Below are 102,775 nucleotides of genomic sequence, written 5' to 3'. Positions count from 1 at the left end.
TTCAACAAGATCAAACAGTTTCGAGGTATCGCTACGCGCTACGACAAGCGCCCGGAAAACTATCTTGCTGCTGTCAAACTCGTCGCCGCAAGGATCTGGTGTCAGAGTTTATGAGTCGACGGCCTAGGTCGATCATCCCATTCGGCGTAGAGATCGCGTTCATCAACGCTGTGGCAAGGAGAGCATCGCGCGCTGCCGACCAATCCAGGCTCTTCGCCGATCGACGCGTAAACGGCCGCATGCCGGAACTGGGCATTCGCCTACCCCTGAGCAGTCGGACGCACGACGATGTCGCCGACGTCCACGTCAGAAGGCTGGGCGATAGCGAACTCCACTGCGCCCGCGATCGCATCCGGGTCGAGCGCCACCGTTTCCATCCCGCGCGCGACCTGCTCACGCAGCGCCCGATCGGGAATGCTGTTGGCGAATTCCGAGCGCACGTAGCCTGGGGAAATGCCAGTGACGCGCAGTGTCGGTCCGGCTTCCTGGCGCAGTCCTTCCAGCAGCGTGCGCACCGCGTTTTTCGTCGCAGCGTAGACCGCCTGGCCGGGCACGATCCGTAGGCCCGCGGTTGAGATGATGGTCACGAACTGCCCGGCCTTCTGACTCCGGAAGACCGGCAGGGCGGCGGCGATGCCATAGAGCACGCCGCGGAAGTTGATGTCGATCATTGCATCCCAATCATCCAGCAGCAATTCGTCGAGCTTGGAAATCGGGCCGATACCGGCGTTGGAGACCAGCACGTCGAGGCGGCCGAACTCATTGCAGGCCAGGTCCACCAGCGCCTGCATGGAGGTGCGGTCCCGCACATCCGTCTGGCGGAAGACGGCGCTACCGCCCCCCGCCTCGATCTCACGCTGAAGGGCTTCGAGTTGTTCGGTGCGGCGCGCGCCAAGCACCAGCATTGCCCCGTGGGAGGCCAGCCGCAAAGCAGTGGCACGTCCGATCCCGCTGCTCGCCCCTGTGATTGCGATCACTTTGCTCTTTACGTTTTCCATCGCCGTTCTCCATTTCGACTGGAGCAAAGGTATTGCCTGCGATCCGGCTTATCTATATCGTTCTGTCCTTAGTTTTGTTGAGATCGTCCGAAATATGACCGATGCCCTGACCTCGATCTTCAGCCTGCTCGATCTGCGCAGCGCCCGCTGCACACGGCTCGAAGCGGCGGGCGCCTGGTCCTTGCGGTTTCCCGAGAAGCTGGCACTGAAATTCGCCGCGGTGATCCAGGGCGAGTGCTGGATGCTGCATCCCGATCATCCCCCCGTGCAGATGGCGCAGGGCGACGTGTTCCTGCTGTCGCAAACGCCCGCCTATGTTCTGGCGAGCGATCCACAGCTTCCCCCAGAAGACGGCGCGAAGGTGATCGACTGGGAAAGTTCGGATGTCGGACGCTACGGCGGGGCAGACACGGTGCTGCTGGGCGGCAGTTTTCGGGTGAACCCACTGCACGAACACTTGCTGACAGAGGCGTTGCCACATCTGATGCTCCTGCCTCGGGACGCCCCGGCAGCATCGACGCTGAGCCGGACCCTGGAGATCATGGAAGGCGAGTTCCGTCAGATCCGGATGGGATCGGACCTGATCCGGCGCCATCTCGCTGATATGCTGCTCGTACAGATGCTACGCGCCTTTGCCGAGCGCGACGTGCAGGGGATGGATCGGCGGCCGCCGAGCCGGAGCTGGATCGGCGCGCTGACTGACCCGCGCCTCGGAGCGGCGCTCGACCGCATCCATGCTGAACCTGGGCGAAGCTGGACGGTGAAGGCTCTCTCCGAGGTCGCCGGCATGTCGCGTACGTCCTTCGCAGAAGCCTTCCATGTCGCGATTGGGCAGACCCCGATCGACTACGTCACCAGGTGGCGGATGCAAATCGGTGAAGATCTCATTCATCAAGGTTTGGGCATCGCTGATGTCGCTGCAACGCTCGGCTATGGATCTCAAAGTGCATTCGGAACCGCGTTCAAGCGCATCAAAGGTTGCTCCCCGAAAGTCGCGACAAGACAATCTGCGCGCTCAACGGGCGAATGGAAATAGCGGCTCGGTCCCAAACCCATCCAATCTCGGTGATGTGCGAAAAACAGGTGATTCCAGACACCCGGGTCCCTCAGGGTATATCTGTGCCCATTTTTTTATGTGACGCCCCCATCCTAAGCATTTTCGTCTCGAGGCCACGTTTGATCGACTTGCAGACCGATTGGTTGACGCCGTTTGGTGCCGAGCGCCGCCCGCTCGCGGCTCACATTGTCCATAGAAGAGATAGCGGGGCGGCTTGGAGCTTTTCTCCAAATGGCGTCACTCGGTCGTGGTCGTGCAAGACGAGCCCTCGCACGAAACGATCGCCGACTGCGTCTTGTAACTGGCGCAACCCGCGGAAATCGTCAGATTTTACCGTTGCAGACGCCTTTACCTCTATTCCGACGATCCGACCGCGCCGATCCTCAACGATGACATCGACTTCATCCCGGTCTCTGGTCCGATAGTGCGAGAAGGATAAGCGCCGGTCTGACCAGGATGCCAGCTTCAGCAGTTCCGAAACCACGAAGCTTTCAAGCAGAGCACCAAAACGGCTTTTGTTGTCGCGCAATGCATCCGCTTCATCCTCTCGCAAAGTGGCAAGCAATCCGGAGTCCAGAAAGTGGAGCTTTGGTGTCTTGACGAGCCGGTTCAAGCGGTTGTTGGACCAAGGAACCAGTGTCCTGATCAGAAAGAGGCGCTCGAGGATAGCAACGTATTTCTGTGCGGTGATGCTCGACAATCCGAGCGCTGCACCGAAGCTGCTGTTATTCACCAATTGTCCGGCGTGCTCAGCAAGGACATCAAGCAGCCGCGGAAGCCGGTCCAACTGATCGATATTCGCGATATCGCGCACATCGCGATCGAGGATCAAATCGACATAATCTTCCAACCAGGCAGTCCGCCGGTCAGTCGTCGGCCGTCGCAATGCTTCTGGATAACCGCCCTGTAGCACCGTTCGCAACAGATCGTCCCCAACCACAGCATTCTCGCCGGCGGAAGGCTCTTCGCCCGCGAACAGCCGATCCAGCAGATGCCCCGGGGTGCCCCTGATTTCAGACTGGGCAAACGGCAACAATGGGACGACTGCCATACGACCGGCGAGCGAGTCCGCAATCGCCGGAACGGTGGCCAGATTGGCTGAGCCCGTGAGCAAGAACCGCCCGGGCTCGTCATCGCGATCCACGCTTTCCTTGATCGCCAGGATGAGTTCCGGCGCCCGTTGCACCTCATCGATCACGGCCCGTTTGATGCCTCGGATAAAGCCAATCGGATCGGTCCTTGCTGCATTGAGCGACCCAACGTCGTCGAGGGTAATATATGGACGATCGGAACCAACGATCTGTCGCGCGAGAGTCGTCTTTCCGGCTTGCCGCGGGCCGGCAATAAGCACTACACGTGTGTCAGCCAGCGCCGTTTCGACGATCGGTCGGGCTTTTCGTTCAATCAGCTTTTTCAGGAGCGGCGAGTTTGTCATTGGCAATTCTTAACCGAGTTCTCGGCTAATTTAAAGTGCGATCTCGGCTAATTTCAATTCACCGGCGGCTAGCTAATGGTGACGAAGGGATCGCCTGGCTCAATTTGCGCTCCTGATCACAGGCATTTGCCGGCGCGGATCACCAACCCGGCGGAATAACACTAGGCTGGTTTTTCAGGGCAAGCGCGCTCCGACCGCTTGTCGTATCGGCGATCAGCCGGGCAATTTCCTCCGATTTCGCCTCGGGGAAGCGCGCCCTGATCTGTGCACCGGTGCCGGTGAATGTCTCGCTGAGGACCTGCACGCCTTCAAAGGCCGTGAGCCTTGCCTTGAGAATCGCAAGATCGGAAAACCCGGCGCTGATCGTACCCTCCAAGGTTGGGACGACCTCGACCAGTTCGCCGGCCTTGAGGCAGGCGGCAGCCGTGCCGCCATAGGCACGGATCAATCCGCCTGTACCGAGAAGAACCCCGCCAAACCAACGCGTCACGATCACCAGGACCTTGTCGAGAGACTGACCGTCGATCGCCTGCAATATGGGCTTTCCTGCCGTTCCGCCTGGCTCTCCGTCATCGCTGAAGCGATACGCCTGGCCAATGCGCCAGGCCCAGCAATTATGATTGGCATCGCCATGGGAGTGCCGGCCAAGCGCCGCCTTCGCCTCGAGTTCGCTGGCGATCGGCAAACCGATCGCCAGAAAACGGCTTTTCTTCACGATCTCCTCGAGGGATATGGGACGTTCCAGCGAATACATGAACGCTGTATAGGACAGCGCGACCGCCGCGCGAAGATGGTTTCATGCAGCCATGGCGGATGTCGCGGCGAAGTGCAGCATGCATCGCAGCGATCGTAAACCTCGCTACTGTGCCGACACCGAGATACGACCCTTCATGTTCGGGTGAAACCGACAGTAATAGTCGATCGAGGTGACTGTCTTCAGCACGACGCTTCCTGATTTCCCGGGGGGAATGACCACCTCCCAGTCACCCTTTACCGTCGCGGTATGGGCGAGAACATCCTTGTTGATCCACTCGATCGTATCTCCCGGCCTTGCGTTGATCTCGGCAGGCGAAAACATCATCTTTTCGATGGTCACCGTGACCATTTCCGCCCGCACTGGAACGGCACCGAGGGCCAACGCAGCGACCGCAATGATCCACTGATGCCGTTTTAACATGCCGATATCTCCTACTTCAGATCGGCAGCGACATGTTCTGCATGCTGCTGATGACCCTGGAAGACCTTGAGCCCGGTTTGCAGCAGTTCCTTGAGCTCGCCATTGCTTGCCGACGGGATCAGCAGGGTCTCGAGCGCGCCGTTGACCTGCTTGTGGTAGGCGATTTCGTTGGCGACATAGGCCTTGTCAAAGCTTGCTCCGGTAAGTTTGGCGAGTTTCGCACGCTCGTCGGTCGCGGCCTTGGTCAGCGACTTGCTTGTGTCATTGTCTTCAGGCGTGACCTTGAGCTTCTTGACCAATGCGAGAGCCTGCTTGTTCACGGCCTCATGATCCCGCACCATATCCTCAGCGAAGGCGACAACCTCCTTGTTCTTGGATTTTGAGATCGCAAGTTTTGCAGCCTCAACATCGATGGTGCCAGCGGTATAGGCGATATGAGCGATCTGGGCGTCCGTCGGCTTGTCCGCAGCCCATGCCAAGGGCGTAAAGCCGAACATGCAAAGCGCAGTCAGGGTTGCAATCTGTCGAGTATGCATAAGAACCTCCTTCGCCCGAGCCGCAAGCCCGGGTGTTATTGTCTGGAACGAACATTGGATGCTGGTCAGACGATTAGGTTCCCGAAATTAGTCGGGAATACCGAGGCGGCTCAGCACCGCAGCCGTCAGACGCTCGCAACGGCGACCGGCAAAGGGAAATGCGGAAAGGAGCACTGGGCCGATCTTTTCGTCGAGGCGCTGCCGCACCAGCCGCCTGGCGCGATGCAGCCGGGTCTTGACGGTTTTTGCGCACAGACCAAGCAGTTGCGCTGTCTCCTCCACGCTTAGCCCCTCGATCACTCTCGCGACAAACACGGTTCGATAGATGTCGGGAAGCGCGTCGGTCGCCTCCTCGACCAGCTGCAAGATTTGTCGCTGTGCCATCGTCCTCTCCGGATCGCCGCCGCTGTTGTCGACAGGAAATTGGACAATCGTCGCTCCACCGCCTTGCTCCGCCGAAATTGCCACGCCCGCCGCACGTCTCCTTTTGCGTAGCCGCCCGAGTGCCTCGTTGATCACGATGCGTGACAGCCAGGTGGCCAGCGACGCGTCTCCCCGGAAGCGATCGAGGTTCGCAAATGCCCGCACATAGGCTTCCTGAACGACGTCCTCGGCCTCGCTGTCGTTGCGAACGACGCTTCTTGCGAGCCTGAAAAGCCGCTGATTATGGGAGGTCATGATTGCGCGAAATGCATGGCGATCGCGTGCAACCGCGAGACGCACCAGCTCGACATCGGCAAGTGTGTCGAGCCTTTCTGTCCGATCGGTTCGAATGTGCGACATCATTATCTCCTTACCACGGCTATAGATGGCGCTCGATCCGAAAGGTTCCCGAAAATCCTGCGCCTGTCCTCAGGTTGTCAAGAACGTCTCTCCGTCACGGTCAAATCTTGCCGCTCTTGTACATGCTGCTGCATGCTGCGACCGTTTTTGGGTGGATGAGTTTGACACGGCGGAAAAGATGCCGACATTGCCTAAAGGCTTCACAGAAGCGGGACCGACACAATTTGGATGGGATGAACAAGATGAACCTCAAGGACCCGACACTCTTTCGTCAGGCAGCTCTCATCGGCGACAAATGGATCGAGGCCGATCCCTCGAATGCGATCGAGGTCAACAACCCGGCCACCGGCGAGGTCATTGGTCGGGTGCCGAAGCTTGGCGCGGCGGAAACGAAAGCGGCGATCGAGGCGGCACGCATTGCCCAAAAGGGCTGGGCGGCACGCACCGCCAAGGAGCGCTCCGGCATTCTTCGCAAATGGTTCGAGCTGATGATCGAGAACAAGGATGATCTTGGCCGCATCCTGACATCAGAGCAGGGCAAGCCGGTTGCCGAAGCAACCGGTGAGATCGTCTATGGTGCAAGCTTCGTCGAATGGTTCGCGGAGGAAGCACGGCGCGTCTACGGCGATCTCATTCCCGGCCACCAGCCCGACAAGCGCCTCATGGTGATGAAGCAGCCGATCGGCGTCGTTGCCGCCATCACCCCTTGGAACTTCCCGAACGCCATGATCACGCGCAAGGCTGGACCGGCCTTGGCTGCCGGATGCGCCATGGTGCTGAAGCCGGCCAGCCAGACGCCGTTCTCGGCCATTGCGATTGCTGTTCTTGCCGAGCGCGCCGGACTTCCGAAGGGGCTGTTTTCCGTCGTCACCGGCTCGGCCCGCGAGATTGGCGCCGAGATGACCGGCAATCCGAGCGTGCGCAAATTGACCTTCACCGGCTCCACCGAAATCGGCGCCGAGCTTTACAAGCAAAGCGCTCCAACGATCAAGAAGCTCGGGCTGGAGCTCGGCGGCAACGCCCCGTTCATCGTCTTCGACGACGCTGATCTCGATGCCGCCGTCGAGGGTGCACTGATCGCCAAGTTCCGCAACAACGGCCAGACCTGCGTCTGCGCCAACCGGCTCTACGTGCAGGATGGTGTCTATGATGCTTTTTCACAAAAGCTCGCGGCAGCCGTCGGCAAGCTGAAGACCGGCAACGGCTTCGACGAGGGTGTCATTCTGGGGCCGCTGATCGACCAGCCGGCGCTGGAGAAGGTCGAGGAGCACGTTGCCGACGCCCTTGCCAGGGGGGCGCGTGTCATCCAGGGCGGAAAACGCCATCGCCTCGGCGGCACCTTCTATGAGGCGACGGTGCTTGCCAATGTCACGAAGGAGATGGCGGTTGCCCGCGAGGAGACCTTCGGGCCGGTGGCGCCGCTCTTCCGCTTCAAGGACGAGGCCGATGTGATCGCCCAGGCCAACGACACCGAGTTCGGCCTTGCCTCTTACTTCTATGCCAAGGATCTCGCCCGGGTGTTCCGGGTCGCAGAGGCGCTCGAATACGGCATGGTCGGCGTCAACACCGGGCTGATCTCGACGGCCGAAGCACCCTTCGGTGGCGTCAAGCTCTCCGGCCTCGGACGCGAGGGCTCAAAATACGGCATCGAGGAATTTATGGAGATTAAATACGTCTGCCTCGGCGGCATCAGCTGAACACCCGAACCGGGCGGGGACCGGAAGGTCCCCGCACCCTTTTAGGTAGGGATGGCAAGGGTCTGGAGGCTGCCATCCACTGCAATGCGACCAGTCAAAAGTGTAATTTTGTTCGCCGGCGTAGCGTTGTATCAACCGAAATTACGCCGTTCCTACCGATAGCGTGATTACCTTACCCATGGTTATTGCACGTCTTTCGTGCCATATTAGCAATCAGCACTGCTCAACATTTGAGTCGCGATCGAGCGCAAGAATGGAGACGACAAAGATGCTATATGGCCTTCCCAAGCCAATTTCGAACTCCTCTAAGTATTTGAAGGAACGAATACTAGGTTCTGCCGTTTTCTCAACAGGCGCGCCGACAGGGCAGCGATCCCGTCTTAACCAGCCGGCCGCGGGAGAGCATCATGCAAAAAGGTGAAAGCGACGTCTTCGATCTTTTCTCGGAAATTTACACAAGCGCCGCGCAAGAAGAATTGAGCCTGCAGGAATATCTGCTCGCCTGCCGCGATGACAAAAGCCTATATGCGACGGCACAGGAACGGATGGTCGAGGCAATCGGCGAGCCGACGCTGATCGATACCAGCGCAGATGAGCGGCTTGGCAGGATTTTCGCCAACCGCACCGTCAAGATCTACCCATCCTTCGCTGATTTCTACGGAATGGAAGATACGATCGAGCGGATTGTCGGCTACTTCAGATATGCCGCGCAAGGGCTCGAGGAACGCAAGCAGATCCTCTATCTGCTTGGGCCGGTCGGGGGCGGCAAATCCTCCCTTGCCGAGCGCCTCAAGAGACTGATGGAGTTGCGCCCGATCTACACCTTGGCCGTCAACGGCAAAATCAGTCCCGTCTTCGAGTCCCCTCTCGGCCTCTTCCATCCCGAACGGATGGCAGGGCTGTTGGAAGACAAGTACGGGATTGCACGGCGGCGGCTCACGGGCCTGATCTCGCCCTGGGCAACAAAACGGCTCGACGAGATCGGCGGCGACATTTCGAAGTTCAGCGTCGTCAAGCTGACGCCCTCCCGTCTGCGGCAGATCGCAATCGCCAAGACCGAACCGGGCGACGAGAACAACCAGGATGTGTCGGCGCTTGTCGGCAAGGTTGACATCCGCCAGCTTGAAAACTTCAGCCAGGCCGATCCGGACGCCTACTCCTATAGCGGCGGACTGAACAGAACGACGCAAGGACTTCTCGAATTCGTCGAAATGTTCAAGGCGCCCATCAAGGTGCTGCACCCGTTGCTGACTGCGACGCAGGAAGGCAGCTACAACGGCACCGAGAACTTTGGCGCCTTCCCCTTCCAGGGCATCGTCGTTGCTCACTCCAACGAGTCCGAGTGGCTGCACTTCAAGAACAACAAAAACAACGAGGCATTCCTCGACCGCATCCTCGTGGTCAAGGTGCCCTATTGCCTGCGGGTCACCGAGGAGCGGCAAATCTACGAGAAGCTGCTGCGCGAGAGCGAATTGGCAAAGAGCCCGTGTGCCCCCGAAGTGCTCGAAAATCTCAGCCGATTCACGGTTGCAACACGTCTCCACGTCCATGAGAACTCACCCCTTTACACCAAGATGCGCGTTTATGACGGCGAGAACCTGAAGGACACCGATCCCAAGGCCAAGTCCGTGCAGGAGTATCGCGATGCGGCTGGTGTCGACGAAGGCATGACGGGCATCAGCACGCGTTTTGCCTTCAAGGTTCTCTCGGAAACCTTCAATTACGACACCAAGGAGGTGGCAGCCGACCCCGTGCACCTGATGTACATCATGGAGCAGGCGATCCGACGCGAACAGTTCCCAAAGGAAACAGAAGCCCGCTACCTTGATTTCATCAAGTCCGAGCTTGCTGCGCGTTACGCCGAATTCATCGGCCATGAAATCCAGAAGGCTTATCTGGAATCCTACAGCGAATATGGGCAGAACCTGTTCGACCGCTATATCGCTTATGCCGATGCATGGCTGGAAGACCAGGACTTCAAGGACTACGATACCGGACAAATCCTCAACCGGGAAATACTCGACAGCGAGCTGTCGCAGATAGAGAAACCCGCCGGCATCGCCAATCCCAAGGATTTCCGCAACGAAGTCGTGAAGTTCACGCTACGCGCCCGCGCCAAGAACCATGGGCGCAACCCTGCCTGGACGAGCTATGAAAAGCTTCGCGAAGTGATCGAAAAGCGCATGTTCGGCCAGGTGGAAGATCTCCTGCCGGTCATCAGTTTCGGCTCCAAGAAGGACAGCTCGACGGAAAAACAGCACGCCGAATTCGTCCAGCGTATGACGCAACGTGGCTACACGGTTCGGCAGGTTCGGCGGCTCGTCGATTGGTACATGAGGGTCAACAAGGCCGGTTGACGATGCTGAACCGAGGGATTGGCAGATGCCGAATTTCATCGACCGCCGGCTCAACCCGAAGGACAAGAGCCTCGGCAACCGGCAGCGTTTCCTGAAGCGTGCCCGCGAGGAACTCAAGCGGGCCATCAAGGAACAGGTCAAGTCCGACAAGATTGCCGACGTGGACGCCGCCCATGGCGTCCCGATGCCGAAACGTGGCGCGGGAGAGCCGACCTTCCAGCCCGCCTCCGACAGCGGCGAGCGCGAGTATATTCTGCCTGGAAACAAGGAATACATGGCGGGCGACAAGCTGTCGCGGCCGCAGGGCGGTGGCGGCGGCAGCGGCCGTGGTGCGGGCCGCGGCGAGAGTGAGGATGACTTCCAGTTCATTCTGTCGCGCGACGAGGTTCTCGACCTTTTTTTCGAGGACCTTGAGCTGCCAGACATGGTCAAGCTGAGCCTCAAGGAAACGGTGACGTACAAGCCGCACCGCGTCGGCTTCAGCACGGCGGGAACACCCACGAACATCAATGTCGGACGGACCATGCGCAACAGCTTCGGCCGCCGCATGGCCCTACAGCGGCCGAGCGAAGCCGCAGTGAAGGCGATTGCGGACGAGATCGCCGCCCTGGAGGCCGAGAAGGACCTGTCTGCAGCCAACCGACGGCACTTGCAGGCGCTGCGCGAGGAACTCGAGCAGCTGGAGCGTCGACGTCGACGTATTTCCTATGTCGATCCGGTCGACATTCGCTTCAATCGCTTCGAGCGCCAGCCGCTTCCCAACGCCAGCGCCGTGATGTTCTGTCTGATGGATGTGTCGGCATCGATGGGCGAGCGGGAAAAGGATCTTGCAAAGCGCTTCTTCGTCCTGCTCCACCTGTTTTTGACCCGCCGCTATGAGCGGATCGATATTGTCTTCATCCGCCATACCGACGAGGCGCACGAGGTCGATGAGGAGACGTTCTTCTACAGCAAGCAGAGCGGCGGGACGGTCGTCTCCACCGCCCTTGAGGAAATGCTTCGCGTGATTGAGGAGCGCTATCCGGCACATCTATGGAACATCTACGCCGCGCAGGCCTCCGATGGCGATAACATCAGCGGTGATTCCGAACGCTGTGCGGCGCTGCTTCGCGATCACCTGATGCGTCTTTGCCAGTATTATGCCTATGTCGAGATCATCGACGAACGCGAAACGGAGATCTTTGGAACGACCGACAACGGTACGTCGCTGTGGCGCGCCTATCGCACGGTCGACGGGGAGGTGCCCAACTTCCAGATGACGCGGATCTCCCGACCAGCAGACATCTACCCCGTGTTCCGCAAGCTCTTTACCCGACAGCCTGCCCTGCGCACGCGCAAGTAAGGACGACCAGATGGCGAGACGCTCTAGTTCAGGCCTGCTGTTTGATGGTTCCGATTGGAATTTTGCGACCCTTTCACGCGCCTACGATGCCATCGAGGCGGTCGCGCTCGATGAGATGGGATTGGACGTCTATCCCAACCAGCTGGAGATCATTTCCTCCGAGCAGATGCTGGACGCCTATTCTTCGGTCGGCATGCCTTTGATGTACCAGCACTGGTCCTTTGGCAAACGCTTCATCTTCGAGGATCACCTCTACCGCAAGGGACAGCGCGGTCTCGCCTACGAGCTGGTCATCAATTCCAATCCCTGCATCACCTATCTCATGGAAGAAAACACCATGGCGATGCAGACGCTCGTGACCGCACATGCGGCCTTCGGCCATAACCATTTCTTCAAGAACAACTACCTTTTTCGCCAATGGACCGATGCCGGCGCAATTTTGAGCTATATGGACTTCGCGAAGAAATACATTGCCAAATGCGAAGAACGGCACGGGTTGAGCGCAGTGGAGGCGATCCTCGATTCAGCGCACGCCTTGATGGATCAGGGCGTCTTCCGTTACCGTCGCCCGCCCCGCCTCTCTTCGGAAAAAGTAAGGGAGCGCGCTCGGGAGCGCTTGGAATACGAAGAGCAGACCTATAGCGATTTGTGGCGCACGCTTCCGCTGGCAGCCGAAAGCCGCAACCCGGAAGATGCCGAACGCGACGCATCCGAACGCAAGAAGGTTCTCAATCTTCCGGAAGAGAACCTGCTCTACTTCCTGGAAAAGCACAGCCTCATCCTCGATCCCTGGCAGCGCGAGCTTCTCCGGATCGTTCGTGTCATTGCGCAGTATTTCTATCCGCAGCGCCAAACCAAGGTGATGAACGAGGGCTGTGCGACCTTCGTGCACTACACGATCATCAACCGCCTTTTCGACCAGGGCCGGATCAGCGAGGGGGCGATGCTGGAATTGCTGAAAAGCCACTCCAACGTCGTATTCCAGCCCGCTTTCGACGACCCGCGCTTTCCGGGCATAAATCCCTACGCCTTGGGGTTCGCGATGATGCAGGACATCGAGCGCATCTGCATGGAGCCGACGGAGGAAGATCGGGACTGGTTTCCGTCGTTTGCCGGCAACGGCGACTGGCAGGGGACGCTGCTCGACGCCTGGGCAAACCACCGGGACGAGTCCTTCATGCTGCAATATCTCAGCCCGGCGATGATCCGTAAGTTCCGCCTGTTTCTGCTTTCTGATCGCTCCACCGACAGCTATTGCGAAGTATCCGCGATCCATAACGAGCGCGGCTATTCAAAGATCCGGTCGGCACTTGCCCACAGCTATGATGTCGGCGCCAGGCAGCCCGACATTCAAGTTGTCGACGTCGACTTGCTTGGGGATCGGCAGCTTCGGCTTCAGCACAATGTGAAGCATGGCATCCTCTTGGAAGAGAGCAGCCGTGATGCCACGCTTGGCCATATTCGCCATCTCTGGGGCTACGACGTCAGCCTGAGCGGCGTCGATGACGCAACCGGCGCGGTTCTCTACGAGAGTTCAACAGCGCAGATCTGAAGCCAAATGGACCCAAAGCGACGTGTTGGTCTTGCGGTCAGCGAAAGCGCGCAATTCGCGTCGAGGATATGTTCGCATAGGGCGTCCCCTTTTCCCGAAGTGCTTGCCTAACCGTCAAACCGGCGTCGGCGGTCAACTGGACGAGTCGATCGCGGCTCGGTGGGTTTTTGACGTACTCGATGATATCAGTCTCGGTGCCTGAATTGCGGATCATGGCCGAGGTGTTGCGGGATGTGCCGCAACCCGGGTTGTGACAGATGCTGTCGTCCATGATGACTTCCTTAGGTCGTCGGCTGACGGCTCATGTCCTGACCGCGCCGGTGGCATCTTACCCCGCGGAAAAGCGTCAATGCCTGTCCTCTTCGGCATGTCTTCGCCTGATGCTTCGCACGACTAGCCACATGCCGGCAACCACGATCGGAACGGACAGGCCGGTCAACGTCTCGGGAGACACCTCGAAGCCAACATTGTGCGCACCTTTTGCCATGTAACCGAAGAGCCCAACCACGTAGTAGGAGATTGCCGCCACTGACAACCCTTCGACCGTCTGCTGCAGGCGCAACTGCAACTGCGCCCGACGATCCATCGAGTTTAACACCGTCGCATTGATACGCTCGAGTTCGACGTCGATCCAGCTTCGCAACAGGGCCGTTGCCCGGGCCAGTTTGCGCGAGAGATTCGCCTGGCGTTCCTCGACAGACTGGCAGGTTCGCATCGCCGGAGCCAGGCGCCGCTCGAGAAAGGAGCCAAGCGTCTCGCTGCCTGGTATCGCGGTTTCGGCCAAGGCGCGAATGCGTTCCTGGACGATCTCGTAGTAGGCGCGGCTGGCTCCGAACCGATAGAGGCTGAGCGCCGCATTTGCCTCGAGCTCGGCCGCCAGGCGCGTTATCTCCGACAGCATCTGGTCCGCCTCGTCGCGCGCATGCAGCTTCATGCGCTGCGTAATGGCGGTCAGGCCAGACTCGATCTGACGTATTTCGGGCGAGAGCGATTGCGCAAGCGGCAGGCCCATCATTGCCAGCGTGCGATAGGTTTCGATGTCGAGAAGGCGCTGGACCAGTGCGCCGCGCGCACTGTCGGACATGCCACGATCGATCACCAGAAATTTCGTCAATCCATCGCCGTCCTGGCGAAAGTCGGTGAGGATTGTTGCCTGGCCGTTTCTCAGTTCACTTCGACACAGGCTCGTCGGATCGAAAACGGTAATCTCCTGCGCTGTCTCTAATGTATCGGGCCGGATTTCCAGACGGATTCCCGATATGAAGGGCCCCGGCGGCGAAAAACCGTCGCCGAACGGATGAACGGCGATCGGTCCACCGAACCTGTCGGGCGCCGGACAATCCCAAAAGTAGGTCGAAAACTCCGTATGACGCTCCCAGCGCAGCGTTCCCTGGCCCCAGCTTATCGCATGATGGCTGGTTTCGCGGGCAGGTGGAGCAACACCGCTGGAGCGGGAAAAATCAGCAAGCATCTCATGGTCATTGTCCCCGGCGCTCTCCGTCAAAAAAGCCAGCTGGAAGATGACGCGTGGTGCCTGAACGAGCGCATAAGGTCGCGCATGAATTTCCCCCAAAGCGCGTCCTCGAAAATCCGCAGGGGGAAAGCCAAAGCTTCCTTGCGTCATGCGTGCGTTCCTTTCGGTGCGTTCATCACTGTCAATGCTGTAACCGGGCTTGGGCCGCGAGTGCAACTGAAGAAGCTTGATCGGTTCGCTTCCGATCGGCGTTGACACGTTCATGCGCCCCTTGCCGTTCGCAAGGAGATTTCGGATGTCCATGATGATATCCCCACCTCGGCCCCTCAGCCGGTGGCATGCAAGCATCTCGTCACAGGCCTGTCTAGCACGATAAGTCCGCGCGACCGTTTGCCACAGTCGGAGTAAAGGGCCGAGCGCCAAGCGTTTACGGTGAGATCCAGCGACCGGGGATTGCCTGGAAATCGTTGACGTGGTGCCGGTTGGCCCGGGCCTAAAAACGTCCGAGCGCGCGTTGAAGGCCGTCCAGGCGTCGTTTCGATTCAGGTGATCGGCGGCATCGAACCCTGGCTGCCGAGAGACGAGAGGCGTTCCTTGACTTCCTCCATCGACGAGGAGGCGCACGCAGCACCTGCTTGCATGAGGCGATATGAGAGAGAATCATGGAGGGCATAGCGTTGGTTTCCCGCTAAACAACGCCACGGTAGAACGTATCACGAACGCGGTCATGCCACTCGCTATTTTGCCGACAGGTTGAGCTGTTTTCGGGCGATCGCCTTCGTGGCGCGATCCCCCAAGAAGTCGCCGGAAAGGGCGATGTGATGTGCTCCCACCCGACCGGTGAAGTATGGGTCAGGCTGAAGTCTGATACTTAATCGATACAAATCAGGCTACAGACTGTTATCTGAATACCAAGAAGCAGCCTATAGACTGATAAATAGCAGTTGAAAATCAGCCCATAAACTGATATATGTGATTTAATATCAGTTTGCAGGCTGCAAAAAATGAAAAGTGACACCCGTAAAAGAGCACGGGGACGGCTTGACGAAAGACTTCAGGCGCTCCAACCAATTGATCGGTTTAGGGCACCGCCAAAGGGATGGATACGAGCGCTACGCGATGCCCTCGGCATGACGGGTGCGCAGCTGGGCGCGCGCATTGGAGTCCGGCCGCAAACCGTGGAATCAATCGAAAAGTCGGAAGCCGCCGGAACGATCCAACTCAATACCCTGCGCCGCGCCGCCGAGGCACTGGATTGCACGCTCGTCTATGCCCTCGTTCCAAACAGCTCGCTTGAAGCCGTTGTCGAGGCGCGGGCGCGCAAGATCGCGATACGCGAACTCCAGCGCGTCGCGCACACGATGCGTTTGGAAGCCCAGGGCACGGACAATGCGGATTTTGAATCTCGTGTCCAGGCATACATCCGCGACAGGCTCTCTGAGCGCGATCTCTGGAACGACGTATGACAGATCTATTCCAGGAACCTGAAGACGCGACGCCGCTTGAGCCGCAGGAACGAGAGGGTTTGCTCCAGACCTGGATCACTCACCGCCGCGACCTCAACGAAGCGGAACAGGAAAACATCGTCGAGGGCGCGGCTTGGGCGCGTGGCCGGCGGCGCTTGCCACTCGAACGGATGCTCAGCGAAGACTTCATGCGGACACTACATAAGCGGATGTTCGGTGACGTCTGGCAGTGGGCCGGCACGTTCCGGGCGACGGAGCGCAACATCGGCGTTCAGGCTTATCGTATTGGAATGGAGCTCGCGAGCTTATTGAGCGACGTCCGTTACTGGATTGAACACGAGACCTTTCCGCCGGATGAGATAGCAATCAGATTCCATCATCGCCTCGTCGCCATCCACCCGTTTCCGAACGGGAACGGGCGCCACGCACGTCTCGCGGCCGACCTCCTGATCGAGCGGCTTGGCGGTGATCCTTTTACCTGGGGCGGTGGCAGTCTGGCCAACGTTGGCGAATTGCGGGCACGCTATGTCGCGGCATTACGCGCCGCGGACAATCATGACATCGCTCTGCTTCTGGAATTCGCACGCAGCTAAGCGCAGAAATTCCCAGTTTCCGTCTGTTTCATCGCCTTGATTGGATTCGAACCCGCGTCGATTGGTTTTGGCTACAGTTTTTGGCTCGACCAGCTTCTAAGGCCTGTCGCCGCGGAGATGGCGTTCGAGAAAGGTCAGGTTGTCCTGGCCCCAATAGAGCTCACCGTCATAGACATAGCTGGGAAAACCGAAGACGCCGCTGTCGCGCGCATGCAAGCGGTCTGCCGACCATTTGTTCTGGACGTCGCCATCGGCTTGGCGCCTGAGAAGCGCTGCGCCATCGAAACCTGCTGCTGTAACGATCGCCTCGCGAACATCAGCCTTGCCGATATCCCTCGCCTCGCTCCAGAAAGCATGCTGCAGGGCACGGGCCACGCCAATCCAATCCTGCCCGTCGAGATAGGCGGCGATCACGAACAGGGATGCCGACGTCGGATCGCTGAGCTCCGGCCGATGTTCCAGCCGCAATTCCTTGCCACGCACGCGCGCCCAGCGTTTGAGGTCGCGCGTCCAATAAGCCCGGCGGATCTCCGGGCGGTTGCGCGAGAAAATGCCGCCATTCTCCTCGACCACTGTCGTCAGATAGGGCGTGACAACGACGTCGTTCTTCGCCGCCAGTTCGGTAAAGGCGTCGAAGCCGATGTGGGACCAGGGCGAGCCGATCGAAAAGAAATATTCCACCGATTTGGTCACTGACGAATGTTCCTCCTAAGATGATGGTTTGATGGCGAATGGGTGATTTCGTCTGCCGACGGCCCTTCAGGAAGCGGCCCGAAGTTCCGGCTGCGCTTTCCATCCGAGCTCCGGGGCGATTCTTGTGGCGAAGTCGTGGAGGATCTGGCGATATTCCTCGTGCACGAACTCGTAAGGAAGCTCTAGCCGCAGCTCGCTGACCTCCGGCAGGATCGGATCGGCGAAAAGTCGCTCCAGAATCTCGTCCGACGTGCCGACGATATCCCGGGCGAACAGGGTACGTCGCTCGCCCTGCGGCGAAAGCGTCCGCTCATGGCGGCCGCCGCCATAATCGCGGTAGCGGCGGCGCGTTGCCGCATCGGCGCTGTCGAAAGGCACGATGACGCGGCCGAGCGCGACGCGGCGCTGCGTTCCCGAATCGCGATAGGTTTTAATCAGCCTGGATTGGGCGACGAAGAAGTCGTCGGTCCCCTCCCCCGTTATCACATTGCCCGTCAACAGGTTGAAACCGTTGCGGCCCGCCCAGCTGGCCGAGTGCTGTGACCCGCCGCCATACCAGATCCGGTCGATCAGGCCTTTGGCATAGGGCTGCAGACGCGGACGCTGTGGGCCGAAGGGCGTCTCGATGAAGGTCTCGTCGTCGCCGAGATAGGCGCCGCGCAGATTGTCGGCAAAGCGCAGCACACGGTCATGCGAGAAATCGAAACACGTCCAGTCGCCATCGAAGGCGAGCGGGGCAATCAACTCGGCATGCAGCGGCCGGCCGGCGCTGACACCGATATTCAGCCGCCCGCGCGCGAGAACATCGACCGTCGCAAGGTCTTCGGCCAGCCGATACGGGCTTTCATAACCGATCGGAATGACCGCCGTTCCGAGCTCGATCCGGCTGGTGCGCTGGGTGGCCGCCGCCAGAAAGGCGCTGGCGGACGAGATCCCCGGCTCCAGATGCCGCTGGCGGACCCAGGCGCTGTCGAAGCCAAGCGCCTCGCCATAGTGCAGTTGCTGGAGCGTCTGCTCCAATCCCGACAACGGATCATCATCGGAATAGTTGCCGGGGGTGAGGAAGCCGATGTGGCTGATGGACATATTGCGACCGCTCATGACTTGCTTCCCGCAATCAATATTTCGGCAGGCCGGGCGGATTGGTCTCGGATGCTGGCAGAGCTTCCTCGGAAAGGTGCCAGTGAGCGAGAATCCTGGCATAGGTGCCATCCTTAATGAGGCGATTGGTGGCGATAGTCAGCGCATCGGCCAGTCCGCTTCCCTTGCGGGTGGCGATGGCGACGTCGGAACGATCCGGCCAGCCGGCGCTCAGCGTGCCCACCGGCTTGATGTTCTTGTCGCGCGCCGCGATGAAGACGAGCTGCGCGTGCGGCTGGACGATGACATCGGCTCGACCGGAACGCAGCGCGAGAAGGCTCGCCGCCTCGTCGTCGTAATATTGCAGTTCGATCGGCTTCAGGCCTGCGGCGACGTCGTCTTCGCTCCACTTCACCAGGATACGCTCCTGGTTGGTGCCGGCGCCGACGATGATCCTCAGGCCGGCCGCGTCCTTCGGCTCCTTGATCGAGGTGATGGAACTATCGGATTTCACGAACAAACCGTGCAGGCCCTGGCGATAGGTGGAGAAATCGAACTTCTCCTTGCGCTGCTCGGTGACGCCGACATTGGAGATGACGGCGTCATATTTGCCGGAGGTGAGGCCGAGCGGCCAGTCGATCCAGGCGACCGGCACGATCTCCAGCGTCAGGCCGAGGCTGTCGGCGATGGCGGAGGCATAGTCGGGATCGGCTCCGGCCACGGTCTTGGCGTCCGTGGCATAGGTGGCAAGCGGCGGGCTGCCGGGGCTGACGGCGATGGTGAACTTGCCCGGTGTGACGAACTTGAATTCCCTAGGGATTGCGGCAACGGCCGCATCGTTTTTGGCGGCATGAAGCCGGCTCGGCTGTTCCGGGCTGAGGTCGAAATCCTCAGCCGCATGGGCAGCGCCGAAACCAGTCAATGCTGACGCCAGGGCTACGAAGAGCAATGTGCGAGATTTGGGAAGGATCGTCACGTCCGATATGTCTCCGTTTGCATCGAGAAGCGGGAGCGGAGCGCTCATGTGGCGGTTTGGGTTCAACGACATGCATAAAAACAAAAATTTAAAGCGCGTCGCATGATTCCGCTCGAACGCGACGCGCTTTAGATCGACGTTACGAACCGCTCTTCGGCAGGCCGGGCGGGTTGGTCTGAGCCTTGTCGATCGCCTCAGGACCGAGGTTCCACGTATCGAGGATCTTCTTGTAGGCGCCGCTGGCGATTAGGTCGTTCACGACATCGGTCAAGGGGGCTGCAAGACCGCTGCCCTTGCGTGTGGTGACGGCAATTTCTGCGGTGATCGGCCAACCGCCGCTGACGGTGCCGACGAGCTTGGTCTTGCCGTTTATCCCGGCAGAATAGGCCTGCGTCGCGTTCACGCTGAAGACGGCATCGGCGCGGCCGGACTGCACGGCAAGAGTCTTGACCGCATCGTCGTCGTAATATTGCACCTCGATCGGCTTGAGGCCCGCCGCGACGTTCTGTCGGTCCCATTCCAGCAGGATCTTCTCCTGGTTGGTGCCGGCATCGGTAATGACCTTCAGACCGGCAATGTCCTTCGGCTGCTTGAGCGCCGTGATCGGGCTATCGGCCTTTACGTAGAAACCCAGCTCATCCTTGCGGTAGGTCGAGAAATCGAATTTCTCCTTACGCTCTTCCGTAACCGTGACGTTCGAGATCACCGCGTCGAACTTACCGGAGGTGAGCCCCAGAGGCCAATCCGCCCATGCGACCGAAACGAGATTGAGCTTCAGGCCCAAACTGTCGGCGACCGCCTGCGCGAGATCGACGTCATAGCCGATGACGGTCTTGGAATCGGAGGCATAGTCGTGCAGCGGCAGATTGCCGCTCGAGCTGATGCCGACGGTGAAAACGCCGTTTTCGACGAACTTGAAGTCCTTGGCTTCGGCGATGCGCTTGTCGTTCTTTTCCACCCGCAGCCGGTTCGGCTGTTCGGGGCTGAGATCGAATTTCTGCTGCGCCTGAGCGGAGCCGAAACCGACCGCGGCGACCATGACGGCTCCTGCTATCAGAAGCCTTGCCCTATCTTTCAATGTCATGCCCCTTCTCCATTACATCCATAGGTTGTAGTTATTGTCATTCAGCCGGAGCAGCCCGTCGCGGCCCGGCATTTCGCCAGCGCTGTCAGGCGCTAGAGAACCTTGGCGAGGAATTCCCGTGTTCGGGGATGCTCCGCCTGCGTGAAGACGCGGGCCGGCGGGCCAGCCTCGAGAATACGGCCGCCTTCCATGAAGACGACGGTGTCGGCGACCTCACGGGCAAAACCGATTTCATGGGTGACGATGACGAGCGTCGTGCCGGTACGGGCAAGCTCCTTGATGACATCGAGCACTTCGCCGACGAGTTCCGGATCGAGCGCGGAGGTCGGCTCGTCGAAGAGCAGCACCTTGGGGCGGAGCGCCAGCGCGCGGGCGATCGCCACGCGCTGCTGCTGTCCGCCGGAGAGCTGGCGCGGATAGGCATTGATCTTGTCGCTGAGGCCGATGCGTGCCAGCAGCTCCTGCGCCAATTGCACGGCTTCCTCGCGGCTGACGCCGCGCACCTGAATCGGCGCTTCGATGAGGTTTTCGAGCACGGTCAGATGCGGGAACAGATTGAAGCTCTGAAAGACCATCCCGATATCGGCACGGCGTTTGAGAATATCCTTTTCCTTAAGCTCGTAGAGCGTATCGCCGCGCCTGCTGTAGCCGACGAAATCACCGTCGACGGAGATGAAGCCTTCATCGACACGTTCCAGATGATTGATGGCGCGCAGCAGCGTCGACTTCCCCGAACCGGAAGGGCCGAGGATGGCGGTCACGCTGCCGGCGGGGAGGCTGAGTTCGACATCATCGAGCACCTTCAGGGAGCCGAAGCTCTTCGAGATACCGTGGACGCGCACCGCGCCGCCCGCCGCCCGCAACGCCGCCGCATCCCGGAAGCCGATCTTGCGCACGGTGTCGGCGGTCGTCTCAAAGACCGGCAGCGGACGACGGAAGCGCTCGAAAAATGCCTGGAAGGGCAGCGGTGTCGGATTGCGCACCGCTCCCTTGGAAAAATAGCGCTCGATATAGTGCTGAGCGAGCGACAGCCCCGTCATGATGATCAGATACCAGACGGTCGCCACCATCAGCAGCGGAATCACTTCGAGATTGCGGCGGTAGATCACCTGGACCGTGTAGAAGAGTTCCGGCAGCGCCAGAACGTAGACCATGGACGTGCTTTTCGCCAATCCGATGAGTTCGTTGAAGCCGGTCGGAAGGATCGAGCGCATAGCCTGCGGCAGCACGATACGGAAGGCCTGGCGCCGCCGCGGCAGTCCGAGAGCGGCGGCGGCCTCCAGCTGTCCATGATCCACCGAGAGAATGCCGCCGCGCACGATTTCCGCAAAGAAGGCCGACTGGTTGAGCGTCAGGCCGAGAAAGGCGGCGGCAAAGGGCGTCAGCAGTTGCACTGTCGGATAGTCGATGAAGACCGTTTCGGTGAAAGGGATGCCGATTTTGATCGTCTCGTAGAGATAGCCGAGATTGTTCAGGATCAGCAGCAGCACGATGACCGGGATGGAGCGCAGCAGCCAGATGTAGCCCCAGGAGAGGCCGGAGAGCAGCGGCGACTTGGAAACACGGGCAAGCGCCAGAGCCGTTCCGAGAATGGAACCTGATATGGCGGCAAGCACGGTCAAGAGCAGCGTCCTGCCGAGGCCGACGAGCACCGGCTCGGCAAAGAACCATTCGCCGAAGACGCCCCAGCCCCAGCGCGGATTGGTGAAGGTGGAATAGAGCACGGCGACGATGACGAAGGCGGCGAAGATCGTGCCTGCCAGGCGCCCCGGATGGCGCGCCGGCACGATGCGGTAGCGGGAATAGTCCTTCGATTCTGCCGTCCTGCTGCCGGGGTCGATGCCGGCAAAATCCGTCGTCAGTGCCATTGTGCTTCCCTTTTTTGATTGTCGGTCTTTGCCGTTTTCAGTGATTTGCGCCGGCGAGACGCAGGCGCGGTTCCGCGTCTTCGAGAGCAGGCTCGGCGAGATGGGTGATGTCCTTCTCGAAGGGCAGGCTCTTGTAGATTTCGGGATCGGCTGACGTGTCGAAGAGAGCAGTGTAGCCATAGTTCAGATAGAGGCCGACGGCCTCGGGCTGGCGAAAGCCGGTCGTCAGGTAGATGCGGACATAGCCTTGGCGGGCGGCCTGGGCTTCCAGTTCCACCAGCACCGCCCGGGCAAGGCCCTGGCGGCGCAGATCGGAGCGCGTCCAGATGCGTTTGAACTCGGCCGTGCGCTCGTCATAGTGCTTGAAGGCGCCGCCGCCGATGGTTTCGCCATCGCGAATCAGCAACAGAAAATTCCCGTAGGGCGGGGCAAAGGCTTCGGGGGGATAGCGGTTGAGCTCGGCCGCAGCACCTTCGGCATTGAAATAGGTGCCGTAGCGGCTGTCATACTCATGGATCAGTTCATCGATCAGCGGCTTGGCGCGCGGGTCGAGAGGGCTGGTATAGAGAAACGTATCGCTCATATCGTTCATCACCCGTTGTCATCAGTGAGGAAAGTTTCGGCGAGCCGCACCCAGTAGCGGGCGGCGGGCGCGATGATTGCGTCGTTGAAATCGTAGTGGGCGCTATGAAGAGGCGCGCTGTCGCCATTCCCGATGAAGAGGTAGCTGCCGGGGTTGGCCTGCAGCATGAAGGCGAAATCCTCGCTCGCGGTCCGCGGCCGGAAATCCTTCTCGATCGCGGCGAGACCAAGCGCGTCATAGGCGACGTCACCGGCAAACGCCGTTTCCTTGGCGTGGTTGACCAGCGCCGGAAAGCCGAGTCGGTAGTTCACGTCCGCCTCGGCGCCGAAGCTTTCGGCCTGGGCCCGGGCAAGGGCTGGAATGCGCTCTTGCAGCAGCTGGCGAACCTCCTCGCTGAAGGCCCGCATGGTGAGTTTCATCTCCACGTTCTCAGGGATGACATTCGAAGCCGAGCCCGCGTGGATCGAGCCAACGGTGACGACCGCCATGTCCTGCGGATCGACATTGCGCGAGACGACGCTCTGGAGGGCGGTGATAAAGGAGGCGGAAGCCAGCACCGGATCGACGGCGCGATGCGGCTCGGCGCCGTGTCCGCCCTTGCCGACGATCTTGATGACCGCCTGATCGACAGACGCCATGGCCGGGCCGGTGACGAAACCGAACTGGCCCGTCGGCACACCGGGCCAGTTGTGCAGTCCGAAAACCGCATCGACCGGAAATCGTTCGAACAGGCCTTCCGAGATCATCTTGCGGGCGCCGGCGCCGATTTCCTCGGCGGGCTGAAAGATCAGCCTGAGGGTGCCGTTGAAACGACCGTTTTCAGCGAGATAGCGGGCGGCGGCAAGCAGGATCGCGGTATGCCCGTCATGGCCGCAGGCATGCATGACGCCGGGATTGCTGCTGGCATAGGCAAGGTCGGTCGCCTCCTCGATCGGCAAGGCATCCATGTCGGCACGAATGCCGATCCGCTTCCCGCCCGCACCGCGCCTGAGGGTGGCGACGATGCCGGTGCCGGCGATGCCCGTCGCCACCTCGTAGCCCCAGGAGGAGAGACGGGTTGCCACGAGCTTGCTGGTCCTGAGCTCCTGGAAGGCAAGCTCGGGATATTGGTGCAGATCGTGGCGAAGCGCGATGATCTCGTCGAGATAGGCGGCGATGCCCTTCTCGATCGGATCGTTGCTGCGCGGGTGCTGGGTGCTGGTGTCCATGGCGGTTCGCCGGCGGCGCCTCAGGCGCCTACGGCCCTTCCCTGTTCGACCTGTTTAGGCCCGGCCGCATACCGGCTTTCCCGGAACGGCAGGCCCAGGTGATCGCGCAGCGTTTCTCCCTTCAGGACCGGATTGAAATAGCCGCGCTCGGTGAGGATCGGCAGGACGTGCTCGGCGAAATCCGCGAAGCCTTCGGTGATGACGGGGAAGCCGAGAATGAAGCCGTCGGCGGCGCCGTGATCCACCCAGCGGATGATCTCATCGGCGATATGCTCCGCCGTGCCGATGAATGCGGTACGCGGCGTCGCTGAATCGAGCGCGACTTCGCGAAGCGTCAGCCCCTTCTCACGCGCCGTCTTCTTGATGCGGTCGGTGGTGGCGCGGAAATTGTTCCTGCCGATATCACCGAGCTCGGGGAACGGTTCATCGAGCGGGTAGACGCTGAAGTCATGGTGATCGAAGAAGCGGCCGAGATAGAGGAGCGCCTCCTCGATCGTGACGAGATTGCGGATTGCCTGATATTTTGCCTCCGCCTCCTCCTTGGTCGCGCCGACGATCGGCCCGATGCCCGGATAAATGCCGACCTCCGCAGCCAACCGCCCGTGTCCGATCACGCTGTCCTTGAGCTGACGGTAGAAGCCTCGCGCCTCTTCGAACGGCCCGCCATTGGTGAACACGGCATCAGCATGCTTGCCGGCAAGCCTGATACCAGAGTCCGAGGCGCCCGCCTGGAAGACGACCGGTTGTCCTTGCTTGGAACGGCCGATATTGAGCGGGCCCTCGACACGGAAGAAACGGCCCTTGTGGTTGAGGCGATGCATTTTCGCCTTGTCGACAAAGACGCCGGTCTCGCGATTGCGCACGAAAGCATCGTCGTCCCAGGAATCCCAGAGACCCTTGATCGCATCGATATAGTCCTCGGCAATCTCGTAGCGCAGCTCGTGCTCGGGATGCTCGCGATTATAATTGCGCCCCGAGCCCTCGAGCGGCGAGGTCACAGCGTTCCACCCTGCCCTACCACCGCTGATGAGATCGATGGAGGCGAACTGGCGGGCGATGGTGAATGGATCGCTGTAGGAGGTCGAAACAGTGCCGACGAGGCCGATCTTCGAGGTCGAGGCCGCAAGCGCCGAGAGAATGGCGATCGGCTCAAACCGGTTGAGGAAGTGCGGGATCGACTGCTCGTTGATATAAAGACCGTCGGCGACAAAAGCGAAGGCGATGCCGGCTGCCTCCGCCTTGCGCGCCGTCGCAACGAAGAAATCAAAATTGACGCTTGCGTCGGCCGGTCCGCTCGGATGCTTCCAGGCATTCATATGGCCGCCGGGGCCCTGCAGCATGATGCCGAACGTGACGTGCTTTTGAGCCATGGGATCGATCTCCTTGGAAAGGTCAGGCGACGAGGGAAAGGCGCTCGACGGCGAGCAGCTCGATGGAGGCAAGGCGCTCAGCGACTGAAAGCGCGGGCGTGTCGAGCACGAATTCCTTGACACCGTAGCAGCGGTGAAGCTCGTCCAGTTCCTTGCGGATCTGCTTTGCCGTGCCGTGCAGCACACTCGGCACTTTTTCCTCGATGCGGTAATCAGTGACGCCGACCTGCCGGGCAAATTCGGCCGCCTGCTCCTCGCTGCCGACATTGACGGTCTGGCCGTTCGGTAGGAACACCTTGACGATGCGCAAGCCTCCGACACGCTCGCGGGCATAGTCCTCGCTTTCGGCGGCGAAGGCTGCAAGCGCCAGGATGGGACGCTTGCCGCCCGATGCCCGCTCATAGGCTTCGAAGGTCTTGCGCAGATTGTCGGGATCGCCATTCAGGTGGCCGGCGAAGACAAGCTCCCAGCCCTTCTCGGCCGCGAGTTCGGCGCTTTCGACGCTGGCGCCGAGCAAGAAGCGCTCCGGGGCCGTCGGCGGGAAAGGAGTCGCCTGCGCACCGTCATACTTGGGGTCGGCGGAGAGATAAGTGTTGAGATCGGCAAGCTGGCTCGCGAAATCCGGCTTTCTCGCCGGATCGACGGCAACCTGCAAGGCGCGCGTCGACAACGGAAAACCGCCCGGCGCCTTGCCGACGCCGAGATCGACACGCCCCGGCGCAAGCGATGCCAGAAGATTGAAGGTCTCGGCAACCTTGTAGGCGCTGTAGTGCTGCAGCATGACGCCGCCGGAGCCAACACGGATCCTTGATGTCCTGGCGAGAAGATAGGCGATCAGCGCTTCCGGCGCGGAGCTCGCCAGATTGGGCATGCTGTGATGTTCGGCGACCCAGAAACGGTGATAGCCAAGCTCCTCGGCTCGGGCGGCGATCGTGAGCGTCGCCCGCAGCGCGTCCGCCGCGGTGAGGCCCTGATCGATCGGGCTTTTGTCGAGAAGGCTGAGGAGATAAGTCATGGCGCCACGATCACTCACTGGTTGCATATTTAGTCTATAAAATCAGTAGACAAATTTCATTATAAGAAATGGCATTCTCTTTCAGCCACGCTCAGGGAAAAAAGTTAGCCGCGGCGAAACGCGTGAAACAGACGCGGAAAATCGCTGCCCGACGAGCAACTCGAATGGATTTTTGCTTTTTGGAGATTGAAAAAATCGCACTCGATCAGTCAATCAATCGAGTGGTTCTCGTCCTTTAATCGGGAATGGAAATCACCAACCGACCGTGGCGCAACTAAGCGATCCCATCAGGGGCGAGTAGCGGCCTGCCAGCGTGATCGCTCAAGATCGCTGGAGCTGGCGATGCACAGTGGCATTCCCAGCTCGATCTCAGATTGCGACTGGTGCTTGCGCGTTATTGAACGCAATCGGCTGAAAGGGATGTGACCGGGCGGTCCATGAGAATGATGTTCGCAGGAACACTGCGGAGGTCTCTCGTGGCCAGCCGTCGGTCTGTCGAAAAAAAGGTCTTGGTCCTCATCTGCGAATCAGAGATCGCCTTGAGACCAAGAGCAAAATTAAAGCTATTTTCGCTGCCAGCTTCGCGCGTGAAGCTAAGATGCGCTCCGAATCGTTCGTATTCGACGGTGCGTAGGTTTTGGATTGACGTAAGTGCGTCCTCGAAATCAGGCCAGCACGCCTGTTTCACAATGATCTCGAAAATGCGCAGGACGGCCGGGGACAGACGCCCCTGAGCGTCTGTGTCTGGCCCAACGAGCTTGGCGCCGATTTCCATGATATCGCCGATTTCATTTCCGCGAACCCTGAGGTAGGTCGAGCTCAGAGGACGTACTTCGTTCCGTTCATAGATGCGCTGAAAATAACATTCGTAATTGCGGTTGCGAATCGATGCGGATTTCCATTCGCTCATCTCGATGCCTGCCTCTCGAAGTGCGCCGCAAATGTGAGGCCCCGAGACCCGCCACGTCCGCAAAAACTGACTTGCCAACTCCAGCTTCGGGATCTCCATCAGGTACGGCGATATAGATATCGAGGGGAACGGAGAAGGAGCCGCCGTATCAGGCCGGACCGCCATGCGAGATGATCGAGCAGTCTTGTCAAGGGTTCCGGATTGAAAGAGCCCGACAGCATCTTCGAGTTGGCGGATTTCACTGTAGTAAACAACGATACCCGCAAGCGGCAAAAATGCTATCAAAAGCGCTGGCCAAAGCAGCCAGCGGCGGTTGCTCCGCATGGGGAACCTCCAATGCCAAGCTAGGCAAGCCGACTCACCTTTCAACACCACGATTTTGGTGTTGAGCGTATCCACCGTCAAGCGAAGCTCGGCGTAAGGCGTTCGCACTCTCGCTAAAGGCTGTCCAACATTCGATTTCCCAAGATAAGTCAGGCATTTTCTGGGAGATTCCATCGACTTTGGCCAATCATCTGGCCGATGTTATCGCGAGTGCAGTGGCTCCCTCATCACAACATGGTCAGCTTGATCAAACAGGCAATTGGCGATGACGCTCCGTCGGTCTTCTCGGTGAATTCTCGCGAACTTCTGGTCTCGCCACTATTATGTGTATGTTCTTTTCTCGCCTTGAACGGATACGAACCGTTGATCTTGAAATCAGCGATGCCAGAGCCGCGCTGGCAGATGATCTTCTTTTCTCCAGGTCCTCGATCAGGCGGACATTCGACTGCCAAGGACAAACTTGTATCGCTCGGGCCTGATGAAGAATTCCGACCACTCGGCGCAGGCGCCATGATCGAAATATGAGGTTCGTTCGAGGACAAGCAAGACCGCATCCGTGGCAGCGCCGATCAACGACGATATTCGAGAGGGGACGGCGCGCGCGCAGATCGCGATGTCGGCGGAGGCAATATCGGCGCCCGATTTGTCTTTGAGGAGAGCATAAGTCGGCTGTCGTTCGACCGTTTCCAAGTCCAGTTCGGACATGACGGCGGGCAAGAAGCTTCGACCCAAGGCAATGGGCTCGTCGTCGACCACGTGAAGACGTTCCAACAGTGTGCATTTTGCTCCAAACAACGAGACAAAGGCAGGCGGCGTTTCAATCGCTGTCAGTTCGACGATCCGCATCGTGGCATCAAAGCCCTGCACTTTCAGCGACTCGTGAAAGCTGCGCAGGGTATCGATTTGATGGCGGACCTGCTTGCCGACAACGAAAGTGCCCTTGCCTTTCCTGCGCTCGATCAGCCCGTCCTTATCGAGCTGATCGAGCGCGAGGCGGACAGTCACGCGGCTGACGTTGAAACGTTCCATGATTTGCGACTCCGATGGCAGTCGCCCGGAGGGCTCGAATGTCCCTTCGGCGATCTCGCGACGAAGGCGATCGGCAATCTGGAGATACATCGCCACCGGGTTGTTGCGTATCAGGCTCATCTGTTTTCCATCGGGGTTAAAAAGACCACGGACTCTTGCAGCTTTGGAATAGCGTTCTCCTTTGCTGCGGGACAAGGGAAGGCTCCTCGTTGATAGCCTGTATTATAATGTATTACAAACTGGGGCAATTCAAACGTCGGATTATTCAAACGCGATATGGCATTTGTTTCCCCAGCTCGGCAGCTTTCACGCGGTGCCACCTTTTCGGTGAATGGCATGGATTTCGCCTATCCCGAAAGCCGGCGCAGCATATTCGAACGTTTTTCGCTCGAAGCCCGTCCGGGAGAATTCGTAGCAATCCTCGGTCCTTCCGGCTGCGGCAAATCCACATTGCTCAATCTCTTGTCCGGTTTCCTGCGCCCACAATCGGGAAATGTCACCATAGACGGTGCGCCGGTTGCGCCGGAACATCCGGCACTCGGATATGTGTTCCAGTCTCCCAACCTTTTCCCCTGGCTGAGCGTCCTGGAAAATATCCGCTTCGGCCTTCGTATGAATCGCAGGGGATCGCCACAGGAGCAAAGGGCCATCGCCCAGCATTTTCTGCGGCTTGTTGGCCTCGAAGAACATGCGGAAGAGCCGCCTCACCGATTGTCGGGCGGCCAGCGTCAGCGGGTCGCGCTTGCGCGTTCGCTGGCGCTTGAGCCGCGCCTTCTGCTCATGGATGAGCCGTTCGCAGCGCTCGACGCCATGACGCGCTCAGCCCTCAACGACGAACTGCTCCGCATCTGGTCGAGTTTGGGCCAGACAGTACTGTTCATCACGCATGACATCGACGAGGCGGTCTATTTGGCGGACCGGGTCCTGGTTCTCGGTCTGCCTCCGGCCGGCATCACGGCCGAAGTGACAATCGATTTGCCGCGTCATCGCAACCAGCGAAGCACACGCGCGGATCCTTTGTTTGCGCAACTGCGCGAGCGGCTCGCCGAGCAAATCGCCGCAGTCATGACCAGCCATCAACGCGCTACCTGAAGGGAATCATCCGATGAAACATATTCTACCCGCAGCTCTTCTCGCGCTTGCTGCTGCCTGGCCCGCTGGTGCGCAGGAACCCCCACCGCTTCGCATCGGCTGGGTCCAGGCGATGGCGAACGCGCCAGCTCTCATCGCCGAGGAGGAAGGTTACTTTCGCGAAGAGGGTCTGAAGGTCGAGCTCAAGGGTTTTGGCGACGGCCCCGTCATTCAACAGGCCGTGGCGGGAGGGGAAATCGATGTGGCCTATATCGGCGCCCCACCCGTCTATCAATGGGCCGCGCGCGGTCTCGAAGCGAAGATCATCGCCAAAGTGAACTATGGTCAGGCAGCCTTGATCGCGAAGGCCGACGCCTCAATTCAGTCGCTCTCGGACCTCAAAGGCAAGAAACTCGCCGGCGTCAACAGAGGAAGCGGCATGGACGTGCTGCTGCGCGGTTTCGTCCTGAAAGAGACTGCCGGTCTCAATCCGGACACTGACCTGCAACTATCGCAGATGCCGGTGGGCAATATGAACGCAGCGCTTGATACAGGCGTGGTGGATGCAGCCTTTTCATGGGAGCCCTTCATCAGTCAGTCGGTGCTCCGCGGCGCTGGCCGCGTTGTATTCGACGTGAACGGCGCTCTGCCGGGCTATCCATGGTATGTCGTGGCAGCGCCCGCTAGAACCCTGAGGGAGCGGCCGGACGACCTCGTCAAATTGCTGCGGGCCAATGCCAAGGCCATCGCCTTTCTACGGGAGCACCCCGAAGAGGCCAATCGGATCATCGCACGGAGTTTCAAGCTGGAATCCGTGAAGGCCGCCGACGGCAGCGTCGTTCCGCCGGAGGCGATCGTCGCCGAAGCCAGGAAACGCCTTGGCTGGTCCGCCGAAATCGAGCCGTCCGACCGTGCCTTCATCCAGCGGCTCATCAACTACTCCGTTGATCTTGGCATCCTCAATAAACCGCTGAATGTCGACGACATCATTGACGACAGTTTTGCCGCCAAAGCGGCCGCTCAACGCTGAGATTCGATCGATGACGAAATTGACAGCGCGGCTGCGTTTTCCGCAGCCGTCCTGGCGCTGGGCAGCGCTTCCCTTTCTGCTTGCCGGGTGGTGCCTCGCTGCCAGCCGGGTTCCGTCTTACGTGCTGCCACAGCCCTGGGAGGTGGCAGCCGAGGGGCTGCGCTGGATCCAATCCGGCGAACTCGGCCGCCAGTTTTGGGCCAGTTTGTTGCGTGAATTCGGCGGCTTCGGCGCGGCGATCCTGGCGGCCGTGCTGATCGGCGTGTCTGCCGGGCTTTGGCGGCCGTTCCGTGAGTTCGCCCAGCCTCTACTCGGCCTTTTCATGGCGATCCCTCCAATCGCCTGGGCGCCGCTCTCCTTGATCTTCTTCGGCCTCGGCTATCTCTCGATCGCCGTTGTCATATTCATCGCATCGGCTTTTCCGATGGCCGTGACGATCCGGGAAGGCGTGCTTTCCATTGGCAATGGGGAGGTGCGCGCAGCCCGCATTCTGGGTGCCAAACGGTTTCAACTGCTGGCCCATGTGTATCTTCCTGCCTCCCTCCCCTTCCTCATCGCCGCATTACGCATCGGCTTTGCCCAGGCATGGCGGGCGCTTGTCGCGGCCGAGATGATCGGCGCCTCCCAAGGAATCGGTTGGATGGTCGCCATGGGCGGACAGGTCGGCAATTCGGCACAGGTGCTTCTCGGCATCGCGCTGATCGGATTCACCGCGTGGCTCATGGAGAGCCTCGTGTTTCGACGTATAGAGCGCCACTACGAAGGCTGGCGCGGACAATAACGGACTTCTCCCATGACAGAGACTTTGCAACACAAGGCATCCGAGGCAGCCGTACATTCCCCAGCGGGCCTTGCCGCCTACTTCGACACGCTTCCGTTCCTCGGACGGCTCACCTGTCAGAAACAGACACTGACCGCTGGCGAATGGACCGAACTGGAACTCGTCTATGAGGTTGGCGCTGTTGGCCTTGCCGACGGCGCATGGCTGAAGCTCGCCTTCAAATTCTATTCCGATTGGGCCCTGTTCCAGACAACGGATCCGACGGGCGCCAACTACGTTTCCGCCGAATATCACGCCGGGCCACTGGCTCCTGGCCAGAGTCCGGCAACGGTGCAGGCGCTGAAGGTGCGCTTCGACCAAAAGGGACACCAGCGTCCTTTCCAGAAGGCCATCATCGTCGATGTCGTCGATGGCTACATCAATCCCGGCGACAGGATCGTCATCCGTCTCGGCGATCGGCGACAAGGCGGCGCCGGCACGCGCGTGCAGACGTTCGTCGAGAAAGCATTCCGATTCCGGCTGTTTATTGATCCGTTGGGCAGCTCGAAATTTGCAGAAGTGCCAGGCGACTGCAAACTCGAAATCCTGGCCGGCCAGCCCCACGCTCTTCAGGTCATTGCGCCGCGCCTTGTTGGCCTCGGTCAATCCTTCGATGCGATCGTGCGCGTCGACGACATATGGGGAAACACCTGCCATGACCGCAAATTGCGGGGCAGGCTCGTGATCACTGCTCCAGACACGACCCAACGCACGCAGCCGATCGCGCTGGCTGCAGAGGATTGGACGTTCGCGCGGATTTCCGGCCTTTCCTTCACCGAAGCCGGCGAGTGGAAACTGGAAGCACGGCTGGACGATGAACCTTTCGTCGCCGTCGCCTATGTACAGAGCGAAGACGGCGCCATGCGTCCACTCTACGCTGATCTGCACGTTCACTCCGACGACACTGTCGGAACCAACGACGCGACTTACAATCTCACCTACGGACGAGACATCGCCGGGCTTGACGTGGTGGGCTACACCGTCAACGACTTCAACATCACCGAAGCGAACTGGAACAAGGCCGTGGAGATTATCCATGGCCTCAACGAGCCCGGCCGCTTCGTCTGTTACCCGGGCACCGAGTGGTGCGGCAACTCCGCAGCCGGCGGCGACCGCAACGTCATCTTCCTTCGTGATGGCAAGCCGCGCTTCCCCTTTGATGAAAAAGGGCAATCCCTTCGCTCTTTCGAATGGAATGAGACGACCGCCGGAACGATCCGACCCGGCGTGTGGCCAGTAGACCGGCTTCATGCCGCCTATGAGGACGATCCGGCGGGCCATTTGCTGATCCCGCATGTGGGCGGCCGGCGCTGCATTCTGGATTGGAATCATCCGGGGCTGGAACGTCTCATCGAGATTGGTTCCGCCTGGGGACAATTCCATTGGCTCTACACCGAAGCACTCGCGCGCGGATACAGGGTTGGCGCATCGGCTGCGAGCGACGAGCACCAAGGCCGGTGCGGCGGCGGCGCACCGGCAACAGGAACGTTCGGGTCGCGCGGCGGACTGACGGGCGTCATTGCCGACCGCTTCGACCGGGCCGGCGTGGGTAGCGCACTCCGGGCACGGCGCACGTTCGCCACGACCGGTGAACGCAGCTTCGCCGCGCTATGGCAAGGACGGCATTTCATGGGCGAGGTGTTCAACGCTGAACCCGAGGCGCCGCTCTCCTACCGTCTGCTCGGCCATGCCGGCTGGGAAGAGGTTCAACTCTATGACGGCGATCGCCTTGTGTGGAACCGCGATCTACATGCGGAGGCGGGCCTCAGCGAACGCAGCGTCCGCATCCGTTTCGGCGGCGCGCGCATCAAGGATCGCTATCGGGCAGCCTATTGGAGTGGCGCAGTCGCCGTGACCGGCGCGGCACTTCTCGATGCGCACGGAGTTGGCTTTGACCACCCTGAGCAAAGCGTATGGCGTACCGGACTCGGCAAGCTCGGCTTTCGAACGGCAACACACGGCGATGTCGACGGAATTGAGCTCACACTTTCGGACCTAAACGACGCTCACATTACCATCGACGCCAAAATCCACGGCTACAGCAAAATCGGTGACCCGCTTCAACCGCCACCGCATGTACATGCCCCCGAAGCACGGCTGGAAGTCAGCGGGAAGGATCTGAGAGCAAAGGGCTCGGTCACACTCGATCTGCCAGGCGTCGAGCTGCGTCTTATCGTGGATAGGATTACGGACCAAACACTGCCGAGAGATCTTGCGGATGAGATTTCGCTCAGCAAACTCGAGCTTGAGCCGCGACGAGAACATCCGTTGTTCCTGACAGCGCGACAGCGCGACCAATCCCGCATCTGGACATCTCCATTGTTCTTGAAGCCTTGTAGTTGATGCTCCTAGACGCAATGGTTGACGGTGGCCCCCCGCCCCGTCGGCCTGCTGGCTTTTGATTATTGCAGATCATAGTGGCTTGTTCGGTGGCGGCCATTGCCACTTGTTTGGCAGAGGCCGGCCCGGGTCGATCGGCTTACCCTATACAGCCACGATGGTCGGTGAGCATCGCCACGAACACAGAGACCTTAGGCGGCCGAAAGCGGGCGGCCCCCACTGGACGATCTGCAAGCGCCCGCTTTTCCAATAGACGATTCAGCGAGCGCCCGATCTTGCGCTGACTACACCCTTGATTTGAATGGAACGGGCGCGGCGACGCAGCCAGTCCTCCAGTTCGGGGACGCCGGAATTGAATTTGGCCGGCTCATGATGATCGGCTAGGGGTGCCGGTGCGCTGAGGGTCACGCCTCATCCCACGGCGCTTTAGTCGACATGGTGCGTGTTAGACGCTCATTGAGCTGCGCAGGCGCGTCGAGCGGGCAAGGTATTCGGCATAGATTTCGGGGCTTACCGTGAAGATAGTGCGGTCGAGCAGCACCTCCTCGCCACGGCGCTCGGAAGCCTCCAACATGAAATCTGTGCGCGTCTTACCGAGCAACTCAGCGGCGCGATCGATCAAGTTGCGGGTCGCAGGCATTTCGCGCCGTCCTATTTCGCCGCATTTAGCTCATCTGCACTTGATGGGATCAGGTCGATAAACCCGCGAATGAACCCCGACTGAATGGTGCCTTCAGCTCCGGTTCCAACGAGGGCGCCTAGAAGAAAGACGTTCAAACGCGGTCCTATCCGCCTGAGGAGACACAGTTCATGATCCGCACGTCTTTCATTGCAACCGCACTCGTCGCTCTCGTTGGCCTTACCGCCGCAGCTCCCGCCATGGCCAACGATGTGCGTATCGAACAGTATGGCTGGTCGAACTCTGCCGGTGGCACGCAGGAAGGGTACGGAAACCGGATCAGAACCTACCAGAGCGGTGGCTATAACCGGATTATCGGCCATCAATATGGTCGCCATAACCTTTCAGCTGTCGGTCAGGAAGGCAATGACAACTATGGCGCCACATATCAGAACGGCGACCGCAACGTGGCTGGTATCGGCCAGTTTGGCTCCAACCACACGACCATCCTTACCCAGGATGGCAATGGCAACATCGCGGCTGGTGTCCAGGTCGGTCGTGGGTGCAGCGCCAACGTCAGTCAGGGCGGCAACGGCAATGTCGCGGCCTTCGTCCAGGCCTGCCCGTAAGCGACCCCATGCTGACGCAACACGAGGTCAAGATCGCAACAGCAGACCATTAGGGAGACGACTCATGCCAAATAGCGTCAAACATCAACGCCGCCTGATGGCGATTCTCGCGCTGGTCCTGCTTCCCGCTGGCGCCGTTGCGGCCGTGACGACTGCCAACCAATCTGAAAAGACGCAGCTTTGCGAAATCAAAGCAACACCTGGAGCAGGTATAGTGAGACTGGATGCGCTGGTCCACGCCGACAAGCATGTCGGGGGGACTTACACCTTCCATGTCGAGAAATCAGGAGAAGGCGGAAGCTCTACGATCAACCAGAGTGGCGATTTTGATGCCATAGCGGGACATGCGGCAACCCTCGGCACCGTCTCGCTCGACTCCAAAGGAACCGAATACAAGGCGACACTGGATGTCGTAATTGGGGATAAGAGTTTCAGCTGCACGAAGCAGTTGCGCAGCAACTAATCGGACTCCACACTCTGCAGATCTCTTTAAAAGGGCGCCGGTTTCTGGCGCCCTTTTTGCTTTCAATCAGGCCGAAATGACTGAACGACAACTGAACGGGCAATTCCGAATGGGTTCAGCTTAAAGGTGCGAAAGTTGGTCATCGGCTGAGGCAGCCGGCAAATGGAGATCAGGATGACCCGCAACGTGTTTAAGATCCTTACCGTCACTCTTCTTGCCGCGAGCCTGGGGCAAGTAGCCTTGTCAGTGCCCGCCTATGCCGGCGGCCGGATCTCGTTCAACCTTGCCCCGGACAATGCCGAGGATGCGGGTCTTTTCTCAACCGGGCTACGCGTCTATTCGCTCTACCGCGGTCTGAAAGACGCCGACATTAGGCAGTTGGGCCGGAGTAACGCAGCTGGCATTGCGCAGGTTGGCCGTGGCAACCTCGGCTTCATCCAGCAACGGGGCAATGGTCATTCCGCAACCTTGCGGCAGAATGGCAACAACAATGCCTATGGCATTTTCCAGTATGGGCGAAATACTGAAACCGACGTGGTACAGGATGGGGATAACGGCAGTGGCGCTACCGTCAGCTATGGCTGGTAAGGCAGTTCACAACAGTCACGAAGGCGATGTCACGTTGTTTCATCAACGCCTGGACAAGGCGCTTGCCGTAATTCAGGCAGAAGTCCTCCTCGCACAATTCCGGCCTTCCGACGACGGTTCGGCAAGATCTTTACCCTCCGCACCGGCTATGACTGCTCTTGAGTGGAAACGAACCTTCGACCCCGATCCTGGCAAAGTTGCTTAGGCGATCCCAGGAGTTTCCCGAAAAAGCATCGGCTCGCGAGTGCTCACGCGCCCGATGGCGCTGGCAGGTGTGATAGGCGAGTTTCATGATGGTCAGCTCAACTGTGCCGAGCGGAGCGCGCTGCCGGATCTGGTGCTCAGCGCATCCAATCGGCCAGCATATTCTGCGCGGCCGGCACGAGGCGACAAGCGATTTCAGACTGGAGACGAGTTGACACGGCCCGATTACCCAATCGTCGAACTGCCTTGGGTCGCTCGTCTGGATAATCGGCGTTCGACGCTGTGAAAGCCCGTTTCTCCAGGCACGTCGCCGGCGGCCTGCCTCAGGCCGGAGCTTCAACCCACAGGTCACCGCTCTTGACCCATTTCGGCAGCGTGCCGCCTTCCGTGTCGATTTTCCGGCCCTGCCGGGCAATGACGAGTGATGTCGGGACCGTCACCTGGAAGTCCATGTCGGAGTGATGCGTCCCATCCAGCGCCACCCCGAATGCGGCCCGCGCTTCATCGACGTAGGGCAAATAGAGGTCGTCTCCGATGTGCGGCATGCCACGGCCGAAAAACGGTTCGCGTGTCATCATATAATGATCGACTGCCGCTTCAAAGCCGGGGCGAACCGGCACCTGCACCCGGGCAGCACCGGACTTCAGGAACTCTGCCATGGTTTCGTCGCCCGAGGCAAAGGACAGTTTGAGCGCCCAGTCGCGCCTCCTGCCAAAGAAATAAGGGTAGAGCACGAACGTCATGTTCTCCCATTCGAAAGCCTGCGAGAGAAACAGGATCTCGGGCGCCGTTTCCGACAGGCTCTGGAAATCGGTGCGCGGAACGACATCGGGCACCGCGCCGTCATTTACCAGGTCGAGGTTCAGGCTCTGGTTCCTGAACACCTCGATCGCGAGCCGCTGCAGCTCATGCTTGATGAGCGATCGCGTCGAGCTCGGGTTTCGTCCGAATAATTTGTCGGCAACGCTCGGGTTCTCGAAGTCGATCTGCGACTGGTACTCGCGCCATTCGGCGAGCTTGGCATCGTAGGCGCTCCTAATTGCCGCGAATGCGGTGCGGCGCCACTTGTCGATCGTCGCCGGGCTCGGCCTGGTCCTGATCGTGACGTTGACGGCAAAGGAACTGTAGTCGTCGACGGCGATCGCAGCCTGAAGCTTCTTGACGGTCGATCCTAATTGATCCGTCGCGAACGTGATGGGCAACGGGCCGTCGGGGACTTCGTCATTCTTGATGTTTTGCGTGAACACGCGCTGGCTCGCTGATGCCAGCGTGACACCGATCATGGGTTTTTGATTTTCGCCCCGGGCGCGCACGGTCAGCCAGCCATCAACCAGCTGGTGGCCTGGCGCGATATCTATTTCCTTGGTCTCGGCGTAGAAATTGTCCTGGGCGCTGGCGTCCGACGAGTGCGTGAATGACACGCTGACGAGCGCCGGCTCGGGAAAGGCCTCAATGTCTTCGGTGACGCCATATTGGGCGCACAAGGCCGCGACCGTCGCCGGATCGAGGAGGCGCACGGACACTGTGAGCGGGTACGGCCTTTCGACCAGGTGCGGCGTCTGGGCGGCTGGAGCCGTTGCCCCCGCGATCACGCCGGCCGCAGGTTCCGGCACGACGACTTCGTACATGGTTCGGTTGCCGTACGACCAGACTTCATTGGTGAAGACCTTGTCGAGCCATTGATAGACCCCGACCATAGGCTCGGTCAGTTCCTCGCCCGAAAATTTATGGATGTTTGTCTCTTCGACTTCCTCGAGGATTCGCAGAGTCCGCTCGGACCGGACGCGCTCGGTGACGCGCTGGCGGGCCGTTTCGACGACTTCGCTCGCGACTTTCTGGGCAGTCTTGGTTGCTGTCTCCGACGACGTCGAACCCTGGACCTGCCCCGCCGCGGTAAATTCTATCTTGCCGTAGTCGCCCGACACCTGCGCTGAAGCGCCGTAGTCGAATTGCCGCTTGATCGTGGATTGCACTTCACGCTCGAGCTCCGCGCGCGTCGTCGTTTGAAGGCTTTTCTCGTCCTCCCGCTCGACTGACGTCTCGTCGACCGTGGTTTCCTCCCTCTGCTGGAGCCGCCGGTGGTTCCGCTCCCGCGTCTCGCCACGAAGCACGTTTTCAATGTGCGAGACTTCGCCCGACCGGTAGCCTAGGATCTGCTGCTTGATGACGAATAATTGGCCGACACCGGCTGGCAGGAGCATGCTGGGCCCCAGGTCCGCCTCTTCCGGTTCGGGCTCGGTGGGCGGCTGGCCAGGCCAGCCCGCCTCGGTCAGCAGATTGTCCCAGTCGATGTTGAGCCCGGGCGGGATCTTGATGCCCCCCAGCGGCTTGAACGGTGGGTCCCCGGACGGCCTTTTCACGGGCGATGAGGCGACAACGCCGATGCCGGCGACAAAGCCCATGCGCCTCTCGGCAGGCTGGAAGGCGGCGGCGGACGTTTCGAGCGTCGCCTTCTCATCTTCCAGCGCGCTTGCGAGCTGTTCCACGGGATGGGCCGCCGGATCGAGATTGAGCGAGGAAAGTAGCTTGCGCGTATCTGGCGCCAGTTTCTTCAGTCCCTGTTCGGTCAGGCGCAAGCCGCCGTCCATGGCAGATCGGGAAGCCTCCGAGATGCGCGACCCCTCTACAGGGGCCGCCCAGCGGGCAGTGAACGCACTGCCGACCGACGCGGCGATCTGTTCGTCAAACGGCGAGTCCGGTTTCCGGCGCGTGACCAGCTTGGGGAGGTTGACGCCGCTGGTCCCCTCCCTGACGGTGAAATGGTCGGAATTGACGGGCACGCTGCGCAAGTCTGCCAGGCCCGCCTCGATTTTCGTTAGCCTCTCCTGCTGGTCGACGAGGATTTTGAGCTTGGCGCTCGCACGCTCGATTGCAGTCTTTTGCTTCTCTTCGGTCCGATCGGGCAGCGGCGCCGCGGAGCTTCGCGAGAAAGGCGCCGGGAGCATCATTGGCGCGCGCAGGAATGCCAGTGTTTTTGGAGCGGCGGGATCGCCGCCGGCGATGCTGTCGATCGCAGCCTTGGCCTGCAGCAGCGCCGCAAGCTCGGCAAGCGGGCGCGGCCCTCCGCCATAGGCGAGCTTCAAGACCAATATGCTATCGCTGATCTTCCGCCGCGTTGGCGCCCAATCTGCCGCCACAGTCACTTTGGCGGCCGTTGTCCCGAACGCCGACTTGACGAGCGTGGCGGCGTCCGCGGCCGGATCCGCTTCGGCAAGCCTTCGAAATTCGAGCAGTTGCGCTGATTGCGGGACGTCTTCGACCCGTTGGAAGACATTCGCCGGCGCAGACCCGAACTTCGCGAGTGCCTTGCGGGCCGCGGCATAATTTTGCCGGGTAACGAGGCTCTGCAGCTTGTCCGATGGGACGAGCTCGATGACTGGAGCGTCAGCCAGAACTTCCGGCTCGCGTACGACCATCAGCCGCATGAGTTCTGAAGCATTTGTCGTCATGGCTTCGCCTCCCGTGAATTGAGGCCCCCGGGCTCCGTGACAGCCCAGGAAGGCCGGCTGCTATGTCATTGGCCAGGGGCTCCTCGTCAGTGTCCAGGGCGTGGGTTTCGCCTTCTCCATCAACCCCAGCGATGCCTTCGTGGTCCTGTTCTTCTTTGAATAATCCGCCCCCTCGTACACCTCGTTCCATTCCATGTGCCTGGCTTGCAGTTCGTCCGGGCACCACATCGTCGCAAGGCTGTCGCAGCAGTCGGCGCACGGACTGAAGCCGCCGCCCGGCCGAGTCAGGCTTTCATTCCAGAAGAAGATGTCCTGGATCGCGGCCTGCCAGTCGCGCTCCCTGCGCTGCGCATCGAGGAAGTTTTGGACTTGCTTCTCGGCGTGGCCCTTCTTGTCCAGTGGATCCCAGCGCGTGGCGACAATCCCGAAGACATGGACGAAATCCTCGTCCGTGGCAGGCAGGAAGACGACCCCAGAGCCGGTCGAGGAGATAGGGCTGAGCTCCACGAACCGGTATTTCGTCCGTCCCGTATTGCCTTCGTAAACGATGCGTGTGGAGTCGATGCCCTTGAGATCCTTCACGAGCCTTGTCTTGCCATCCAGCTCATGCGTCGCCGGGTCGAACAACGGCTTGTCCTTCTGGGCGCCTTGGATAAGCGCAAAGCAAATCACCATGGTACGGCTCTTCATCGTGGATCTCTTGGGAAACGGTTCTCTACCCGCCAGGAATATGTCCCGCGCGATCTTGAGGAACTGGGGAACATCGCCCCTGCCCATGCGGTCGCTTGCCCCCTTGTGCTGCGGCCGCAGCTTGAGGCGGCTCACGCACAGCTGCTGGACCTCTGCGTTCTGGCACATCTGCGGATGCTTGCGATATTTGGCGTTCGGCTGAAGGTCCGTCCGTGTGATCGGCACCAACTTGTCGACATCGCCGAGCCAGCCCACTGAGCTGAACGTCGGGACAGTGCCGTCACCACCGGTCTTGTTGAGCGTCATGATGAAGCCCGAGCTGTTCCTGGCTCGCCTCATGCCGTCGTTGGTCGGAAGGTCGATGGTGCTGACGATGTCATAGGTGATGTCGTTCCTGATAAGCCAATATTCGAGGCTGGCAGGTTCGCGCAGTAGCGCGGACATTTCGCCGAGAATATCGAGCGCGGCTTCGCCGCTCGGCTTGTGCGTTATGGGCTTGAACGTCTCTGTATATTTCTCCTTCTTCTTGGGATTGCCCGGGGCTTCGACGAAGTCGTAGCGCGGAAACAGTTGGATGATGGACGAGTGATGCTCGACCAGCCGGTTGAGGTTTTTTGATGCAATCGAGGCGGATAACGCGGCCGGAGCCGTCGCCGCGGCGGCATCTTCGCACGTTACCCATGTGCTCGACAGTGAAGGGTCCGGCAGGAATTTCTTCGCACCGGTGAAGTGGCCGAATGCGTTGGGTGCGCCCTTGTGCGGCACTCCGACGAGCACGGCGTGGCGGACGACCAAGGACCCGCAGGTACGCGGGTCTTCAATGAAGAGGCGGGCAATGAGCCCACCCAGGCTGTGCCCGACCAGCATGACTCGTTTTTGTTCGCCGGGTTTTGAGCTCGGGACCTTGCCACCAAACCATTCATTCAGGATGGCGTCCTGGAGCTGGCGCACTGCGACTGACGCGCTGAGGCGCCAGTCATAGGGGAATTGCAGGACCGAGGCCCCCGCATATTCGAGCTTCTGGATGAGCTTGAAATATGGGATGGACTGCCAGGGGTCGGAGCCCCTACCGCGATGGATGATCAACTCCGTCGGGCTGGTTGCACGGACAACACCTGCATCCTTGTATCCATTGCCGCTGGTCATCAGGTCGAGCCAGCCGTCGAAATCGGCAAGCCAGTGCAGGAACGCGGCGCGGCCCCAGATGGAATTGGATTCATCGCCGCAAAGCACATTGCCCCGGCTGCGAAGGTCGTCGCGCCATCGCTCCATTGCTTCCCAATGCTTGGCGCAAAGCGCCTCGGCATCGGGTTTGCTGATCGAGGTATCCGCGAGCGCGGAGCCAAGGAGGCCCGGGATGACAACGACGCGGGGATTTTGGGCGCTCGGCTTCATGGTTCAATTCTCCCTGGCCACAGGCCCAAGCGAGCCTTGATGGACGGGATTGACGTTATTCGGGAGTTTAGGGCGCGATGCATGCCAGTGTCGTCTCCCGTCTCACCGAGCGCCGCCGCCTTAAATCAAATTAGCATCACCGCGAAATCACATGGACGCCAGCGTCACCTGCCACCATGGCCAACAGTCTGAGTAGGGCAATAGTCGGCGGCGCCGGAGATCGGACCGAAAGCAGGCCATAGACTACGCCGACCCGAGACTGGCGACAAGCGAAACAAGATAAGGTTGAAACTGACTCATAGGCGCAACTCCCGTTGGATGGTGGTGCGCAGGAACTCCTCAAGGCTCTCGTTCGCGCCCGGACGAACTTCATGGCGGCCGGCCCGATCACCGTCCCGGGGGCAGAGGGGTTCTCCCCTGCAATAGGGGGAGAAAAAAACAGCTATCGCTCTATCGCTATTTTCCATTTTGCGGTCTGCCTGAACCAGGAAATTTCCGGCTTTGTTGGTCTCTCGCGGTCGTCCCATAGCGGCAGGCTTGCCTATTGAGGGAACGGATGAAAGCGCCGCCGATCACCTTGTCCGCCATTTCGATGTGTCGTACCGCACCGGCGCTGAGGTCTTAGCAGAACATTTGGATGTCCACCACTTCGCTTCCGTTCGGGATAGCAAGAAAGGACCGAGGAGAGGGATGTTGAGACCGACGATTGCTGAAGTGTGCCGGCTCCGGATTGACCGTTCGCGGCACACGGTAATGGAGTTCCCCTTTGCTGCCTTCTCGGGTACTATTTAGGTTCTGGCTCGAGCCAATCGCAGCGTAAGCTAACGCCTAACAGATCAATCCTTTGAGTAGAAAAGTTGATTTCGCCTAACGGAAGGCGCCTTGAAAGTTTCAGAACCGAAGCGAGGGGAACGGCGTGTCGGCGACTGCTCATTCCGGAACGGCTCCCTTGGCGATGCCGGACGCAGCAGAAGTCCGTGATCAGCTCCGCCGCATCATGGAGAGCCCGGATTTCGACGCCACCGACCGGACGCGCCGGTTCCTGGCTTATATCGTCGAAGAAACGCTCGCCGGGCGCTCCGAAAGGATAAAGGCTTACGCCATCGCGACTCAAGTTTTCGGGCGAGATGCCACCTTCGATGCGCATTCGGATCCAATTGTGCGCATAGAAGCCGGACATCTTCGCCGGACTCTCGATCGCTTCTACCTGACGGCCGGTGCGTCGGAGCTGTCGTCATCTCTGTGCCGAAGGGCAGCTATGTCTCGAAGTTTGAGACGCGCCGTGTACGGGAGCAAGCCGCTCCTCGAAGCCAGCCGATACGATGGAAGCGCGCGCTTGCGTTTGCAGTGATGGCCGCTGTCACCCTGCTGGCATGGGCTGGATTTGAGCGAATGGGTGGTGAGAACCGGCAGTCGCCCGCACTGCCCCGCCTTCTAGTGCGCTCCTTCGACAATCTGACCTCTCGGGACAACTCCCAGGCAATCGCACTAGGGCTGACGCGGGAGATCGTGGGGCAGATCGCGAAGTTTAAGGACATTGTTACCGTCGAGGAAAATGCGACACCGGCTCCCACGGCGAGTCCACGGTACGCACTTACAGGCGACGTCGAAATGACTGAGGACGGGTTTCGCCTCCGTGCGCGCGTCATCAACAGCGACGACAACTCCGTGATCTGGGCAAACAGCTATGACGGCGACTTGCGGGCCTCGAAGCTGATAGGTGTCGAAGTCGAAATCGCTCGCCAGGTCGCGAGTGCGCTGGGCCACAGTGTCGATCTGCTCGCGGTCCTGGAACTGGCCGTTGATTCCGCCGTGGGCGCCAGCCAGTCGTTCTGATATTCGATGAGGATCAGCGCGCTCCTGGCGCCGGCTTCGTTGGATGCGTGGTCAGTCATGATGTTACTCCTTTGTTTTGGATCATGTTCGGGTGCTCGCCCCTGCGGTCGGCGTCAGGCCGCGAGAAGCGCCTGATGCTGGCGCAGGTGCTCCCGGAAGCGCTCGGCATAGTCCTCGACCACCGCGCTCCTGACGCTCGGACGCGCCGCCAGCGCCGCCCGCCACGCCGAGACACGCGGGAAGCCTTCGAAAATCGCCTGCGACACCGCGGGATCGATGATCGCGAAATAGCGGAAGAGCGGGGCGTAGACCGCATCGACCATGCCGAAGGCGGCACCGGCGAAATACGACCCCGACCCCAGTTCGGCGTCCAGCTTCCGGAGCCGGTCGCGGAACGCGGCCCGCTTGGCGTTCGCCGTCGCCGGATCGGTGGCGTTGAGAAACTGCCAGCCATCGGCCAGGGTCTGCGTGGCGAACTCGATCCACGCGCGCTGCCGGGCGCGCAGCAGCGCATTGTCGGGATACATCGCCGCGCCGCCCTGCGTTTCCTCCAGATACTCGCAGATCGCCATGCTTTCGAAGAGGATGGCGTCCTCCTCCTCGGTCAGGTGCACCTTGAGCAGTGGAACCTTGCCGGTCGGCGACAGCGCCAGGAACCAGCCGGGCTTGGCAGAGAGGTCGACGTTGATCCACTCGAACGGCACGTTCTTCTCGAGAAGAACGATCGCGGCGCGTTGAACGAACGGGCAGAGCGGGTGGCTAATGAGTGTCAGGCTGGGGTCGGGCATGATGGCCTCTCGATGTGACGGCAATTCCGGATGAAGGGGCGGCGCGACGGTCAGATCGCCTGACCGCCCGAGATGTCGAAGGTGGTGCCGTTCGCCCAGCCCATGTCGTCGGACAGGATGGCCGCGACCGCGCCGCCGATGTCGTCGGGCTCACCGACACGGCCGAGCGCGATGGTCCCAGCGACATAAGCGTTGACGTTCGCATCATCGCGGACCACGCCGCCGCCGAAGTCGGTCGCGATAGCCCCCGGCGCGATCGTGTTCACGCGGATCTGTCGCGCGCCCAGCTCGACCGCCATGAACTTGGTCAGCGTCTGGATCGCCGCCTTCGCCGCCGCATAGAGGCCATAACCCGCCATCGTGACACGCACGAAGCCGGACGAGACATTCAGGATGCGCCCGCCATCGGCGATCAGCGGCAGCAGCTTCTGCGTCAGGAAGACCGGGCCGCGCAGATGCGTGTCGATCAGCGAGTCGAACTGTTCCTCGGTCGCGTCGGTCATCAGCGCGTACAGGCCCTGGCCGGCATTGTTGACCAGGAAGTCGAACTGCTCGCGGCCGAACCGGGTCTTCAGCGTGTCGGCGACCGTCTCGGCAAATACCGGGAAGCTCGCCGAATCGCCGACGTCGAGCGCGATCATCACGGCCTTGCCGCCCAGCGCCTCGATCTCCTGGCGCAGCGTATCGGCCTCTGCCGCGCCGCTGCGATAGGTGCCGATGATGGCGACGCCGCGCTTGGCAAGATGCAGCGCCATGCTGCGGCCGAGGCCGCGGCTGGCGCCGGTGATGAGTGCGATCTGTTTGGTCATGGTCTGTCCTTCCTGGAATGGTTTCGCCGGAATGCCGCACCGCTGCGGCGTCGTTCCCATGCCAACCAGATAAGCAGAGCGGGCCGCGCCCCGCCCGCCCAATGCTCTCAATCTATTGCCTGATTGTCTCAGGCTCTTTGCTTGTCCGAAAAACGGTGCCATAGAGGGGTCATGACCGAGCATCTCCAGCCGCATATCGACCTCGCCCTGCGCCACGCACGATCGGGGATAACCGTTACGCCGATCCAGCGACTGGAGATCGGCGTGGGGCAAGCAACATCAGGCACGGCGCCTTGCCTGTACCGCTCGATGATCTGCTTCATCCTGCAGGGGTCGAAGGATGTAGTGATCCACAATACTCTCTTGCGCTACGACTCCGCGCAGTATCTCGTCAGCGCGCTGGATCTGCCGCTGAGCGGCCAGATCCACGATGCCGATGACGGCCGGCGCTATGTCGCTGTGTCGCTCGTCCTCGACCGCGCACTGCTGACCGAGGTCGCGTCCACCATGCCGCCGGTGCGCGACGCCGATGCGCCTGGAATCGGTATCGCGATCAATCCGATGACCCCGTCGCTGCGCGACACGCTGCTGCGCCTGCTGGCGCTGCTCGACACGCCGGCCGACATTCCGGTTCTGGCGCCGATGGCGGAACGCGAATTGCTTTATCGTCTCCTGCAAGGCCCGCAGGGACGCCTGCTGCGCCATATCGCCCGGGCCGAGGGGGCGCTCGGCCGGATCCGGCGTGCGGTCGAGTGGATTCGCGATCACCAGACCGCGCGGCTGCGGATCGAGGCCCTGTGCGACGCAAGCAGCATGAGCCGTGCCAGCCTGCACCGCCATTTCGTGGCACTGACCGGGCTAAGCCCCATCCAGTATCAGAAGCAGCTTCGATTGCAGGAGGCGCGGCAACTGCTGCTCTCCGGCGACAGGACCGCTTCGGACGTAGCCTTCGCAGTCGGCTACGAAAGCGCCTCGCAATTCAGTCGCGAATATCTCAGGCAGTTCGGCGCACCCCCGGTGCGCGACATACGTCAGCTTAGACAGACGATCGGCAGCCCGGCAGCGGCGTAATCGGCCATCATGCATAGTCTTTGCGATGCTCGGCTGCCGAGATAAGGGCGCGAAGCCGAAGCCTAACGCCACAATGCCGATATTGGAACAGCGGACAAACGTTCCCCGAAAGGGATCACCTTGTGATGATCATACAAGACCATGCCGGAAACAAACCGTTCTCCGGATGCTTCGGCTAATATTCGCAATCCCGAAAAATCGGAATTCGACACGGATGCTGCCGCTTTTATCTCGATACCGACGATCCGCCCTCTTCTATCTTCGATGACGATATCGACTTCGTTCTGCTGCTTGTCACGAAAATGCGAAAACTCGAAGCGGGTTTGCCCGCCGCTGGCGAGTTTAAGGATCTCGCTAAGAACGAAAGTCTTCAGCAACGCCCCGAACTGACCCCTGTCGTCGCGCAAGCGGTCGAGAGAGAGGTCACGAAGGGATGCGAGAAGACCAGAATCGAGGAAGTGTATTTTCGGCGTCTTGGTCAGGCGTTTCAGTTTGTTCGAAAACCAGGGTTGCACGGTTCGAGCGAGGAACAGGTTCTCGAAGATGCCAACGTATTTTTGCGTTGTGATGTGGTTCATCCCGATGGCGGCGCCAATTCCGGAATAGTTCACGAGCTGTCCAGAATGTTCTGCCAGAATGCGTAACAGGCGCGGCATTTGAGCAATCTGCTCGATTTGCGCGACATCGCGAACGTCGCGTTGAACGATCGCCTGGATATAATCCGCATACCAGTCCTGTCTGCGGCTCAAGGTTTTGCGACCCAATGCCTCGGGATATCCACCGGCCAGAACCGCAGCCATCAGGTCGTCTCCGACGATTGGCTCTCCGGCCTTGGCTTCGTTTCGAAAGGCGTCGCGCAGGAAGCTGTTGCCGGCGGTTCTGATCTCGCTTTGTGCAAGCGGCAGCAATCGAACGACTTCCATGCGCCCTGCGAGCGAATCCGCCACGCGTGGCAGCGTCATGAGATTGGCCGAACCGGTCAGGAGGAAACGCCCTGGGCGCGGGTCAGTATCCACACTTTCCTTGATCGCCAGCAACAGCTCGGGAGCGCGCTGAATTTCATCGATGATGGCGCGATCCATACCTCTTACAAATCCAACTGGATCCTGTCGCGCTGCATCCAGGGTCGTGGCATTATCCAGCGTGTAGTACTCCATCCCCTCGTTGGCCATTTTCTTGGCCAACGTCGTTTTTCCTGCTTGTCGGGGACCTACGATCAGTACGACCCGCGTGTCTGACATGGCGTCGGCAACGCCTTGCTCAACGAGCCTTGGATACAGCGCCACAGCTTCATTCCTTTCGATGACTGTTTGAAACTACGGCTATGACCAATTGAAAGTCAAGGCATGACCATTTGAAATCTATATGGTGGCTGATTGAAACGTGAAAGTAAGTGGCGCGCCATGACGCATCCTTTCAAGAATCCCCTTGAAAAGCTCAATCTTTTTTTATTTACAAATGTTTAGCCATTTTTTCTCGCTAAAGAACCGTGAAATCAGGCTGGTAAGATTTAGTGCGACCTATGGAATTGAGAGGCAGACGTATTTTAACTCGGTATATTCTTCCAGACCATGTTTCGATCCCTCGCGGCCCAAGCCAGACATCTTAACGCCGCCAAACGGGGCCTCGGCAGTCGATATCAGCCCCGTGTTGACTCCCACCATTCCGTATTCCAAGGCCTCGGCCACGCGAAAAACACGCGAAAGATCACGCGCGTAAAAATAAGACGCCAACCCGAATTCGGTATTGTTTGCTTGTTCGATGACCTGATCCTCGTCGCGAAACCGGAAAAGCGGTGCGAGCGGCCCAAAGGTTTCCTCCTGTGCGACCTGCATACCGGGAGCGACATCGCGCAAAATAGTCGGTTGGAAGAAGTTACCGCCTAGAGCGTGCCTCGTACCGCCCGTCACAATGCTCGCACCCTTGTTCACGGCATCACCAATATGTGCCTCGATCTTCTTGACCGCATTCTGATCGATCAGCGGGCCAAGGACGACGCCGTCATCGAGGCCGTATCCGACCGTCAGTTTGGCAACCGCTTCGGCGAGCTTGGTCGCGAATGCCTCGTAGATGCCATCCTGCACATAAAGCCGATTGGCGCAGACACATGTCTGTCCATTGTTCCTGAACTTGGCGATAATCGCCCCTTCGACCGCCGCATCAAGATCGGCGTCGTCAACCCTCTCCGCGGAAGCATAAGCCTTGAGCGGTCTGATCGAGCATTTCAAGCTGGCTGGCTATGGGGAGGAGCAGAAGCTCCGGATATTAAGGCGATTGGCGTTGAGCGCGATCTTGCATAGATGGGAGTCGGTTCGAGGTCCTCAACCGTAATGGTTTCGAGGAACGTCATCGGCAGCGTCCCCCTGCTGGCCAAGATTCCTTTTTCAGAGCTGAATCCACGCCGTTTTCAGATCGACGTACTTATCGAGCGCATGCAGCGATTTGTCGTGGCCGTTGCCCGATTGTTTGACGCCGCCGAGCGGCACGCTGTTGTCTGAACCGCCATAGGTGTTGACGTGCACGACACCGGCTCGAATGCCGCGCACCATCCGATGGGCGCGCGACAGGTTCGATGTCCAGACGGCGGACGCCAGACCGTATTCCGTAGCGTTGGCGATCTGCAGGGCTTCCGCTTCCGTCTCGAAAGGAATGATCGACAGGATCGGCCCGAAGACCTCCTCGTGCGCGAGCGTCATGGATGGCGTCACATCGAAGACAGTCGGCCTGAAGTAATAGCCGCCCGTATCTTCCAGAATGCGCGTGCCGCCGGTGCGCAATTGAGCACCTTCCGACAAGGCCTGGGCGACATGGCCAAGGTCCTTATGCAGCTGGATCTCGCTTGAGATCGCGCCCGCTTCCGTGGAGAGCTGCAAGGGGTCTCCGACCCTCACGGAAGCGGCGATGCCGGCGACTTTTTCCGAGAATTCCTCGTGGATCGATTTCTCGACCAGCAGGCGGGAGCCTGCGACGCAGACCTGGCCGGAATTGCGGAAGATGCCGTAGGCCGAGATCTTGGCAGCCTGATCGAGATCCGGCGCATCGGCAAAGACGACGTTCGGAGATTTGCCGCCTAGTTCCAAATAGACGCGCTTGAGGTTGGAACGCGCCGAGTATTCGAGCAGCCGGCGTCCGATGGGCCCGGAGCCAGTAAAGGCCAGCACGTCGATATCCATGTGCAGTCCGAGGGCTTCGCCGCTGACGGCGCCGCGCCCGGTGACGACGTTGAGCACGCCATCCGGCAATCCCGCCTCGGCGCAAAGTTCCGCGAGCCGCAGCAGCGTCAGCGACGCGCCCTCGGCCGGTTTCAGCACCACGGAATTGCCGGCCGCAAGTGCCGGCGCGATCTTCCAGGCGCCGATCATCATCGGAAAATTCCACGGCACGATGGCGGCGACGACGCCCACCGGCTCACGGTGAACGAGCCCGAGAATATTGTCGGCCGTCGGCGCGATCTCGCCATAGACCTTGTCGATCGCCTCGGCATAGTAGCGGAAAGTGCCGGCGGCACTGCCCGGCTCGGCCTTCAGCGCCATGGAGATTTCGGTGCCGTTGTCGCGCACGCCGAGCACGGCAAGTTCGAGCGCGTTCTTCTCGATCAGTTCGGCGATCTTCAGCAGCACCTTCTTGCGCTCGGCAGGGGCCGCCCGCGACCAGCCGCCTTTTTCGAAGGCGCGCCGCGCCGCCCCGACCGCCTGGTCGACATCTTCAACGCCGGCAACGGCGATCGTCGTCAGCCTCGTTCCGTCAATCGGCGAGATGACATCCATCGCGGCGCCGCTGACCGCCGGGCGCCAGGCGCCGTCGATGAACAGCGATTGGGAGGGAACGGGCAGTGTCCGCAACTGATCGATCTTGTCCTGCATCTCATGCTCTCACGAAAAAGGGTGACGGATATGATCCGCCACCGTTGATGGGATCACCTCAGGCTTCCTGCCCGGCGCCGAGCCGGGCAAAGCCGACGGCATCCGCCGATTTCAGGCGCGCTGCGGCCAGCAATCCGATGACCCCGGCGACCAGCACGAGACTTGGCAAAAACACGGCGAGCACGCCGTTTGCGCCGGCGATCGCGCCGAAGTTTGCCGAGATATAGTAGACGAGCGCCAGGAGGATCAGCCCGGTGACGACCGGCAGCACCTTGATCACCAGGACGTTGCGCTCAAGCCCCGGATTGCGGCTGAAGAAGACGACGATTGAGAAGGCCGTGAAAGCCATCAGCAGGATGATTGCCAGTGTGGCGACATTCGTGAGCCAGGAGAAGAGCGCCAGCACGGGATCCTGACCCGTCGCCGCAAACAGCCCGACGACGAGCATGGCAATGACGGTCTGGATGATCGACCCGACATGCGGGCTCTGGAAGACAGGATGCGTGACGCCGACCGACTTGGGCAACAGGCCCTCGCGACCCGCAACGAACATATAACGTGCCACGCCATTGTGGAATGCGAGGACGCCGGCAAAGAGGCTAGTGATAAAAAGAAGGCTCATCACGATGGTGATCCAATGGCCGACATAGCGCTCCGCAAGACCGAAGAGGAACGTGGTCGGATCCTGCAGGCCCTGCAATTCCGGCACGAGTTTATCGACGCCGGCGCCGTTGACCATCAGCCAGGAGGTCAGCATGTAGAACAGTCCAATGATCAATACCGAAATATAGGTGGCGCGCGGCACCGTCTTTTCCGGCTCGCGGGCTTCTTCGCTGTAGATGGTCGTCGCTTCGAAGCCGATGAAGGCGGCAAAGCAGAAAAGGATGCCGATGGCCGGCGAACCGCTCAGGAAAGCGGTCGGTGTGAAGGGCGCAGCGGAAAGGCCAGCATCGCCGCCCTTGATGAGGATCGCTGCATCGATGATCAGCACCACGAGATATTCGAGGATCACTAGAACCGTCAGTACCTTGGCGGAGAGATCGACGCGCCTGTAGCCGAAAACGGCGACGAAGGCGATGCCGACATAGGTCCAGACCCACCAGGGTAAAACCAGCCCGTAGCCGGCGAAGAAGCCGGATGTTGCTGCGCCGAACATGCCGAAGACGCCGATCTGCATGGCGTTATAGGCGAGGATCGCGATCAGGGCCGCCGCGCCTCCCATGAGGCCACCGAGCCCCTGCGCCGTATAGGCATAGAAAGCGCCGGCATTGCGGATATGACGCGCCATGGCGACGTAGCCGACGGCAAACAGCAATAGGATGCCGGTCACCAGCAGGAAGGTCAGCGGAATGCCCGATCCGTTGCCGAGCATCATCGACAGCGGCACGCCGCCGGCAACCGCCGTCAAGGGTGCCGCAGCCGAAACCACCAGGAAGGTCACGGCGCCTACGCCGAGACTGTTCTTGCGCAGCTGGTTCTCAGCCGGGACTTGCGAATTTTGCGTGTTCATCTGTCTTCGTTCCCCTTGTGTAAGAGTATCCGATCATCGCTGCGATTGCGCAGGCGACCTCCACCAGAACCGGACTGACGAGCGGTGTTTTCGGCTTTTGTTGATTTTGCCGCCGTCAGCGCTTATGGTTCATTATTTGAACCTCAGCTTCAAATATAGACTTGCAAACAATCCCGGCCTCTGTCAAGTTATTTCGCATGTTAAGTATCTTGGGTCGCTGCCATCGTGCCGCGGAACAGGGTTTGCGGGCTGATTTGACGGATGGCGTAAAGCCGGATGCAACAAGCCGGGACATGAACCCTACCCCCAAGAGGAAGAACGATGAGCACGATCGGAAAGGCGCTTTCATTGCTGGACACCCTGTCACGGCTGGACAAGGAGGTGGGGCTGACAGACATCGCCCGCCTGTGTTCGCTCGACAAGGCGACGGCACGACGCTTTCTGGTGGAACTGGAAAAATACGGTTTCGTCGAGCAGGATCCCGACAGCCGCCGCTACCGGATCGGCTCGGCGCCAGTCCGCCTCGCACGCATTCGCGAAGCCAGGTATCCGTTCCTGCGCGTGGCGATTCCGTTCATCAAGATGCTCGCGGAGGCGTCGACAGAAACGGTGCATCTTTCGGAATTTTCCGGTAGCCGCCTTTCGACTATTCACGTCGAGGATTCCCCCCGCGCCCACCGCGTGATCGTCGAAGTAGGCACCCCACTACCCTTCCACGCGACGGCATCCGGCCTTGCTTTCCTTGCCTTCTGTCCGGCTGACGAAATCGAGGCCACGCTGGAGAAGCCGCTTGAGAAATATACCGAACACACGATCGTCAGTCGCACGGCTGTGCGCAGCCTTCTCGATGAAACGGCGGCACGTGGTTTTTCCGTCAGCTATGAAGGACTTGAAGCTGGGGTCGTCAGCACCGCCGCACCGATCCGCTCGCCCGGGGGGCGACCAATCGGCTGTGTGGCGATCGCAGCCCCCTTGGTGCGTGCCAGGAAGGCTGGCCTCCTGGAATTCGGCGCGCAGGCAGTCGCTGCGGCCAATGCAATCTCAGAAAAATATTATGGGTCGGAAGGACCCATGGGAACCATTGAAAAAATCAGGAGGACAGATTGATGAGCCCGGAGGCTCCCTCACCAAGGATACTCGTCATCGGAACAGGTGACACCAAATGCGAAGAACTGCAATTCATGGCGTCCGTCATCACGGAAGCCGACGGCCAGCCAATCATGGTCGACGTCAGCGTGCTCGGCGATCCGCCCTACAGTCCCGATTATTCCAAGCATGACATTGCCAGGGCCGCCGCGACCACGATCGAGGCAATCGCCGAAAGCGGCGATGAAAATAGCGCCATGGCAGCCATGGCAAAGGGCGCGGCAGCACTGACCCGGCGCCTCTATGAAGACGGACTTGTCGACGGCGTCATCGTGCTCGGCGGCTCCATGGGGACGGATCTGGCGCTCGATGTCGCGGCTGTCCTGCCGCTCGGCGTCCCGAAATTCGTGGTTTCGACCATCGCCTATTCTCACCTTATCCCGCCTGAACGCATTGCGCCCGATCTGATGATGATCCTGTGGGCTGGCGGTCTCTATGGTCTCAACAGCATCTGTCGATCGGTCCTGTCGCAGGCCTGCGGCGCGGTCGTCGGAGCGGCAAAGCACGGAACCAGACCCGATAGGGAAAGGCCGCTCGTCGGCATGACCTCTCTTGGGTCGTCCTGCCTGAAATATATGAAGTATCTGCGGCCTGAGCTTGAAAGGCGGGGCTATGACCTCGCCGTATTCCATGCCACTGGCATGGGCGGGCGGGCTTACGAAGCCATCGCCTCGAAGGGCGACTTTGCCGCCGTCTTCGATTTCTGCATCCAGGAAGTCAGCAATCATCACTACAGCAGCGTCGTCACCTCCGGGTCGGACAGGCTGGAAAATGCCGGACGCGCCGGCATTCCGCAGATCGTCGCCCCCGGCGCCGTCGACATGGTCGATCTTCAGGCCTGGCAGGCCCTGCCCGAAATTTTCGCCGACCGCCCCTACCATGCTCATAATAGGCTGATCGGGTCGGTGACGACCTCGCCGGAAGGCCGGCGGGAAGTTGCTCGGCTGATCGGACAAAAATTGGGACAGGCCGGCGCCAAGGTCGCCTTCCTGCTGCCGACCGAAGGGCTGCAGGAATGGGACAAGCCGGACGAGCCGCTGCACGATCCGGACGGCCTCGCCGCCTTCCTCGACGAGATGCGCCGCGCGGTTCCGCCCTCCGTCACCTTCCAGGAAGTCGACGCCCACATCAACTCTCCCTCCTTTTCCGCTGCAGCCCTTGCCATTTTCGACAGCTGGGTGGCCGAGGGCATCATTCCGGAAGGACGGCCATGATGAGTGAACGCGCCCTCATCCTCGATTTCGGCGGTGTCGTTACCCGCACCCTGTTCGAGACGCATGACATCACCGAGCGGACGCTCGGCCTGCCGCAAGGCTCGCTCACCTGGCGCGGACCGTTCGACATCGCGACCGACCCGCTCTGGGTAGCGATGCAGAACCGCGAGATCACCGAACGCGATTATTGGCTGACGCGGGCCGGCGAGATCGGCCGGATGGTCGGAGAGAGCTGGACCGATATGCAGACATTCGTGCGCCGCGCCCGCGGCACCGAACCCGAACTGGTGCTGCGGCCGGAGGCCCGCTACTCCATTCTGCGGGCGAAGGAGGCGGGGTTGAAGCTCGCGATCCTCTCGAACGAGCTCGATCTCTTCTACGGCGTCGAATTCCGAAAGCGCTTCCCGCTGATCGACCTCTTCGACGTCATCGTCGACGCCACCTACACCAAGATCCTCAAGCCCGACCCGCGCGCCTATGAGCAAGTGCTTTCCGAGCTCGGCCTGCCGCGCGAAGCCTGCGTCTTTGTCGACGACCAGAAGAAGAACATCGAAGGCGCCGAAGACGTCGGATTGCCGCATGTGCATTTCGACGTCACCCGCCCTGCTGAAAGCTATGCCCGCGCGCTTGCGATGCTGGGCCTCTGAACCCGAGAGGAATTGAGATGCGTGAAACCAACTTCATAATCGAAAACAACGCCCGCCACCTGTGGCACCCGATGGCCCATCCGGCCGAAATGCAGGCCCAGCCGCCGCGCATCATCAATTCCGGCGAGGGCGTCGAGATCGTCGATATCCAGGGCAAGAAGGTGCTGGATGCCGTGGGCGGCCTGTGGAACGTCAATCTCGGCTATTCCTGCGAGCCGGTGAAGAAGGCGATCCGTGACCAGCTCGACGAACTGCCCTATTATTCGACATTTCGCGGCACGACCAACTCTCCGCTGATCGAGCTGTCCTACGAGCTTGCCGAATGGTTCAGGCCGGACGGTTTGAGCCGTTCCTTCTTCACCTCGGGCGGCTCGGATTCGGTCGAGACCTGCCTGCGGCTCGCCCGGCAATATCACAAGATCACCGGGCAGCCGGAGCGCACCAAATTCGTCGCGCTGAAGAAGGGCTATCACGGCACGCATTTCGGCGGCGCCTCCGTCAACGGCAACCAGAATTTCCGACGCAATTACGAACCGCTGCTTCCGGGCGTCATCCATCTGCCGGCGCCGTTCTCCTATCACAACCCGTTCGACACGACGGATGGCGCAGAGATCGCCGCCGCGATCGGCCGGCTCTTCGAGGACGAGATCGCCTTCCAGGGGGCCGACACCATCGCCGCCCTGATCGTCGAACCGGTGCTCGGCGCCGGCGGCGTCATCGTTCCGCACGAGACCTTCCTGCCGCTGATGCGCGAAATCTGCGACCGTCACGGCATCCTGCTGATCGCCGATGAAGTCATCACCGCTTTCGGCCGCACCGGCGCCTGGACCGGATCACGCCTCTGGGGCGTCAAACCGGATCTGATGTCCACCGCCAAGGCAATCACCAATGGCTACTTCCCCTTCGGCGCCGTCATGATTTCCGACAAAGTGGCAGAAGTCTTCGAAGGCAGCAAGAACGGGCTCGGCAGCATCGGCCACGGCTACACCTATTCCGGCCATCCGGCCGGTGCGGCTGCCGCCCTTGCGACACTCAAGGAAACCAGACGGCTGAACGTCGCCGCGAATGCCGCCGTGCGCGGAGAGGAATTGCTGCAGGGCCTCCGGGCGCTGCAGAACAAGCACGAGCTTATCGGCGACGTCAGAGGCAAAGGTCTCATGTGCGCGCTCGAGCTCGCCAGCGATCGCGAAAAGAAGATTGCCGCCGGCAAGGACGTGCTGCAGACAGTTCAAGATGTCGCCTACGAGGCCGGCGTTCTCGTTCGCACCTCCGGCCCCAACATCATCATGTCGCCGCCGCTCGTCATTACGGCCAAAGACGTCGGGCGCATACTCGACGCGCTCGACTCTGGGCTGGCCGCCGCAGGAAAATTACTGCATTCCAGATAATTAGGACCTGAACATGTCGGATAATAGTGCTCTCATCGCCCGCCGCGAACGGCTGCTGGGCCGCAACATGTCACTCTTCTACCAGGACCCTGTGCATCTCGTGCGCGGCGAGGGCGTCTGGCTCTGGGATGCTGACGGCCGGCGCTATCTCGACTGCTACAACAATGTACCCCATGTCGGCCATTGCCACCCACGCGTGGTCGAAGCCATCACGCGGCAGGCTTCGACGCTCAACACCCATACCCGCTACCTGCACGAGGGCATTCTCGAATACGTGGAACGCCTGACTGCAACCTTCGATGATCCGCTCAACTCGGCGATCCTGACCTGCACAGGCAGCGAGGCGAACGACGTCGCGTTGCGCATGGCGCAGGCGATCACCGGGAGGACCGGTGTGATCGCCACCAACCACACCTATCATGGAAATACGACGGCAGTTTCACAGCTTTCCACCCGCATGCCGCCGGTCGGCGGCTTCGGCGGCCATGTTCGTCACGTGCCGGCGCCCGACAGCTATCGCCCGCTCGGCGGTGAAGGCGGCGAGGCCTTCGCAACGGCCTTCGCAGCCGAGGTAGAGAAGGCGATCGCCTCTCTTCAGGATAGCCCACACGGCTTCTCCGCCATCATCATCGATCCGTTTTTCGCCAATGAGGGCTTTCCGGATCTGCCGCCGGGCTTCTTGGACAAGACGGTTGCAGCCGTACGTAAGGCCGGCGGCCTCGTGATTACCGACGAGGTGCAGCCCGGTTTCGGCCGTACTGGCTCGCATATGTGGGGTCATCAGCACGCCGGTATCGTTCCGGACATCGTGACACTCGGCAAACCAATGGCAAACGGCCATCCGGTCGGCGGGGTCGTGGCCAACATTGAGAGCGTCAACGCTTTCCGCCGGGCCTTCCGCTATTTCAACACCTTCGGCGGCAATCCGGTCTCCTGCGCGGCGGCCATGGCCGTGCTCGATGTGATCGAGGACGAGAACCTCATCGAGAACGCCCGCAATGTCGGCGAATATACGCGCGACGCCTTCAAGAGGCTGGCGCAGAAGCACTCGATCATCGGTGACGTCCGCGGCAGCGGTCTCTTCATGGGCACCGAATTCGTGCTGGACCGGACGACGAAAAAGCCCGCTCCCGACCCGGCGACGACGATCATCAATGCGATGCGCGAACGCGGCGTGCTGATGGGCAAGATCGGGGTCCACGAATGCAGCACGAAGATCCGGCCGCCAATGCCGTTTTCGAAGGAGAATGCCGACATCGTGGTATCGATCCTCGACGATGTCCTCTCCGCATTGTGAGCCTTTCGATGAACGACGCCAAGGCCGACGCCCTTCTAGATGCCCTGCCCGCACGAGCGAAGGAAGCGCTTCATCACTGGGATCTGGCAGACCAGACGCCTGAGCTTCTGAAATTCCGCGAGAATGCGGTGTTTCGCATTCGTCTGGCCGATGGCGAACCCGCGGCCCTTCGGCTGCATCGCCCCGGCTACCACGACGATCGAACCCTCGTGTCCGAGCTGCAGTGGATGGCCGCGCTCAAGGCCGGCGGGCTGCGCGTCCCTGCACCGATCCCAACCTTGGACGGCCACAATCTCGTGACCTTGCCGGCCACACCGGCCTTCGCCAGCCAGCACGCCGACATCGTGAGCTGGATGAGCGGCGAGGAACTGGGCCGTTCCGGCGTCCCGCTTCGTCATTCGCCCGATCGTATCGAAGCCATTTTCGGTCAGCTCGGCGAAGCCATGGCCGAGCTACACAACATCTCCGACCGGTGGACGCCGGCTGCATCCTTCACCCGCCCGGCGTGGGACTTCGACGGATTGCTCGGGGAAAACCCGTTCTGGGGCCGGTTCTGGGACTGTCCGGGGCTGGCACCTGAAGCAGCACGGCAACTTGCAGATTTGCGGCTCGTTCTTGGTAAGAAGTTGAAAGCCGTTGAGCGGTCCGGGCTCGACTACGGTCTCATTCACGCGGATCTGGTGCGCGAAAACGTGCTCGTCGGTCCAGACCATGTCGAGCTCATTGATTTCGATGATGCAGGCCACGGCTGGCGCATGTTTGACATCGCCACGACGCTGCTCAGAAGCCGGCATGAGCCTTGTTACGCGCTGATCCGCGACGTCCTTATCGCCGGATACCGAAAACGACGGCCCCTGCCCGATGCGGCGCTCGAAACGCTGCCGCTGTTTCTGCTGTTGAGAAGCCTTACCTATATCGGCTGGGTCGGCGATCGTCCGACGACACCAGATGCCGAACAACGCATGGCACGATATGTCACGGAAGCCCTTGAACTCGCCGCCCCGCTTCTGCGAGGCCGCCGGGACTGAACGGGTGCCAGGTGCGGCGCCCTTTCCAATGCGAAAGATTGAGTAGAACGCTGCGGGAGACCGGCAAAGAAACGTCGCCGATCACCGCGCGCGGGGTCACTCATCTCTGCTCAAAGTTTTGGCTTATCGCGGTCGGCGAAGCACATTGACGACGGCTCTGCGGCTATCGTTCCGTTACCTTGGAGAACAGCAGGGCGAGCCGTCTCCCGGTCACCCGGGCTCCACCCCGATCAGGCCCCTGCCACACTGATATTCAAGGTTGCCTTTTCAAGAGCAAACTCAGGCAACCGGAGCCTCCTTCTCCGGCTGCAAATGCCGGCAACGCCAAGCAGCCGGCGCTTCGCCGGTCCGCTTGCGGAAGAAACGCGAGAAATAGGCGGGATCGTCAAAGCCGATCTCGCGACCGATATCCTCGACGGGACGGATGGTGAATTTCAGCAGCCGCTTGGCCTCCAGAAGACGCCGATTGAGCAGTATTTCCTTGACGGTTAGCCCGAAGACTTCGCGCGCCGCCTTGTCGAGCAAATGCTGCGTGGTCGACAGCAGGTCCACGTAGCGACCGACCGGCCAATTCTCCTTGTAATGATGGTCGACAGCGCGGCGGAGCGCCATGCCCAAAACGACCGTCGGCGACGCAGCGTCCAGGCCGCTACTCCCGCCAAACCGTGCCATTAGCGAAAGCACCACCGATACCAGCCCCATGAGCACATTCTCGCTGGCGCCTGCGTCGGTGCGGTATTCATCGGCTATGATCGCGAGTAGTGAACCTATCCTCGCCCAGTTGCCGTCATGTCGCTCTCCCGTGAGCAGCACAGGTACGTCGAGGCCTAGATCGACCTGCGGAGCCATGGCCCGCAAGAGATCGTCGGATATCGAGACGACGATCGCGTCCGATTGTTCGCCTACATCGAAACCATGCACCACGTTGCTCGGCACGAAACTGATAGTGGGAGCAGAAAAATTCCAAGTCTCGTCCTCGATCCGATAGGTGCCTCCGCCTTCGAACCAATAGGTTATCTGTCCCATCAGCGGGTGCTTGTGCGGCGCAATATGGCCGAGATGCACACTTTTTCGCTCCATTACCGTCTCGACGTGAAGGAAGCCGACATCGAGTTCGCGGCTAGGCTCGCCGTAGACGAAGAAGGAGGGAACATCGTTTCTCGTGATCATGCCAGAAAAAGTACAAGCGAATTGCCTCCTTTGTCCATGGTCCGCATCCCCTCCCCGATTTAGCTTTTGTCAATATTCCAAGGGAGGATTCGAGATGCGAGCTGAAGACCACCGTTCCGACAAAAGCCGTCCGTTTACGGGCGCCGAATACTTGGCCAGCCTGCGCGACGGGCGTGAGGTCTATATCAACGGCGAACGCATCGCCGACGTCACGACGCACCCGTCGATGCGCAACGCCGCCCGCTCGATTGCGAGAATGTATGACGTGCTGCATGACGAGAAGACGAAAGATCGGCTGACCTCGCCGACGGATACCGGCTCGGGCGGCTACACTCATAAATATTTCCGTGTGGCGAAGTCCTCCGCAGAACTCGTAGCCCAGCAGGGGGCCATCGCCGACTGGGCGCGCATGTCCTACGGCTGGATGGGGCGCACCGCTGACTACAAGGCGGCGCTGATGAACACGCTAGGGGCAAATGCCGATTGGTACGGCCCGTTCAAGGACAACGCACTTGCCTGGCACAAGCGGGCGCAAGAATCGGTTTTGTTCATGAACCACGCGATTGTTAATCCGCCTATCGACCGGCACAAGCCGGCGGACGCGGTGAAGGACGTATTCGTCCATATCACCAAGGAAACCGACGCCGGCATCTACGTCTCGGGCGCCAAGGTGGTTGCAACCTCGTCGGCTCTGACCCATTACAATTTCCTCGCCCAGAGTTCTGCTACAGTGACCGAGGATCCCTCGCTCTCGGTGATGTTCATCGTTCCGATGAATGCGCCCGGCATCAAAATGTTCTGCCGCGTTTCCTACGAGCAGACGGCGAATTCGGCGGGTCATCCATACGACTATCCGCTGTCGTCGCGCTTCGACGAAAACGACGCCATCCTTGTGCTCGACAACGTCTTTGTGCCCTGGGAGGACGTGCTGGTGCTGCGCGATGCAGCAAAAATCCTCTCCTTCCACCCGGCCTCGGGCTTCATGCACGGTTACTGCTTCCAGGGCTGCACCCGGCTAGCTGTGAAGATGGATTTCCTCGCTGGCCTGCTCGCCAAAGCGCTACGCGCCACCGGCGGCGATGCTTTCCGCGGCAACCAAGCCATGCTCGGCGAGGTCATCGCCATCCGCCATCAATTCTGGTCCTTCTCCGACGCCATGGCCCATAACCCGATCCCGTGGGCAGGCGGGTCCGTGCTGCCGAACCTCGAGGCGGCACTTTGCTACCGCACCTTCATGTCGGAGGCCTACCCGAAGGTCATTGACATCATTCGCCGTACGGTCGCTTCCGGCCTCATCTATCTGCCTTCCTCGGTCAAGGATTTTGCGAACCCAGAGATCGACCGCTATCTCGCGCAGTATGTCCGCGGCTCGAATGACATGGGTCACATCGAGCGCATCAAGATCATGAAGTTGCTCTGGGATGCGACGGGTACAGAGTTCGGTGGCCGCCACGCTCTTTATGAACTGAACTATGCCGGCGCGCCGGAAGAGGTTCGGCTGCAGGTGCTGAAGGGCGCCGAACGCGGCGGACGCCTCAAGGCGATGGAAGCGCTCGTCGACCAGTGTATGGCCGACTACGACGAAAACGGCTGGACGGGTGACACCTGGCTGGCGCCGTTGAGTGGTGCCCCGGCGATCCGTAGTGCGGCGGCCGAGTGAAGGGAGAGCGTCATGGAGGAGGCTACCTCAAAAACCGAGTTTCGCAATGCGATGGCGCGTGTTTGCGCCCCCGTCAATGTCATCACGACGAACGGCCCCGCCGGGCGCGGCGGGTTTACCGCCACCGCCATGTGCTCGGTCACCGACGAGCCGCCAACGCTGCTCGTATGCATGAACAGTCGCTCGGCCCAGACCGGCGTTTTCGTCGAGAACCGGCGCTTCTGCGTCAACGTGCTGACCGGAGAGCACAGGGATCTTGCCGCCTACTTCGCCGGCCAGCAGCCGGACATGGACGCCCGCTATGCGGCGGCAGAGTGGCTCGACCTTCGCTCCGGCAACCAGGCGCTTTCCGATGCGATCGTCTCCTTCGACTGCCGAATGGTCGAGGCGCGCCCCGTCGGCACGCACAACATTTTCATCGGCGAGGTTGTGGAGATCCGCACGCGCAAGGATGGTCACGCGCTTCTCTATTTCGATCGCAATTACGTGCACGTGCCGACCCAGACGGGCAGTTTCGGCGGCTGAGGGGCCATCTTCTATCCCATTTGCGCGTCTGCGATTGCGATCGGCGAAAAGCCGCTTGACAGCAGCGCTATTATTTAACATGTTAATAAAAAGACACGGGAGGATCCATGCCGCATCTCACTGTGGAATATTCCGCCAATCTTGATGACCGCGCCGACATCGGCGCGCTCTGCCGCAGCCTCTTGAAAGCAGTGCTGTCGACCGAGCTCTTCGAGATCGGCGCGGTGCGGGTGCGCGCGATCCGCTGTGAGCAGTATGCGATCGCCGATCAACTGCCCGAGAACGCTTTCGTGGACTTGAACTTCCGCATCGGCACCGGTCGATCCCTAGAAGACAAGAAGCGCGCCGGCGAGGCGATCTTTGCTGCTGCAGCAGAGGCGCTCGCACCGCTGTTTGCCAGCCCGCACTTCGCCCTGTCGCTAGAAATTCGCGAGATCGGCCCTGATCTCAGCTGGAAGCGAAACGCCATACACCCTCGCCTGCGCGGCCAATAGGCCTTTGCGGCGACTGGAAACCCAAGGAAACATCATGTCGAAACTGCAAGAAAATATCGCGAAGGCAGAGGCCTATCTCGCCCGGAATAAAGAGCGCGGCCTTGCCAACCGCATCGGCGGCGAGGATGTTTGGGCGGCCGACGGTTCAACCTTCGAGACGATCTCGCCCGTCGATCTGCAGCCGCTTGCCAAGGTCGCCCGCGGCAAGGCTGAGGACATCGACCGCGCGGCAAGGGCCGCCAAAGCCGCTTTCGCGGAATGGGCGGCAATGCCGGGCGAGGAGCGCAAGAAGCTCTTGCACAAGGTTGCCGAAGCGATCGTCGCGCGCGCCGAGGAAATCGCCTTCGTCGAGTGCATGGACACCGGGCAGTCGCTGAAGTTCATGGCCAAGGCGGCACTGCGCGGTGCAGAGAACTTCCGGTTCTTTGCCGATCGAGCGCCCGAAGCGCGCGACGGCAAGTCGCTCAGGGCCGAGGGCCAGGTCAACCTCACGACCCGCGTGCCGATCGGCCCGGTCGGTGTGATCACGCCCTGGAACACGCCCTTTATGCTATCAACGTGGAAGATCGCACCGGCCCTCGCCGCCGGCTGCACCATCGTCCACAAGCCGGCTGAATTCTCGCCGCTGACGGCGCGCCTGCTGGTGGAGATTGCCGAGGATGCCGGCCTGCCGAAGGGCGTCTGGAACCTCGTCAACGGCTTCGGCGAGGATGCCGGCCGCGCGCTTACCGAACATCCGCTGATCAAGGCGATCGGTTTCGTCGGCGAGAGCCACACCGGCTCGATGATCATGCGCCAGGGGGCCGAGACGCTGAAGCGCGTGCATTTCGAGCTTGGTGGCAAGAACCCGGTCATTGTCTTCGCCGATGCCGATCTCGAGCGTGCAGCGGACGCTGCCGTCTTCATGATCTATTCGCTGAACGGCGAGCGCTGCACCTCGTCGTCGCGCCTTCTCGTCGAGGAAAGCGTCTACGAAGAATTCACAGCGCTCGTCGCCGAAAGGGCCAGCCGTATCAAGGTCGGACATCCTCTCGATCCCGAGACGGTCGTCGGCCCGCTGATCCATCCGGTGCATGAGAAGAAGGTACTGGAATATATTGCGATCGGCCGCTCTGAGGGCGCCAAGGTTGCCGCCGGCGGCACCAAGTTCGAAGGACCCGGCGGCGGCTGCTACGTTTCCCCGACGCTCTTTACCGGTGCCAACAACAAAATGCGCATCGCCCAAGAAGAGATCTTCGGCCCGGTCCTGACCGCCATCCCCTTCAAGGATGAGGACGAGGCCCTGGCGCTCGCCAACGACGTCCAGTACGGCCTGACCGGTTATCTCTGGACCTCGGACGTCACACGTGCCTTCCGCTTCACGGATCACCTCGAGGCCGGGATGATCTGGGTAAATTCGGAAAATGTCCGCCACCTGCCGACACCCTTCGGCGGGGTCAAGAATTCCGGTATCGGCCGCGACGGCGGCGACTGGTCCTTCGACTTCTACATGGAGACGAAGAACATCGCCTTCGCGACCAAGCCGCATGCCATCCAGAAATTGGGCGGCTGATTTCCAAGCAATCTTGAATGTTGCCAGCCGAGAGGCGGGCCGGAGGAGAACCTGATGCCGATACCCCAACCCAACCTTTACCCGCCCTTCAACATCGTCCGGCTGAGCCACGTCGAGTTTGGGGTTACTGACCTTGCCAAGTCGCGCGCGTTCTACGTGGATACGCTTGGCCTGCAGGTGACCGACGAAACCTCGGACACCATCTATCTGCGCGCCTTGGAAGAGCGCGGCCATCACTGCATCGTCTTGAAGAAGTCCGAAAAGGCAGAAGCTCGCGACCTCGGCTTCAAGGTCTTCAGTGACGAGGATCTCGACAAGGCCGTGCATTTCTTCAACGCCAGGGGCCTGCCGGTGGAATGGATCGAGCGACCCTATCAGGCCCGCACCTTCCGCACCAGCGATCCGCATGGCATCCCACTCGAATTCTATTCGAAGATGGACCGGTTGCCACCGATCCACCAGAAATATGCACTTTACAAGGGCGTGAAGCCGCTTCGCATCGACCACTTCAACTGCTTCTCCCCGAACGTCGATCAGTCGGTCGCCTTCTACAACGAGCTCGGCTTCCGTGTGACCGAGTACACCGAGGACGAGGAAACCGGTCGCCTCTGGGCCGCCTGGACCCACCGCAAGGGCGGCGTGCACGATATCGCCTTTACCAACGGTCGCGGCCCGCGCCTGCACCATACCGCCTTCTGGGTGCCGACGCCGCTCAACATCATCGATCTGCTCGACCTGATGGCGACCACCGGCTGGGTGGCGAATATTGAGCGTGGCCCCGGCCGTCACGGCATTTCGAATGCCTTCTTCCTCTATATCCTCGACCCCGACGGCCATCGCATCGAAATCTACTGCTCTGACTACCAGACGGTTGATCCGGACCTCGAGCCGATCAAATGGGACCTTAAGGACCCGCAGCGCCAGACGCTCTGGGGTGCACCAGCGCCGAAGTCCTGGTTCGAGCATGGCAGCCTGTTTGCCGGCACCGAGCCGAGGGAGGCGGATCTCAAGGCACAGCCCATTATTGCACCTTGAAACTTTCCCCACCTGGGCGGACGCACAAGCGTCCGCCTCTTTTCATGTCGTTGGTGAGGATGCGCCATGTATCTGAAAGACCCTTCCTTGTTCCGCCAGGCCGCTCTTTCAGGCGGCGAGTGGATCGAGTCCGATCCGAACAATGCGATTGAAGTGAACAATCCGGCGACCGGCGAGATCATCGGCCTCGTGCCGAAGCTGGGCGCGGCCGAGACGCGGGCGGCGATCGAGGCGGCAAGGGTCGCCCAGAAGGGCTGGGCGGCGAAAACAGGTAAGGAACGCTGCGCCGTCTTGCGCAAGTGGTACGAGCTGATGATCGACAACAAGGACGACCTCGGCCGCATCCTGACCTTGGAACAGGGCAAGCCGCTGGCGGAAGCGACCGGCGAAATCGTCTATGGCGCGAGCTTCATCGAATGGTTCGCCGAAGAGGGCCGCCGCATCTATGGTGACCTGATCCCAGGCCACCAGCCAGACAAGCGCATTCTCGTGATGAAGCAGCCGATCGGCGTCGTCGCCGCCATCACCCCGTGGAATTTCCCGAACGCGATGGTCACCCGCAAGGCGGGGCCTGCCTTTGCCGCCGGCTGCGCCATGGTGCTGAAACCGGCCTCGCAGACGCCGTTCTCGGCGATCGCCATCGCCATCCTCGCCGAACGCGCCGGCTTCCCCAAGGGCCTGTTCAGCGTGCTCACAGGTTCGGCGCGCGCCATCGGCGGCGAAATGACCGCAAGCCCTGTCGTGCGCAAGCTGACTTTCACCGGCTCGACAGAAGTCGGCGCCGAGCTTTACAAGCAGAGCGCGCCGACCATCAAGAAGCTCGGCCTCGAGCTTGGCGGCAATGCGCCGTTCATCGTCTTCGACGATGCCGATCTCGACGCAGCGGTCGAAGGCGCCTTGATCGCCAAATACCGCAACAACGGCCAGACCTGTGTCTGCGCCAACCGCATCTATGTGCAGGAACGCGTCTATGACGCCTTTGCCGCCAAGCTGGCGACCGCCGTCGGCAAGCTGAAGACCGGCAACGGCTTTGACGAAGGCGTGATCCTCGGGCCGCTGATCGACAAGGCAGCGCTTGCCAAGGTCGAGGAGCATATCGCCGATGCAATGGCCAAGGGTGCGCGCATCCTGCAGGGCGGCAAGAAACATGCACTCGGCGGCACCTTCTTCGAGGCGACGATCCTCGCCGACGTCACCAGGGACATGGCCGTTGCCAGGGAAGAAACGTTCGGGCCGCTGGCGCCGCTATTCCGCTTCAAGGACGAAACCGATGTCATCGAGCAGGCAAACGATACCGAATTCGGGCTTGCCTCCTATTTCTATGCCAAGGATCTCGCCCGCGTCTTTCGTGTCGCCGAGGCGCTGGAATACGGCATGGTCGGCGTCAATACCGGCCTGATCTCCACCGCGGAAGCCCCCTTCGGCGGCGTCAAGCTCTCCGGCCTCGGCCGCGAGGGCTCCAAATACGGCATCGAGGAATTCACCGAAATCAAATATGTCTGCCTCGGCGGCATCGCTTGAGGAATGAGGATTGCCATGACCTATCCAAGATTCCTGTCATTTTCCAGAAACGGCCGACACGGCTACGGACTTGTCGTTGATGGCGGTGTCGTCGACCTGTCAGTGCGCCACGGTGCGACGTGGCCGACCTTGCGCGAAGTGATCGAGGCCGGCCGCCTCCTTCAGCTCGCCGACGAAAGCAAGAATCTGGAAGTAGATTGCACGCTGGACGACATCCGCTTCGAGATTCCCATTCCCACTCCGGAGAAGCTCATCTGCGTCGGCGTCAATTTCCCCGACCGGAACGAAGAATACAAGGACGGGCAACAAGCACCGTCCAATCCCTCTCTTTTCATCCGCTTTCCGCGGTCCTTCACCGGGCACCGCGAGCCGCTGATCCGGCCGCCCGAGAGCCACCAGCTCGACTACGAAGGCGAGATCGTCATCGTCATTGGCAAGGGCGGGCGGCGCATTCCCGAAAAGGAAGCGCTCGGCCATGTCGCCGCCCTCTCGCTCTGCAACGAGGGTACGATCCGTGATTGGGTGCGGCACGCCAAGTTCAACGTCACCCAGGGCAAGAACTTCGATCGCACCGGCTCGATCGGCCCGTGGCTGATCCCCTATTGCGACGAAAGTCAGCTCGGCGACATCAAGCTCGAGACCCGCGTGAACGGCGAGGTGCGCCAAAGCGACCGCACCAGCCGGATGATTTTCCCGTTCCGCAAGATCATCAGCTACATCTCGACCTTCACGACGCTTATTCCCGGCGATGTCATCGTCACCGGCACGCCGACGGGTGCCGGCGCCCGCTTCGACCCGCCGATCTGGCTGAAGCCCGGCGATGTCGTTGAAGTCGAGGCCGAGGGTATCGGAACACTCACCAACACCATCGCGGATGAGGCATGAGCATGCTGAACAAGGAACAGATCGCAGCGGCCGTTGAAAGCCTTGATGAGGCCGAGCGCACGCGCCTCCAGGCAGGGCTTCTTTCGCTCAAATACCCCGAGATCGACATGGACGACGCCTATGCGATTCAAGGCGCCTGGGTGAAGAAGAAGATCGAAGGCGGCCGCAAGGTGATCGGCTGGAAGATCGGCCTTACCTCCAAGGCGATGCAATACGCACTGAACATCAACGTCCCCGATTCCGGCGTGCTGTTCGACGACATGATGTTCGAGGACGGGGCGACTGTTGCCGCCGACCGCTTCATCCAGCCGCGTATCGAGGCGGAAATCGCCTTCGTGATGAAGGCACCGCTCAAAGGACCCGGGATCACCGTGTTCGACGTGCTGAACGCCACCGATTACGTGACGCCGGCTCTTGAAATCCTCGACACCCGCATCGTCCGCGTCGATCCGGAGACGAAGAAGGCCCGTAATGTCTTCGACACGATCTCCGACAACGCCGCCAATGCCGGCATCGTCACCGGTGGCCGGGCCGTGCGCCCCGACCAGATCGACATGCGCTGGATGGGCGCGATCGTCACCCGCAATGCCGAGGTCGAGGAGACCGGGCTCGGGGCAGGCGTGCTCAACCATCCGGCCCGCGGCGTCGCCTGGCTCGCCAACCGGTTGGCCCAATATGGCGACGGCATCGAGGCTGGCCAGATCGTTCTCGCCGGCTCGTTCATCCGCCCGATCGAGGCGCGCCACGGGGATACCATCGTCGCTGATTTCGGTGCCTACGGCTCGGTCAGCCTGTTCTTCGCCTGAAGGATTTCACCATGCCCGCCCCGAAAAACCCGTTCAAGCAGGCACTCAAGGAAGGCCGCGCCCAGATCGGCCTTTGGCAGGCGCTCGCCAATCCCTACACGGTCGAGATCTCCGCCGGCGCCGGCTACGACTGGTTGCTGCTCGACGCCGAACACGCGCCGAACGACGTGCCGCTTCTGGTCTCGCAGTTGCAGGCCATGAAGGGCAGCGTTAGCCATGCCGTGATCCGCCCGCCGGTCGGCGAGACCTGGATCATCAAGCAACTGCTCGATATCGGTGCACAGACACTGCTCGTCCCGATGGTCGACAGCAAGGAACTGGCGGAGGCGATGGTCAAGGCGGTGCGCTACCCGCCGTATGGCATGCGTGGCGTCGGTGCGGCGCTGGCGCGGGCTTCCAGCTTCAACCGGATCCCGGACTATCTGCAGACGGCCAATGATGAAATCTGCCTGCTCCTGCAGGTGGAAAGCCGTGCCGGACTTGCCGCGCTAGACGCGATCGCTTCCACCGAAGGCGTCGACGGCGTCTTCATCGGGCCGGCCGATCTCGCTGCCGATATGGGGTTCCTCGGGAAACCGGGAGCGCCAGAGGTGCAGGGAGAGGTCGAAAAGGCGCTTCTCAGGATCCGCTCGCTCGGCAAGGCTGCCGGCATCCTGACCGCCGATCTCGCGCTTGCCAAACGCTATCTGGAACTGGGTGCGACCTTCGTCGCCATCGGTAATGATGTGACGCTGCTCGCCAACGCGACGACCAAGCTTCTTGACGATTTTCGCAAGGCGGAACCCGCAAAGGGGGCGACTGGCGCAGGCGTCTACTGACCGCCCTCGCCGTTCGTCCGGCCCGGGAGGCCGAGCTTCGCCAATTCCTCGAGCATATCGAGAAGCTGCTCCACCCGTTCGGTTCCGAAGCGGGCATCAATATCCTCATAGACCTTGAGACTCTCCGGCATGACCTCGTCGATCACCGCCCGGCCAACCGGCGTGATCTGCAGCAGCACGCGCCTGCCGTCGGCCTTGTCCTTGTGCTTTGTGATGAAGCTGCGCTCCTCGAGCGAGCGGATCATTCTTGTCAGACTTGGTGCCAGGATAAAGGCCTTCTCCGCCACTTCGGTTGCGTCGAGCCTGCCGGCCTCCGCCAGGACACGGATCACCCGCCACTGCTGCTCGGTGACGTCGTGAGCTGCGAGGATCGGCCGGAAGTGGCTCATGACTGCTTCACGGGCGCGCAACAGCCCGATTGCAAGAGAACGCCTCCGGGCGACCGAAGCCTCGACCACATCGGCATCACTTGTCTGGAGCGCTGAATACTGTTTGTTTCTCATAAGTTGAATCGTCCATTTGACGAGCATGCAACGAAAGCGCGATCCCTCACAGGTAAGGGATTGTCCCTCGAGTGGCAATAACGTCGTCGGCGAGCTTTATTTAACATAACAAGTATCTCACCTCATGCGCAAGCAGTCAGCAATGATGGTTCTTATGCCTCAATGGATCTGCCTCGCTGTCTTGGCACCAATCCCTGAAAGGTGAGCCTTTGCGTGCGGGATCATCCACTACATTGTTTTTGCCTTCTTGGCGTGCGTCAAACGCGATCTCGACGCTGGGCCGCAGCGATGCTTGTGCACGTTAAGTCAAAACTGATTGCAGACGCAGACACGACGCCTCGTCCTCTTTCAATCATGGTGGGTCTTATAGGGAAGGGGAGCAAACATGCGATTCAGCAATAAGACCGCCCTGATCACTGGCGGCGGGACGGGTATCGGGGCGGCGGTTGCTCGCCGCATCCGGCGGGAGGGTGGCAATGTCGCGCTCGTCGGGCGCCGTCCTGAGCCGCTTCGTGGCGTTGCCGAAGAGATCGGTGCCGCCGTGGTCGCGGCCGACGCGGCGGACAGCACCGCCATGAAGGCCGCGGTCGAAAAGGTGGCAGAGACCTTCGGCGGCCTCGACATCCTGATTGCCAATGCCGGCGGCCACGGCGTCGGGCCGACGATCGATATGTCTGACGAGACATGGAATCTTGCCGTCCGGCTCAATCTCAATACCGCCTTTGTCAGTGCACGTGAATCCCTGCCCCATCTCATCGAGAGCCAAGGCAATATCGTCGTGCTCGCCTCGATCGCCGGGCTCTTTGCCGGACCGGATGCCGCGGGCTACGTCACCATGAAGCACGGCTGCATCGGGCTCGCAAAATCGCTGGCGCGCGACTACGGCCGCAAGGGCGTGCGCACCAACACCGTCTGCCCGGGATGGGTGACGACGGCGATGGCCGACGAGCAGATGCAGGCCGTCGTCGAAAAATTCAAGCTGAAGAATATCGACGAGGCCTACGCGCTCGTCACCAGGGACGTGCCGCTCGGCCGGCCGGCAACCGCAGAGGACGTGGCCGGCGCCGTCTGCTTCCTCGCCTCGGCTGACGCGGCGATGATCAACGGCGCCATTCTGACCGTCGATGGTGGAGCCGGCACCGTCGACCTGCCGACCCTTGCCTTTGCGGAATGAGATGAGGAGAAGAGAGCGATGAACGACAAGCCCAAGGATTGGAAGACCTACGACGAATTCGCCTATGGCATCGACACCAATCGGCTGCCCGCCACCGAAGCGCTTGCAGGCTCGGCCCACAGGGTCAACTTCGACGATGGCCGTCGGCTCGAACTTTCCTTCGGCAAGGGCGAGGTCCGCTGGTCCGACGGCAAGGAAAGCGCGACCGACAGGGCTGAGGTGATCGAGGTCGCGCCGAATACCTATTTTGTCGAGATCGTCTTCGCCGGCCGGCCGCGGGAAGCCGAAACGCTGATCGTCAATGTTCAGACCCATCGAGCGCTTTCGATCTATTCGATCGTCCGCGATGCCAAGGATGCCGTCGGCGAGCCGCAAGTGGCCCAGGTCTTCCGGCCCGGCATCGTCGAGGGCGGCGATGCCGGGGGGCCGATGCCGGCGGAAAGCCGCGACCTCATCGGGCTCAGGGCGCATTTCACCTACAGCCCCAATCACGTCTACGAACACACGTACCTTTCCTCGCAACGCTATTCCTGGCAGTGCCTCGTCGGCGTCCAGCGCGGCCATGGCGACGTCGATCTGACGACCACCTACAAATTCGACGAGAACCAGTACGTCTTCACCTTCCGGGAGTTCAAAATCCCGGTCGCTTCCACCTTTTTCTATAATTTCGACGACATGCGCTCGACCGGCAAATTTCTCGGTATCACCGCTGACGGACGCATACAGAACAGTCGGGCGGGCGCCTTCATCCGCAAGGCCTCGATGACCTATTACCTGCCGGGCCAGGAACCGGTGTGAAGGATAAAACCATGCGAAAAGCTTTCGACATCGTCAAAGCGCATTACGACGCTAACGACCGCCGCGACATAGACGGCATGCTGACCGACATCGCGGCCGACTGCCGCTGGACCGAGATGGACGGCTTTCCCTGCGCCGGCACCTATGTCGGCCCGCAGGAGATCTTCAAGAATGTCTTCCAGGCGCTCGGCAATACATTCGACGGCTACACCTTCAAGCTGGAACGTCTTCTTGATGCCGGCGACGATGTGATCGCCATCGGCGACTATAGCGCCACCCACAAGCAGACCGGCAAATCCTTCAAGGCCCGGGTCGTGCATGCCTGGCGCGTCGCGGACGGCAAGATCCGGCATTTCGAGCAGTTCACAGATACGCTGCGCATCGCGGAATCGATGCGATAGGAAACGCGGCGGCCCGGCGTAGACCGGGCCCGCCCTATGAAAGCGCAGCCTTACGCCATTGCGACGGCGAAACAGCGTAGCGGGCACGGAAGGCTCGCGAGAAATGCGCGCTGGAGGAAAAGCCGAGCCCAAAGGCAATCCTGGATATTTCGCCGCTATGGCCGCCGGCCTCACCCAGCTTGGCCGCCGCCTGCTGCAAGCGCAGGTCCCAGATATAAACGGACGGCGTCAGCCGCTCGGCCTCGAATGCGCGATAGACATAGCGCACCGAACAGCCCATGCGCCGCGCGATCATGGCGATGGTGAGATCCGGCCGGTCGATATTTTTGGCGATGAAATCCTTGATGCGCGCCAACAATAGATCGAGCGGGTTGACGACCTGTACGGCCGGATCTTCACCGATCATTGTGCGGACGAGATCGATCATGGTCTGGCCGACGCTTGCACGCCGCACCGCATCCAGATGGCCGATCTCATACATGGTCGATTCCATCAGCGACAACAGAATGCGGCACATACCGTCATGCTCGGCATTCGCGGTGAAGGGTGCCGCGAGCCGTTCGATTGCGGTCTGCGGCAATGCCTGCCTCGGCAGTTGCAATAGCAGCTGGCGAACCGGCGTGCTGTTGGTCAGCACATAGGGACGGCGCGGATCGTAGATCGCAAGAGAATTGGTAAAGACCGGCGCGTGCAAGCCACCCTGTGTAATCGAGGCGCTGCCCTCGGCCTGCAGGATCAGCTTGATCGCATCGGGATCATCAGGCTCCGCCGTCACCCGCTCGCCGAAAACGACGTGCCGATCAGCTTCCAGCCGCGTCAGCCGGCAGGCTCCCAGCATGGCCGAGAGCATCGAGCTCTTCTCCTTGTCGGCCGTACCGAAATCGAGCCTGACATTGCCGAACAGCGTGCGGGCAAGTCCGGCGAAATCTTGGCCCTGAGCCGTCTCGACATGTTGGTGATCGGCGGAAAAACGCATGACGGCTGCCTCGCCTCAGCTCGCCAGATAGGCGCCATGGAGAATGTCCGGCTGCGCTTTCAGCGTCGCCGCGGGTCCGTCGAAGACGAGGCGGCCACGCTCCAGCACGAGAGCATTGTCGGCAAGATCCAGAGCAAGATTGGCGAATTGCTCGATCAGCAGCACGCCGATGCCGCCGGCGGCGGCGATCTTCAGCGCCTCGGCCAGGCGCTTGACCACCGCAGGCGCCAAACCGAGCGAAAGCTCGTCGACGATCATGAAGCGCGGCTTTGCGATGAAAGCCTGCGCCATCGCCACCATCTGCTTCTGGCCGCCGGAGAGATCGGATGCCGATTGGCGCCGGCGCTCGGCAAGCTCGGGAAAGATCTCGTAGGCGCGCTCCAATCCCTGCCGACGCGCCGCTGCCGAAGCATCGAGCGCGGCCACGAGGATATTGTCCTCCACGGAGAGCTGCCCCAGCACGCGGTGCCCCTCGGGAACGAGAGCAAGCCCTGCCCGGCGGATGCGGTCAGGCACAAATCCCTCGAGCGCGACACCGCCCAGACGCACCGCCCCGCCGCGTGGCAAAGCACCCGCCATGGCCATCACCGTGCTCGATTTTCCCGCCCCATTGGCGCCGAGAAGGGTGGTCACCTTGCCGGCCGCGACCGAAAAGGAGATGTCGTGGATGACGCGTTTGCCGCCGCGTTCGACGATAAGGTTTTCGACGCTGACGCTGGAACTCTCGCTCATCTCAGAACTCCCCCAGATAGGCGCGCCGCACGTTCGGATCGGCAAGCACGGTCGGCGTCGGGCCAAGCGCCAGCAGCCTGCCGTAGTCGAGCACCATGGTTTCGCTGCACATGGAGCGGATAAGATCGACGTCATGGTCGATCACCAGAACCTGCGCTTTGAATTCCGTGGGGATGCGCAGCACCAGCTCGCGAAACGCCTTCCCCTCCTCCTCGGTCAGGCCGGCGGCCGGCTCGTCCAGCAGGATGAGCTTCGGCTTGCCGACGACGCATTTCGCCAGCTCGACCAGGCGGCGCTGGAAAAGATTGAGCGATTGTCCCAGCCGGTCGGCAGCCGCGGCCAGGCCAACGAAGGAGAGAGCCTCATCCACCGATTCGGAACGATGCGCAGCGCCGACGACGTGATCGGCAATCGCTGCGATATTGCCGGCGACGGTCAGGTCTTCAACGACCTGTTCGGTCTGGAACGAGCGGCGCAGGCCGGCACGCACGCGCTGCAGCGGCGACATCGGCAACAGTGGCAGAGCGCCGAGCGATACGGTCCCTTGAACCGGCCGGACGAAGCCGGAGAGCACATTGAGCAGCGTCGTCTTGCCCGCCCCGTTCGGGCCGATGAGGCCCGCCACCGGCGCCGTCAGCACGGCGCTGAGTTCGTTGATCGGCTTCACACCGCCGAACTGGACGACGAGATTGTCGATGGTGATCATCGCCCCCTCCCCCTTGATAGACCGCTGTTCAGACGGGCAATCAATACCGCGATCTGGCCGGCGATGCCGGTCGGCGCTGTTGCCAGCGCATGAAACAGCGCGACGCCGAAAATGCCGATCGTGACATAACCGTCGATACCGAGATCGGTGAGCAGCGCTGGCACGGCCCGCAGCAGAAGACCGGCGATCAGGGCGCCGTACCAGTTGAAGACACCGCCGACGATGGCGAGCGCGAAGAGATTGAGGCTTTCGAAGGCGCCAAAGGCGCGCCCGTCCAGCTGGCCGACATTGCCGGCCAGCAACCCGCCGGCAAGGCCGGCGAGCAGGCCGCTGAGCGCAAAGGCCCAGGCCTTGTAGACCAGCACGTTGACGCCGCTCGCAACCGCGACGGTCTCGCCCTTGCGGATCAGCGCCCAGGCCCTGCCGGGACGCGCAAGCTTATGCCACTGCGCGATCAAAAGGCCGATCGCCGCTGCCGTGCAGACATAGAGGAAATAGGCAGTCTCGCCATCAGCCATTGCAGGCCTTGCCAGCATCTCGCGGCCCGAACCGTCGGCCCGGCCGAGAAAACCGGGACCGCCATCGGGAAAACCCCAGGCGCTGATGACGATCTGGAAGGCGCCGGCGAGCATCAGCGTCACGAGTGCGAGATAAAGACCGCGCAGCCTGAGCGCTGGCACGCCGAAGGCCAATCCCACCACGGAGGCGACGATGCCGCCGGCAAGCAGGCTCACTTCGAAGGGTGGATGAAAGGCGTGGCCGACGCGCAGCGTCACCCAGCCGCCGACGCCGACGAGGGCGAACTGGCAGAGCGAAACCAGCCCGAGCTGACCATAGAGAATGGCAAGACCGGCAACCGACAGCGACAGCGCGACGGCCGAGGTTGCCGCCGAAAGCCAGAAGGAATTGGCGAGAAAAGCGACCATGGCTGCGAAGAGCGTCATTGCCACGGGGACATGCAGAAGCTGCTTCGGCAGGTGGATCATCGGCGGGCCTTCGGCGTTGGAGGCGATTGTTTGCGGCTGAACGCTCATCGGTCTTTCAACGCGGCCTTCGCCGTGCCTCCCAGGATCGTGACGGCGGCAAGCGCGATGACGAAGGGGGCGGCCGCGCGATAGGGCGATATCCAGGCAATCGGCGTCAGCGCCGCCTCGGCGATGCCGATCAGGATGCCGGCGACCGCCGTTTCCCACAGCGAACGCAACTGGCCGAGGATCGCCGCGGCGATTGCCGGGATGACCAATAGCGTCAAGAACGTGCCCTGCAGCCGCACGAGATCGGCCAGCAGGAGGCCGGCGAGGCCCGAGAAGATACCGGTGATGATCCAGGCGGCCGTCTCGGTATGGAGGACGCGCACGCCGAGCACCGCGCTGAGGTCGCGGTCATTGGCAAGTGCGCGCATGTCGAGGCCAAGCCGCGTGCGGGAAAGCAGCAAGGTGATCGCGACGACCATGGCGACGGCAAGAAGAAGGGCGATGATACGGGTGTAGGTGAGGCGCACGGCAAAGAGCGACACAAACATCTGGTCGGTCGGAAATTGCAGGCGGCGCGGAAGCTCGCCCCAGGTGACGCCCATGACGGCGATCAGCACGAGCGCCGGCGCCAGCGTGCCGACGGCGCGCACGACGGTATCGCGATGCGACAGCATCGGCGCGAAGACCCGGCCATAGAGAAAACTGATCGCCGTCGAGACGGCAACGGCGGCAAGGATGGCGACGGCCAGCGGCATCTTCCATTCGAGCAGCTGCCAGGCGCAATGCGCGCCGATCGCGCCGAAGGCGCCGAACGCGAAATTGAGAACGCCGGTCGCGCGAAACAGCACGACGAGACCGACGCCGGACAAGGCATAGACGGCGCCGATTCCGAGCCCCGATATGATGAAAGGAAGAATGTTCATAAGCCGATCCTCTCGGGCCTGCTCGGCTCCGCGGCGTCAGAGCCGCGGAGCGGATGCCAGACATAGGCTCAATTGATGCCGGCGGACTTTTCGAAGGCGCGGATGTCCTTCAGCTCAGGATCCGGCGACGGCGCGCAGTCGGAGACGACCTTCCACTTGCCGCCCTCGCTGACGGCCATGCGCGTCGTCGAATTGGCGTTGTGGCGGGTCTGGCCGTCGCCGAAATACCAAGGGGCGCAGAAGATATCGCTCTTGAAGCTCTTGATCCCTCGCACGGCAGCCGAGGCCGTTTCGCGGTTGATGTTGGCGGGATCGAGCGTCGTCAGCGCCGTCTCGGCGATCCGGGCCGCGAGATAGCCGGCCTGGGCGAAGGTATCGCGCGGATCGGATTTCTGGCCGTACTGATCCATGACGGCGAGCCAGTTCTGATTGTCAGGCGTCGTCGCTTCGAGATCGTTGAATTCCATGTTGACGATGAAATTGCCGTCCCAGCCGGCGCCGATCGTGCCGGGAACCGATAGATCGTAAGCCGAGGCGGCGCTGAGGAACTTGATGCTCTGGTTCAGCCCCTGCTCCTCGGCGGCGGTCAGCAGCGGCACGGTGACGCCCTTGGGCAGGCCGAGGATGATCACATCCGGCTTGGAAGCCGCCGCCTGCAGGATGGTCGATGTGGAATCGGCGGTGCCGGGATCCATCAGGATCGTCTCGGCCTTCAGGCCCTTCTCTTTGGCAAGCTGGATGATCCCGTCGCAGGACCAGGTGCCGACATTCGGGATGTTCGGGCCGATGCAGACCACCGACTTCGCCTTCAGCTGATCGAGCGCATAACCCATGGCGCCGAGCATCGAGACGCGCGGTCCGGCATTGGTGGGCGCGTAATTTGCCGCGAAGAAGCATTCGCGGGGGACGCCGACGCCGGCGACGACGAGAATGCCGGATTTCTTGTAGAAATCGGCATTGGCGCCGCATTCGACGAAGCTTGAATTGCCGACCATCAGCACGGCCTTCTCGTCATTGACGAGTTTGGCCGCAAGCTGCGCGGCGATCTCCGGATTCCACTGGTCGTCCTCGACCAGATATTTGACCGGTCGCCCCTTGATGCCGCCATTGGCATTGAGGCAGTCGAAGTAAGCCTTGGCAGCCTTGGTCGAATTCGAGAAATCGTCCGGTCCGGTCTTGCCGGTGATGGCGCCGATCATGATCGGCTCGCCGGTCGCCGGCTTGCCGCTATTGTCGCCGCAGGTTGCGGCGGCATGGGCGCTGAACGCCGAAACGAGCGTCAGCAAAAGGCCGATTGTCAGCCCTCTTAAATTGATAGGCATTGTCTCCTCCAGTTGTTGCCCCGCTCCCCACGGGGTCGTGCGATCGGGATTTCGGGCTCAGCCGGAAATCGTCTTTCCTGTCATGAACGCGGCAGCCTTTGCCGCAATCATCATCGTCGGCGCGTTGGTATTGCCCGACACCAGCGTCGGCATCACCGAGGCGTCGCAGACGCGCAGCCCTTCGATGCCGCGCACCTTGAGATCCGATCCGACGACCGCCATGCGATCATCGGCGCGGCCCATACGCGCCGTTCCCGCCGGATGGAAGACGGTCTTGGCCGATTGCCTGATGTAGTCGCGCAGGGCCTCCGGATCTTTCTCGACGCCGGGTTTCGGCAGCACGCGGCGCTTGACCAGTTTGGCAAGCGCCGGCGCATCGAGGATGCGGATCGCCGTTTCGACGCCGCGCACCAGGGTTTCGATATCCGCGGGATCGGAAAGCAGATTGGCGTTGAAATCCGTCTGCTCCCTGGGGTCGGCGCTCTTCAGTCTGATCCAGCCGCGCGACCGCGGCCGGAGATAACACGGCCCGATGCTGAGGCCATGGCCGGGCTCCGGTTCGCGGTCGACGAAGCCGATGAGAACAGGCAGCACATGGAACTGCACATCAGGCTGACCGGTGCCCGAGGTGTCGACGAAGCCGCCGCATTCGACGACGTTGGACGACAGCAGCCCGCGATGTGATGTCAAATAGCGCAGCATGTGGCCGGCGGCGCGCAGGCCCTTGTCATGGCCAAGGATCGAGATCCGTTCGTGCGTTTCGCCCTGCACCGGCACTTCGAGATGATCCTGATAGTTGGCGCCGACGCCCGGAAGGTCGGCGACGACCTTGATGCCGAGCGAAGCAAGATGCGCGCCGTCGCCGATCCCCGACAATTGCAGGATCTTCGGCGTGGCGATGGCGCCCGATGTGAGCGCGATTTCGCGCGACGCCTTGAAGGTCGTGCCGTCGAGCAATTCGACGCCGGCCGCCCTCTGCCCCTCGAACAGGACACGCGCCACCTTGCGCTCCGTCAGCACGGTGAGGTTCGGCCGCTTCTCCGCTTCGCGCAGGAAAGCCTGGGCCGAACTCCAGCGCCGGCCGCCATGGGTGGTGCTCTGATAGAAGCCGACACCGGCCTGATCGGCGCCGTTGAAATCGTCATTATGGCGAATGCCGATTTCGGTCGCCGCCTTGACGAAGGCCTCGCTCAGCGGATGCCGGTGGCGCGGATCGGAGACGTGCAGGCCGCCCTTCTTGCCATGGAATTGGCCGTTCAGCCGCTCGTTGCTTTCCAGCGAGCGAAAGGCCGGAAGCACGTCGTCATAGGACCAGCCCTGGCAGCCCATCTGGGACCAGGTGTCGTAGTCGTTGCGATGGCCGCGAATATAGATCATCGCGTTGACCGAGCTGCCGCCGCCGAGCACGTTTCCCTGCGGCACGATGCTCGGCCGGCCGTTCAGCCCCTCGTCGGGGTTCGATGCATAGGGATGGATATCGATCCCCTTGCCCAGCACCTTGAAGAAGGTGGCGGGGATATGGATCCACGGATCGGCGTCGCGGCGGCCGGACTCGATCAGGAGCACTTTGTGCGCCGGGTTTTCCGACAGCCGGTTCGCCAGCACGCAGCCCGAGGATCCGCCTCCGACGATGATGTAATCGTAAGTCGTCATGGTTCAGCTCAACACCGTCTGGATCGTCGTGAATTCCTTGAGGCCTTCGGCGCCGAATTCAACGCCGATGCCGGATTGTTTGACGCCGCCGAAGGGCGCGTTGGGCTGGATCGCGCCGTGCTTGTTGATCCAGACCGAACCGCATTCGAGCTGCATCGCATAGCGCTTCGCCTTCTCGACATCGGCAGACCAGACCGAGCCGCCGAGGCCGGCTGGATTCTGGTTGGCGCGGGCGATCACCTCGTCGAGATCGCTGTAGCGGATGATCGGCAAAGCCGGGCCGAACTGCTCCTCGTCGACCAGCCGGATGCCATGATCGACATCGGCGACGAGCGTGATCGGGTAGAAATAGCCGGGCCGGTCCATCGGCGCACCGCCGGTCAGGATGCGGCCGCCCTGGGCGCGCGCATCGTCGACGAGATCGCGCACCTTGTTGAACTGCAATTCGTTCTGCACCGGGCCGAGGATGCTTGCCTCATCCAGGCCGTCGCCGACGGCGATCTTGCCGGCATAATCGGCAAGTGCCGTGCAGACTTCCTCATAGATGCTGTCATGCACATAGAGGCGTTTCATCGCCGCGCAGGTCTGGCCGTTGTTGATGAAGGCGCCCCAGAACAGGCCCTCGACGATGCCTTTCGGATCGACGTCGGGCAGCACGATGCCGGCATCGTTGCCGCCGAGTTCCAGCGTCAGCCTCTTCAAGGTGGCCACCGCCGAAGCCATGATCTTCTTGCCAGTCTCGGTCGAGCCGGTGAAGGTCATCTTGGCGATGCCTGGATGGGCGGAAAGCGCCGCACCGATGTTGTTTTCGCCGGTGATCACATTGACGACGCCGGCCGGCAGCACCTCGTTGATGATCTCGACGAGGCGGATGGTCGAAAGCGGCGTCAGGGGCGACGGCTTGATGACGACGGTGTTGCCGGCCCGCACTGCCGGCATGATGTGCCAGCAGGCGATCATCACGGGCCAGTTCCACGGCGTGATCGAGCCGACGACGCCGATCGGCTTGCGGTGCAGCTCGACGCGGCCCTCATTGTCGTCCTGCAGGATTTCGACCGGCAGGTCGAGTTCGGCCGTATGCCGCGTCCAGGCGAGCGCGCCGCCAATTTCGAAACGTGAGCCGAGGCCGTTGAGCGGCTTGCCCTGCTCCCGGGTCAGGATCTGCGCCAGTTCTTCGGCATGCTCGCCGATCTTTTCCGCTATGGCGCGGCAGGCCGCGCCGCGTTCTTCGTTTGAGGTCTGCGACCAGCCTTTGAAAGCCGCGGCGGCGGCGGCAACGGCCTGGTCGAGATCGGCTTCCCCGGCAAGCGGCATATAGCCGACTATTTCGCCGTTCGACGGATTGGCAACCGGCGCATGATGGGTCGTGGCGACGGTTTCGCCACCGATGAGCAGGGTAGACTGCTTCACGATATTCTCCTCCCGTGAGATTAGGGAGGACTATGACTTTCGCTGGAAAAGGCGTCTTGGGGAGAAACGCGCCTCGTCTTGGACGGAAGCGCAAATTGCGCGTCAGACCGTCTTTGGCACCAGTTCGCCGGTCCGAAGCAACTCGCTAGGCGCACAATCGAACAGCTCCTTGAAGCTGCGGTTGAAGTAGGAAATGTCGTTGAATCCGGCCGAATAGGCGACTTCGGCGATCGTTCCGGCGTTACGCTGCTCTTTCAGCTGCTCGATCTTTTCGCGTGCGAAGCGCAGGCGCTTGTCGCGGATGACGGTGGTGCAGGTCATGCCCAATCCCTGGAAATCCTGCTGCAGCGTGCGGATCGATACGCCGAGCCTCGTCGCCAACCATTTGGCGCTGAGATCGCTCTCGGTCAGGTGTTTGTCGATCAGAATATCGACCATCTGCATGCGCCTGCCCGCACTGTCATGCAACGAATTCAGGCTTGCGGTCTGAATGTCGGTCGACAGAAATGCTTGGCGCGTCGTGTCGAACATCAGCTGGCGCAGATGCGGTGAGGCCGCCTCGCTTTCCGGCGTCGTCATCATCTTGGCGATCAGCGCACGCAGCATCACCGCCATCGGATCAGCGGCCGCAAGCTTGCGGGCTACGTCGAAATCCACCTTGCTGTCCGAATACATCAATTGCCGCGGCAAATGCAGGGACAGATGATTGGAGAAGTGTCCGCGAAAATAGAGGGTGGTCGGCCGCGTGGAATCGACCAGAATGCATTCGCCGACGTCGAGGATGTTCTGCTGGCCGGAATGCTCCACCCCGCAGGCACCCTCGAGCTGCAGGATCAGGAACAGATGTTCGTGGGCGTCGCGGCGAATATCCTCCCAGCCGCGATGGACGTAATCGAGATCGTTGGAGACATGGGCGAATTCCATGCCGCAGACATCGATGCGGCTTGCCGTGCCGATCACCTTGTCGCCGCGCTCCATCGTATGCGCATTGAAATTTCCGCAGATGTTATGAAGGTCGTCCGCCCATTGATCATAAGGGGTCGGCGACCAGGCGCGATCGACGAGGCTGCGGTTCTGCAACAGGTCCAACTCTGCCTCCCAACAGCGTCAACACGGCTGGAGACTGCTACAGATCGAATGAACCGTCAAATAAATACTTAACGCATTAATTAGCTCGGCCGATGATGACGCATTCAGACTGCGTGGCGACTGCTCCAGATCGTGTTTAAGCTCACCGCCCCCTGGTCCGTCGATCATCCTCGAAGATCTGAATCTCTTTACTTTACGGCGGGAACTCTTCGTCCACTCCGGGGATCCGCCGTCAACAATTAATGAACAGCGTGTCGCCACCCGTTTAGCATTTGATCACGGTTTCGTGTTGTCGGAATGCAAATACTACACTTGTTAATTAAATTCGGCGCTTATAACGTCCCCGACACGACGGTTTAGCTTCAGGTACGAAATTATGATGCAGCAGCTTCTGTTAGCCACCGTTGGCGCACCGTTTCTGCTCGGCGTCGTTGTCGCAATCGCCGCTATCATAGTACCTACCCGCCGCGCGCTGGTGATCGCTATGTTGATCCCACTGTCCGCCGTCGTCATCCACCTCATTCTTGAAGGTATGCCGGCCCTGCCTCCGGTGGCGGCCAAGCAAAAGCTCCCGGTCATTCTGGTTTGCGGCGCGATCGTCTTTGCGACCCTTACGCTGCCACGCAAAGCACTCTCGGTGACCGTCAGCGTACTACTGACCGCGGTCGCGCTCGCCCTGTCGGGCTGGCTGCTGGGCAAGAATGTATTGCTTGCCAACCCCACGAAACTCGGCGTCGTTCTATTCGTTTTCGTGGTTGCGAGCGCAGCAATTGGCTTCGCTGTCAAGACACCGGCTAGCGCCCAACGCGGTGAACCATCGGCGCTGGCCGCCGCGCTGCTGAGCGTGTCCATAGCTGCCGCCCTTTCGGCCGCAATGGGAGCGTTCGTCGGCATGGCGCAGATCGACGGCGCTCTCGCAGCGCTGACCGGGGGCTGGCTGGTCGTCAACTACATCCGATATCTCAAAGGCAACGATGAAGCGTTGGCGCTGCGGCATGTCGAGGGAGTTTCCTTTGCGTGGGTGATCGTAGTGCATCTGATCATGACGGCGACATTTACCCCGAAGGCGGCACCCGAAGCGCTGATATGCGCAGTCCTGCCCCTTGTTGTTGCTGCTTTCATTACCGTAGGCGGCGTGGCTTTTGATCGCTTTCCGCGGTTTCTTCGGCCGGTTGCCGCCGGGCTTATCACCGCTATTCCCGCTCTTGTGGCGATAGCCATAGCCGCGTTCCTGTTCGAGGGATGAGTTCGACCAAGATCCGGGAAACGCCGGAAAAATTAAAGGAGAGTAAAAGATGAAATTGACATGCCTGGCCGGCGCGTTTACCGGCGTCTTGCTTTCAGGATCCGCATTTGCCGCAGACAACTATGATTTGGATCCAACCCACGCCTGGGTGTCGTTCAAGGCCAATCACTCCGGCTGGTCCAATGCCCATGGCACCTTCAAGACCGTTTCCGGGGCAATAGAGTTCGACAAGGACGATGTAGCAAAGAGCTCGATCTCCCTGAAGATCGATGCCAACAGCATCGACACGAACTTTGAACAACGAGATTCGGACCTGAAAAGCCCTGATTTCCTCAACGTAGCGGAATTTCCGGACATCACCTTCGCCAGCACGAAGATCGAAAAGACGGGCGACAAGACTGCGCTGGTGACCGGCGATCTGTCACTTGCCGGTACTGTCAAGCCAATCACCTTGGACGTTACCTGGAACATCGAGGCCCCGCTTCCCTGGGATGCGAAGACCATCAAGACCGGCTTTTCCGCCACGGGCAAGTTCAACGGCCAGGATTTCGGGCTGAAGAAACTAGCAGATTTCGGTCTAGGCCCGGACTTGCTGCTTGATATCGACGTCGAAGCGATCAAGAAGTAGATAACACTCCATCCATCGGCGAGTCGCCAGTGCAAAGGCATCTGGCGACATTCTCGGAATGTGAGGGCTGCTTTAGCTGCACCACGTTGATGCAACGATGTTTCGCTTTTCGACGCTGACCTGACATGCCCCGGAAAATTCCAGCTCCCGCTGGCCCCGGGGTGCACTTCACACCCAACACGTCTGTAAATCGGGGCGAAACTGCAGGCCTGTGGTGACCGCCTTGGCGATCGATTTCCTTGTTGATTGTCTCATCTAATTCACGGGGTAGACGTTTTCGTCAAAACGGTCTGCGTTCTTGTCAAGCTGACCGTCCCTCGCCATTTCAAGCAAGCAGAAATGAGCGCTCACTTTCGCGAGGATCGGAATGATTTGGCCTGCCGTAAGGACAGCGAAGCGCTCTCCGTTTTCGGAGACGGTGTGTTTTAAGTTTGTGGAGATTCTTCTTTGCGGCGATCATCGCCGAACATCCTAGGTTTGATAAACGGGCTAAGCTATACTATTTACCAAATCTGGAAAATACGGCGATCATCGCCGCAAATCTATAAAATTGCAAACCATGCCTCTCGACGCCGAACGACGATTGCGCCTCTTTGACTTGCTCCCTGAAGGGATGCCGGTGAGCAAGTCGTGGCTCATGCGTCAGGATCCAGACTTGGATCGGCATGCCATCGACAATTTGCTAAAGAGCCGGCAGCTGGAACCCATAGCTCAAGCCGTTTACACCCGCCCGGGTTCGCGAGTGAACTGGGAGAGTGCCGTTACGTCGCTGCAAAATGTCTTTCGTCTGGACTTAGTGCCAGGTGGACTGACGGCGCTCGAACAGCACGGCTTCGCCCATTACCTTCCGATTTCCAGAAGGCGCCGGGTACATCTCTACGGCAAAGACACCATCCCAAAATGGTTGGTAAAAAGCCTGCCCGACATAGAGTTCATGCGCCACACGCCGCTACCAGGCCTCGGCGCGACCGGCCTCGTGAACCTTGAGTATGACACCCTGGAGCGAACCCTTTCCAAGCCAGAAGCACCTGGGCAGCGGAAACGCGCCTGGCCGTTTACACTTTCCTCTTCCGAGCGAGCCTATCTTGAAGTCATTCAAGATGTGCCTGGAATGATATCCTTCGAGCACGCCGACCAGCTTCTGCAGGGCATGACCACGCTTTCGCCGCGTGTCATGGAAAGGCTTCTGGTAAAATGTAAGCATGTCAAAGTGCGGCGGCTCTTCTACTGGATGGCTGAGCGCCGGCCCTACCCTTGGTTCAAAAAGCTGCCTCCGGTTGGAATGCTCGATGAGCTCGGCCTTGGCAGCGGCAACAGGATGCTGGTCAAAGGCGGCAAACTCGACACAAAGTACATGATAACCGTTCCGGAGGATATGTGGACACTGCCAGCCCCTACTACCGACAAGTCAGACTTCTGACACGTGTTCTGCCTCTTCTCGCGCAGGAACCATGCTTCGCCTTGAAGGGTGGCACGGCCATCAATCTCATCGTTCGAGATCTACCGCGGCTCTCCTTCGACATCAGCCGCTCCTAAAGCGCCTGCAATGCTACCGTTAGGTCAGGCCCGTGTGTGCCCCGTCGCAGTCACCCAATCTGCGATCGCGTCATGCAGCATCAAGGGTGACGGCGCGCTCGACGACTGCAGTATCGCAATCCGGCCACCACGAAACTCCGGTGGTTTTATACACTCCGGACATATCTCAGAACGCGCCGACTTCGAGCAGGGAGGCGGCTGTTTTTGCCGGGTCAATCAGAAGGGATAATGCTGGGCGGAATCCTCGATCGTGATCCAGCGCAGGTCGGTGAATTCGGCGATCGCCGCCTTGCCGCCGAAGCGGCCGTAGCCGCTGCCCTTGACCCCGCCGAAAGGCATCTGCGCTTCGTCGTGCAGCGTCGGGCCGTTGATGTGGCAAATGCCGGATTCGATGCGCGCGGCCACCGCCAGCGCCCGCTGGACATTGCGGCTGAAGACGGCAGACGACAGGCCGTATTCGGTGTCGTTGGCGATGCGGATCGCTTCCTCCTCGCCGGAGACGCGGATGATCGGCTTGACCGGGCCGAAGGATTCTTCCGAATAGACGCGCATCTGAGGCGTCACGTGATCGAGCAATGTGGCCTCGACGACGGTGCCCGAGCGCTTGCCGCCGGCCACCAGCTTGGCGCCTTTCGCGGTCGCATCGGCGATCAGTTCCTCCATTTTCTTGGCCGCATCGAGGCTGATCAGCGAGCCGAGCACGACATGGCCGCGCGGATCGCCGGCCGGCAGCCCGGCGGCGCGGGCGGCGAGTTTGGCGACGAACTGATCGGCAATCGTCTCGTCGACGATAATCCGCTCGGTCGACATGCAGATCTGGCCCTGATGCATGAAAGCGCCGAAGATCGCGGCGTTGACGGCGCCGTCGATATCGGCGTCGTCAAGGATAACAAGCGGGGCCTTGCCGCCGAGTTCGAGAAGGGCGGGCTTGAGATGCTTGCCGCAGGTTTCGGCGATGATCCTGCCGACCTTGGTCGAGCCCGTGAAGTTGACGCGCTTGACGGCGGGATGGGCGATCAGCGCCGCGACGATCTCCGGCGCATCCTCCGGCGCATTGGTGATGACGTTGATGACGCCGGCCGCCAGGCCCGCTTCGGTGAGAGCCGTCGCGATCAGCCGGTGCGTGCCGGGGCACTGCTCGGATGCCTTGAGGATAACTGAATTGCCGCAGGCGATCGGCATGGCGATGGCGCGGGTGGCGAGGATGACCGGCGCATTCCAGGGCGCGATCGCAAGGCAGACGCCGGCCGCCTGGCGAACGCCCATGGCAAGCGCGCCGGGCTTGTCGGAAGGAATGATTTCGCCCGATATCTGCGTCGTCATGGCGCCGGCCTCGCGCAGGATGTTGGCGGCGAGCATCACGTTGAAGCCGGCCCAGGGCGCGGTCGCGCCGGTCTCCTCGATCATCAGCCGGGTGAACTCGTCCACTTTGGAATCCATGATGTCGGCAGCCTTCATCAGGATCGCGCGGCGCTCGCCGGGGCCGGTCTTCGACCAGGTGACGAAGGCGGCGGAGGCGGCATCGACTGCGGCGGCGACATCCTCCAGGCTTGCGGCGGCGGCGCGGCTCGCGAGCTTTTCCGTGAAGGGATCGAGGCGGTCATAGGTCCGGCCGCCGGAGGCCGCGCGGTCCGCGCCATTTATGAGGAGGGAAATATTCATCGGAGATCTCCTGAGAAACAGAATTAGAAGCCGAGAACTTCGGCATTGATGGATGCTTCGAGGCCGCCATCGGCGGCAAGATTGGCGCCGTTGACCCAGCGTGCGCCATCCGAGCAGAGGAAGAGCACGGCGGGCGCGATATCGGCGGCGGTGCCGGCGCGGCCGACGCGGGTGATGTCGCTGTCGACCCTCGCATCGCCGAGCACGGCGCGGAACTGTTTGAGGATCGGCGTTTCCACCGGCCCGGGGCTCACCGCATTAACGCGGATGCCGCGCGCCTTGAACAGCGGCTGGTGGGCCGCGCGCATGGTCCAGAGCAGGAGCAGTTCTTTGGAAAGCGGATAGCCTTCCTCATTCCTGAGACCATGTTCGGCGGCGACCGCCGCCACGTCGGGGAAGCCTTCGATTGACGTGAGCGACTTCGCTCGTTCGAGATTGGCGCGCCAGCCATAGCCGGCGATCGAGGCGACGTTGACGATGGCGCCTCCTTCGCGCAGGCGCGGTGCCACCGATTGCGACAGGGCGCGAAGGCCGTAGAAATTGACGGCGAGCGTCGAGACGACGCCGGTGTTGCCGGAAAGGCCGGCGACATTGGCGAGCGCGTCGAGGTGCTGTGGAAGTTGCGCGACGATCTCGGCAACTCCCGATGGCGTGGACAGATCGCCCCGGATGAAGTCCGCACTTCCATTGGCGGGTTCGCGCACGTCGACGCCGATGACCTCGGCTCCCATCTGGCCCGCCAGTTCCGCCGTGCGCGCGCCGATGCCGGAAGCCACGCCGGTTACCAGGATCGTTTTACCAAAAAGCATGAATGTCACCTTTCACAAGAGAAACTGGAGGCAAGCCGGCTCATTCTTCCCATTTGATCTTGTTCGGACCGGGAAGTTGCAGCCGATAGCCGACGGGCAGAAGCTGGACATCAAAGCGACGTTCGATTTCGCCCCAGAGCCCGCGCGGCAGGTAGAGGGAGAAGATCAGGGCGGTGGCGCCGAGGCCGATCAGATACCAGACGCCGGCGCCGCCGAAGAAGGTCTCGATGACGAAGAACAGGACGGCGCCGAGGATCGCGCCTTCGAACTTGCCGATGCCGCCGACGAGCACCATGAAGATCATATAGGCGGTCCACTGGACGCTGAAATAGGTCTTCGGCTGGAAGGTGGTGGCGGTCGCGAGCCACAGGCCGCCGGCGACGGCAATGCCGAAGGCGGCGAGCACGAAGAGCAGCCGCTTGGTCGCGATCACCCGCACGCCGACCGAGGTCGCCGCCTCCTCATTGTCGCGGATTGCCTGCATGGCCGCACCCGCCCGGCTTCTCATCAGCATGAAGAGCGCGCCGAGCAGCGCTGCCATGGAGGCCAGGGCAAGCCAATAGATCGCCGCCCGCCGTATGCCGCTGTCATAGAGGTTGAGCGAGATCAGCGAGGTTCCCGTTTCGCCCTGGATGAGCCGGTCGAGATTGACGAGCAGATGGGCGAGCTCGGCCACCACCCACATGCCGATCGCGAACTCGCCGCCCTTCAGCCGCAGCATGAAGAGCGAAAGCGGCACCGACAGCGCGCCGGTCACGATTGCGGCGGCAAAGATCGAGACGAAGGGATCGAGCCCTGCGTCTGCAAGCCGGATGGTAAAATAGGCGCCGAGGCCGAAAAACACCTGCTGGCCGACGGAGACGAGCCCGCCGAAACCGGCGAGCGCATTCCACATGGCGGCCAGGATCACATAGATGAACAGCGCCGTCATCCGGTCGATCGCGCCGGCGCCGAGCACCGTAGGAGCGAGCGCCAGCAGGGCGAGCAAGGCGGCCATGGAGCCGAGCGCCAGCCGTGACGATGACGTCCAGCGTTCTATCGATATTCCGTTAGAGACCAGTGTCATGTCGGGCTCCTGAGACGTGCTCGAAAGTTGAGGAAGGCGCCGAGCCTGTCGAGTTGAGGCAGGCCGAACCGGGACAGCCTGGCGAAAAGGACGAGCAGGAACACGGCATGGCCGCCGATCAGGAAGCCTTGCGGATGCAATTGCGCGCCGAGCGACTGGGCAAGGCCGAGAATGATGCCGCCGGCAAGGGTGCCCCAGAGCGATCCCGCGCCGCCGATGACGGCCGTTTCGAAGGCGAAGAGGAGTTGCGGGCCGCCCGCATAGGGGCTGAAGGTCGCCCGCATTCCAAGAAAAGCGCCGGCGATCCCGATCGTGACCATGGTGATCGCGGTGGCGACGGCATTCACTCGGCGGGCATCGATGCCGACGAGCCCTGCCGTATCTGGATCTTCGGCCGTGGCGCGGATGGCGCGGCCGAGCGCAAAGCGGCTCAGGAAGAACTGCAGCGCGCCGAGAAGGAGGATCGCCGTCGCCATCATCATCACCGCGAGCTTGCCGACGAAGATATGGCCCGGCAGCTGCCACGACGCATAGGAGAGATTGCCGATGAAGGGCGCAAGCGAGCGGGTGTCGGCGCCAAACTGCTCGAACAGCAGGTTGTCGATGACGATCGACAGGCCGAAGGTGGTCAGAATCGGCAGCAGCGTGCCGCCGCGGGCGCTGCGTTCGAGAATGAAGCGCTGCAGCAGCCAGCCGAGGACCGCCATAACCGGCAGCACGATCAGCAGGCCGACGAAAGGCGGAATGCCGGCCTTGGCGGCGAGCAGCCACAGCCCGTAGGCGGCTGCGACCGCCAGGCTGCCATGCGCGAGATTGATGATCCGCATGACTGAAAACATGAAGGACAATCCGCAGGCGATGACGGCGTAATAGCCGCCGAGCAGGGTGCCCTGGAGCAGGGAATTGATCACGATGCGCTCCTTTCGCCGGCGGCCCGGTGCAATCCGAAATAGGCCTGGGTGACGTGCTCGCGGGTGACAGCGACTGTCGGCCTGTCGAGCACGACGCGCCCTTCCAGCATGCAGATGACGCGGCTTGCCACACTCATGGCTCGGGCGAGATCCTGCTCGACGAGCACGATCGTCGTTCCCGAGGTCAGCAACGCCTGCAGCTGAGCGTAGACGCGGTCGACGACCAAGGGTGAAAGTCCGAGGGAGACTTCATCCAGCAGAAGAATGTCCGGATTGCTCATCAGCGCCCGGCCGATGGCGGTTGCCTGCTGCTCGCCGCCCGAGAGGTGCCCTGTCTTGGCGTGGCGGCGGGGTTTCAGGTTCGGGAAGGCGTCGAGGACGCGATCGATGCTCCACTCGCCCTTGCGCCCGCAGCTCTTTCCGAGAAGCAGGTTCTCTTCGACGGTCATCTGCGAAAACAGCCGCCGGCCTTCCGGCACCAGGGCAATGCCTTTGGCGATCCGTTTGTGGGAAGGCACGGAGGCCAGGTCCTCATCGTTGAGAAGAACGTGCCCGGAGGCAGGAAGATGGGCGCCGGCAATCGATCTCAGCAGCGTCGTCTTGCCTGCGCCGTTGGCGCCGACCAGCGCCAGCACCTCGCCCTTGGCGATATCGAAACTGACGCCGCGCACCGCCTGAAGCAGGCCGTGGCGGACGTCGAGATTGCGGATGGAGAGAAGGCTCATACCGGCGTCCCTCCGAGATAGGCCTTGACCACCTCAGCATTGCTCATGACCGCTTTCGGCTCGCCATCGGCGATGATCCTGCCGGCGTCCATGCAGATCAGCCGTTCCGCCACCTGCAGGAGGATATGGACGATATGCTCGATCCAGACGATGCCGATGCCGCGGCGGCGCAATTCGAGAATGGTTGCCACGAGTTCGCTCGCCTCGCCGTCGGTGAGCCCGCCGCCGATCTCGTCGAGGAGCAGCAGCCGCGGCTGCGTGGCGAGCGCGCGGGCAAGCTCCAGGCGTTTGCGATCGAGCAGGCCGAGCGTGTCGGCCGGGCGGTTGGCGACGCCCAGCATGCCGCAGAGCGAAAGCGAATCCACCACACGCTCATAGGCTTCGTCGCGGCTTGCGGCATTGCCGTGCGATGCGGCGACGAAGACATTTTCGAAAGTCGTCATGCCGCCGAAGGGCTTGGGAATCTGATGGGTCCGGACGAGCCCGGAACGGCAGCGCTCCGCCGCGGTCCGGCCCGTGACATCGGCGCCATCGAAGGTGATGGTTCCAGCACTTGGCGGGAAGGCGCCGGCGAGCACGGAGAGCAGCGTCGTCTTGCCGGCGCCGTTCGGCCCGACGATGCCGACCGCATCGCCGTCGCCCATGGAGAAATCCAGATTCTCCAGGACGACGAGCGCGCCGAACTGCTTGTGGATCCCTTTGGCCGAGAGAAAGGCTCCTCCCGGCCGATTTTGAGCTACCTGCTGCACCGTATGTTACCCGTTATAAGCGATGAGCTTGGCGCCGACCGGGACATTGGGATCGGTGGCGTTTTCGGTGACGACGTAGTCGAGCGCGAATTTCGAGCCCTCGGCCGCCTTCACCCATTGCGTGCCGATGATCGGCCCGGGCGAGACATTGGCGACGGGGCCGCTGGTGAAGTCGACCTTGCCGGCGATGGTCGTGGTCTTCAACGTGGCGAGCGCCTTGGCGACGGCCTCCTTGTTCTTGGCGTCGCTGCTTGCCTTAAGCGCATCGAAGCCGGCATCGAGAAGCGCGAGGCTGGCGCCGAGTTGCTGCGTCCACTGCTTGCCGCTTGCCGCTTCATAGCCGTCGGCAAGCGCGGTTCCCGAGACACCGGTCAGCGTCGATTTGTAAGGGAAGGCCTTGTGCCAATAGGCGGCGCTGCCGATGTTCATGCCGAGATCGCCGAGCGCCTCGATGTCGGAGGGGAACAGGCCTGTTTTGGCGACCTGGCAGATCTTGATCTGCTGGGTGAGGCCCTGCTGGGCGGCCTGGCGCCAGAAGGCGGCGAAATCAGGCGGAATGGGGAAGGAGTTGAAGATCTCGACGCCCTCCTGCCGGAAGAGGGCGATCTGCGCCGAGAAATCGGTAGTGCCGGTTTCATAGGCGCCGGGATCGACGATGGTGAAGCCGGCCTTGGCAAGTGCGGGCGCCAGGTGGGCACGGATCGCATTGCCGTCGGCGTCGTTGGGATACATGACGCCGACCTTCTTGTTGGTCTCGATCAGGCTCCACTGTGAGACATAGGCCTTGTGGAACTCTTCGACGCCGAAGCCGAAATGGTAGGTCCACTTGAAGGGTGACGGCGCACCGGGCTTGGCGCCGCGGCCGAAATACCACGCTTCCCAGGGCATGACCGTCGAGAGGCAGGGAACGCCTGCCGCTTCGCAGGCATCGGCGACCGGATTGATCGTTTCGGGCGTCGAGACGGCGAGCATCAGGTCGACCGCCTGGTTGTTGATCAGCTCCTTCGCCAGTTGCCCGGCGCGCGAGGGATCGGACTGGGTATCCTGGTCGAGGATTTCCACCTTCCAGGTCTTGCCGCCGGCCTGCAGGCCGTTCGCCAGCGCCTTGCGCGCGAGGTCGAGCACATAGCCGTCCGTTTCGCCGAAGCCGCCGAGCGGGCCGGTACGCGGGCTGATGAAGCCGACCTTCAGCGTATCGCCGCTCTCGGCAAAGGCCGTGCGGCCGGAAAGCGCCAGTGCTGCGCCGCCTGCTGCGGCCGATGCGATGAAAGAGCGGCGCGTGAGAGACGCCGCATTGAATTTCCTGTTCATGAAATGTTCCTCCCTCTTGGTGCGGGCCTCCCGCCCTTTCCCTGTCTATTCCGGCCGATCTGCCTTTCAGATCGGGTATTCCCGTTTTCCCGATGCGATGGTGACCCATCGAAGCTCGGTGAATTCATCGATTGCGGCCTTGCCGCCGAAACGGCCGTAGCCACTCGATTTGACGCCGCCGAACGGCATTTGCGGCTCGTCGGAAACTGTGGCTTCGTTGATGTGGCAGATGCCGGATTCGAGCCGCATGGCGACGGCGAGCGCGGCATTGACGTCGCCGCCGAAGACGGCGGCCGAAAGCCCGTATTCATTGTCGTTGGCAACCGTCACGGCCTCGTCGATGCTGCCGACGCGGATAATTGCCGCGACCGGCCCGAAGCTCTCCTCGCGGTAGATCCGCATGGCCGGCGTGACATGATCGATGACAGTCGCATCCATCAGCGTGCCGTGCGCCTCGCCGCCGCAGACGAGGACGGCGCCCTTCTGCACGGCGTCGTCGATCAGCGACCGTACGCGGCGGACGGCTTCGGCATTGATCAGCGTACCGAGCGGCGTATTGCCGTCACTGGGGCTGCCGGCGACGAGCGTTGCGGCTTTCGTTCGGAACTTGCCGACGAAGCCGTCGGCGATCTCGTCCATGAGGATGATGCGCTCGGTCGACATGCAGATCTGACCCTGGTTCATGAAGGCGCCGAAAGCGGCGGCGCCGACCGCCTCGTCGATATCGGCATCGGCAAGCACGATGAAGGGCGCCTTGCCTCCGAGTTCCAGCAGGCAGCGTTTGAGATGCCGCGCCGAGGATTCCGCGATGATCCTGCCGACACGGGTGGAGCCGGTGAAGTTGATGCGACGCACGGCGGGATGGCCGATCAGCGCGTCGACGACGGCAGCGGCGTCACTCGGCGCGTTGGAGACGACATTGACGACGCCGCGCGGGAAGCCGGCGTCGCGCAGGATGTCGCCGATCAGGCCATGGGTCTTTGGGCAGAGTTCGGAGGCCTTGAGGACGACCGTGTTGCCGCAGGCAAGCGGCATGGCGACGGCGCGGGTGCCGAGGATAATAGGCGCATTCCAGGGAGCAATGCCGACGCAGACACCGGCCGGCTGGCGCACCGCCATTGCGAGGCTTCCCGGAATACCCGAGGGAATGAGCTCGCCTGAGATTTGCGTGGTCATCGCCGCCGCCTCGCGCAGAATATCGGCGCCGAGCCCGCAATTGATCGCCGCCCATTGCGCGGTGGCGCCGGTTTCGCCGGTCATGGCGGCGATGAGTTCGGGCGTGCGGGCTTCGAGGAGATCGGCGGCGGCATTCAGCACCCTGCGGCGCTCGCCCGGGCCGGTCTGCGACCAATCGGGAAAGGCGGCAGCGGCTGAATTGGCGGCCCTCGCCATGTCGGCGACGGAGCCCGCCGCGGCGACCGTCGCGACGTCGCCGGTCAGTGGATCGATGCGTTCGAAGGTTGCCCCGTCGGACGCGTCCACCGCCTCGTTGTTGATCATCAGCTTTGCCGAGAACACCGTTTTCCCCATCCGCCGCCAGCCGGCGCTTGTTTCATTACCAAGGGAGAAGACGAGCGGAGACCGCGGCCAAAGGGCCGTCCGACCATTCCCGCATCTGTCGAGGTGCCTCCTCCCAAAGGCTGATGAAGAGGAGGTTACGCCGATCGTCGCATGATGGAATGCGATTTATTGGGTTAATATTGTAATTATTCGGCTATTGCTGCACTGTTCGGTGCGCAAAGAGGAGGAGATACACATTGGCGATGGACGGCGGGATTCATCGTTATGCGAGAGGCGAATGGCACGGGCCGTCTCTCTCGCACCGGCGCATTCGCTTTCAGAAAGGGCTCTACGCCGATTTCCATCACTTCCTCCTGCTCGGAGATGGCTCGGCGGAACTGCATTTCGACAATGGCGAAGGCCGGCCGCTGCAGGGGCCGCTCATTGCCTTCCTGCCGCCGCAGGCGCGATGCGATCTTTCGATCGCTGCCGGCACTGCGGCCCATCTGGTCGGGGTCTCGGCGCAGATCATGGTCGATGCAATCGGCGACAAGGTGGAATCCTATTCGCTGCGCATCTTCACCGAGCAGCGCAAGCTGGTCGAAGCGGCCGATCCTGCGCTGGTCGCCGAAATCGCTCCGCTGATTTCCGGTTTCGTGCGCGAACTCGGCGATCCCTCCCGCTCCTCCTGGATGGTCGCAGCCGCTTATATCAGGCTGGTCCTGATGGCGCTTTGGCGCGGCTGCGGCGGGGAAAGGGGTGAGGAGCGAGGGAAGGGCGAAACCGGATCGATCCTGCAGCGATATAGACAACTGGTCGAAGCAGGTTTCCGCCAGCATCGTCCGATCAGCGATTATGCCGCGGAACTCGGCGTCACCGCCGACCGGCTTCATTCCATCTGTCAAAGGACGCTCGGCCGCTCTCCGATCCAGCTCCTGCACGAACGCGTCGTGCAGGAGGCAAAGCTGAGATTGGAGCGCTCGGCCCGTAACGTCCAGGAAATCTCCGACAGTCTCGGTTTCCGCGACCCGACCTATTTCAGCCATTTCTTCAAACGCAAGACCGGCCTTTCCCCCGCCGGCTACCGCGAGATCGCCCGCGCCTCCACCGGCTCGGGAAACAGCATGCTCTCCTCGGGTTATGCGGACTGGCCTTGAGGTCGGAGCTCATCGGTCAAAGGGACTGGCCAGATTGAGATCATAACACGGGCGTTTGCAACAAAATCTACAGGCCTGAATTCTGCCTGCTTGGACGAAGCGGGTTTCAGTTCTCCTTATAGATTCGCTTCAGCGCCGTCAGTAATGCCTGCATTTCATCGCGCGAAAACAGGTCGGTGAAGCGCCGTTCATGCGTATCGATCAGCTTACGGGCGCGTGCGAGCATGGCCCGTCCGGCTTCCGTCAGATGCAGTTCCTGCCGGCGGCGGTCGGCCGCGGAGGGGCGTCGCTCGATCAGGTCGCGGGCCACCAGCCGATTGACGAGGGCCATCATGGTTGCACGGTCGGTGCCGAGCGCATTGGCGAAGTCGATCTGCGACGCGCCCGGATTGGCCGAGATGAGTTCCATCACCGCGAGCTGCTTCTGTGTCAACGCCAGCTCTTCCATGGTTTCGGCGAAATCGCGATAGATCGCGACATGCGCCATGCGCAGGTGAAAGCCCAGGAGATCGCCAAGCCGGCCGACGTCGAGAAGGGGCGTTGCAGGAGCTTCCTCGCCTTCGACATCATCCCGCGGTGGTTTTGCGGCCATCGTTCGTCTCGCCTCGTTGAGGCGCCATAACCATCAAAATCAGCGGGTTAGTCAATATGCCTTAGGCGGCGGCCGGGAATATTTCTCCCGTTCGTTCGGGTGTTCGGATTTCCGTTAAACAGCCTCTTGCATCCCGCCAGGAAAAGATATTAGTATGTGTTACATACAAATTTATGCCTGACGCGGAGGAGCCGAGGGCATGGGAGGAGAAAATGGCGCATTCCTTTTCCGGGATGGCTTCGCCGGCGGATTGCGGGCTGGTGCAGGATGATCCGATCCTCTACCGCGCTCGCGTCGCGCCGGATCGTCAGGCTCTGTTTGAGATCGTCACCGGCCGGCAGCTCACCTATGCCGAACTCGATCAGCGGATCGGCTGCTGCGCCGGCTTCCTCACCGCGACGCTCGGAGTGCGGCGGGACGGGGCGCGCGTCGCCATGCTGGCGCGCAATTCGATGGATTCGATCGTCCTTGCCTTTGCCTGCCAGCGCGCCGGCGCCGTCTACGTGCCGCTCAACTGGCGGCTCAACGCGGCCGAGCTTCGGCCGATCCTCGCCGATTGCGCGCCGCTTCTCCTGCTCCATGACGAGGAGTTCTCAGCGGCGGTGGAGAGCCTTGCGGATGCCGATCCCGAGATGATGGTGATCTCGACGGCCGCTGGTCCAGCCGGGCTTGCCGCACGGATCGAGGCAAGCCTGCCGGCTGGTCCGGTGCCTGCCGATGCCGACGGAGCTTGCGCCCTTCTCTACACGTCGGGCACGACGGGGCAGCCGAAGGGCGTCGTCATCAGCCGGCGCAACGCCTTTTTCGCCGCGGTCAATTTCTCCTTCGTCGGCGAGATTGGACCGGGCTCCGTCGCACTCTGCGACCTTCCGTTCTTCCACACGATCGGGCTGATCGCGGTGGCGCGCACCACCTTGATGCTCGGCGGCACGCTCGTCATCTCCGACCGCTTCACACCGGCGCGCACGCTCGCAGTCCTTGCCGACCGTGAGCGCGCCATCACCCATTATTTCGCCGTGCCCCAGATCGCGCTCGCCTTGCGTAACGATCCCGCCTATAGCGCCGCGGCTCTCTCGGGCCTGCACGCGCTCTTCGTCGGCGGCGCGCCGCTGACGCGGGCGCTGATCGAAAGCTATCTCAACGATGGCGTCGCACTGGTCAACGGCTATGGAATGAGCGAAGCCGGAACGGTGCTGCACGTGCCGATTGACCGGCGCGCGGTGCAGGACAATCCCGGCAGCGTCGGCCTTCCGGCGCCGCTGCTCGAGATCCGCATCGTCGGTGAGGATGGCCGCGACGTCGGGGAGTGCGAAGTTGGCGAATTCTGGCTGCGCGGACCGGCGGTGACATCGGGCTATTGGAATAAGCCGCGGGAAACCGCAGCCGCCTTTACCGACGGCTGGTACCGCACCGGCGATCTCGGCAGGCGCGAAGCCAACGGCTTCTATCGCATCGTCGACCGGCTGAAGGACATGTATATCAGCGGCGGCGAGAATGTTTATCCCGCCGAGGTCGAGGCCGCGCTCGCAAGCCATCCTGCCATTCTCGACACCGCGGTCGTCGGCATTCCCGACGCCAGGTGGGGCGAATGCGGCATCGCCTATGTCGTGTTGCGGCCGGGTTTAGTGGCAACGGGCGAGGAGATCGCCGGCCATTGCGCCGAAAGGCTCGCCGCCTTCAAGCGCCCGGCCCGCATCCTCTTCGTCGAAACCATCCCCCGCACTGCCTCCGGCAAAGTGCAGAAACACCTTCTGCGCCACCAGCATTCCCAAGAAATCCTTCAACGACAGGCCCGGTGAAGCGGCCTCGGCCTCCGCGCCGAAACCCATGGAGTGAACTCATGACTGAAAAGCAATCGCCAGTTCTGGTCGAATTCGATGGCGGCATCGCCTTCGTGACGCTGAACCGCCCGGAAAAGCGCAATGCAATGAATCCGGCTCTGAATGCCCGGATGCTTGATGTGCTCGACGAACTCGAAGGCGACGAGCGTTGCGGCGTCCTCGTCCTGCGCGGCGCCGGAGAATCCTGGTCGGCCGGCATGGATCTGAAGGAATATTTCCGCGACAACGACGACAAGCCACGCGACGCCACGCTGAAAGCGCGACGCCAATCCGGCGGCTGGTGGAACCGGCTAATGTATTTCGAAAAGCCGACCATCGCCATGGTCAACGGCTGGTGCTTCGGCGGCGCCTTCACGCCGCTCGTTTCCTGCGATCTCGCCATTGCCGCCGAGGAGGCGAATTTCGGCCTCTCAGAGATCAATTGGGGCATCCTGCCGGGCGGCAACGTCACCCGCGCGGTCGCCGAGGTAATGCGCCATCGCGATGCGCTCTACTACATCATGACCGGCGAGCTGTTCGGTGGACGCAAGGCGGCCGAAATGGGCCTCGTCAACGAGGCCGTGCCGCTCGCCGAGCTCGAAGCCCGCGTCCGCAAGATCTGCGCCAGCCTGCTCGAAAAGAACCCGGTGACGCTCAAGGCCGCCAAGGACACCTACAAGCGCGTGCGCAACCTGCCATGGGATCTCGCCGACGATTACATCTACGCCAAACTGGAGCAGATGCTGTTTCTCGACAAGACCAAGGGGCGCAACGAGGGACTGAAGCAGTTCCTCGACGACAAGACCTATCAGCCGGGGCTCGGCGCTTACAAGCGCGGCCGCTGAGGAAACGAACCGGCCCGCCGGGTCGTGAACGGGCCGATCACCGGGAGGAGGATAGAATGAAGATTCATGCTGCGGTGGCGCGTGCCCCGAATATGCCCTTTTCGCTGGAAAGTCTCGATCTGGAGGAGCCGCGCGAGGGGGAGATCCTGGTTCGCGTTGTCGCCACCGGGGTTTGCCATACCGACATGGTCATGCGCGACCAGCACCTGCCGGTGCCGCAGCCGGTGGTGCTCGGCCACGAAGGTGCTGGGATCGTCGAACGCGTCGGGCCGGGCGTTGCCAAGGTGGTGCCCGGCGATCATGTGGTCATGACCTTCAATTCCTGTGGCCACTGCCCGAGCTGCAACGATCACGAGGAGAGCTATTGCCACGAATTTTTCCCGCGCAATTTCCTCGGTTCGCGTGCCGACGGTTCGAGCGGGCTCTCCTATAGAGGGGAGCGGGTTCATGGCAATATTTTCGGGCAATCCTCCTTCGCCAGCCATGCGCTCTGCCATGAGCGCAATATCGTCAAAGTGCCGAAAGATGCCGATCTGGCGCTGCTCGGGCCGCTCGCTTGCGGCATCCAGACTGGCGCCGGCGCGGTCATGAATGCGCTGAAGGTCGAGCCGGGAAAAGTGCTGGCTGTTTTCGGCATTGGCTCGGTCGGTCTTGCCGCCGTGATGGCGGCGCGGATCGTCGGCGCTTCCCGGATCATTGCGGTCGATGTCAACGAAACGCGGCTTTCGCTTGCCGCCGAACTCGGTGCGACCGATACCGTCGACGGCAAGACGGGCGATGTGGTGGCCGCGATCATGGCGCTGACCGGCGCCGGCGTCGATTATGCGATCGATGCTTCCGGCGTGCCTGCAGTGATCGATCAATGCGTGCGGGTGCTCGCGGCGCGCGGCACCTGCGGCATCGTCGGCGCTTCCCCGCACGGCGCGACGCTGACACTCGATCTTACCCATATTCTGTCCGGCGGACGCCGGGTGCGCGGCATCGTCGAGGGCGATTCCAATCCCGATGTCCTGATCCCGCTGTTGATCGATCTCCATCGGCAGGGCCGCTTTCCCTTCGACCGGCTGGTCACCTTCTATGATTTTGTCGACATCAACCGGGCAGTGGAGGATTCGGAGAAGGGCATCGTGCTGAAACCGGTCGTGCGCCAGCCGGCCGCCTGACAACGTTCAAGGGAGGAAAGAATGAACAGCGTCACTCCAATCGCCGCCGATACCAGCCCCGACGCCATGAAGGCGCTGCTTGCCCGGCAAAGGGCGTCCTTCCTCAGGGAGGGGCCAGCTGATATTGCCGTCCGCATCGATCGCATCGACCGCGTCATCGCCCTTCTCGTCGATCATAAGGATGCGATTGCCGCGGCGCTGTCGGAGGATTTCGGCAGCCGCAGCGTCGAGGCGAGCCTGCTTCTCGATGTCTTCACCTGCGTCGGCTCGCTCAAATATGCCAAGGCCCACCTCGCCGATTGGCTGAAGCCGGAAGAGCACGAGGCCCTGTTCCCGGATGCGGTGGCCCAAGTGGTCTATCAGCCGAAGGGTGTCGTCGGCATCCTGAGCCCCTGGAATTTTCCCTATCAGCTCGCACTTGCGCCGCTCGCCGGCATTCTGGCCGCCGGCAACCGCGCAATAATCAAACCGTCGGAGGTGACGCCGGCCTCCTCTGCGCTGATGGCAGAGCTGATCGCCCGCGCCTTCGACGAAACGGAGATCGCCGTCGTGCAGGGCGGCCCGGCGACGGGCACTGCCTTCACATCGCTTGCTTTCGACCACCTGATCTTCACCGGCGGCACCGCAATCGCTCATCATGTCATGCGGGCTGCGGCGGAAAACCTGACGCCGCTCACCCTCGAACTCGGCGGCAAATCGCCTGTCGTCGTCGGTCGCTCCACCGATCTCGCGGACGCGGCACGCCGCGTCATGACCGTCAAGACGCTGAACGCCGGCCAGATCTGCCTTGCGCCGGATCATGTCTATGTGCCCGAGGAAAGCGTCGAAGCCTTTGCCGAACATGCGGTGGCGGCGGTCGGCGCGATGTATCCTACGCTGAAAGAAAATCCCGACTACACCTCGATCGTCAATGTCCGTCATCACGCCCGCGTCCAGGGCTTGATCGATGACGCCAGGGCCAAGGGCGCGCGTGTCATGGAGATCAATCCGGCGGCGGAGAACTTCTCTCGACAATCGGCCCATCGCATCGCGCCGGCTCTGATCCTCGATCCCACCGACGACATGCGCGTGCTGCAGGAGGAGATCTTCGGGCCTGTGCTGCCGGTCATTGCCTATCGCGATATCGCCGAGGTCGTCGATCGCATCAATGCCGGGCCGCGCCCGCTCGCCCTCTATTATTTCAGCCAGGATCGGGAAGAGGAGCGCCGCGTCCTCGACAATACGACCTCCGGCGGGGTGACGGTCAACGACTGCATGAGCCACGTGACGGCGGAGGGCCTGCCCTTCGGCGGTGTCGGCCACTCCGGCATGGGCGCCTATCACGGCAAGTTCGGCTTTCTCGCCTTCTCGCATCCGCGCGCCGTCTATCACCAGAGCAAGTTGGTGGAAGCGGAATATATGATGCGGCCGCCCTATGGCGATGCGATGCGCGGCTTCCTGGCCGCGATGATCTGCAAGTAATCCGAAAAATCCGTCCGGGGGGTGCCCGCGACCGGGCAAAATATCACGTTGCTGGATTTGCACATCCGACAGCGGACGTATCAGAGTGGAGACCAGGCGTAGATTTCATCACCAAATGGTGCTATCTATAACACCAGAATCAGGAAACCAAACGATGCGATCGACTATCAATCTCGACGACACCCTCATCGAAAGGGCTAGGTCCTTAACCGGCACGAAAGAAACCGCCACTCTGGTCCGCCAAGCGTTGGAGACGCTTGTTCGTGTGGAGTCGGGAAAACGCCTCATCGCCCTCGGCGGAACTATGCCGGATGCGGAGGCAGCCCCACGCCGCCGGAGCGCAGCTGCCAAGTGATACTTGCCGACACTTCCATCTGGATCGATCATTTCCGGCATGCCGATTTAGAGCTGGGTAGGATTATTGAGGACGATCGTCTCTTATGCCATCCAGCCGTGATCGGAGAGCTCGCACTTGGCAGCCTTCTGGATCGCAGTAGCGTAATAGCTTTCCTGGCGGCCCAGCGCGAAGCGTTCGTCGCGACGCACGACGAAGTCATGATGATGATTGATCGCCACGCCATTTTCAGTATGGGCATTGGCTACACAGATGCCCATTTGATGGCCTCAGTTCTCCTCGATCAACGAGCGGCCTTATGGACCAGAGACAAGCGTCTGCGGGCCGCGGCCGAAAAGGCGGGAGCTTCACTGCACACCCCTGCCAATGCGCGAAACTAAATGCCGTATCGAAGCGCTCATGCTGGTCGTGAGCCGCCTGAGCGCAGAGTCGCCCGATAGGTCGAACAACTGCTGCGCCACCAAATGCACGACCTCCCCTTCCCGCTGGATCCGTCCGTTGATCGCCATCATCGATGATCCAAGCACGACCCGCCTGCGCTTTTCGAACAGCGTTGGCCAAACCACGATGTTGGCTGGCCCCGTCTCGTCCTCGATGGTGATGAACATCACGCCCTTGGCCGACCCAGGCTTTTGGCGCACGAGGACAAGGCCAGCGGTGTAGACCCACCGGCCATCGCGCGCATTCATCGCCTCCAGATCGGATCCGAAAGTCGATCGGCGCTGAAGATGCGTTCATGCAGGACATCGAGCGCCTCGATCTCGCTACCAGCGAACTCAAGCCGCTTGCGGAAAAGGTCTGGTCATATTGCGAGACGAAGGGTTTCAGCGGCAAGACAGTCACCGTAAGGTGAAATACTCCGACTTCACTCAGGCAACTCGAAGCAAAACGACTGCCCTGCCCTTCACCAGTTGCACCGACATTCTCGCGGCCGCGACGGATCTGCTTGCGACCGTCTATCCGTTCAAGCGATCGGTGCGATTGCTTGGCGTGACGCTCTCGTCCTTGACGAGCAGAGAGCCCGGTGTGGACGGACAGGACCAACCGAAACTCGATTTCACTCAATGAGACCCCAGACCGGCGCTTGTGTCGCCGGCCGGCTATACGCGGCAACCTTGCAGCGCCTAACATAGATCGCTAAAGCCATAGCGCTTGGCATTGAAAAAAGAGGGCACCATGGCAACTGGCACTGTAAAATTCTTCAATCAGGACAAGGGTTTTGGCTTCATCACCCCTGACAATGGCGGACCGGACGTGTTCGTTCACATCTCGGCGGTCGGTTTTGGTGGCTCGTTGAAAGATGGCCAAAAGGTCAGCTACGACGTAGGCCAGGACCGCAAGACGGGCAAATCGAAAGCCGAAAACGTCACCGTTCTTTGAAGTCGCTTGGCCCCGTCGTGAGACGGGGCAAGCATTCCCTAGCGCTCAAGGGGTTCGAACCTTCGGCCCTGTGGACGCTCGGATACGAGCGATAGTCATCTTTCGAATTTCTGGGATCGTGCGGTCCATAGCGTGGGGAGTAGGCGTTATGAAGAGTTTGGTGCCGGACGAGTTCTATTGGGCTCGATCAATCAAGTATGCGGGCGGCCGGACGACGATCGTGCAGGTTT

General features: G+C 61.2%; 92 protein-coding genes and 7 pseudogenes (1 of these 99 cut by a window edge). 50 read left to right on the top strand and 49 right to left on the bottom strand.

Annotated elements, in window-relative coordinates:
* Window positions 1–114 (top strand): annotated as a pseudogene (locus ATY79_RS09045) (IS5/IS1182 family transposase); the annotation flags it as partial.
* A gap of 146 nt (window positions 115–260) precedes the next feature.
* On the opposite strand, the gene ATY79_RS09040 reads toward ATY79_RS09045, so the two are convergent.
* A complete protein-coding gene (locus ATY79_RS09040; RefSeq protein WP_088703577.1) occupies window positions 261–998 on the bottom strand; it encodes an SDR family oxidoreductase in 738 nt (245 codons plus the stop codon).
* Between ATY79_RS09040 and ATY79_RS09035 the strand changes: the two genes are divergently transcribed.
* Window positions 880–2,034, top strand: coding sequence for an AraC family transcriptional regulator (locus tag ATY79_RS09035; RefSeq protein ID WP_245312331.1), 1,155 nt, complete (start codon window positions 880–882; stop codon window positions 2,032–2,034). The two genes, ATY79_RS09040 and ATY79_RS09035, sit on opposite strands and share 119 nt — an antisense overlap.
* 202 nt (window positions 2,035–2,236) lie before the next feature.
* Here the strand turns inward: ATY79_RS09035 and ATY79_RS09030 are convergent, their stop codons facing one another.
* The 5 genes from ATY79_RS09030 to ATY79_RS09010 form a co-directional block, all read right to left on the bottom strand.
* Window positions 2,237–3,490, bottom strand: coding sequence for an ATP-binding protein (locus ATY79_RS09030; protein ID WP_088703575.1), 1,254 nt, complete (start codon window positions 3,488–3,490; stop codon window positions 2,237–2,239).
* A 139-nt stretch (window positions 3,491–3,629) separates the two neighbouring features.
* Window positions 3,630–4,244, bottom strand: coding sequence for a YigZ family protein (locus ATY79_RS09025; protein ID WP_088703574.1), 615 nt, complete (start codon window positions 4,242–4,244; stop codon window positions 3,630–3,632).
* Window positions 4,245–4,349: 105 nt separating this feature from the next.
* Window positions 4,350–4,667, bottom strand: a complete 318-nt coding sequence (locus ATY79_RS09020; RefSeq protein ID WP_088703573.1) for a plastocyanin/azurin family copper-binding protein — start codon at window positions 4,665–4,667, stop codon at window positions 4,350–4,352.
* A gap of 11 nt (window positions 4,668–4,678) precedes the next feature.
* Window positions 4,679–5,203 carry a DUF4142 domain-containing protein gene (locus ATY79_RS09015; protein ID WP_088703572.1) on the bottom strand — a complete coding sequence of 175 codons (525 nt, stop codon included), beginning with the start codon at window positions 5,201–5,203 and terminating at the stop codon, window positions 4,679–4,681.
* A gap of 87 nt (window positions 5,204–5,290) precedes the next feature.
* Window positions 5,291–5,986 (bottom strand): RNA polymerase sigma factor, encoded by a 696-nt coding sequence (locus ATY79_RS09010; RefSeq protein WP_088703571.1) that lies wholly within the window; start codon window positions 5,984–5,986, stop codon window positions 5,291–5,293.
* 242 nt (window positions 5,987–6,228) lie between these two features.
* On the opposite strand from ATY79_RS09010, the gene gabD (ATY79_RS09005) reads away from it, so the two are divergent.
* From gabD (ATY79_RS09005) to ATY79_RS08990, 4 genes are all read left to right on the top strand, one after another.
* Window positions 6,229–7,683 (top strand): NADP-dependent succinate-semialdehyde dehydrogenase, encoded by a 1,455-nt coding sequence (gabD, locus tag ATY79_RS09005; protein ID WP_088703586.1) that lies wholly within the window; start codon window positions 6,229–6,231, stop codon window positions 7,681–7,683.
* A 407-nt stretch (window positions 7,684–8,090) separates the two neighbouring features.
* Window positions 8,091–10,040: a PrkA family serine protein kinase gene (locus ATY79_RS09000; protein ID WP_088703570.1), complete on the top strand. Its 1,950-nt coding sequence runs from the start codon at window positions 8,091–8,093 to the stop codon at window positions 10,038–10,040.
* 25 nt (window positions 10,041–10,065) lie between these two features.
* Complete coding sequence (locus ATY79_RS08995) at window positions 10,066–11,382, top strand: YeaH/YhbH family protein (protein WP_088703569.1); 1,317 nt, start codon at window positions 10,066–10,068, stop codon at window positions 11,380–11,382.
* A gap of 10 nt (window positions 11,383–11,392) precedes the next feature.
* The gene (locus tag ATY79_RS08990) at window positions 11,393–12,934 is read left to right on the top strand and encodes a SpoVR family protein (protein ID WP_088703568.1); all 1,542 of its coding nucleotides are present in this window, start codon (window positions 11,393–11,395) and stop codon (window positions 12,932–12,934) included.
* A gap of 73 nt (window positions 12,935–13,007) precedes the next feature.
* On the opposite strand, the pseudogene ATY79_RS08985 reads toward ATY79_RS08990, so the two are convergent.
* Window positions 13,008–13,205 (bottom strand): annotated as a pseudogene (locus ATY79_RS08985) (arsenate reductase (glutaredoxin)); the annotation flags it as partial.
* Window positions 13,206–13,280: 75 nt separating this feature from the next.
* Complete coding sequence (locus ATY79_RS08980; RefSeq protein WP_088703585.1) at window positions 13,281–14,558, bottom strand: DUF3422 family protein; 1,278 nt, start codon at window positions 14,556–14,558, stop codon at window positions 13,281–13,283.
* A gap of 854 nt (window positions 14,559–15,412) precedes the next feature.
* Between ATY79_RS08980 and ATY79_RS08975 the strand changes: the two genes are divergently transcribed.
* Window positions 15,413–15,874, top strand: a complete 462-nt coding sequence (locus ATY79_RS08975; protein WP_088703567.1) for a mobile mystery protein A — start codon at window positions 15,413–15,415, stop codon at window positions 15,872–15,874.
* Window positions 15,871–16,467 carry a mobile mystery protein B gene (locus ATY79_RS08970; protein WP_088703566.1) on the top strand — a complete coding sequence of 199 codons (597 nt, stop codon included), beginning with the start codon at window positions 15,871–15,873 and terminating at the stop codon, window positions 16,465–16,467. The genes ATY79_RS08975 and ATY79_RS08970 overlap by 4 nt, the downstream gene beginning before the upstream one ends.
* Window positions 16,468–16,563: 96 nt before the next feature.
* Here the strand turns inward: ATY79_RS08970 and ATY79_RS08965 are convergent, their stop codons facing one another.
* The 11 genes from ATY79_RS08965 to ATY79_RS08910 form a co-directional block, all read right to left on the bottom strand.
* Window positions 16,564–17,160, bottom strand: coding sequence for a DsbA family protein (locus ATY79_RS08965; RefSeq protein WP_088703565.1), 597 nt, complete (start codon window positions 17,158–17,160; stop codon window positions 16,564–16,566).
* A gap of 66 nt (window positions 17,161–17,226) precedes the next feature.
* On the bottom strand, window positions 17,227–18,261 hold the full coding sequence (locus tag ATY79_RS08960) for an LLM class flavin-dependent oxidoreductase (protein ID WP_088703564.1): 1,035 nt from the start codon (window positions 18,259–18,261) through the stop codon (window positions 17,227–17,229).
* Between the two features lie 16 nt (window positions 18,262–18,277).
* Window positions 18,278–19,264: an ABC transporter substrate-binding protein gene (locus ATY79_RS08955; protein ID WP_245312330.1), complete on the bottom strand. Its 987-nt coding sequence runs from the start codon at window positions 19,262–19,264 to the stop codon at window positions 18,278–18,280.
* Between the two features lie 91 nt (window positions 19,265–19,355).
* Window positions 19,356–20,300, bottom strand: a complete 945-nt coding sequence (locus tag ATY79_RS08950) for an ABC transporter substrate-binding protein (protein WP_088703563.1) — start codon at window positions 20,298–20,300, stop codon at window positions 19,356–19,358.
* Window positions 20,301–20,392: 92 nt separating this feature from the next.
* On the bottom strand, window positions 20,393–22,168 hold the full coding sequence (locus ATY79_RS31865) for an amino acid ABC transporter permease/ATP-binding protein (protein ID WP_088703562.1): 1,776 nt from the start codon (window positions 22,166–22,168) through the stop codon (window positions 20,393–20,395).
* 37 nt (window positions 22,169–22,205) lie between these two features.
* Window positions 22,206–22,763, bottom strand: a complete 558-nt coding sequence (locus tag ATY79_RS08940) for a GNAT family N-acetyltransferase (RefSeq protein ID WP_088703561.1) — start codon at window positions 22,761–22,763, stop codon at window positions 22,206–22,208.
* Complete coding sequence (locus ATY79_RS08935) at window positions 22,760–23,959, bottom strand: M20 aminoacylase family protein (RefSeq protein WP_088703560.1); 1,200 nt, start codon at window positions 23,957–23,959, stop codon at window positions 22,760–22,762. The genes ATY79_RS08940 and ATY79_RS08935 overlap by 4 nt, the downstream gene beginning before the upstream one ends.
* 20 nt (window positions 23,960–23,979) lie before the next feature.
* The gene (locus tag ATY79_RS08930) at window positions 23,980–25,329 is read right to left on the bottom strand and encodes an LLM class flavin-dependent oxidoreductase (RefSeq protein ID WP_088703559.1); all 1,350 of its coding nucleotides are present in this window, start codon (window positions 25,327–25,329) and stop codon (window positions 23,980–23,982) included.
* 22 nt (window positions 25,330–25,351) lie between these two features.
* The gene (locus tag ATY79_RS08925; RefSeq protein ID WP_088703583.1) at window positions 25,352–26,344 is read right to left on the bottom strand and encodes an LLM class flavin-dependent oxidoreductase; all 993 of its coding nucleotides are present in this window, start codon (window positions 26,342–26,344) and stop codon (window positions 25,352–25,354) included.
* Window positions 26,345–26,738: 394 nt separating this feature from the next.
* The gene (locus tag ATY79_RS08920) at window positions 26,739–27,578 is read right to left on the bottom strand and encodes a DUF6030 family protein (protein ID WP_088703558.1); all 840 of its coding nucleotides are present in this window, start codon (window positions 27,576–27,578) and stop codon (window positions 26,739–26,741) included.
* A gap of 429 nt (window positions 27,579–28,007) precedes the next feature.
* A complete protein-coding gene (locus ATY79_RS08910) occupies window positions 28,008–28,727 on the bottom strand; it encodes a GntR family transcriptional regulator (RefSeq protein WP_088703556.1) in 720 nt (239 codons plus the stop codon).
* Between the two features lie 216 nt (window positions 28,728–28,943).
* On the opposite strand from ATY79_RS08910, the gene ATY79_RS08905 reads away from it, so the two are divergent.
* The 4 genes from ATY79_RS08905 to ATY79_RS08890 are packed head-to-tail and all read left to right on the top strand — an operon-like array spanning window position 28,944 to window position 33,871.
* Window positions 28,944–29,699, top strand: a complete 756-nt coding sequence (locus tag ATY79_RS08905) for an ABC transporter ATP-binding protein (RefSeq protein WP_088703582.1) — start codon at window positions 28,944–28,946, stop codon at window positions 29,697–29,699.
* Between the two features lie 13 nt (window positions 29,700–29,712).
* Entirely contained in the window at window positions 29,713–30,708 is a 996-nt protein-coding gene (locus tag ATY79_RS08900; protein WP_088703555.1) for an ABC transporter substrate-binding protein, read from the top strand.
* Between the two features lie 10 nt (window positions 30,709–30,718).
* Window positions 30,719–31,489: an ABC transporter permease gene (locus tag ATY79_RS08895; RefSeq protein WP_088703554.1), complete on the top strand. Its 771-nt coding sequence runs from the start codon at window positions 30,719–30,721 to the stop codon at window positions 31,487–31,489.
* 12 nt (window positions 31,490–31,501) lie between these two features.
* Window positions 31,502–33,871 carry a hypothetical protein gene (locus tag ATY79_RS08890; RefSeq protein ID WP_088703553.1) on the top strand — a complete coding sequence of 790 codons (2,370 nt, stop codon included), beginning with the start codon at window positions 31,502–31,504 and terminating at the stop codon, window positions 33,869–33,871.
* Window positions 33,872–34,272: 401 nt separating this feature from the next.
* Here the strand turns inward: ATY79_RS08890 and ATY79_RS08880 are convergent.
* Window positions 34,273–34,508 (bottom strand): annotated as a pseudogene (locus tag ATY79_RS08880) (DUF1778 domain-containing protein).
* Window positions 34,509–34,678: 170 nt separating this feature from the next.
* Between ATY79_RS08880 and ATY79_RS08875 the strand changes: the two are divergent.
* The 3 genes from ATY79_RS08875 to ATY79_RS08865 all read left to right on the top strand — a co-directional run bounded on the left by ATY79_RS08875 (window position 34,679) and on the right by ATY79_RS08865 (window position 36,167).
* Entirely contained in the window at window positions 34,679–35,116 is a 438-nt protein-coding gene (locus ATY79_RS08875) for a curlin (protein WP_088703552.1), read from the top strand.
* Window positions 35,117–35,180: 64 nt separating this feature from the next.
* Window positions 35,181–35,579, top strand: coding sequence for a curli-like amyloid fiber formation chaperone CsgH (gene csgH, locus ATY79_RS08870; RefSeq protein WP_088703551.1), 399 nt, complete (start codon window positions 35,181–35,183; stop codon window positions 35,577–35,579).
* A 174-nt stretch (window positions 35,580–35,753) separates the two neighbouring features.
* Entirely contained in the window at window positions 35,754–36,167 is a 414-nt protein-coding gene (locus ATY79_RS08865) for a curlin (protein WP_088703550.1), read from the top strand.
* Between the two features lie 527 nt (window positions 36,168–36,694).
* Here ATY79_RS08865 and ATY79_RS08855 read toward each other — a convergent pair.
* Both ATY79_RS08855 and ATY79_RS08850 read right to left on the bottom strand, forming a co-directional pair.
* The gene (locus ATY79_RS08855; protein WP_088703548.1) at window positions 36,695–39,820 is read right to left on the bottom strand and encodes a hypothetical protein; all 3,126 of its coding nucleotides are present in this window, start codon (window positions 39,818–39,820) and stop codon (window positions 36,695–36,697) included.
* Between the two features lie 60 nt (window positions 39,821–39,880).
* A complete protein-coding gene (locus ATY79_RS08850) occupies window positions 39,881–41,905 on the bottom strand; it encodes a hypothetical protein (RefSeq protein ID WP_088703547.1) in 2,025 nt (674 codons plus the stop codon).
* 949 nt (window positions 41,906–42,854) lie between these two features.
* Here ATY79_RS08850 and ATY79_RS08835 point away from each other — a divergent pair.
* Both ATY79_RS08835 and ATY79_RS30800 read left to right on the top strand, forming a co-directional pair.
* Window positions 42,855–43,256, top strand: coding sequence for a hypothetical protein (locus ATY79_RS08835; RefSeq protein ID WP_141105712.1), 402 nt, complete (start codon window positions 42,855–42,857; stop codon window positions 43,254–43,256).
* Between the two features lie 41 nt (window positions 43,257–43,297).
* The gene (locus tag ATY79_RS30800; protein WP_189637982.1) at window positions 43,298–43,741 is read left to right on the top strand and encodes a hypothetical protein; all 444 of its coding nucleotides are present in this window, start codon (window positions 43,298–43,300) and stop codon (window positions 43,739–43,741) included.
* Window positions 43,742–43,854: 113 nt separating this feature from the next.
* Here ATY79_RS30800 and ATY79_RS08825 read toward each other — a convergent pair whose 3' ends face one another.
* Both ATY79_RS08825 and ATY79_RS08820 read right to left on the bottom strand, forming a co-directional pair.
* Window positions 43,855–44,529, bottom strand: coding sequence for a glutathione S-transferase family protein (locus ATY79_RS08825; protein ID WP_088703543.1), 675 nt, complete (start codon window positions 44,527–44,529; stop codon window positions 43,855–43,857).
* A 50-nt stretch (window positions 44,530–44,579) separates the two neighbouring features.
* A complete protein-coding gene (locus ATY79_RS08820) occupies window positions 44,580–45,338 on the bottom strand; it encodes an SDR family oxidoreductase (protein ID WP_088703542.1) in 759 nt (252 codons plus the stop codon).
* A gap of 171 nt (window positions 45,339–45,509) precedes the next feature.
* Between ATY79_RS08820 and ATY79_RS08815 the strand changes: the two genes are divergently transcribed.
* Entirely contained in the window at window positions 45,510–46,409 is a 900-nt protein-coding gene (locus ATY79_RS08815; protein WP_088703541.1) for an AraC family transcriptional regulator, read from the top strand.
* Window positions 46,410–46,471: 62 nt separating this feature from the next.
* Here the strand turns inward: ATY79_RS08815 and ATY79_RS08810 are convergent, their stop codons facing one another.
* From ATY79_RS08810 to ATY79_RS08795, 4 genes and pseudogenes are all read right to left on the bottom strand, one after another.
* Window positions 46,472–47,695: an ATP-binding protein gene (locus tag ATY79_RS08810; RefSeq protein ID WP_088703540.1), complete on the bottom strand. Its 1,224-nt coding sequence runs from the start codon at window positions 47,693–47,695 to the stop codon at window positions 46,472–46,474.
* A gap of 234 nt (window positions 47,696–47,929) precedes the next feature.
* A pseudogene (locus ATY79_RS08805) lies at window positions 47,930–48,586 on the bottom strand (aldehyde dehydrogenase family protein); the annotation flags it as partial.
* 207 nt (window positions 48,587–48,793) lie between these two features.
* Window positions 48,794–50,272, bottom strand: coding sequence for an aldehyde dehydrogenase (locus tag ATY79_RS08800; RefSeq protein WP_088703539.1), 1,479 nt, complete (start codon window positions 50,270–50,272; stop codon window positions 48,794–48,796).
* 58 nt (window positions 50,273–50,330) lie between these two features.
* A complete protein-coding gene (locus ATY79_RS08795; RefSeq protein WP_088703538.1) occupies window positions 50,331–51,782 on the bottom strand; it encodes an APC family permease in 1,452 nt (483 codons plus the stop codon).
* Window positions 51,783–52,103: 321 nt separating this feature from the next.
* Here ATY79_RS08795 and ATY79_RS08790 point away from each other — a divergent pair, with 321 nt between their 5' ends.
* The 6 genes from ATY79_RS08790 to ATY79_RS08765 are packed head-to-tail and all read left to right on the top strand — an operon-like array spanning window position 52,104 to window position 58,502.
* Entirely contained in the window at window positions 52,104–52,889 is a 786-nt protein-coding gene (locus tag ATY79_RS08790; RefSeq protein ID WP_088703537.1) for an IclR family transcriptional regulator, read from the top strand.
* Window positions 52,889–54,142, top strand: a complete 1,254-nt coding sequence (locus ATY79_RS08785) for a Tm-1-like ATP-binding domain-containing protein (protein ID WP_088703536.1) — start codon at window positions 52,889–52,891, stop codon at window positions 54,140–54,142. The genes ATY79_RS08790 and ATY79_RS08785 overlap by 1 nt, the downstream gene beginning before the upstream one ends.
* A complete protein-coding gene (locus ATY79_RS08780; RefSeq protein WP_088703535.1) occupies window positions 54,139–54,789 on the top strand; it encodes an HAD-IA family hydrolase in 651 nt (216 codons plus the stop codon). The genes ATY79_RS08785 and ATY79_RS08780 overlap by 4 nt, the downstream gene beginning before the upstream one ends.
* Window positions 54,790–54,806: 17 nt before the next feature.
* Window positions 54,807–56,177 carry an aspartate aminotransferase family protein gene (locus ATY79_RS08775; RefSeq protein ID WP_088703534.1) on the top strand — a complete coding sequence of 457 codons (1,371 nt, stop codon included), beginning with the start codon at window positions 54,807–54,809 and terminating at the stop codon, window positions 56,175–56,177.
* Window positions 56,178–56,190: 13 nt separating this feature from the next.
* Complete coding sequence (locus ATY79_RS08770) at window positions 56,191–57,474, top strand: aspartate aminotransferase family protein (protein WP_088703533.1); 1,284 nt, start codon at window positions 56,191–56,193, stop codon at window positions 57,472–57,474.
* An 8-nt stretch (window positions 57,475–57,482) separates the two neighbouring features.
* Window positions 57,483–58,502: a phosphotransferase gene (locus tag ATY79_RS08765; RefSeq protein WP_088703532.1), complete on the top strand. Its 1,020-nt coding sequence runs from the start codon at window positions 57,483–57,485 to the stop codon at window positions 58,500–58,502.
* A 279-nt stretch (window positions 58,503–58,781) separates the two neighbouring features.
* Here the strand turns inward: ATY79_RS08765 and ATY79_RS08760 are convergent, their stop codons facing one another.
* Complete coding sequence (locus ATY79_RS08760) at window positions 58,782–59,672, bottom strand: helix-turn-helix domain-containing protein (protein ID WP_088703531.1); 891 nt, start codon at window positions 59,670–59,672, stop codon at window positions 58,782–58,784.
* A gap of 94 nt (window positions 59,673–59,766) precedes the next feature.
* On the opposite strand from ATY79_RS08760, the gene ATY79_RS08755 reads away from it, so the two are divergent.
* The 9 genes from ATY79_RS08755 (at window position 59,767) to hpaI (ending at window position 68,968) form a co-directional block, all read left to right on the top strand.
* On the top strand, window positions 59,767–61,332 hold the full coding sequence (locus ATY79_RS08755; RefSeq protein ID WP_088703530.1) for a 4-hydroxyphenylacetate 3-hydroxylase N-terminal domain-containing protein: 1,566 nt from the start codon (window positions 59,767–59,769) through the stop codon (window positions 61,330–61,332).
* Window positions 61,333–61,344: 12 nt separating this feature from the next.
* The gene (locus ATY79_RS08750; protein ID WP_088703529.1) at window positions 61,345–61,857 is read left to right on the top strand and encodes a flavin reductase; all 513 of its coding nucleotides are present in this window, start codon (window positions 61,345–61,347) and stop codon (window positions 61,855–61,857) included.
* A 107-nt stretch (window positions 61,858–61,964) separates the two neighbouring features.
* Window positions 61,965–62,351 (top strand): 5-carboxymethyl-2-hydroxymuconate Delta-isomerase, encoded by a 387-nt coding sequence (locus tag ATY79_RS08745; protein WP_088703528.1) that lies wholly within the window; start codon window positions 61,965–61,967, stop codon window positions 62,349–62,351.
* 34 nt (window positions 62,352–62,385) lie between these two features.
* Complete coding sequence (hpaE, locus tag ATY79_RS08740) at window positions 62,386–63,903, top strand: 5-carboxymethyl-2-hydroxymuconate semialdehyde dehydrogenase (protein WP_088703527.1); 1,518 nt, start codon at window positions 62,386–62,388, stop codon at window positions 63,901–63,903.
* A gap of 54 nt (window positions 63,904–63,957) precedes the next feature.
* On the top strand, window positions 63,958–64,938 hold the full coding sequence (hpaD, locus tag ATY79_RS08735) for a 3,4-dihydroxyphenylacetate 2,3-dioxygenase (protein ID WP_088703526.1): 981 nt from the start codon (window positions 63,958–63,960) through the stop codon (window positions 64,936–64,938).
* Window positions 64,939–65,004: 66 nt separating this feature from the next.
* On the top strand, window positions 65,005–66,459 hold the full coding sequence (gene gabD / locus ATY79_RS08730) for an NADP-dependent succinate-semialdehyde dehydrogenase (protein WP_088703525.1): 1,455 nt from the start codon (window positions 65,005–65,007) through the stop codon (window positions 66,457–66,459).
* A gap of 15 nt (window positions 66,460–66,474) precedes the next feature.
* Window positions 66,475–67,344 (top strand): fumarylacetoacetate hydrolase family protein, encoded by an 870-nt coding sequence (locus ATY79_RS08725; protein ID WP_088703524.1) that lies wholly within the window; start codon window positions 66,475–66,477, stop codon window positions 67,342–67,344.
* A 2-nt stretch (window positions 67,345–67,346) separates the two neighbouring features.
* The gene (gene hpaH, locus ATY79_RS08720) at window positions 67,347–68,150 is read left to right on the top strand and encodes a 2-oxo-hept-4-ene-1,7-dioate hydratase (RefSeq protein ID WP_088703523.1); all 804 of its coding nucleotides are present in this window, start codon (window positions 67,347–67,349) and stop codon (window positions 68,148–68,150) included.
* Window positions 68,151–68,161: 11 nt separating this feature from the next.
* Complete coding sequence (gene hpaI / locus ATY79_RS08715) at window positions 68,162–68,968, top strand: 4-hydroxy-2-oxoheptanedioate aldolase (protein WP_088703522.1); 807 nt, start codon at window positions 68,162–68,164, stop codon at window positions 68,966–68,968.
* Here hpaI and hpaR read toward each other — a convergent pair.
* On the bottom strand, window positions 68,962–69,471 hold the full coding sequence (gene hpaR, locus ATY79_RS08710; RefSeq protein ID WP_088703581.1) for a homoprotocatechuate degradation operon regulator HpaR: 510 nt from the start codon (window positions 69,469–69,471) through the stop codon (window positions 68,962–68,964). The genes hpaI and hpaR overlap by 7 nt on opposite strands.
* Window positions 69,472–69,856: 385 nt before the next feature.
* Between hpaR and ATY79_RS08705 the strand changes: the two genes are divergently transcribed.
* Genes ATY79_RS08705 through ATY79_RS08695 form a run of 3 tightly spaced genes read left to right on the top strand, consistent with a single transcriptional unit; the run spans window position 69,857 to window position 71,844 of the window.
* Window positions 69,857–70,645, top strand: coding sequence for an SDR family oxidoreductase (locus ATY79_RS08705; RefSeq protein WP_088703521.1), 789 nt, complete (start codon window positions 69,857–69,859; stop codon window positions 70,643–70,645).
* Window positions 70,646–70,663: 18 nt separating this feature from the next.
* On the top strand, window positions 70,664–71,443 hold the full coding sequence (locus tag ATY79_RS08700; protein WP_088703520.1) for a MoaF C-terminal domain-containing protein: 780 nt from the start codon (window positions 70,664–70,666) through the stop codon (window positions 71,441–71,443).
* An 11-nt stretch (window positions 71,444–71,454) separates the two neighbouring features.
* Window positions 71,455–71,844: a nuclear transport factor 2 family protein gene (locus ATY79_RS08695; protein WP_088703519.1), complete on the top strand. Its 390-nt coding sequence runs from the start codon at window positions 71,455–71,457 to the stop codon at window positions 71,842–71,844.
* Window positions 71,845–71,878: 34 nt separating this feature from the next.
* On the opposite strand, the gene ATY79_RS08690 is transcribed toward ATY79_RS08695, so the two are convergent.
* The 9 genes from ATY79_RS08690 to ATY79_RS08650 all read right to left on the bottom strand — a co-directional run bounded on the left by ATY79_RS08690 (window position 71,879) and on the right by ATY79_RS08650 (window position 81,629).
* The gene (locus ATY79_RS08690; protein ID WP_088703518.1) at window positions 71,879–72,820 is read right to left on the bottom strand and encodes a helix-turn-helix domain-containing protein; all 942 of its coding nucleotides are present in this window, start codon (window positions 72,818–72,820) and stop codon (window positions 71,879–71,881) included.
* Window positions 72,821–72,835: 15 nt separating this feature from the next.
* A complete protein-coding gene (locus tag ATY79_RS08685) occupies window positions 72,836–73,552 on the bottom strand; it encodes an ATP-binding cassette domain-containing protein (RefSeq protein ID WP_088703517.1) in 717 nt (238 codons plus the stop codon).
* A 1-nt stretch (window position 73,553) separates the two neighbouring features.
* Window positions 73,554–74,258, bottom strand: a complete 705-nt coding sequence (locus ATY79_RS08680) for an ATP-binding cassette domain-containing protein (RefSeq protein ID WP_088703516.1) — start codon at window positions 74,256–74,258, stop codon at window positions 73,554–73,556.
* Window positions 74,255–75,292, bottom strand: coding sequence for a branched-chain amino acid ABC transporter permease (locus ATY79_RS08675; protein ID WP_088703515.1), 1,038 nt, complete (start codon window positions 75,290–75,292; stop codon window positions 74,255–74,257). Before ATY79_RS08675 ends, ATY79_RS08680 begins: the two co-directional genes overlap by 4 nt.
* The gene (locus ATY79_RS08670) at window positions 75,289–76,155 is read right to left on the bottom strand and encodes a branched-chain amino acid ABC transporter permease (RefSeq protein WP_088703514.1); all 867 of its coding nucleotides are present in this window, start codon (window positions 76,153–76,155) and stop codon (window positions 75,289–75,291) included. Before ATY79_RS08670 ends, ATY79_RS08675 begins: the two co-directional genes overlap by 4 nt.
* Before the next feature lie 68 nt (window positions 76,156–76,223).
* Window positions 76,224–77,477: an ABC transporter substrate-binding protein gene (locus ATY79_RS08665; protein ID WP_088703513.1), complete on the bottom strand. Its 1,254-nt coding sequence runs from the start codon at window positions 77,475–77,477 to the stop codon at window positions 76,224–76,226.
* Between the two features lie 57 nt (window positions 77,478–77,534).
* Window positions 77,535–79,130, bottom strand: a complete 1,596-nt coding sequence (locus ATY79_RS08660) for a GMC family oxidoreductase N-terminal domain-containing protein (protein WP_088703512.1) — start codon at window positions 79,128–79,130, stop codon at window positions 77,535–77,537.
* A 3-nt stretch (window positions 79,131–79,133) separates the two neighbouring features.
* The gene (locus ATY79_RS08655) at window positions 79,134–80,540 is read right to left on the bottom strand and encodes an aldehyde dehydrogenase family protein (protein ID WP_088703511.1); all 1,407 of its coding nucleotides are present in this window, start codon (window positions 80,538–80,540) and stop codon (window positions 79,134–79,136) included.
* 102 nt (window positions 80,541–80,642) lie between these two features.
* Window positions 80,643–81,629 carry a helix-turn-helix domain-containing protein gene (locus tag ATY79_RS08650; protein WP_088703510.1) on the bottom strand — a complete coding sequence of 329 codons (987 nt, stop codon included), beginning with the start codon at window positions 81,627–81,629 and terminating at the stop codon, window positions 80,643–80,645.
* Window positions 81,630–82,008: 379 nt separating this feature from the next.
* Between ATY79_RS08650 and ATY79_RS08645 the strand changes: the two genes are divergently transcribed.
* From ATY79_RS08645 to ATY79_RS08630, 4 genes and pseudogenes are all read left to right on the top strand, one after another.
* Window positions 82,009–82,875, top strand: a complete 867-nt coding sequence (locus ATY79_RS08645) for a hypothetical protein (protein ID WP_245312329.1) — start codon at window positions 82,009–82,011, stop codon at window positions 82,873–82,875.
* Window positions 82,876–82,924: 49 nt separating this feature from the next.
* On the top strand, window positions 82,925–83,503 hold the full coding sequence (locus ATY79_RS08640) for a YceI family protein (protein WP_088703508.1): 579 nt from the start codon (window positions 82,925–82,927) through the stop codon (window positions 83,501–83,503).
* A gap of 559 nt (window positions 83,504–84,062) precedes the next feature.
* A complete protein-coding gene (locus ATY79_RS08635) occupies window positions 84,063–84,923 on the top strand; it encodes a type IV toxin-antitoxin system AbiEi family antitoxin domain-containing protein (protein ID WP_141105711.1) in 861 nt (286 codons plus the stop codon).
* A pseudogene (locus ATY79_RS08630) lies at window positions 84,881–85,027 on the top strand (nucleotidyl transferase AbiEii/AbiGii toxin family protein); the annotation flags it as partial. The gene ATY79_RS08635 and the pseudogene ATY79_RS08630, both read left to right, overlap by 43 nt.
* A 228-nt stretch (window positions 85,028–85,255) precedes the next feature.
* Here ATY79_RS08630 and ATY79_RS08625 read toward each other — a convergent pair.
* From ATY79_RS08625 to ATY79_RS08590, 8 genes are all read right to left on the bottom strand, one after another.
* Window positions 85,256–86,701 carry an aldehyde dehydrogenase gene (locus ATY79_RS08625; RefSeq protein ID WP_088703506.1) on the bottom strand — a complete coding sequence of 482 codons (1,446 nt, stop codon included), beginning with the start codon at window positions 86,699–86,701 and terminating at the stop codon, window positions 85,256–85,258.
* A gap of 23 nt (window positions 86,702–86,724) precedes the next feature.
* Window positions 86,725–87,510 (bottom strand): coniferyl-alcohol dehydrogenase, encoded by a 786-nt coding sequence (locus tag ATY79_RS08620; protein ID WP_088703505.1) that lies wholly within the window; start codon window positions 87,508–87,510, stop codon window positions 86,725–86,727.
* 40 nt (window positions 87,511–87,550) lie between these two features.
* Window positions 87,551–88,576: a branched-chain amino acid ABC transporter permease gene (locus ATY79_RS08615; protein ID WP_088703504.1), complete on the bottom strand. Its 1,026-nt coding sequence runs from the start codon at window positions 88,574–88,576 to the stop codon at window positions 87,551–87,553.
* Complete coding sequence (locus ATY79_RS08610; RefSeq protein ID WP_088703503.1) at window positions 88,573–89,487, bottom strand: branched-chain amino acid ABC transporter permease; 915 nt, start codon at window positions 89,485–89,487, stop codon at window positions 88,573–88,575. Before ATY79_RS08610 ends, ATY79_RS08615 begins: the two co-directional genes overlap by 4 nt.
* Window positions 89,484–90,212 (bottom strand): ABC transporter ATP-binding protein, encoded by a 729-nt coding sequence (locus ATY79_RS08605; protein ID WP_088703502.1) that lies wholly within the window; start codon window positions 90,210–90,212, stop codon window positions 89,484–89,486. The genes ATY79_RS08610 and ATY79_RS08605 overlap by 4 nt, the downstream gene beginning before the upstream one ends.
* Complete coding sequence (locus tag ATY79_RS08600) at window positions 90,209–90,961, bottom strand: ABC transporter ATP-binding protein (protein ID WP_088703501.1); 753 nt, start codon at window positions 90,959–90,961, stop codon at window positions 90,209–90,211. The genes ATY79_RS08605 and ATY79_RS08600 overlap by 4 nt, the downstream gene beginning before the upstream one ends.
* A gap of 6 nt (window positions 90,962–90,967) precedes the next feature.
* The gene (locus tag ATY79_RS08595; protein ID WP_088703500.1) at window positions 90,968–92,272 is read right to left on the bottom strand and encodes an ABC transporter substrate-binding protein; all 1,305 of its coding nucleotides are present in this window, start codon (window positions 92,270–92,272) and stop codon (window positions 90,968–90,970) included.
* Between the two features lie 66 nt (window positions 92,273–92,338).
* Window positions 92,339–93,802: an aldehyde dehydrogenase gene (locus ATY79_RS08590; RefSeq protein WP_088703499.1), complete on the bottom strand. Its 1,464-nt coding sequence runs from the start codon at window positions 93,800–93,802 to the stop codon at window positions 92,339–92,341.
* 227 nt (window positions 93,803–94,029) lie between these two features.
* Between ATY79_RS08590 and ATY79_RS08585 the strand changes: the two genes are divergently transcribed.
* Complete coding sequence (locus tag ATY79_RS08585) at window positions 94,030–94,929, top strand: AraC family transcriptional regulator (protein WP_088703498.1); 900 nt, start codon at window positions 94,030–94,032, stop codon at window positions 94,927–94,929.
* Window positions 94,930–95,035: 106 nt separating this feature from the next.
* Here ATY79_RS08585 and ATY79_RS08580 read toward each other — a convergent pair whose 3' ends face one another.
* Window positions 95,036–95,521: a MarR family transcriptional regulator gene (locus tag ATY79_RS08580; protein ID WP_088703497.1), complete on the bottom strand. Its 486-nt coding sequence runs from the start codon at window positions 95,519–95,521 to the stop codon at window positions 95,036–95,038.
* A gap of 212 nt (window positions 95,522–95,733) precedes the next feature.
* On the opposite strand from ATY79_RS08580, the gene ATY79_RS08575 reads away from it, so the two are divergent.
* From ATY79_RS08575 to ATY79_RS08550, 6 genes are all read left to right on the top strand, one after another.
* On the top strand, window positions 95,734–97,320 hold the full coding sequence (locus ATY79_RS08575) for an AMP-binding protein (RefSeq protein WP_088703496.1): 1,587 nt from the start codon (window positions 95,734–95,736) through the stop codon (window positions 97,318–97,320).
* 41 nt (window positions 97,321–97,361) lie between these two features.
* Entirely contained in the window at window positions 97,362–98,186 is an 825-nt protein-coding gene (locus ATY79_RS08570) for a p-hydroxycinnamoyl CoA hydratase/lyase (protein ID WP_088703495.1), read from the top strand.
* Between the two features lie 56 nt (window positions 98,187–98,242).
* Window positions 98,243–99,349: an NAD(P)-dependent alcohol dehydrogenase gene (locus ATY79_RS08565; protein WP_088703494.1), complete on the top strand. Its 1,107-nt coding sequence runs from the start codon at window positions 98,243–98,245 to the stop codon at window positions 99,347–99,349.
* Window positions 99,350–99,370: 21 nt separating this feature from the next.
* A complete protein-coding gene (locus ATY79_RS08560; protein ID WP_088703493.1) occupies window positions 99,371–100,810 on the top strand; it encodes a coniferyl aldehyde dehydrogenase in 1,440 nt (479 codons plus the stop codon).
* Between the two features lie 154 nt (window positions 100,811–100,964).
* Window positions 100,965–101,165, top strand: a complete 201-nt coding sequence (locus tag ATY79_RS08555; RefSeq protein WP_088703492.1) for a type II toxin-antitoxin system VapB family antitoxin — start codon at window positions 100,965–100,967, stop codon at window positions 101,163–101,165.
* On the top strand, window positions 101,162–101,545 hold the full coding sequence (locus ATY79_RS08550) for a type II toxin-antitoxin system VapC family toxin (RefSeq protein WP_088703491.1): 384 nt from the start codon (window positions 101,162–101,164) through the stop codon (window positions 101,543–101,545). Before ATY79_RS08555 ends, ATY79_RS08550 begins: the two co-directional genes overlap by 4 nt.
* On the opposite strand, the pseudogene ATY79_RS08545 reads toward ATY79_RS08550, so the two are convergent.
* Window positions 101,513–101,860: pseudogene (locus ATY79_RS08545) on the bottom strand (OB-fold nucleic acid binding domain-containing protein); the annotation flags it as partial. The gene ATY79_RS08550 and the pseudogene ATY79_RS08545 overlap by 33 nt on opposite strands.
* Here ATY79_RS08545 and ATY79_RS08540 point away from each other — a divergent pair.
* From ATY79_RS08540 to ATY79_RS08530, 3 genes and pseudogenes are all read left to right on the top strand, one after another.
* Window positions 101,860–102,233 (top strand): annotated as a pseudogene (locus tag ATY79_RS08540) (DNA polymerase IV); the annotation flags it as partial. The pseudogenes ATY79_RS08545 and ATY79_RS08540 overlap by 1 nt on opposite strands.
* Before the next feature lie 108 nt (window positions 102,234–102,341).
* A complete protein-coding gene (locus tag ATY79_RS08535) occupies window positions 102,342–102,545 on the top strand; it encodes a cold-shock protein (RefSeq protein WP_088703490.1) in 204 nt (67 codons plus the stop codon).
* Between the two features lie 148 nt (window positions 102,546–102,693).
* Window positions 102,694–102,775 carry the 5' end (the start) of a hypothetical protein gene (locus ATY79_RS08530; protein ID WP_088703489.1) on the top strand. 140 nt of this gene lie beyond the right edge of the window, so the window shows 82 of its 222 coding nt (coding positions 1–82); the start codon lies at window positions 102,694–102,696; its stop codon lies off the right edge, out of view.

The sequence above is a fragment of the Rhizobium sp. R693 genome, from assembly GCF_002211315.1.
In the GTDB taxonomy this organism is placed as follows: domain Bacteria; phylum Pseudomonadota; class Alphaproteobacteria; order Rhizobiales; family Rhizobiaceae; genus Rhizobium.
This window is presented reverse-complemented; position numbering and strand designations above follow the sequence as displayed.

Bases quoted from the DNA above. Each gene is read 5' to 3' on its own strand.
- ATY79_RS09040 (WP_088703577.1), bottom strand. From the start codon at position 998: ATGGAAAACGTAAAGAGCAAAGTGATCGCAATCACAGGGGCGAGCAGC.
- ATY79_RS09030 (WP_088703575.1), bottom strand. From the start codon at position 3,490: ATGACAAACTCGCCGCTCCTGAAAAAGCTGATTGAACGAAAAGCCCGA.
- ATY79_RS09025 (WP_088703574.1), bottom strand. From the start codon at position 4,244: ATGTATTCGCTGGAACGTCCCATATCCCTCGAGGAGATCGTGAAGAAA.
- ATY79_RS09020 (WP_088703573.1), bottom strand. From the start codon at position 4,667: ATGTTAAAACGGCATCAGTGGATCATTGCGGTCGCTGCGTTGGCCCTC.
- ATY79_RS09015 (WP_088703572.1), bottom strand. From the start codon at position 5,203: ATGCATACTCGACAGATTGCAACCCTGACTGCGCTTTGCATGTTCGGC.
- ATY79_RS09010 (WP_088703571.1), bottom strand. From the start codon at position 5,986: ATGTCGCACATTCGAACCGATCGGACAGAAAGGCTCGACACACTTGCC.
- gabD (WP_088703586.1), top strand. From the start codon at position 6,229: ATGAACCTCAAGGACCCGACACTCTTTCGTCAGGCAGCTCTCATCGGC.
- ATY79_RS09000 (WP_088703570.1), top strand. From the start codon at position 8,091: ATGCAAAAAGGTGAAAGCGACGTCTTCGATCTTTTCTCGGAAATTTAC.
- ATY79_RS08995 (WP_088703569.1), top strand. From the start codon at position 10,066: ATGCCGAATTTCATCGACCGCCGGCTCAACCCGAAGGACAAGAGCCTC.
- ATY79_RS08990 (WP_088703568.1), top strand. From the start codon at position 11,393: ATGGCGAGACGCTCTAGTTCAGGCCTGCTGTTTGATGGTTCCGATTGG.
- ATY79_RS08980 (WP_088703585.1), bottom strand. From the start codon at position 14,558: ATGACGCAAGGAAGCTTTGGCTTTCCCCCTGCGGATTTTCGAGGACGC.
- ATY79_RS08975 (WP_088703567.1), top strand. From the start codon at position 15,413: ATGAAAAGTGACACCCGTAAAAGAGCACGGGGACGGCTTGACGAAAGA.
- ATY79_RS08970 (WP_088703566.1), top strand. From the start codon at position 15,871: ATGACAGATCTATTCCAGGAACCTGAAGACGCGACGCCGCTTGAGCCG.
- ATY79_RS08960 (WP_088703564.1), bottom strand. From the start codon at position 18,261: ATGAGCGGTCGCAATATGTCCATCAGCCACATCGGCTTCCTCACCCCC.
- ATY79_RS08955 (WP_245312330.1), bottom strand. From the start codon at position 19,264: ATGAGCGCTCCGCTCCCGCTTCTCGATGCAAACGGAGACATATCGGAC.
- ATY79_RS08950 (WP_088703563.1), bottom strand. From the start codon at position 20,300: ATGACATTGAAAGATAGGGCAAGGCTTCTGATAGCAGGAGCCGTCATG.
- ATY79_RS31865 (WP_088703562.1), bottom strand. From the start codon at position 22,168: ATGGCACTGACGACGGATTTTGCCGGCATCGACCCCGGCAGCAGGACG.
- ATY79_RS08935 (WP_088703560.1), bottom strand. From the start codon at position 23,959: ATGGACACCAGCACCCAGCACCCGCGCAGCAACGATCCGATCGAGAAG.
- ATY79_RS08930 (WP_088703559.1), bottom strand. From the start codon at position 25,329: ATGGCTCAAAAGCACGTCACGTTCGGCATCATGCTGCAGGGCCCCGGC.
- ATY79_RS08925 (WP_088703583.1), bottom strand. From the start codon at position 26,344: ATGACTTATCTCCTCAGCCTTCTCGACAAAAGCCCGATCGATCAGGGC.
- ATY79_RS08920 (WP_088703558.1), bottom strand. From the start codon at position 27,578: ATGCGGAGCAACCGCCGCTGGCTGCTTTGGCCAGCGCTTTTGATAGCA.
- ATY79_RS08910 (WP_088703556.1), bottom strand. From the start codon at position 28,727: ATGAGCCTGATACGCAACAACCCGGTGGCGATGTATCTCCAGATTGCC.
- ATY79_RS08905 (WP_088703582.1), top strand. From the start codon at position 28,944: ATGGATTTCGCCTATCCCGAAAGCCGGCGCAGCATATTCGAACGTTTT.
- ATY79_RS08900 (WP_088703555.1), top strand. From the start codon at position 29,713: ATGAAACATATTCTACCCGCAGCTCTTCTCGCGCTTGCTGCTGCCTGG.
- ATY79_RS08895 (WP_088703554.1), top strand. From the start codon at position 30,719: ATGACGAAATTGACAGCGCGGCTGCGTTTTCCGCAGCCGTCCTGGCGC.
- ATY79_RS08890 (WP_088703553.1), top strand. From the start codon at position 31,502: ATGACAGAGACTTTGCAACACAAGGCATCCGAGGCAGCCGTACATTCC.
- ATY79_RS08875 (WP_088703552.1), top strand. From the start codon at position 34,679: ATGATCCGCACGTCTTTCATTGCAACCGCACTCGTCGCTCTCGTTGGC.
- csgH (WP_088703551.1), top strand. From the start codon at position 35,181: ATGCCAAATAGCGTCAAACATCAACGCCGCCTGATGGCGATTCTCGCG.
- ATY79_RS08865 (WP_088703550.1), top strand. From the start codon at position 35,754: ATGACCCGCAACGTGTTTAAGATCCTTACCGTCACTCTTCTTGCCGCG.
- ATY79_RS08855 (WP_088703548.1), bottom strand. From the start codon at position 39,820: ATGACGACAAATGCTTCAGAACTCATGCGGCTGATGGTCGTACGCGAG.
- ATY79_RS08850 (WP_088703547.1), bottom strand. From the start codon at position 41,905: ATGAAGCCGAGCGCCCAAAATCCCCGCGTCGTTGTCATCCCGGGCCTC.
- ATY79_RS30800 (WP_189637982.1), top strand. From the start codon at position 43,298: ATGGGTGGTGAGAACCGGCAGTCGCCCGCACTGCCCCGCCTTCTAGTG.
- ATY79_RS08825 (WP_088703543.1), bottom strand. From the start codon at position 44,529: ATGCCCGACCCCAGCCTGACACTCATTAGCCACCCGCTCTGCCCGTTC.
- ATY79_RS08820 (WP_088703542.1), bottom strand. From the start codon at position 45,338: ATGACCAAACAGATCGCACTCATCACCGGCGCCAGCCGCGGCCTCGGC.
- ATY79_RS08815 (WP_088703541.1), top strand. From the start codon at position 45,510: ATGACCGAGCATCTCCAGCCGCATATCGACCTCGCCCTGCGCCACGCA.
- ATY79_RS08800 (WP_088703539.1), bottom strand. From the start codon at position 50,272: ATGCAGGACAAGATCGATCAGTTGCGGACACTGCCCGTTCCCTCCCAA.
- ATY79_RS08795 (WP_088703538.1), bottom strand. From the start codon at position 51,782: ATGAACACGCAAAATTCGCAAGTCCCGGCTGAGAACCAGCTGCGCAAG.
- ATY79_RS08790 (WP_088703537.1), top strand. From the start codon at position 52,104: ATGAGCACGATCGGAAAGGCGCTTTCATTGCTGGACACCCTGTCACGG.
- ATY79_RS08785 (WP_088703536.1), top strand. From the start codon at position 52,889: ATGAGCCCGGAGGCTCCCTCACCAAGGATACTCGTCATCGGAACAGGT.
- ATY79_RS08780 (WP_088703535.1), top strand. From the start codon at position 54,139: ATGATGAGTGAACGCGCCCTCATCCTCGATTTCGGCGGTGTCGTTACC.
- ATY79_RS08775 (WP_088703534.1), top strand. From the start codon at position 54,807: ATGCGTGAAACCAACTTCATAATCGAAAACAACGCCCGCCACCTGTGG.
- ATY79_RS08770 (WP_088703533.1), top strand. From the start codon at position 56,191: ATGTCGGATAATAGTGCTCTCATCGCCCGCCGCGAACGGCTGCTGGGC.
- ATY79_RS08765 (WP_088703532.1), top strand. From the start codon at position 57,483: ATGAACGACGCCAAGGCCGACGCCCTTCTAGATGCCCTGCCCGCACGA.
- ATY79_RS08760 (WP_088703531.1), bottom strand. From the start codon at position 59,672: ATGATCACGAGAAACGATGTTCCCTCCTTCTTCGTCTACGGCGAGCCT.
- ATY79_RS08755 (WP_088703530.1), top strand. From the start codon at position 59,767: ATGCGAGCTGAAGACCACCGTTCCGACAAAAGCCGTCCGTTTACGGGC.
- ATY79_RS08750 (WP_088703529.1), top strand. From the start codon at position 61,345: ATGGAGGAGGCTACCTCAAAAACCGAGTTTCGCAATGCGATGGCGCGT.
- ATY79_RS08745 (WP_088703528.1), top strand. From the start codon at position 61,965: ATGCCGCATCTCACTGTGGAATATTCCGCCAATCTTGATGACCGCGCC.
- hpaE (WP_088703527.1), top strand. From the start codon at position 62,386: ATGTCGAAACTGCAAGAAAATATCGCGAAGGCAGAGGCCTATCTCGCC.
- hpaD (WP_088703526.1), top strand. From the start codon at position 63,958: ATGCCGATACCCCAACCCAACCTTTACCCGCCCTTCAACATCGTCCGG.
- gabD (WP_088703525.1), top strand. From the start codon at position 65,005: ATGTATCTGAAAGACCCTTCCTTGTTCCGCCAGGCCGCTCTTTCAGGC.
- ATY79_RS08725 (WP_088703524.1), top strand. From the start codon at position 66,475: ATGACCTATCCAAGATTCCTGTCATTTTCCAGAAACGGCCGACACGGC.
- hpaH (WP_088703523.1), top strand. From the start codon at position 67,347: ATGCTGAACAAGGAACAGATCGCAGCGGCCGTTGAAAGCCTTGATGAG.
- hpaI (WP_088703522.1), top strand. From the start codon at position 68,162: ATGCCCGCCCCGAAAAACCCGTTCAAGCAGGCACTCAAGGAAGGCCGC.
- hpaR (WP_088703581.1), bottom strand. From the start codon at position 69,471: ATGAGAAACAAACAGTATTCAGCGCTCCAGACAAGTGATGCCGATGTG.
- ATY79_RS08705 (WP_088703521.1), top strand. From the start codon at position 69,857: ATGCGATTCAGCAATAAGACCGCCCTGATCACTGGCGGCGGGACGGGT.
- ATY79_RS08700 (WP_088703520.1), top strand. From the start codon at position 70,664: ATGAACGACAAGCCCAAGGATTGGAAGACCTACGACGAATTCGCCTAT.
- ATY79_RS08695 (WP_088703519.1), top strand. From the start codon at position 71,455: ATGCGAAAAGCTTTCGACATCGTCAAAGCGCATTACGACGCTAACGAC.
- ATY79_RS08690 (WP_088703518.1), bottom strand. From the start codon at position 72,820: ATGCGTTTTTCCGCCGATCACCAACATGTCGAGACGGCTCAGGGCCAA.
- ATY79_RS08685 (WP_088703517.1), bottom strand. From the start codon at position 73,552: ATGAGCGAGAGTTCCAGCGTCAGCGTCGAAAACCTTATCGTCGAACGC.
- ATY79_RS08680 (WP_088703516.1), bottom strand. From the start codon at position 74,258: ATGATCACCATCGACAATCTCGTCGTCCAGTTCGGCGGTGTGAAGCCG.
- ATY79_RS08675 (WP_088703515.1), bottom strand. From the start codon at position 75,292: ATGAGCGTTCAGCCGCAAACAATCGCCTCCAACGCCGAAGGCCCGCCG.
- ATY79_RS08670 (WP_088703514.1), bottom strand. From the start codon at position 76,155: ATGAACATTCTTCCTTTCATCATATCGGGGCTCGGAATCGGCGCCGTC.
- ATY79_RS08665 (WP_088703513.1), bottom strand. From the start codon at position 77,477: ATGCCTATCAATTTAAGAGGGCTGACAATCGGCCTTTTGCTGACGCTC.
- ATY79_RS08660 (WP_088703512.1), bottom strand. From the start codon at position 79,130: ATGACGACTTACGATTACATCATCGTCGGAGGCGGATCCTCGGGCTGC.
- ATY79_RS08645 (WP_245312329.1), top strand. From the start codon at position 82,009: ATGCAGCAGCTTCTGTTAGCCACCGTTGGCGCACCGTTTCTGCTCGGC.
- ATY79_RS08640 (WP_088703508.1), top strand. From the start codon at position 82,925: ATGAAATTGACATGCCTGGCCGGCGCGTTTACCGGCGTCTTGCTTTCA.
- ATY79_RS08635 (WP_141105711.1), top strand. From the start codon at position 84,063: ATGCCTCTCGACGCCGAACGACGATTGCGCCTCTTTGACTTGCTCCCT.
- ATY79_RS08625 (WP_088703506.1), bottom strand. From the start codon at position 86,701: ATGAATATTTCCCTCCTCATAAATGGCGCGGACCGCGCGGCCTCCGGC.
- ATY79_RS08620 (WP_088703505.1), bottom strand. From the start codon at position 87,510: ATGCTTTTTGGTAAAACGATCCTGGTAACCGGCGTGGCTTCCGGCATC.
- ATY79_RS08615 (WP_088703504.1), bottom strand. From the start codon at position 88,576: ATGACACTGGTCTCTAACGGAATATCGATAGAACGCTGGACGTCATCG.
- ATY79_RS08605 (WP_088703502.1), bottom strand. From the start codon at position 90,212: ATGAGCCTTCTCTCCATCCGCAATCTCGACGTCCGCCACGGCCTGCTT.
- ATY79_RS08595 (WP_088703500.1), bottom strand. From the start codon at position 92,272: ATGAACAGGAAATTCAATGCGGCGTCTCTCACGCGCCGCTCTTTCATC.
- ATY79_RS08590 (WP_088703499.1), bottom strand. From the start codon at position 93,802: ATGGGGAAAACGGTGTTCTCGGCAAAGCTGATGATCAACAACGAGGCG.
- ATY79_RS08580 (WP_088703497.1), bottom strand. From the start codon at position 95,521: ATGGCCGCAAAACCACCGCGGGATGATGTCGAAGGCGAGGAAGCTCCT.
- ATY79_RS08575 (WP_088703496.1), top strand. From the start codon at position 95,734: ATGGCGCATTCCTTTTCCGGGATGGCTTCGCCGGCGGATTGCGGGCTG.
- ATY79_RS08570 (WP_088703495.1), top strand. From the start codon at position 97,362: ATGACTGAAAAGCAATCGCCAGTTCTGGTCGAATTCGATGGCGGCATC.
- ATY79_RS08565 (WP_088703494.1), top strand. From the start codon at position 98,243: ATGAAGATTCATGCTGCGGTGGCGCGTGCCCCGAATATGCCCTTTTCG.
- ATY79_RS08560 (WP_088703493.1), top strand. From the start codon at position 99,371: ATGAACAGCGTCACTCCAATCGCCGCCGATACCAGCCCCGACGCCATG.
- ATY79_RS08555 (WP_088703492.1), top strand. From the start codon at position 100,965: ATGCGATCGACTATCAATCTCGACGACACCCTCATCGAAAGGGCTAGG.
- ATY79_RS08535 (WP_088703490.1), top strand. From the start codon at position 102,342: ATGGCAACTGGCACTGTAAAATTCTTCAATCAGGACAAGGGTTTTGGC.